Origin of the sequence: Amantichitinum ursilacus (assembly GCF_001294205.1) — a bacterium.
In the GTDB taxonomy this organism is placed as follows: Bacteria; Pseudomonadota; Gammaproteobacteria; order Burkholderiales; family Chitinibacteraceae; genus Amantichitinum; species Amantichitinum ursilacus.
The window spans coordinates 1-95,719 of record NZ_LAQT01000029.1; the positions used below are offsets into that span (position 1 = coordinate 1).

General features: G+C 60.5%; 86 protein-coding genes and 1 riboswitch. Of the genes, 52 read left to right on the forward strand and 34 right to left on the reverse strand.

Annotation, left to right across the window (positions count from 1 at the left end; translation table 11 throughout):
- Positions 1–11: 11 nt before the first annotated feature.
- The 7 genes from tssH to tssJ form a co-directional block, all read right to left on the reverse strand.
- Positions 12–2,684: a type VI secretion system ATPase TssH gene (gene tssH, locus WG78_RS17090; protein WP_053939056.1), complete on the reverse strand. Its 2,673-nt coding sequence runs from the start codon at positions 2,682–2,684 to the stop codon at positions 12–14.
- Between the two features lie 59 nt (positions 2,685–2,743).
- Positions 2,744–3,787, reverse strand: a complete 1,044-nt coding sequence (tssG, locus tag WG78_RS17095; RefSeq protein ID WP_053939057.1) for a type VI secretion system baseplate subunit TssG — start codon at positions 3,785–3,787, stop codon at positions 2,744–2,746.
- Positions 3,751–5,613, reverse strand: coding sequence for a type VI secretion system baseplate subunit TssF (gene tssF / locus WG78_RS17100; RefSeq protein WP_053939058.1), 1,863 nt, complete (start codon positions 5,611–5,613; stop codon positions 3,751–3,753). Before tssF ends, tssG begins: the two co-directional genes overlap by 37 nt.
- Positions 5,614–5,640: 27 nt before the next feature.
- The gene (tssE, locus tag WG78_RS17105; protein ID WP_053939059.1) at positions 5,641–6,126 is read right to left on the reverse strand and encodes a type VI secretion system baseplate subunit TssE; all 486 of its coding nucleotides are present in this window, start codon (positions 6,124–6,126) and stop codon (positions 5,641–5,643) included.
- Positions 6,123–6,812: a type IVB secretion system protein IcmH/DotU gene (gene icmH / locus WG78_RS17110; RefSeq protein ID WP_053939060.1), complete on the reverse strand. Its 690-nt coding sequence runs from the start codon at positions 6,810–6,812 to the stop codon at positions 6,123–6,125. Before icmH ends, tssE begins: the two co-directional genes overlap by 4 nt.
- A 19-nt stretch (positions 6,813–6,831) precedes the next feature.
- Positions 6,832–8,178, reverse strand: a complete 1,347-nt coding sequence (gene tssK / locus WG78_RS17115) for a type VI secretion system baseplate subunit TssK (RefSeq protein ID WP_053939061.1) — start codon at positions 8,176–8,178, stop codon at positions 6,832–6,834.
- 129 nt (positions 8,179–8,307) lie between these two features.
- Positions 8,308–8,874, reverse strand: a complete 567-nt coding sequence (gene tssJ, locus WG78_RS17120) for a type VI secretion system lipoprotein TssJ (RefSeq protein ID WP_053939062.1) — start codon at positions 8,872–8,874, stop codon at positions 8,308–8,310.
- Positions 8,875–9,044: 170 nt separating this feature from the next.
- On the opposite strand from tssJ, the gene WG78_RS17125 reads away from it, so the two are divergent.
- The 16 genes from WG78_RS17125 to WG78_RS17200 all read left to right on the forward strand — a co-directional run bounded on the left by WG78_RS17125 (position 9,045) and on the right by WG78_RS17200 (position 27,083).
- Entirely contained in the window at positions 9,045–9,848 is an 804-nt protein-coding gene (locus tag WG78_RS17125; RefSeq protein WP_236692068.1) for a M15 family metallopeptidase, read from the forward strand.
- Between the two features lie 71 nt (positions 9,849–9,919).
- Positions 9,920–13,744, forward strand: coding sequence for a type VI secretion system membrane subunit TssM (gene tssM / locus WG78_RS17130; protein WP_053939063.1), 3,825 nt, complete (start codon positions 9,920–9,922; stop codon positions 13,742–13,744).
- Positions 13,745–13,750: 6 nt separating this feature from the next.
- Positions 13,751–14,773, forward strand: a complete 1,023-nt coding sequence (gene tagF, locus WG78_RS17135; RefSeq protein WP_053939064.1) for a type VI secretion system-associated protein TagF — start codon at positions 13,751–13,753, stop codon at positions 14,771–14,773.
- Between the two features lie 42 nt (positions 14,774–14,815).
- Positions 14,816–15,325: a type VI secretion system contractile sheath small subunit gene (gene tssB, locus WG78_RS17140; protein WP_053939065.1), complete on the forward strand. Its 510-nt coding sequence runs from the start codon at positions 14,816–14,818 to the stop codon at positions 15,323–15,325.
- Between the two features lie 2 nt (positions 15,326–15,327).
- Positions 15,328–16,812, forward strand: a complete 1,485-nt coding sequence (gene tssC, locus WG78_RS17145) for a type VI secretion system contractile sheath large subunit (RefSeq protein ID WP_053939066.1) — start codon at positions 15,328–15,330, stop codon at positions 16,810–16,812.
- A gap of 62 nt (positions 16,813–16,874) precedes the next feature.
- Entirely contained in the window at positions 16,875–17,375 is a 501-nt protein-coding gene (locus WG78_RS17150; protein WP_053939067.1) for an Hcp family type VI secretion system effector, read from the forward strand.
- Positions 17,376–17,543: 168 nt separating this feature from the next.
- Positions 17,544–18,005 carry an OmpA family protein gene (locus tag WG78_RS17155; RefSeq protein ID WP_053939068.1) on the forward strand — a complete coding sequence of 154 codons (462 nt, stop codon included), beginning with the start codon at positions 17,544–17,546 and terminating at the stop codon, positions 18,003–18,005.
- 68 nt (positions 18,006–18,073) lie between these two features.
- Positions 18,074–18,559 carry a hypothetical protein gene (locus WG78_RS17160; RefSeq protein WP_053939069.1) on the forward strand — a complete coding sequence of 162 codons (486 nt, stop codon included), beginning with the start codon at positions 18,074–18,076 and terminating at the stop codon, positions 18,557–18,559.
- A 172-nt stretch (positions 18,560–18,731) separates the two neighbouring features.
- On the forward strand, positions 18,732–21,653 hold the full coding sequence (locus tag WG78_RS17165) for a type VI secretion system Vgr family protein (protein WP_083459295.1): 2,922 nt from the start codon (positions 18,732–18,734) through the stop codon (positions 21,651–21,653).
- Positions 21,638–22,159, forward strand: coding sequence for a hypothetical protein (locus WG78_RS17170; RefSeq protein ID WP_152969270.1), 522 nt, complete (start codon positions 21,638–21,640; stop codon positions 22,157–22,159). Before WG78_RS17165 ends, WG78_RS17170 begins: the two co-directional genes overlap by 16 nt.
- Before the next feature lie 3 nt (positions 22,160–22,162).
- Positions 22,163–24,007 carry a LysM peptidoglycan-binding domain-containing protein gene (locus tag WG78_RS17175; RefSeq protein ID WP_053939071.1) on the forward strand — a complete coding sequence of 615 codons (1,845 nt, stop codon included), beginning with the start codon at positions 22,163–22,165 and terminating at the stop codon, positions 24,005–24,007.
- On the forward strand, positions 23,967–24,608 hold the full coding sequence (locus WG78_RS17180; RefSeq protein WP_152969271.1) for a hypothetical protein: 642 nt from the start codon (positions 23,967–23,969) through the stop codon (positions 24,606–24,608). The genes WG78_RS17175 and WG78_RS17180 overlap by 41 nt, the downstream gene beginning before the upstream one ends.
- A 101-nt stretch (positions 24,609–24,709) precedes the next feature.
- Positions 24,710–25,294: a hypothetical protein gene (locus tag WG78_RS17185; protein WP_152969272.1), complete on the forward strand. Its 585-nt coding sequence runs from the start codon at positions 24,710–24,712 to the stop codon at positions 25,292–25,294.
- Positions 25,295–25,321: 27 nt separating this feature from the next.
- Positions 25,322–25,837 (forward strand): hypothetical protein, encoded by a 516-nt coding sequence (locus WG78_RS17190; protein WP_053939074.1) that lies wholly within the window; start codon positions 25,322–25,324, stop codon positions 25,835–25,837.
- Positions 25,838–25,840: 3 nt separating this feature from the next.
- Entirely contained in the window at positions 25,841–26,473 is a 633-nt protein-coding gene (locus WG78_RS17195; protein WP_152969273.1) for a hypothetical protein, read from the forward strand.
- Positions 26,474–26,516: 43 nt separating this feature from the next.
- Complete coding sequence (locus tag WG78_RS17200) at positions 26,517–27,083, forward strand: hypothetical protein (RefSeq protein ID WP_053939076.1); 567 nt, start codon at positions 26,517–26,519, stop codon at positions 27,081–27,083.
- A 69-nt stretch (positions 27,084–27,152) separates the two neighbouring features.
- Here WG78_RS17200 and WG78_RS17205 read toward each other — a convergent pair whose 3' ends face one another.
- On the reverse strand, positions 27,153–28,673 hold the full coding sequence (locus WG78_RS17205) for an MDR family MFS transporter (RefSeq protein ID WP_053939077.1): 1,521 nt from the start codon (positions 28,671–28,673) through the stop codon (positions 27,153–27,155).
- A 108-nt stretch (positions 28,674–28,781) separates the two neighbouring features.
- Here WG78_RS17205 and WG78_RS17210 point away from each other — a divergent pair, with 108 nt between their 5' ends.
- From WG78_RS17210 to WG78_RS17255, 10 genes are all read left to right on the forward strand, one after another.
- Positions 28,782–29,435 (forward strand): TetR/AcrR family transcriptional regulator, encoded by a 654-nt coding sequence (locus WG78_RS17210; RefSeq protein WP_053939078.1) that lies wholly within the window; start codon positions 28,782–28,784, stop codon positions 29,433–29,435.
- A gap of 135 nt (positions 29,436–29,570) precedes the next feature.
- Positions 29,571–29,810: a hypothetical protein gene (locus WG78_RS17215; RefSeq protein WP_053939079.1), complete on the forward strand. Its 240-nt coding sequence runs from the start codon at positions 29,571–29,573 to the stop codon at positions 29,808–29,810.
- Positions 29,811–29,936: 126 nt separating this feature from the next.
- Complete coding sequence (locus WG78_RS17220; RefSeq protein WP_152969274.1) at positions 29,937–31,595, forward strand: hypothetical protein; 1,659 nt, start codon at positions 29,937–29,939, stop codon at positions 31,593–31,595.
- 374 nt (positions 31,596–31,969) lie between these two features.
- The gene (locus WG78_RS17225; protein WP_053939081.1) at positions 31,970–32,995 is read left to right on the forward strand and encodes a glycosyltransferase; all 1,026 of its coding nucleotides are present in this window, start codon (positions 31,970–31,972) and stop codon (positions 32,993–32,995) included.
- A complete protein-coding gene (locus WG78_RS17230) occupies positions 32,995–34,137 on the forward strand; it encodes an NAD(P)/FAD-dependent oxidoreductase (RefSeq protein ID WP_169788469.1) in 1,143 nt (380 codons plus the stop codon). The genes WG78_RS17225 and WG78_RS17230 overlap by 1 nt, the downstream gene beginning before the upstream one ends.
- Complete coding sequence (locus WG78_RS17235) at positions 34,118–35,737, forward strand: hypothetical protein (RefSeq protein WP_053939082.1); 1,620 nt, start codon at positions 34,118–34,120, stop codon at positions 35,735–35,737. The genes WG78_RS17230 and WG78_RS17235 overlap by 20 nt, the downstream gene beginning before the upstream one ends.
- A 1-nt stretch (position 35,738) precedes the next feature.
- Positions 35,739–36,542, forward strand: a complete 804-nt coding sequence (locus tag WG78_RS17240) for an NAD-dependent epimerase/dehydratase family protein (RefSeq protein WP_053939083.1) — start codon at positions 35,739–35,741, stop codon at positions 36,540–36,542.
- Positions 36,539–37,366: a sugar phosphate isomerase/epimerase family protein gene (locus tag WG78_RS17245; RefSeq protein WP_053939084.1), complete on the forward strand. Its 828-nt coding sequence runs from the start codon at positions 36,539–36,541 to the stop codon at positions 37,364–37,366. The genes WG78_RS17240 and WG78_RS17245 overlap by 4 nt, the downstream gene beginning before the upstream one ends.
- Positions 37,367–37,723 (forward strand): EamA family transporter, encoded by a 357-nt coding sequence (locus tag WG78_RS17250; protein ID WP_053939085.1) that lies wholly within the window; start codon positions 37,367–37,369, stop codon positions 37,721–37,723.
- Between the two features lie 21 nt (positions 37,724–37,744).
- Positions 37,745–38,560 carry a glycosyltransferase family 2 protein gene (locus tag WG78_RS17255; protein WP_053939086.1) on the forward strand — a complete coding sequence of 272 codons (816 nt, stop codon included), beginning with the start codon at positions 37,745–37,747 and terminating at the stop codon, positions 38,558–38,560.
- Between the two features lie 110 nt (positions 38,561–38,670).
- Here WG78_RS17255 and WG78_RS17260 read toward each other — a convergent pair whose 3' ends face one another.
- The 3 genes from WG78_RS17260 to WG78_RS17270 all read right to left on the reverse strand — a co-directional run bounded on the left by WG78_RS17260 (position 38,671) and on the right by WG78_RS17270 (position 42,179).
- On the reverse strand, positions 38,671–39,348 hold the full coding sequence (locus WG78_RS17260; RefSeq protein WP_053939087.1) for a DUF4276 family protein: 678 nt from the start codon (positions 39,346–39,348) through the stop codon (positions 38,671–38,673).
- A complete protein-coding gene (locus WG78_RS17265) occupies positions 39,345–40,427 on the reverse strand; it encodes an AAA family ATPase (protein ID WP_053939088.1) in 1,083 nt (360 codons plus the stop codon). The genes WG78_RS17260 and WG78_RS17265 overlap by 4 nt, the downstream gene beginning before the upstream one ends.
- A 135-nt stretch (positions 40,428–40,562) precedes the next feature.
- Positions 40,563–42,179 carry a methyl-accepting chemotaxis protein gene (locus tag WG78_RS17270; RefSeq protein WP_053939089.1) on the reverse strand — a complete coding sequence of 539 codons (1,617 nt, stop codon included), beginning with the start codon at positions 42,177–42,179 and terminating at the stop codon, positions 40,563–40,565.
- 242 nt (positions 42,180–42,421) lie between these two features.
- Here WG78_RS17270 and WG78_RS17275 point away from each other — a divergent pair, with 242 nt between their 5' ends.
- The 6 genes from WG78_RS17275 (at position 42,422) to WG78_RS17300 (ending at position 45,540) form a co-directional block, all read left to right on the forward strand.
- Positions 42,422–42,664, forward strand: coding sequence for a BufA1 family periplasmic bufferin-type metallophore (locus tag WG78_RS17275; protein WP_053939090.1), 243 nt, complete (start codon positions 42,422–42,424; stop codon positions 42,662–42,664).
- A 65-nt stretch (positions 42,665–42,729) separates the two neighbouring features.
- Positions 42,730–43,563: an MNIO family bufferin maturase gene (gene bufB / locus WG78_RS17280; RefSeq protein ID WP_053939091.1), complete on the forward strand. Its 834-nt coding sequence runs from the start codon at positions 42,730–42,732 to the stop codon at positions 43,561–43,563.
- Entirely contained in the window at positions 43,557–44,306 is a 750-nt protein-coding gene (locus WG78_RS17285) for an HvfC/BufC N-terminal domain-containing protein (protein ID WP_053939092.1), read from the forward strand. The genes bufB and WG78_RS17285 overlap by 7 nt, the downstream gene beginning before the upstream one ends.
- Complete coding sequence (locus WG78_RS17290; RefSeq protein WP_236692070.1) at positions 44,287–44,763, forward strand: DoxX family protein; 477 nt, start codon at positions 44,287–44,289, stop codon at positions 44,761–44,763. The genes WG78_RS17285 and WG78_RS17290 overlap by 20 nt, the downstream gene beginning before the upstream one ends.
- Entirely contained in the window at positions 44,760–45,365 is a 606-nt protein-coding gene (locus WG78_RS17295) for a sigma-70 family RNA polymerase sigma factor (protein ID WP_053939094.1), read from the forward strand. Before WG78_RS17290 ends, WG78_RS17295 begins: the two co-directional genes overlap by 4 nt.
- Positions 45,352–45,540 (forward strand): zf-HC2 domain-containing protein, encoded by a 189-nt coding sequence (locus tag WG78_RS17300; RefSeq protein ID WP_053939095.1) that lies wholly within the window; start codon positions 45,352–45,354, stop codon positions 45,538–45,540. The genes WG78_RS17295 and WG78_RS17300 overlap by 14 nt, the downstream gene beginning before the upstream one ends.
- On the opposite strand, the gene WG78_RS17305 is transcribed toward WG78_RS17300, so the two are convergent.
- The 3 genes from WG78_RS17305 to WG78_RS17315 form a co-directional block, all read right to left on the reverse strand.
- Positions 45,541–45,741 (reverse strand): hypothetical protein, encoded by a 201-nt coding sequence (locus tag WG78_RS17305; RefSeq protein WP_053939096.1) that lies wholly within the window; start codon positions 45,739–45,741, stop codon positions 45,541–45,543. It lies immediately after the preceding gene.
- A gap of 124 nt (positions 45,742–45,865) precedes the next feature.
- Positions 45,866–47,641 carry an ABC transporter ATP-binding protein gene (locus WG78_RS17310; protein ID WP_053939097.1) on the reverse strand — a complete coding sequence of 592 codons (1,776 nt, stop codon included), beginning with the start codon at positions 47,639–47,641 and terminating at the stop codon, positions 45,866–45,868.
- Positions 47,631–49,373: an ABC transporter transmembrane domain-containing protein gene (locus tag WG78_RS17315; protein ID WP_053939098.1), complete on the reverse strand. Its 1,743-nt coding sequence runs from the start codon at positions 49,371–49,373 to the stop codon at positions 47,631–47,633. Before WG78_RS17315 ends, WG78_RS17310 begins: the two co-directional genes overlap by 11 nt.
- Before the next feature lie 406 nt (positions 49,374–49,779).
- On the opposite strand from WG78_RS17315, the gene WG78_RS17320 reads away from it, so the two are divergent.
- Genes WG78_RS17320 through fdhD form a run of 3 tightly spaced genes read left to right on the forward strand, consistent with a single transcriptional unit; the run spans position 49,780 to position 53,122 of the window.
- A complete protein-coding gene (locus WG78_RS17320) occupies positions 49,780–52,062 on the forward strand; it encodes an FdhF/YdeP family oxidoreductase (RefSeq protein WP_053939099.1) in 2,283 nt (760 codons plus the stop codon).
- A 2-nt stretch (positions 52,063–52,064) separates the two neighbouring features.
- The gene (locus WG78_RS17325) at positions 52,065–52,307 is read left to right on the forward strand and encodes a helix-turn-helix domain-containing protein (protein ID WP_053939100.1); all 243 of its coding nucleotides are present in this window, start codon (positions 52,065–52,067) and stop codon (positions 52,305–52,307) included.
- On the forward strand, positions 52,304–53,122 hold the full coding sequence (gene fdhD, locus WG78_RS17330) for a formate dehydrogenase accessory sulfurtransferase FdhD (RefSeq protein WP_053939101.1): 819 nt from the start codon (positions 52,304–52,306) through the stop codon (positions 53,120–53,122). Before WG78_RS17325 ends, fdhD begins: the two co-directional genes overlap by 4 nt.
- Positions 53,123–53,263: 141 nt before the next feature.
- Here fdhD and WG78_RS17335 read toward each other — a convergent pair whose 3' ends face one another.
- Positions 53,264–54,013 carry an SDR family NAD(P)-dependent oxidoreductase gene (locus WG78_RS17335; protein ID WP_053939102.1) on the reverse strand — a complete coding sequence of 250 codons (750 nt, stop codon included), beginning with the start codon at positions 54,011–54,013 and terminating at the stop codon, positions 53,264–53,266.
- A gap of 132 nt (positions 54,014–54,145) precedes the next feature.
- Here WG78_RS17335 and WG78_RS17340 point away from each other — a divergent pair, with 132 nt between their 5' ends.
- Positions 54,146–55,045 (forward strand): LysR family transcriptional regulator, encoded by a 900-nt coding sequence (locus WG78_RS17340; RefSeq protein WP_053939103.1) that lies wholly within the window; start codon positions 54,146–54,148, stop codon positions 55,043–55,045.
- 112 nt (positions 55,046–55,157) lie between these two features.
- Here WG78_RS17340 and WG78_RS17345 read toward each other — a convergent pair whose 3' ends face one another.
- The 3 genes from WG78_RS17345 to WG78_RS17355 all read right to left on the reverse strand — a co-directional run bounded on the left by WG78_RS17345 (position 55,158) and on the right by WG78_RS17355 (position 57,437).
- Positions 55,158–55,964 carry a hypothetical protein gene (locus tag WG78_RS17345; RefSeq protein ID WP_152969275.1) on the reverse strand — a complete coding sequence of 269 codons (807 nt, stop codon included), beginning with the start codon at positions 55,962–55,964 and terminating at the stop codon, positions 55,158–55,160.
- Positions 55,965–56,107: 143 nt separating this feature from the next.
- Positions 56,108–56,761, reverse strand: a complete 654-nt coding sequence (locus WG78_RS17350; RefSeq protein WP_053939105.1) for a GNAT family N-acetyltransferase — start codon at positions 56,759–56,761, stop codon at positions 56,108–56,110.
- A gap of 43 nt (positions 56,762–56,804) precedes the next feature.
- Complete coding sequence (locus WG78_RS17355; RefSeq protein ID WP_053939106.1) at positions 56,805–57,437, reverse strand: 4'-phosphopantetheinyl transferase family protein; 633 nt, start codon at positions 57,435–57,437, stop codon at positions 56,805–56,807.
- Positions 57,438–57,742: 305 nt separating this feature from the next.
- Between WG78_RS17355 and WG78_RS17360 the strand changes: the two genes are divergently transcribed.
- From WG78_RS17360 to WG78_RS17380, 5 genes are all read left to right on the forward strand, one after another.
- A complete protein-coding gene (locus WG78_RS17360; RefSeq protein WP_083459301.1) occupies positions 57,743–58,216 on the forward strand; it encodes a PRC-barrel domain-containing protein in 474 nt (157 codons plus the stop codon).
- Positions 58,217–58,353: 137 nt separating this feature from the next.
- On the forward strand, positions 58,354–58,557 hold the full coding sequence (locus WG78_RS17365; protein WP_053939107.1) for a hypothetical protein: 204 nt from the start codon (positions 58,354–58,356) through the stop codon (positions 58,555–58,557).
- Between the two features lie 127 nt (positions 58,558–58,684).
- On the forward strand, positions 58,685–60,112 hold the full coding sequence (locus WG78_RS17370) for a sensor histidine kinase (RefSeq protein ID WP_083459303.1): 1,428 nt from the start codon (positions 58,685–58,687) through the stop codon (positions 60,110–60,112).
- Positions 60,099–60,629, forward strand: a complete 531-nt coding sequence (locus WG78_RS17375) for a hypothetical protein (protein ID WP_053939109.1) — start codon at positions 60,099–60,101, stop codon at positions 60,627–60,629. Before WG78_RS17370 ends, WG78_RS17375 begins: the two co-directional genes overlap by 14 nt.
- A 2-nt stretch (positions 60,630–60,631) precedes the next feature.
- Positions 60,632–61,996: a sigma 54-interacting transcriptional regulator gene (locus tag WG78_RS17380; RefSeq protein WP_053939110.1), complete on the forward strand. Its 1,365-nt coding sequence runs from the start codon at positions 60,632–60,634 to the stop codon at positions 61,994–61,996.
- Positions 61,997–62,875: 879 nt separating this feature from the next.
- On the opposite strand, the gene dinB is transcribed toward WG78_RS17380, so the two are convergent.
- Together dinB and WG78_RS17390 are read right to left on the reverse strand one after the other, a co-directional pair.
- Positions 62,876–64,063: a DNA polymerase IV gene (dinB, locus tag WG78_RS17385; protein ID WP_201782474.1), complete on the reverse strand. Its 1,188-nt coding sequence runs from the start codon at positions 64,061–64,063 to the stop codon at positions 62,876–62,878.
- A 99-nt stretch (positions 64,064–64,162) separates the two neighbouring features.
- Complete coding sequence (locus WG78_RS17390) at positions 64,163–65,341, reverse strand: Card1-like endonuclease domain-containing protein (protein WP_053939111.1); 1,179 nt, start codon at positions 65,339–65,341, stop codon at positions 64,163–64,165.
- An 81-nt stretch (positions 65,342–65,422) separates the two neighbouring features.
- Positions 65,423–65,606, forward strand: a riboswitch (yybP-ykoY riboswitch).
- A 24-nt stretch (positions 65,607–65,630) separates the two neighbouring features.
- Between WG78_RS17390 and WG78_RS17395 the strand changes: the two genes are divergently transcribed.
- Positions 65,631–66,629: a sodium:calcium antiporter gene (locus WG78_RS17395; protein WP_053939112.1), complete on the forward strand. Its 999-nt coding sequence runs from the start codon at positions 65,631–65,633 to the stop codon at positions 66,627–66,629.
- Positions 66,630–66,647: 18 nt separating this feature from the next.
- Here the strand turns inward: WG78_RS17395 and WG78_RS17400 are convergent, their stop codons facing one another.
- On the reverse strand, positions 66,648–67,799 hold the full coding sequence (locus WG78_RS17400; RefSeq protein ID WP_053939113.1) for a GNAT family N-acetyltransferase: 1,152 nt from the start codon (positions 67,797–67,799) through the stop codon (positions 66,648–66,650).
- A 102-nt stretch (positions 67,800–67,901) separates the two neighbouring features.
- On the opposite strand from WG78_RS17400, the gene WG78_RS17405 reads away from it, so the two are divergent.
- Positions 67,902–68,942 (forward strand): oxidoreductase, encoded by a 1,041-nt coding sequence (locus tag WG78_RS17405; RefSeq protein WP_053939114.1) that lies wholly within the window; start codon positions 67,902–67,904, stop codon positions 68,940–68,942.
- 27 nt (positions 68,943–68,969) lie between these two features.
- Here the strand turns inward: WG78_RS17405 and WG78_RS17410 are convergent, their stop codons facing one another.
- From WG78_RS17410 to WG78_RS17420, 3 genes are all read right to left on the reverse strand, one after another.
- The gene (locus WG78_RS17410; protein ID WP_053939115.1) at positions 68,970–69,551 is read right to left on the reverse strand and encodes a thioredoxin family protein; all 582 of its coding nucleotides are present in this window, start codon (positions 69,549–69,551) and stop codon (positions 68,970–68,972) included.
- Between the two features lie 71 nt (positions 69,552–69,622).
- The gene (locus tag WG78_RS17415) at positions 69,623–70,453 is read right to left on the reverse strand and encodes an undecaprenyl-diphosphate phosphatase (RefSeq protein WP_053939116.1); all 831 of its coding nucleotides are present in this window, start codon (positions 70,451–70,453) and stop codon (positions 69,623–69,625) included.
- A gap of 590 nt (positions 70,454–71,043) precedes the next feature.
- The gene (locus WG78_RS17420; RefSeq protein ID WP_053939117.1) at positions 71,044–71,478 is read right to left on the reverse strand and encodes a DciA family protein; all 435 of its coding nucleotides are present in this window, start codon (positions 71,476–71,478) and stop codon (positions 71,044–71,046) included.
- Between the two features lie 40 nt (positions 71,479–71,518).
- Between WG78_RS17420 and WG78_RS17425 the strand changes: the two genes are divergently transcribed.
- Positions 71,519–72,412, forward strand: a complete 894-nt coding sequence (locus WG78_RS17425) for a M23 family metallopeptidase (RefSeq protein ID WP_083459305.1) — start codon at positions 71,519–71,521, stop codon at positions 72,410–72,412.
- Between the two features lie 257 nt (positions 72,413–72,669).
- Complete coding sequence (secA, locus tag WG78_RS17430) at positions 72,670–75,441, forward strand: preprotein translocase subunit SecA (protein ID WP_053939119.1); 2,772 nt, start codon at positions 72,670–72,672, stop codon at positions 75,439–75,441.
- 185 nt (positions 75,442–75,626) lie between these two features.
- On the opposite strand, the gene WG78_RS17435 is transcribed toward secA, so the two are convergent.
- Positions 75,627–76,628: a questin oxidase family protein gene (locus WG78_RS17435; RefSeq protein WP_161805143.1), complete on the reverse strand. Its 1,002-nt coding sequence runs from the start codon at positions 76,626–76,628 to the stop codon at positions 75,627–75,629.
- 104 nt (positions 76,629–76,732) lie between these two features.
- Here WG78_RS17435 and soxR point away from each other — a divergent pair, with 104 nt between their 5' ends.
- Both soxR and WG78_RS22750 read left to right on the forward strand, forming a co-directional pair.
- Positions 76,733–77,269: a redox-sensitive transcriptional activator SoxR gene (gene soxR / locus WG78_RS17440; RefSeq protein WP_053939137.1), complete on the forward strand. Its 537-nt coding sequence runs from the start codon at positions 76,733–76,735 to the stop codon at positions 77,267–77,269.
- 170 nt (positions 77,270–77,439) lie between these two features.
- The gene (locus WG78_RS22750) at positions 77,440–77,595 is read left to right on the forward strand and encodes a hypothetical protein (RefSeq protein ID WP_161805144.1); all 156 of its coding nucleotides are present in this window, start codon (positions 77,440–77,442) and stop codon (positions 77,593–77,595) included.
- A gap of 160 nt (positions 77,596–77,755) precedes the next feature.
- Here the strand turns inward: WG78_RS22750 and WG78_RS22755 are convergent, their stop codons facing one another.
- The 9 genes from WG78_RS22755 to WG78_RS17480 all read right to left on the reverse strand — a co-directional run bounded on the left by WG78_RS22755 (position 77,756) and on the right by WG78_RS17480 (position 88,704).
- Positions 77,756–77,914: a hypothetical protein gene (locus tag WG78_RS22755; RefSeq protein ID WP_161805145.1), complete on the reverse strand. Its 159-nt coding sequence runs from the start codon at positions 77,912–77,914 to the stop codon at positions 77,756–77,758.
- Positions 77,915–78,096: 182 nt separating this feature from the next.
- Positions 78,097–79,464, reverse strand: a complete 1,368-nt coding sequence (locus WG78_RS17445) for an HD-GYP domain-containing protein (protein WP_083459309.1) — start codon at positions 79,462–79,464, stop codon at positions 78,097–78,099.
- 346 nt (positions 79,465–79,810) lie between these two features.
- Complete coding sequence (yicI, locus tag WG78_RS17450; protein ID WP_053939121.1) at positions 79,811–82,084, reverse strand: alpha-xylosidase; 2,274 nt, start codon at positions 82,082–82,084, stop codon at positions 79,811–79,813.
- Positions 82,085–82,173: 89 nt separating this feature from the next.
- Entirely contained in the window at positions 82,174–83,256 is a 1,083-nt protein-coding gene (locus WG78_RS17455; protein ID WP_053939122.1) for an ABC transporter ATP-binding protein, read from the reverse strand.
- 18 nt (positions 83,257–83,274) lie between these two features.
- Positions 83,275–84,087, reverse strand: coding sequence for a carbohydrate ABC transporter permease (locus tag WG78_RS17460; RefSeq protein ID WP_053939123.1), 813 nt, complete (start codon positions 84,085–84,087; stop codon positions 83,275–83,277).
- A 2-nt stretch (positions 84,088–84,089) separates the two neighbouring features.
- Positions 84,090–84,992 (reverse strand): carbohydrate ABC transporter permease, encoded by a 903-nt coding sequence (locus WG78_RS17465; protein WP_053939124.1) that lies wholly within the window; start codon positions 84,990–84,992, stop codon positions 84,090–84,092.
- 53 nt (positions 84,993–85,045) lie between these two features.
- Positions 85,046–86,254 carry an ABC transporter substrate-binding protein gene (locus WG78_RS17470; RefSeq protein ID WP_053939125.1) on the reverse strand — a complete coding sequence of 403 codons (1,209 nt, stop codon included), beginning with the start codon at positions 86,252–86,254 and terminating at the stop codon, positions 85,046–85,048.
- 290 nt (positions 86,255–86,544) lie between these two features.
- Positions 86,545–87,579 (reverse strand): substrate-binding domain-containing protein, encoded by a 1,035-nt coding sequence (locus tag WG78_RS17475; RefSeq protein ID WP_053939126.1) that lies wholly within the window; start codon positions 87,577–87,579, stop codon positions 86,545–86,547.
- A gap of 111 nt (positions 87,580–87,690) precedes the next feature.
- Positions 87,691–88,704, reverse strand: coding sequence for a zinc-binding alcohol dehydrogenase family protein (locus WG78_RS17480; RefSeq protein ID WP_053939127.1), 1,014 nt, complete (start codon positions 88,702–88,704; stop codon positions 87,691–87,693).
- Positions 88,705–88,911: 207 nt separating this feature from the next.
- Here WG78_RS17480 and WG78_RS17485 point away from each other — a divergent pair, with 207 nt between their 5' ends.
- The 5 genes from WG78_RS17485 to WG78_RS17505 all read left to right on the forward strand — a co-directional run bounded on the left by WG78_RS17485 (position 88,912) and on the right by WG78_RS17505 (position 95,340).
- Positions 88,912–90,078: an acyltransferase family protein gene (locus tag WG78_RS17485; protein WP_053939128.1), complete on the forward strand. Its 1,167-nt coding sequence runs from the start codon at positions 88,912–88,914 to the stop codon at positions 90,076–90,078.
- Between the two features lie 95 nt (positions 90,079–90,173).
- On the forward strand, positions 90,174–91,469 hold the full coding sequence (locus WG78_RS17490; RefSeq protein ID WP_053939129.1) for a diguanylate cyclase: 1,296 nt from the start codon (positions 90,174–90,176) through the stop codon (positions 91,467–91,469).
- A gap of 125 nt (positions 91,470–91,594) precedes the next feature.
- Positions 91,595–92,320: a response regulator gene (locus tag WG78_RS17495; protein ID WP_053939130.1), complete on the forward strand. Its 726-nt coding sequence runs from the start codon at positions 91,595–91,597 to the stop codon at positions 92,318–92,320.
- A gap of 4 nt (positions 92,321–92,324) precedes the next feature.
- On the forward strand, positions 92,325–94,949 hold the full coding sequence (locus WG78_RS17500) for an ATP-binding protein (protein ID WP_083459311.1): 2,625 nt from the start codon (positions 92,325–92,327) through the stop codon (positions 94,947–94,949).
- A gap of 145 nt (positions 94,950–95,094) precedes the next feature.
- Entirely contained in the window at positions 95,095–95,340 is a 246-nt protein-coding gene (locus WG78_RS17505) for a type II toxin-antitoxin system Phd/YefM family antitoxin (protein ID WP_053939132.1), read from the forward strand.
- Positions 95,341–95,719: the final 379 nt, after the last annotated feature.

Sequence of the window (95,719 nt, forward strand, 5' to 3'; positions counted from 1 at the left end):
CCCTATGCGGGTCAGCTCAGTTTTACCTTCAGCTCGTCGCCTTTCAGGGTGACGGCGATTTTTCTGGTGGGTTTGCCTTGCGCCATGCGCGCCAGCAATTCGCCCGAAATCCGCGCCAGCACCGTGCCGGTGAGGATGGCGTCGGCGTCGCGCGCGCCGCTGTCCACGTCGTAGCAGCGCGCGGTCACCAGATCGACCAGATCGTCCGGAAAGCTCACCACCGCCTTGTGGTTCTGTTCGATACGGCGGCGGATCTTGTCCAGCTTCAGCGCCACAATCTTGCGCAACACCTCATCGCTGACCGGAAAATACGGAATGATGGTCAGCCGGCCCAAAAACGCGGGCTTGAAGGTTTTTTGCAGCGTCGGGCGCAAAATATCGACCAGATCGGTTGGCGTCGGATCGCGGGATTCGGCCTCGCCTTCATGCTGCACGCCGTGCTCCACCGCGCGCATCACCAGGTCGGTGCCGGTGTTGGAGGTCAGCAGGATGATGGTGTTGCGAAAATCCACTTCGCGGCCTTCGCTGTCTTCCAGAATGCCCTTGTCGAATACCTGGAAAAACAGCTCCAGCACATCGGGATGCGCCTTTTCCACTTCATCCAGCAGCACCACCGAATACGGTTTGCGCCGCACCGCTTCGGTCAGCACGCCGCCTTCGCCATAGCCCACATAGCCGGGCGGCGAGCCCTTCAGCCCGGCCACGCTATGCGATTCCTGGTACTCCGACATATTGATGGTGATCAGATTGCGTTCGCCGCCATACAGGCTCTCGGCCAGCGCCAGCGCGGTCTCGGTTTTGCCCACACCGGACGGCCCCACCAGCATGAACACGCCCTTGGGCTTGCCCGGATCTTCGAGGTTGGCTTTGGCAATCTGCACGCGCTCGGCAATGCGCGCCATGGCGTGGTCCTGGCCGATGACGCGCGCGCCCAGCAGGCCCGCCAGTTGCTGCACTTGCGCCAGTTCGTTGTTCACCATGCGGCCCAGCGGAATGCCGGTCCAGCCCGCAATCACGTCGGCAATCACGCCTTCATCCACGCACTCAAACACCAGCGGCAATTGCTTGTGCAGCGCGCGCAGCGTGTCGCGTTTGGCTTGCAGCGGACTGGGGCCTTTCTTGCCCTTGGCGGCCACCGGCGCTTTGCCAGCGGCGGCGGCCTCGGCGTGTTGCGCCTTCAGCACATTGATCTCGTCCACCAGCGTTTTTTGCTCTTGCCATGCGGCCTGCAAGCGCGCCAGTTCGCTGTCGAGTTCAGCGCGTTTGGCGGTCAGTTCGCCGATGCGTTCTTCGTGGCCTTCTTCCAGCCGCAACGCCGCCAGTTCGCGCTCGGCATTGGCCCGCTGCGCGTTCACATCTTCGATCGGGCCGGGCTGGCCGGCATGCGACAGCGCTACACGCGCGCAGGCGGTGTCCAGCACGCTGATGGCTTTGTCGGGCAACTGGCGACCGGCGATATAGCGGCTGGACAAATTAACCGCCGCGCCGATTGCTTCATTAAGAATGCTCACCTTGTGATGCGCCGCCATCGCTTCGGCTACGCCGCGCACCATTTCCACGGCGATTTCCGGGGCCGGTTCATCCACTTTGACCACCTGAAACCGCCGCGCCAGGGCCGCGTCTTTTTCAAAATACTTTTTGTATTCGGCCCACGTGGTGGCGGCAATGGTGCGCAACTCGCCACGCGCCAGCGCCGGCTTCAGCAAGTTGGCGGCGTCGTTCTGCCCGGCCTGGCCACCCGCGCCAATCATGGTGTGCGCCTCGTCGATAAACAGGATGATCGGCGTGGGGCTGGCTTTCACTTCGTCGATCACCTGGCGCAGCCGGTTTTCGAATTCGCCTTTGACGCTGGCACCCGCTTGCAGCAAGCCCAAGTCCAGCGTGCGCAACGTAATCCCCAGCAGCGAATCGGGCACTTCGCCGCGTACGATTTTCAGCGCCAGGCCTTCCACCACGGCGGTTTTACCCACGCCGGGTTCGCCGGTCAGAATCGGGTTGTTCTGGCGCCGGCGCAGCAGAATATCGGCCATCTGGCGGATCTCGGCTTCGCGGCCCAGCACCGGGTCGATCTTGCCGGCGCGCGCTTGCGCGGTGAGATCGATGGTGTATTTGTCCAGCCCCGGCGTGCCACGGCTACGCGGCGCGGCATCGGCGGCGGGGGCATCGATGTCATCATCGGTCGGTGCTGCGGCGGAAGCGTTCACGCCCGCTTCGCCGCCGTGGCGGCGCAGTGCGTCATAGGCGGTGCGCAGGGCATGGGGGTCAACCTTGCCCAGCACCTCGCTCACCTTGCCCAGGCTATTGCGCAGGCTGTCATCGGCCAGCAGCGCCAACAACAAATCCAGGCTGGAAATCTGTTGTTCACCGCGCTCGGCGCTGGCGATCAGCCACGCTTGCTCCAGCCATTTGGGCAACCAGGCCGACAGCACCGGATTGCGCGTATTGCCGCTGCGCAGCCGCGTCAACGCTTCTTCCAGCGCGCGTTCCAGCCCGGCCAGGCTGACATCGCTGGCGCGCAGCGCGGCCAGCAGCGCGTTGTCGCTCTGGTCCAGCGCGGCCACCAGCACGTGTTCGATTTCCACTTCAAAATGGGTGCGGCCCAAGGCACGGCCCGCCGCGTCTTCAACGGCGGCGCGGGCAGTGGGGGTGAGCTTGGCAATCAAGGCTTTAATCTGTGTGGCCATGGGCGGACTTTTATTATCAGTGAGGTTGATTGGGGTGGAATGGGGCGCCGTTGGCGGCGCTATTGCAGCAGGCGGTATTCCAGTTGATCGGGGTTGTGCTGCGGCGCTTTGTCGTTCAGCCAGACATTGCCGCCCAAGCGTAACGGTGCGGCTTCAGCATCAATGCGCGGCACCGGCACATCGCGCCGGTCCAGCACCAGTTGCACATCGCAGGCCAGGCCGTGGCCCAGCGCAAATTGCATCAGGGCTTCCAGCGCGGCCGCACCGTCTTCACCGGGCAGCAACTGGTTAAATTGCTTGCGCCGGATCGGGCCCAGCCGCAGCTTCATTTTGGTCTGGCGGTCCCAGATGCGGTCACCCGCAAACGCGGACGAACCCAAGGCACACGCGCCGCGGCCCAGCTGAGTTTGTTCGTCCGGCGGCACGCTGATCCATTGCCCGACAAATTGTTCGATCTGCGCCGGCACGCCAAAAAAGCCTTCGATCAGCGTCACCAGGGCCTGGCCGGACAACGGCTTTTGCGACAGCAGACCGGCGTAATGGATAAACAAACCTTCATCCACCCCGGCGGTGGTAGACGTACCCAGTTGCTCGCGCAGCCGCGATAAGCCCAGCCCCGACAGGTCGAGCAGATAGCGGGTAAAGCCATCGGCGTCGCCGTTTTCCACCTGCACCCAATAGCGATATTTTTGCCACGCGCCATAAAACAGCGACATTGAGCGATGGCTAAAAATATCGAAGAAGGCATGCATGCCGGTGTCGTGCTGCTGCTGGCGTGCAATCAATAATTCGGTGTAATTGCTGGGCAATACGCCCGACGGCCCGGTCAGGCCCATAAACGCGGTGACCATCTCGTCGCGCGCGTGCGCGGGCTCGCCTTTGGCCTGGGCTGCGGGCGTGTAGCTGGTGATTTCGCTGGCCGGAAACGACAGGCTGGCCACGGTGCGAAAGCGCAGTTTGTCCGGCAGCGGCGTGCGGCGCTCGCCGCGTTTGCGCGCGGCCAGATTCAGCAGCCGGATGCTCTGGAAAAAACTGAACTGATGCGCGTCCTGCGCCAGCTCTGCCGTTAGATCACGAGTGCTTCGCCGCTGCGCGCTGGCCATGTCGCGATCTCCTGGTTTTGTTGTTGCGGCGTGCACACGCGCAGTCGGGTAAAGCTGTTGGGCGCGCAATACAGCGCAAAAAAGCGCTCCAGCACGCTGGCAAACAAATACAGGCTGCCGCCCACGTAATAGTCTTCGTCCAGCGTTAAGGTAATTTCGGTACCGCGCACAAAACCGGCAAAATCGCGGCCCGCCACGCGGGTGACGGCGGCCTTGCTGCTGACGTTAACGATGCCCTGAATCTGCCGGTTGGTGCTGGCCGAATCGGTCAGGTTGTACAGCGCCAGCATTTCTTGCAGCGCGTTTTTGCCGCCATCCACCAGCGACAGATAGTTCAGCGACAAATGCGAAATCAGCCGCCATTGCAGGCCGCGCCGTTGCGGCGGTCGCAGTGGCGAGGTGGGTTTGCGCAACAGGCGCACGCGCTTGACCACCGAGTGGCCGGGCAAGGAAAAATCGATATGTTGTTCGGCATGGCTGCCGCCAAACGGAATCTGCTCGGGTATGTCGCGGTTGCTGCACAGCAAATCCAGGCTCAGCACTTCGGTGGCGGCGCGCACCGGGGCAAAGTCGAGGTCAACCAGATGCAGTTCGATATCGGTGCCCTTGTCGCCAGCGCGCGGCGAACGCTCGCGTGTGGCGTGCCAGTAAAAGCGCGCGGCGTCCTGGCTGGCGCCGTGGCGGATGGCGTAAAACGGCAGCACTTCTTCGCTGCGTTCTTCCGCGCCGCTTTTCTCCACACGCACCACGCGCTTGACCTGAATCACTTCGTAGGCGTGCTGCTTGCGGCTATCCGCCAGCACCGGGTACGAATCTTTCTGATGCGTCACCCGCACCGGTTCGGCCGCCTGGTTGAACAGGTTAACGATGGGGGTGCAGCCCATTTTGAAATGACTGGCCGACAGCGCATTCAGCAAACGGCTGTGGCGTTCGGTTTCCGGATAGCTGCCCAGCAGAATCTGGATGACCAGTTTGTTGCCGGCCTCGCGCGCAAACACGCGATCAAGCCCGGTTAAATCGACAAACAAAAACTTCTCGGGAAAGCTGAAATACTCGGTCAACAGCCGATAGCCGAGGAAGGAGCGCTCGTCATATTCCAGCATGCCTTCGTCCCGGCCAAAGCCGACGGGCTGGATGCTGCTGCCGGGCAGCTCACGCGTGACGCCCGGGCCGTCGGTGCCATTGCCCACGCGCACCCGCAGCGTGCGTGCCAACAGCAGTTCGTACAGCAAGTGCATCAGCGCGGGTTCGCCATCAAGGAAAAAGCGCAGGCTTTCCAGTCCGATCTTCGTGATATCCAGTTGGCCCAGCGTCTCCAGCTCCAGCGTCAGCACGGCGGCGGCATCGGGGGCCAGCCGGCGCAAATGCGGCGAGCCACTGGTCAGTTCCAGCCGCGCGTTTTGTAGCGTCAGCGGGTACAGCGTAACCGGGTAGCACGAGCGGAATTTGCAGATCGTGCCGTTCACTGCCGGCGCCAGCACCGGGTGTTCGCGCTCCACCACATAGCGCTGCGCGATCTCGGGTCGCAGCGGGTCTTGCTCGAATTGCACAATGCTGGAGGCCGGAATCGGGCGCAGATAATGCGGGTACAGCACTTCCAGAAAACTGGCGGCGATCTCGGGATATTCGTCGTCCAGCTTGCGATGGATGCGCGCGGATAAAAACGCGAACGATTCAATCAGGCGTTCGGTATGCGGGTCTTCGCACTGGTCGCCTTCGAGCTGCAAACGCCCGGCAATCTTGGGATAGCGGCGCGCAAATTCGCCTGACAGTTCGCGCAGATAACCCAGCTCGCGCTCGTAATAGGGCAATAAAGATTCAAGCATGATCAGCCCATAGGCAACGGCGCGGCATTACAGCCCGCCCGTAATCTGGTACGCGTTGGAAGACAGTTGCAGCGTGGCGTCAAACGACACCGGCGGCTTGTGCGGATGCACTTTCAGCACCGCGTCAACGCGAAAGCGCAGCAGCCGCTCGCCATCGCGCGGCACTTCCAGCGTAATGCGCACGCGCGCCAGCCGTGGCTCGTGGCATTCGATGGCGCGGCGCACGCGGTCACGCAGATATTCGCGATCATCGGGATTCAGCAAGCTCAGGCCGCTGAGGTCGGGAATGCCGAAGTTGATCACCGTTTGCCCGGCCAGCGGGTAGGGGTCCAGCAACTCGGAATGATCCAGAATGCGGGTGTTCAGCAGTGCTTCCAAGTCGCGCGCCAGCGCACGCTTGAAGTCACCGACCTCAAAGAACATCGGCGCGGCGCGCGTGGCTTCCGGGTTGTCGTCCAGCAGCCGGTCCAGCACCGACGGTAAGGTGAGCGCCTGGCGCCTGACCTGGCTCATTTCAGAAAGTGATCCACCTGCGAACTCAGCAAGATGCGCCACGTAATAAACACGCCCGCACCCACTACGGCCAGCAGGGCAAAGTACAGCCACAGCGGCAGTTCATGCCGCACAAACGCCTGAAAGCGTTGCGGTAGGCGCGCGTTGGGCGCGAACTCGGGCTTGCCGCCGCGCACCTGCTGGATTTCCTGGCCCACGCGATGGGTTAGATAGCCCAGCTTGTCGTTGCCTTCCAGCAAGAACTTGCCCTGAAAGCCCAGCAGCAGACACGCGTGGAACACTTCCAGCGCTTCGATATTGCGCGCCGGGTCCATGCGCAGCATGTCCAGCCGCTCAAAAAAGCCTTCGCCGGCCAGATGCTCGCCAAACAGCCGCAGTTGCAGCGGCATGCGTTCCCATTCTTCGCGCAGCGGAAAATCGGACGACAACACAATCTCATCCAGCAGCGCGCAAAACGCATAACGTGCCTGGTCGATGGCGTCGCCGGCTTTGCCAAACTGGCGTGCGCCTTTTTCAAATTGCTGCAAAAACTGGTCGATGCGGCGATTGAATTCGGTGGCCGAATTGGGCGCATTGCCATCGCGCAGCAAAAACAGCAAATAGACGCCGTCCTCCAGCATGTCGCGCAGGGCGGGGCCGGAAGTGGTTTCGACGGTGAGCGGGTGGGCTGCAACAGCCTGGTTCATGATGGAAGGGTCCCGTAACTCAGCGGAATACCGCGATTAATTCAAGGTTTAATGCCGCGAGTGTTTGCGGCACATAAATGCAGACGGAGCGCGATTGCAGCATGCGCTGGAAGATGTCGCCGCGCGGCTCCAGCGCAAAATAGTGGTTGCCCACGCGCACGGGGATGGCCGACGGCGTTTGCTGCGCATGTGCCAGCGTCACGCCGCGCAGCGCCGAGTTGAGAATCTTCTCGACGTCGTCGGGCGCGCCAATCTTGAGTTTGAACGGCACGTTTTCGATAATCTGCGCGGCCGGCATATCGCTTTGCACCGACAGATAAAAATCCACGCCATCCAGCAAACGATCGCTTTCCAGTCGGCCGATATAAAACGACGGCTTGGGCGACGACAGCGGGATCACGGCATAGCGCGCCGAGATCACGGTATCGAGCAATTCGCGGATTTGTTCGTCCAGCTTGGGCAGCACATCCGACAGCGCGTCGTGTTTGTAGATGGGCAGATCGGCCAGCGTGTAGATGCTGGAAAACGTCAGTAACTCGCCGCAGAAACTGGCCATGGCCAGATACAGTTCTTCCGGGTGCAGCGGTTCGGCGTTCAGCAAATGGTTGAGATGCGCAAAGTTGCGGTTAACCGTGTGCAGCAGCCAGAACGAGGCGATGTCGGTGGTGCCGTATTCCATGACGTTGCGCGCGCGTTCGCGGTGCGCGCCGGCCAGCGCTTCGCTCTTCACCAGCAGGATGTCGAGCAAGCGGCGGATCATGCGCGCCAGCGCGGGCGAGGCGCTGGTGCGCATCAGCGGCGGCAGCCACGCGTCTTCGGTGCGCCACTGGTTGGTGGCGTCTTTCACCAGGCGCGCAATCGGCACCGAGTCGTAACCATCGCGGTTTTCTTCTTCCACCATCAAGCGCACATCCAGCTGCAAGGTGGTGACGTCGGCTTCCAGCGCGCGGGTGTACAGGTCGGACACATTCAGATGCGCATTGGCATAACGCGCCGGACGGCTGCCCGCGGCGCCATCCTGCGTGTTGTCGCCATACGGATTGAGGTTGGCCAGGCAGGCGTACAGCGTGGTCTCCACGCCAATGCGGCCAATTTCGTTGAGGTCGCGCGACAGCGGAATCGGCTCGCGCGACGGCGCCACAAAGCGCGTGCCGTCGCGGAACACCACTTCCAGGCTATCGGCGCGGATCAAGCCGCCGCGCAGCGCGCCCTGGTCCAGTTGCAGTTCGGCCAGGCCCCAGGCGTGGCGTTGCACGGCATGCAGTACTTCTGCGGCAGCGTTTTCAGCCAGCAATGCTTGTTGCTGGAAATGCTGTGGCCGCAAAAACATCCCTTCGCCCCACAGCACTCGTTTTGCTTTGAGCATGTTGCTCAGTTCCCCAAGGGCTTGGCCCTTCTTTTGTTGTCTGCTTTTTTAGTGCGGATGGGCCGCCAGCGGCAGCCCTGTGTAAAACCAATCTAACCGGATCCGGGCGTTGTTTTTTTGCCCGTCCGTTTATCGCTTCCCGGCGGCCGGCTTGGCGTTAAACGGCGTGGAACACACCGGTTTGGCGCTCAAAGACTGGCCAGGTATGGCTTGCGGCGTGGGCGCGGTGATCTCCAGATAGCAATCTTCCACCTTGAAAATCAGCCCCTGTTTGCGCGCGTCTTTGGCGTCGATCAGATAGCGCCAGGCTTGCGGATCAGGCTTGCGGAAATAACCAACGATGCCCACGAAACGCGTGTCTGGCTCTAGCTTTTCGGTGATTTGCTGCTTGCCGCCCGGCACCAGCACCACCTCTTTCATGCTGACCAGCGACGCGCCAAACAGCTCTTGATCACTCTTGCCGCTGGTGGCTGTGTCGAATGTGAGACGGTCAAAATCTGTTCTTTCTTTCAGCTGATATAAGCGAACGACCACCGAAAGTGACTTTCCGTTGGTGTCGCGGTTAATCGTCGGCGCAGCCTCGCCGTTGATCGGATAGACCGCTGGTCCAGAGGCGCATGCCGTCAACGCTGTCGTCAGGATGGCTGACAAAATCAGTTTAAAACGCGAATTCTTACTAAATTGCCTGCCACGCATTGTCAGCATCGCTCTTTGATAAATTGATTCGAATATTATACATTTGCGGCTCGTTGAGCCAGTGAAGCAGATTTTTATGGTCTAAGCTTCCGCACTAAACCATGACAGTGTCATCCGGGACCGACTGTCTGGTCAGAGAGAAAAACAAGATGTTCGCCGTCGCAGGCCTTATGTTTGCTATATTTGCCACGCTGGTGTGGGTGGGATTGCGTTTTTTCTACGTCAGTCCGCTACGCCCGGAGGCGGTCGGGCCGCAATCCGCGGTGGTGGAAACGCCCGTGGTTGCCCCAACAGAAAAGTTGCCGCAAGCAAGTAAGGAAGAACCCAACAATCGTTTAATTTTGCCAAACCGTTGGCATCATCTGAAGTGGATTGCGCTGGCTATCCTTACAGTGGGGCTGATGATCGGCGGCACTTTGCGGCTGAGCGGTTATCACGTTTTGCAAGCCCTGAAAGCTTCAACGGCCGAAAACAAGCAAATCGAGCTGGCGCTCACCGAGGAAAAGCTGGTGCCGCCTGCCCCGCTGCCCCCGTCCGCTTTCTTACATAGCGATAAGCCGGAGCTGGCTGGCGTGGATCGCGACTGGAGCAAGCTCGATCAGAAGTTTGTGCAGGTGGTGTTGCGGCTGATGGCCAACATGCAGACGCGCGGTTACACGCTGGTGCTGGTGGAGGGCTACCGCAGCCCGCAGCGCCAGGACGAACTGGCGCAGTCCGGCCGCAACGTCACGCAGGCGCGCGGCGGACAAAGCAAGCATCAATACGGTCTGGCTGTAGATCTGGCCCCGATGGCCGACGGCAAGGTGGTGCTGTCCGAGCGCGACCCCTGGGCGCTGGAGGCGTATCAGGCCATGGGCGAAGAAGCCGAAAAACTGGGCCTGACCTGGGGCGGCCGTTGGACCTTTCGTGATTACGGCCATGTGGAATCGCCGCAGAAAATTCCGGCCCAGAGCGCGACCGGCCACGACGTTTAAACGCGGATGCAACCTGTCGCATCCGCCGCAGTAACCCGCAAAACAATAATTTGAAACAAGGTAAGCACGGCATGAAAGGCTGGTACAAGAACTTCAAGATCACATCGACGCTGGGCTTTGTGATTCTGGTGCTGCTGATCTGGTTTTTAGGCCCGATGGTGGGGCTAGAGGCAAAAGACACGCGGTTGATGTGGATGTTTGGCGTGATGGTGGTCTGGGTGGTGACGCTGCAGGTGGGTAACCTGCTGGCCAAGCGCGCGGGCGGCCTGATCGAAAAGATGTTGCTGCGCCAGGCCGACGACGCCGTGATGGGCGCCAGCCCGGACAAGCGCGCTGAAGTCAACCTGCTGCGCCAGCGCCTGCTGGGCGCCATCGACACGCTGAAGACCTCGCGCATCGGCAAGGCGCGTGGTGCGGCCGCGCTGTACGAACTGCCGTGGTACATGATCATCGGCCACCCGGCCGCCGGTAAAAGCACCGCCATTCTGCAATCGGGCCTGACCTTTCCGTTTAGCGACAAGAGCGGCGTGCAGGGCGTGGGCGGTACGCGTAACTGCGACTGGTTTTTCTCGACTGAAGGCGTGCTGCTGGATACCGCGGGCCGTTACGCCACGCAATCCGAAGACCGCGTCGAGTGGTTGTCGTTTCTCAAGTTACTGAAACGCCATCGCGCCAAAGCGCCGGTCAACGGCATTCTGGTGGCCATCAGCCTGCCCGAACTGGCGCAATACAAGTCGGAAGGCTTTGCCATTTATGCGCGCCAGATTCGTGAGCGCATCCACGAAATCGAAGACACGTTTGGCCTGCAAGTGCCGATCTATCTGGTGATTACCAAGCTGGATTTGCTGGGCGGCTTTGCGCAGTTTTTTGAAGACGCATCGGAAGAAGAACGCAACCGCGTCTGGGGTGCCACGCTGACGCACGACCAGGGCGCGGGCTTTAACGTTGCGCACGCCGTGGCGCAGCAACTGGAAGTGCTGTATCGCGGCATCCGCGCCATCGGCGAAGAAAAACTGGGTGCCAGCCGCGGCAATGCCAGCAAGCCGTCGCTGTTTGCTTTCCCCATCGAATTCCATGGCTTGCGCGACGGCCTGTGCCGGTTTGTCGAGCTGCTGCAGGAAGAAGACCCGTACCACGGTCGTCCGCTGCTGCGCGGCTTTTACTTCAGCAGCGCGCTGCAGGAAGGCCAGCCCAAAATTGGCGCGGCCAATCGCGTGAGCGGCCAGTTTGACCTGAGCCGCGCCGGCTTTGATACGCGCCAGGCGCAATCGTCGTACAGCTATTTCTTGCGCGACCTGTTCCGCGAAGTGATCTTCCCCGACCAGTACCTGATTACGCGCCAGACCCGCCCCAGCGGCAGCCGTTGGCGTCTGGCGGGCATGATGGCCGGTCTGGCCGCATTGGCGCTGGTGGTGGGTCTGACCACCTGGTCGTATATCGGCAACCAGAAGCTGATTGCCGCCGCCCAGGCCGATCGTGATAAAGCCGCCACCATGGCGCAAAGCGGCCAGTTGTATGACCGCCTGAGCAGCCTGCTGGTCTTGCAATCGCGCATCGAAGAACTGGACCAATACCGCAAGGAAGGCCATCCGTGGCAGATCGGCATGGGGCTGTATCGCGGTGATGAACTCGATGCGTCGTTGCGCCGCGAATACTTTGCTGGCGTCAGCAAGATCATGTTGCAACCGGTGAAGGCCGACCTGGAAAGCACGCTGAAGCAACTGGCCGCCAATGCGCCCGCGCCGGAACCGGTGGCCGCGCCTGCGCCCGCACCCGTCCCGACCCCAACGCCCGCGCCGGTAGCCGCGCCGACCCCGACGCCTGCGCCCGCTGCCGTGCCGGAAGAGCCGAAAAAGCCGCGTCCGCATCGCCCGTCGCATCAAGGCTTGCCGACCATCAATCTGGGCGCACTGGATGCGCGTGATCTGCCGCAGCGCGCGACCTCCAAGGCCCGCGTGCCGGCGGTGGCCGCCGCCCCCGCTGCCGCCGCGCCGGAGCAAGCGTCCGCGCCGGTCAAACTGGAAGCCAGCTACAACGCGCTGAAGGCCTATCTGATGCTGCACGAGCAGCAACGCATGGACCCGCAGCATTTGTCCGACCAGATTCCGCGCCACTGGCGTGCCTGGCTGGAAGCCAACAAGGGCGACAAATCGTTTGAGACCCTCTATCCGCTGGCCGAACGCATCGCCGCGTTCTACATCACGCAGATCCACGAAAAAGACCTGCCGCTGATTGAAAACGACCCGCAAGTGGTGGCGCAAGCGCGTGAAGTGCTGCGTGGCTCGCTGCGCAAACTGTCGGCTACCGAGCGCGTGTACAACGAGCTGAAGGCGCGCGCCAACACGCGTTACGCCCCGGTGAGCGTGGCGCGCATCCTGCAAGGCAAAGATGGCGATCTGCTGGCCAGCAGCTATATGGTGCCGGGCGCGTTTACCCGTGAAGCGTTCAGCGGCTATATGCAAGGCGCGATTGGCGAAGCCAGCAAGGGCGAAATCAAGAGCGATGACTGGGTGCTGGCGTCTTCGCTGCAAGACAACCTGGGCCGCGACGGCGATATCGAAAAGAACCGCGCGCAACTGGAAGCCTTGTATCGTGCTGATTACGCCCAGGAATGGAAGCGCTTTCTGCAAGGCATTGTGGTGAAGGATGTGAACGGTCTGCCCGGCGCTGCCGATGCGATTGGTCGCTTTGCCGACAAGACCAATTCGCCGATCAAGCTGATCATCGAGCGCGTGGCGTACGAAACGTCGTGGGACAACCCGTCGCAACTGCAAAGCAAGCTGGAAAGCACCAAACAATCGGTACTGGAAAAAACCACCGAATTGCTGAAGGGCGACAGCAAAGTGCCGAGCGCGGATACCGGCGCGGCGTTGGGCGAAACCGGCAAGCAATTTGTGACCGTGGGCGCGCTGGGCGCGAACAAGGGCGCGGGTCTGGATGGTTATCTGGACCAACTGGCCAAGCTGAAAGCGCATCTGGCGCAACTGGCGGGCAACGATGACGCTGGCGCCGCTGCGCGCCAGCTGATGCAGGCCACGCTGAACGGCAGCGGCTCCGAGTTCGCCGATACGCTGCAGTTTGTGGATAACAATCTGCTGGCCCAGGCCGACCCGAGCGAAAAAGACGCGCTGCGTCCGCTGCTGGTGCGCCCGCTGATCCAGAGCTACGGCACGCTGGTGCCGCTGGTGACCAACGATATCAACCAGTCGTGGCAACACGGCCCGTACGGGCAGTGGAAAAACCTGGCCGGCAAATATCCGTTTGCCGACAGCCAGAACGAAGCCTCGCTGGGCGACATCTCGCATTTTGTTAAACCGCAAGACGGTGCGATCGACCAGTTTGTCGACAAGTACCTCAACGGCCTGGTAACGCGCAAAGGCGATGCCTTGACCGCGCGCAGCTGGGCCAACATCGGCATCAAGTTCAACCCGGCTTTCCTGAGCGGCGTCAGTCGGCTGTCCGACTTGGGCGGCAACATGGTGCAGGAAGGCGATAGCGTCAAATTTGAGCTGCAACCGGTGCCCACGCCGGGCCTGAGCGAAATCACCATGGAAATCGACGGCCAGACGCTGCGCTATCGCAATGGTCCGCAGCCGTGGCAAGCGTTTAGCTGGCCCAACGCCAGCGGCACGCAAGGCGCGCGCATTCAGGTGGTGGCGTTTAACGGTGCGACCTCGGTGGTGGCCAGCCAGCAAGGCCGTATGGGCTGGATGCGTTTGCTGTCGCAGGCCCGGGCCGACCAACCGGGTGCGCCCACCGGGCAGTTAACCTGGAAAGTGAAGAATGCCGGCGACGCCGATTCAGTGAAATTCAATTACCGCATGGTCAGTGGCGTCAACCCGATGCAGTTGTCGGGCTTGCAGCGGCTGAACCTGCCTGAGCGCGTGACGGAGTAACGCAGTATGCCGCTTAACTTTAAACGCGCGCCCGGCGGGGCAGCCCCGCAATACGCCATCTTTGGCAAGCTGCCGCGCCGCGCTGATTTTGTGCGCATTAACGCCAGCCATCCCGTCGTACAGGAATTTGACGATCTGTTGGGCCGCAGCCTGACCGTGGCTGCGCAAACCGAAGGCTGGCAACAACGCTATCTGGCCAGCCCCCCGGCGGATTTCCAGTTCACCTCGGCTGACGGCCGCTGGGTGTTCTTTGGCAGCCTGCACCCCAGCCAGGATGAAGCGGGCCGCTGCTATCCGCTGGTGGCCGGCGCCATCCTGCCGGCCGATGTGGTGTTGCCGCATCTGCCCGAACTGGCCATCGCCAACGAACTGTTTTTTGCCGGCCTGCGCGACCAGTTGTCCAGCGCCATCGAGAACTCGGTGGAAATGCTGGCCTGCCGCCAGTTTCTGGAAGCGCAGCAAGTGCCCAGCGCGCGTGCTGATGCCGATGTGGAACTGGCCACCAATGTGCTGGTGCGCCATCTGCAGCAAACCCCGGCCGCGCGGCTGCAGCGCGATCTGCAAAACGCCGGGCGTGGCGGGCTGGAAGACCATCTGCTGGCGTTTACTTTTTACGGCGAGTTGCTGCGTCGCTATGCCGGCAGCACACCGCGCCAGGCCTTGATGTTGTTGCTGCCCAGCGCACCGGGCGAAGACACGCTGGGCAACGCCACGTGGTTATCGCTGTACCGCGCGGCCACGCAATCGACGTTTGCGCGCTTTCCGCATTGCATCACCTTGCAACAAGACGGCAAGCGTTATCTGGCGCTGGCGCCGGAGAGTTTTACCGACCGTTTTCTGGCCGTGCTCTGGGGCATCGCGCCAGAGCCGCGAACCGTGGTGAATGTGCTGGAAACTTCGGCACCGTGGTCCGCGCATCAGTCGTACGCCGAGGTTTCGTACATTCTGGGGCGGCAGCTTGCCGACCCCGCACTCGATCTTTACGCGCTGCAAGGCATTGTTGAAAAACTGACCAGAACACTGGCGTAACCCGCCAGCCTGGCCATTCCGGGACACGAAGGGGTATCCACCATGGCTGAAAGTACACAGAAAAAATTGTCACGAGTGAGACCGCCTCGTGTGCAGATCACCTACGACGTTGAAGTGGGCGATGCGATTGAAACCAAAGAACTGCCGTTTGTGCTGGGCGTGATGGGTGATTACACCGGCCACAGCAAACAGCCGTTGCCCAAGCTGAAAGAACGCAAGTTTGTGCAGATTGATCGCGACAACTTTGACGACGTGCTCAAGGGCATGGCGCCGCGTCTGGCGCTGAAAGTGGATAACAAGCTGAAAGACGACGACACCCAGTTGGGCGTTGAACTCGAATTTAACCAGCTGGCTGATTTCGAGCCGCAACAGGTGGTGGAGCAAGTTGAGCCGCTGCGCCGTTTGCTGGAAGCGCGCCAGCGCCTGTCGGACCTGCGCAACAAGCTGGTCGCCAACGACAAGCTGGAAGAACTGCTGGACGAAGTGGTGCGCGACACCGAAAAGCTGCGCCAGATTGGCAATCAGCCCGCTAATACCCCGCCGGAGAACTGAGCATGAGCACCGAACACAGCCTCAGCAGCGCCGCCCAGACCACCACGGAGCAAGGCGCATCGCTGCTTGATTCGATCATCGATCAAAGCCGCATTGCCACCAACGATCTGGAAAAGAAACACACGCGTGACCTGATCAGCGAACTGGCCGACCAGGTGCTGGCGGGCTCGGTGACGGTATCGCGTGATCTGTCGGCGTCCATTGACGTGCGCGTGGCCGAAATCGATGCGCTGATTTCGGCGCAATTGAACGAGATCATGCATAACGCCGAATTCCAGAAGCTGGAAGCGTCGTGGCGCGGTCTTAAATATCTGGTTAATGAAGCCGAAACCAGCACGCAACTGAAGATCAAGGTGCTGAATGCATCGAAAAAAGATCTGGTTAAGGATTTTAAAACCTCGCCCGAATTTGACCAGAGCGCGCTGTTTAAAAAGATTTATGAAGAAGAATACGGCACCTTTGGTGGCGCGCCGTATGCCTCTTTGATTGGCGATTATGAATTTACCCGCCATCCCGAAGATTTTTATCTGCTGGAAGAATTAAGCCACGTGGCCGCCAGCGCGCATGCGCCGTTGATTACTTCGGCTGGCGCCGGTTTGTTTGGTCTGGAAAGTTTTTCGGATATCGGCAAGCCGCGTGATCTGGCCAAGATTTTTGATACGGTTGAATACGCCAAATGGAAGAGCTTTCGCGAATCGGATGATGCGCGTTATGTGGGCATGGTATTGCCGCATGTATTGGGCCGCCTGCCGTATGGCCGCGATAACGTACCGGTCGAGGCTTTTGACTTTGAAGAAAACGTCGATGGTTCCGACCATAGTAAATATCTGTGGACCAACGCGGCGTATTCGTATGGCGCGCGTCTGGCGGATGCGTTTTCGCAATTTGGCTGGCTGGCAGCCATCCGCGGCGTGGAAGGCGGTGGTCTGGTCGAGGGGTTGTCTGCACACACCTTCAAGACCGATGACGGCGAAGTGGCGCTGAAATGCCCCACCGAAGTGGCCATTACCGACCGCACCGAAAAGCTGCTGAGCGACCTTGGCTTTATTTCGCTGGTGCATTGCAAAAACACCGATTACGCCGCGTTCTTTAGTGGTCAGTCGGTACAGAAGGCTAAAAGCTATAACACCGATTCGGCCAATGCCAATGCGCGTTTGTCCACGCAATTGCCGTATATCTATTCGGTATCGCGGATTGCGCATTACATGAAATCAATCATGCGCGACAAGATCGGTAGTTTTGCTTCGCGCCAGAATGTGCAGGATTTCCTTAATACGTGGTTGTCGCAATACGTATTGCTGGATGATTCCGCATCGCAAGAAGCCAAATCCAAATATCCATTGCGCGAAGCTCGCGTTGATGTGGTTGAAGTACCTGGCAAACCAGGCGTTTATCGCGCGGCGGCCTTTTTGCGCCCGCATTTCCAACTGGATGAATTGACTATTTCGCTGCGTCTGGTGGCTGAGTTGCCTAAGCCCACGCGCTAAGCATTTGCCGTTTTGTTTTGGCGAAATAGAAATTTGTTCTGACTAACTCATGGAGTTTCTCAATGGCTTTTGATGCATTTCTGAAGATCGACGGTATTCCGGGTGAGAGCACCGACGACAAGCACAAAGAATGGATTGAAATCAAATCCTTCAATCACAACCTGGAACAACCCGCTTCGGCCACCGCCAGCTCGTCCGGCGGCGCGACCGCAGAACGCGTTAACCACGACACGTTCGACATCGTGCATCTGCTGGACAAGTCCAGCCCGAAGATCGCCGAAGCATGCTGCACCGGCAAGCACATCAGCTCGGTCACGCTGGAACTGTGCCGCGCCGGTGGCGACAAGGTGAAGTACCTCGAAGTGAAGCTGGAACAAGTTGTAGTGAGCAAAGTGGCCACCAACGGCACCACCGCAGGCGCCGATGGTTTCCCGACCGAAGCGGTGAGCTTCAGCTACGGCAAGATCAAGTGGACTTACAGCCAGCAACAACGTGCTGACGGCTCGGCCGGCGGTAACGTGAGCGCCGGTTGGGATCTGACCGCGAACAAAACCTACGCTTGATCGCGTGGGTTTGCGGCCGGTTTGCCGTCACAGGCAAGCCGGCCGTAGCACCGCTGGGGCAGCACTTTCCGGGACGGCCCCTGTAACACCCGCTCGACCTTCTTATTACCGTATTCCAAGGCCAGGCCCATAGAGCGCCAGGCCCGTCAGTCGTTAAGGAAACACATCATGCGTGCAGGCATTTTCTTTGTAGCCGTCGCCTTTCTGGCCGGTTGCGCCACCGATACTCCTCCCGCTGCACCTGCCGCCCCGCGCGAGCACTGGCTGAAAGACGCCAGCGCTGTGGCCGCCGCAGCCAAGCCTGGTGCGCAAACCGCATCCGGCCCGGTGGCTGCCAGCGCCATCAGCGGTGACCCGATGCGTATCGAATTCGACCCGATGGGCGCCACGCTGGATGCCAACGGCAAGGCCAAGATCGCCGCCCTGATCAGCACCGCGCAAACCGCCAAATACGTGAATGTGCGCGGCTTTTGCGATCGCACCAAAATCGGCAACGCCAAAGCCGCTGCGCTGGCGCGCGCCAATGTGGTGAAAAAAGAATTTGTGGCCGCCGGTATTCCGGCCGCCAAAGTGCGCGTGCGCTTTACCACCGACAAGCCGGAAAGCGCCGCGCTGATTTCGTTTGAATAAATTGCGGTAAACGCGCCAGCAAGCCCGCCGCTTGCTGGCAAAACACCCCGAACGTTGCAAAGCCAACCATGAACCTATCCGACCTGATCGCCTCTTTTGCCAGCGCCGCGACAGTGAATTACTGGAGAGATATGTTTGGAAAGATATTCATTTTCATGATTTCAGGAACTATTTCTCTGGCCTATGCGGACGTCAGCGTGGAGCGACGTTGTCTGGAAAGTGAGAACAATAAAATCAGAATGGAACTTGTTCTCGTCGGAGATGCAGGAAGTAAATGGCAGGGCGGGTTTGTGCAATACGGCAAGAAGAAGGCGCCTATTACCATCGTATACGCTGCATCCCGAGGCATGGAACTTGGTACGCGCCAGGAAAGTGCTGAACAAACCTGGTTAGAGATTATCGGCAAGGATGTTACTGGCGCTTATGAATTCGATACTAATGCCGCTGCTATAAGTGGCTTTAGATATACCAATAAGAAGAATGGCAAAGCTGTAGGGTATACGGATATTAGCGGATCAATGGATAGCGTAGAGACTCAATGCTTAACCAAATGAGTGGAAATAAATAATGGTATGGATCTTATGATTACCCTGCGAAAAGTTGTATTTGTAAGAAACGTACCGAGTCGTGCGGCGAGCGCTTGTCGCGCGGAACCATTTAGCTCCCCGATTGCTGGACTGACCTGCTCCGCAGCGTTTTCCTTGACCTCACGTAGCGAAACAAGTCATGAATCTCTCTGATCTGATCGCCTCTTTTGCCAGCGCCTTTACCCAGGACAGCCGGGTACTGGAACTGCACTTTGGCAGTGGCGGCCCGCTGCCGGGCACCTTGCTGCCGCATGTGCTAGAGGGCTCGCACCAGCTTTCCAATGGCTATGTGTATACGCTGCAGTGTCTGTCGTCCGACACGTCGCTGGAGCTGAAGACGCTGCTGGGCCTGGCGGTGGAAGTCGATATCCTGAGCGCCGATGGCGGCCAGCAAGTGATCACCGGCGTGGTGAGCGCGGCGGCGGCCAAGGGTTCGGATGGCGGCTTTGCGCGTTACGACCTGACCATCGAACCGCCGTTTTCGCTGCTGCGTTTACGCACGGCCAGCCGCGTGTTCCAGGATTTGTCGGTGCCCGACATCGTGAAGACGGTGCTGGATGAACATGTGTCGAACAACCCGGTGTTTGGCGCGCACTTTGCCACGCGCTTTGATCTGAGCAAGACCTATCCGTCGCGCTCGTACACCGTGCAATACCGCGAATCGGACCTCGATTTTCTGCACCGCATTCTGGCGGAAGAGGGCATTCCGTATCGCTACGAATTTGAAGGCGGCGACACGCCGCTGACCACGCTGGTGCCGTTTGACGACCCGTACCAGCTGGAACAATCGCCGCTGGGCCGTGTGCGCTTTCATCGTGCCGACGTGACCGAGAGCGAAGATGCGCTGACGCACTGGTCGGCGCAACGCCAGATCACGCCTGCGCAGGTTTCGCTGGCCAGCTTTGATTACAAACCGGCCGGCACCACCACCGCTGCCGACGAAACCCGCGTCGATCAGGGCGAAGCGGGCCGCCAGTTGCAAAGCACATTGACGCATTACGACGCCCCCGGCGCGTATTACGGCAGCGATGGCGAAGACCTGGGCCGCTATGCCGGCCTGCGCCAGCAAGCCATCGACGCGCTGGCCAAACACTTTATTGGCGAAGGCACGGTGCGCGGGCTGGATGTGGGCCAGTGGTTCCAGCTGGACAACCATCCCGGCCACGAATTTGATACGCCGGAAGACCGCCAGTTTACGGTGACCAGCACCATCATCAAGGCCAGCAACAACCTGCCGGGCGATCTGCAGCAAGGCTTGTCCGGCCTGATCAAGACCGCAGGCAAGGTCGGCCAGCTGAGCAATATGGTGGCCAGCGCGCGCACCGGCGACGCCGCCAGCATTGCCGGTCTGGCCGGTATGGCCTTGGGCAGCGGCCACTCCGCCAGCGACGCCACGCAAGACGCGCCGTTTAAAATGCAGATGCAGACGCAACGCCGCGGCCTGCCGCTGCTGCCCGATTACGCGGGCAAGGCATTGCGCAAACCCACCGCACCGGGCCTGCAAACCGCGCTGGTGGTGGGCCCGGCCGGGGAAGAAATCCATACCGACGACCAGGGCCGCATCAAGATCCAGTTGCACTGGCAGCGCAGCGATGAACACCCGCAATCGGGTGCCAACCTGGACGACAACAGCAGTTGCTGGGTGCGCGTGGCCATGCCCGCCGCCGGCGATGGCTGGGGCAACCAGCACATTCCGCGCATCGGCCAGGAAGTGGTGGTGCAGTTTATCGAAGGTGATATCGATCGCCCGCTGGTGACCGGCGTGTTGTACAACGGCAGCCATCGCCCGCCCGCGTTTAGCGGCGCCGGTTCGCTGCCCAACAACAAGGTGTTGTCGGGCTTTAAAAGCAAGGAATACAAAGGCAGCCAGTACAACGAACTGCTGTTTGATGATTCGACGGGCGAAGTCCGCGCCAAGCTGAGTTCCGAACACGGCAAGACGCAACTGAACCTGGGCTATCTGACCCACCCGCGCACCGACGGCAAGGCCGAAGCGCGCGGCGAGGGCTTCGAGCTGCGTACCGACAAACATGGCGCCATCCGCGCTGGCGCGGGTGTGTTCATCAGCGCTGATGCCGCCAGCAACGCGGCGGGCAAACAGCTGGACCGCAGCACGGCGCAAAGCAGCCTTGATGCTGCATTTGCGCTGGCGCAATCGCTGGGCGAAACCGCCACGCACCAACTGGCCGACACGCCGGAAACCGGCAACAACGGCCAGGCCGTCACCAGCGATAACGCCGCGGGCGCCAAACAAGCCAGCGGCCATCAATACCATCTGAAAGAAGCCCTGCGCGCCTGGGAAAACGGCAGCAACACCGCCAAAGACGCCAGCGGCGATCAGGCCGGCATGCAGGGCTTGCTGGTGTTGAGCGCACCGGCCGGCATCGCGCTGGCCACCTCGCAAAGCCAGACGCTGGCCGCCGGCACCAACCTGGACATCACGGCGCAACGCGACACCAACCAGACCTCGGGCCGCCGTTGGCTGCACAACGTGGGCGAGCACATCAGCCTGTTTGTGGCCGGCGTGGCCGACAAGGTGGCGATGAAGCTGATCAGCGCCAAAGGCAAGATCCAGATCCAGGCGCAGGCCGACAGCATCGAAATGCAGTCCGCCAAAAACATCGAACAGACCGCGCACGAGACCATCAACATCACCGCGGGCAAAGAGATTTTGCTGACCGCGGGCGGCGCGTATATCCGGCTGGCCGGCGGCAATATCGAAATCCATGCGCCGGGCGCGATTGATATCAAGGGTGCGAGCCATAGCATGAGCGGGCCGGCGCAGATGCAGAAAAACCTGCCTGAATTCAAATCGCCATATGCCGGGCATTTCCAGATGGTGGATGAGGCGGGCAATGTAATGGCCAACCACCCGTATCTGATTGAAATGCCTAACGGCAACAAGATTTTCGGGGTGACGGACAACGAAGGAAAAACCGTTACAGCGCATACGCCGCAGCCCGATAAGATCGCCATGACGCCGGTATTTGCGGACGTTTGGGATGACGAACAGCTGAATTTGTATCACACAGAAATGAGGGAATTATGGGATCAAGACTGAAATTTGCATTTGCCGCTGCCGCAATGATTTATGGCGCAGGCGCCTATGCCGCCGATGCAGCAACGCCCTGGGTGACCCCGCTGAAATGTGGTGATGCACAGGCTCGCTTTACGGTGAGCTGCAGCAAAGCCAAATCGGCCAATGAGCGCAATAGCTGCAAGATGCCGCAAAAACTTGAGTTTCTGGATCAGTCCGGTGCCGTCATTAAAACCGTGAATCTGCCGGTTTATGCGCCCGGCGAGCAGGCCAAATACAAAGCGGCGGGCACGGATCAGCAAATGTTTGCCATGACCTACAGCTGCGTAAAACTCGACGGTAAAGATTATTTCAACATTTACTATTCGGCGAATACCGGCGCTGAAGAATTCAACGAAAAGGAAAACCAGTTCTCGGCGAGCGGCGAATTTGTGCCGCCTGGCAAGTTACGCGATCGCATTGGCGTAGCGGACGGCGAGAACCCTGATCGTAATAAAGATCACCACATTAAAGCAGCGTCTTTCAATTAAGCCATGAGCGATATCTACGAGTTGTTGTACTGCGCGAAGGGCGCGGAATATAAAGAAGAGCAGATCAAGGATTATTCTGCGCTGAAAAAATATCCGCATATTATCAAGCCGGAAGGAGCCTTGGCCGGAAACTCGCGCGTGGTGGGTGACGCGTCGCGGGAGGTGCAGCAAAAGATCATCGACAAGATTATTGAGGTGGGGGTGCGCTACCACCTTAACTATCGCGAGATTGCCTATGTCTTGCTGATTGCCAAAGCAGAGTCGGGCTTTAACCCGGATGCTGCCGCAGGCACGACCAGCGCGTCGGGTATCGCTCAATACACCAAAGGCAATGCGGAAGAAGCGGAGAAGGACAACTACTCCAAAGATATGCTGGGTTTCTCATTGCATATGGTGCCGTGGCCAGATCGATTTGACGCTGAGAAAGGTGTATTCGGGCTGGTTCTTTCCTATATGGTCGGTCGGAACAAAGCCAAAGAAATGGCGGGCGCCCATTGGGAAAATTACGTTTATATCTACCATCATGACGGCTGGTACACGCACACCACGCCTCAAGAGGCCAAAAAATTAGGCTCTTATGCGATTGCGGAAAAGAAGATTATTCCGCATCTGGATGCCGTCGAAGCCGCTTTGAAATCCAGCACCAAAGTCAGCTTTACATTGAATGACGCCCAAGGCACGCCCAAGGCGAACCAGCCTTATGTCGCCATTGTTGCTGCAGCGGCGCCAGCCGGTAAGCCGCCTTCTGCACAGAAAGCCAAAGAAGTAAAAGTAATCAAGGGCGCTACGGACGGACAAGGCAAGACACAGCCGATTCATGTACCTGGCGTATCTGAAATTGTTTTTGCCATTCTGAACCCTTATGTGGTGGCCAAAACCAAAGGCGTTTCCGCTATCCCTACCGTGGAAAAACACACCGTTAAAAAGGGTGAAACGCTATCTTCCATCGCCAAAGAAAACGATATGACGGTCGATGAACTGGCCGAGCTCAATCATATTAAAGACAAGAATAAATTGGCGGTCGGCGCGCAATTGGTGGTTAACAAGCCGCATATCCCCAGAAAGCCGGAACCAGGCTTGATGCAGAAAGTAAGCACGGCGCTGAAAGTGGAGCCCGAGCACGCCTCGACCTTGTTTGAATATTCGCGTAGCCACGTGGTGCTGCCTAAAGGCAGTCCGGTGCAAAAAAACGCCGAAGTGAAGATTCAGGCGGCCCCCAAGCCCACCAAGCCTGCGACGCCCAAGCCCGAACTGAAAGAGCACAAAACCAACGAAAACAATGACGCTAAACCGGTTGCGGTGGCTACTGCCAAAACCACGGCAGTCGTGACGATTGCCAAAGACGTGGCGGAACCGGATCTGATTTCCGAATACACCCGCAAACTGGTCGGCGATGTGGCTTCCCGCATCGGGCTGGACCTCGTCATTATCACCAGTGGGATCCGGCCACCCAAACGCCAGGCAAAAACGCTTTATGACAATATCGAGTCATTAGGGGTGGATAAACAATTGAAGTTGTACGCCGCGCCGGGAAGGGCGGTGGTCAATGTTTATGCGGAGTTGCATAAAAAGGGGGCTTCGAGGCAAGAGATTATTGAGGCGATGGAGGATAAGATTGATGAGCTGGCCAAAGAGGGAAAACGGGTTTCCAAACATTGTGTTCCCGAAGAACTCTACAAGAAGCTCAATGTGATCGATATTTCTCACAGCCGTATGCCGCCTTCCCGGCGCGAGCCCTTTGAGAAAGAAATTGCAGCTTTAATGGAAAAGAAACTGATTAACGTATTTATTTCACCGAGGATGAAAGGTGGCGAACCTGCATATCATTTGGAAATCCCTCAGCCTTAACCTGATCGGCGCATCGGTTCTGCTTTTGAGCAATCCCGCACATGCTTGTGACGCCCTCAAAGATGGCGTTTACGTGGCGGATAGCGATGCGAATTCGCTTACGGATGGTGGTCAATGGTCCAGAGTGGTTAAAGAATTAACGCTGGGTGAAAAGAAATTCTTTGGTACCACTGGGCAGTTTGACCTGGCCTATGTCATCAAGGATGGGCAAATCACTTTATATCGCGGCATTTCCAATGCGCTTGATGAGCACTACGAAACCCTGTACTCGGTGATTCCGGTTCAGAGCGCCGGTAGCTGTGACGGCAAATTTGTGCTGGATATGGTGTTTGATCGTTATTACACCTCGGTGCTTAAAATTGGCCAGATCTCGCCAGCCAAAAAGCCGAAATCTACCGACCCGATCAAAGCGCATATCGAAGGGCATGTGTTGACCGATGGTAATCTCCACCTGGATAGCTGCCAAGCGTTTGAACAACGGACCACGGGCTGGCGCAAGACTAGCGATGATTTGGGTATGTGTGGCGGCGGCAACAAGACAACGCTGTTTAACATCAAAGACAAAGTGGTCGGTCAAAAAGGTTGGGAATCCATTAAGTAAGGGTTCGCACCATCGCTTTTGAATGCGTATTGCGCAAATGGACGGCAACGGCTGCGCTGATTGCCGTCCAGTTCAATCCAAGGCCGATAGTGAGCCCGATAATGAAAAAAGCGTGGGCGCTAAGCGCCCTGTTAATGAGCACCCAGGTATTTGCCGCCCCCGCCACGGGCATTTTCGCCAGCGTACCGGTGATGCATAGCGGCAAAGTGGTCACCGTGGAAACGCTGCTGTTTTTGGATCAAAAGCTGGACAAAGCCACGGTGTTTTCGTCGCTGCAGCAGCAAGAAAGCAATACCTACAACGTGGCTTGCTGCGTGGAAGTGGCGGATCTGACACCGCTGGATATCAATGCGGTGATTGCCAAATACAGCGTGGACCCCGATTTTGCCGACGAAGTAAAAGGCATTAAAGGCTACAAGTTTGCCTATCGCACCCGCTATTCAAAGACCGATATCAATAGCACGCAGAAAACCCTGATCAGCAGCGGCAGCAGTGCGCATCCGATTCCGTATCTGATGCCCGCAGTCGAAGCAAAGATCATGTCTGATAGCGTCAAGAGCAGTTTTAAAGCCAGCGATAGCAACGTTAAATTGCAAGACAAAACCCGTAATGGCGCGGATGTAATCACATTTACCGTCGATGGCAAAAAGAGTGTGTTTACCATTCCGGCGCAAACGGGCGGTTGATTGAACCGGTATTGGCGAGAGATTCAAATGCAATTCAAACACGTATTGGGCACCGCATTTTCGGCAATGGCGCTCGCCGCTGCCGCCCACGCCGCGGATGCGCCGTGGGTGACGCCGATGAAATGCGGCGACGCTCACGCGCGCTTGACGGTCAGCTGCACCAAAGCCAGATCGTCCGACGAGCGCAATAGCTGCAAGATGCCGCAAAAGCTTGAGTTTCTGGACAAAAATGGCGCGGTGATCAAAACGCAAAACGTGCCGCTGTACGCACCGGGCGAGCAAGCTAAATACACTGCGGCCGGTACCGATAAAAAGATGTTCTCGGTGTATTACAGCTGCATCAAACTCGATGGCAAAGATTTCTTCAGTCTTTATTACGCGGCGGATACCGGTAATGAAGAAACCAACGAGCAAGAGAATGAATTTACCGCGAATGGCGACTTGGTAACCGACAAAGCGCTGACGCTGCGTATAGGCCGCGCGGACGCTGAGAATCCTGATCGCAATAAAGACCATCACATTAAAGCCGTTTCATTTCCTTAAGCCATGAAAACCATCCAGAGAATAGTGCGCGTCAGTCTGGCTGCCGCAGCCGCCCTTGTTCTAAGCCATCAAGCCAGCGCATGTGTGGCACTTAGCGACGGCGTATATGTCGGCGATGAGGCCGCCGATGCGCGCACCGACGGTGGCCAATGGTCCCGGGTGCTGACAGAACTAACGCATGCCGATAAGAAATTTGCCGGCACTACCGGGCAATTCGGCCTTGTATATGTGGTCAAGAATGGCCAGATCAGCACCTATCACAGCTTGCCCAATGATCTGGATGAGCGTTATGAAACGTTGTATGCATTTGAACCCGTAAAAAGCAGCCTGGACTGCGCTGGCAAATTTACGTTCGAATTTGTTATCGATACGTTTTATCCGCCCTATCTTCGCATCGGCCAAGTGCCAAAAGCGAAAGGCAAGGCCATGATCTCCGCGGTCAAAGCCCAGATCGAAGGCCATGTTTTGCCCGATGGCAATCTGTTTCTCGATACTTGCCAGGCGTTTGATGAGCGCAAAAGCGGCTGGAGAAAAACGGATGACGGCTGGGGTGTTTGCGGTGGCGGCAGCAAAGCCACGCTATTTAATATCAAAGCTAAAGTCGTCGGCCAGAAAGGCTGGGAATCGATTCAATAATCCGAGTTAGCCCGTGCGGATACCCTCATCAAATGGATTGAATATGTCGCGGTTAATTTGCATTGCGCTGGCGGGTATCGCCGTGGTGGCCGCGCCGGCGTGGGCGGGATCGCGCGACGCGGGTGTCGACGCATTGTTCTTTTCGATCTCACCGACTAAAAACCCGCAACTCGAAGCCAGCCTGGATGCATTTCTGGGCTATGCCGACCCGAAAGGCGAGGGTGCAAAGGCGCGTGATGCGTGCCGGGTTAACGAAGGCAGATCGTCACTCGAATTTGGCGAAATTGTTGGCGGCGCTGGCACCACCATCAAAAAAGAACTCAGCAAAGACGACGTCTGGAAAGCCATTGCGGGCAACCCGAAAGCGCAGGCCAAACTCAACCGCGTGTTGTCGCGGCATCGGCGCGGCGAGCCGCTTTATTTGCCCTATGGTTTTGACCAGATGATTGCCTATGCCATCCAGCCAGATGGTCACGTTAAATTCTGGGCCATGGGCCAGGACGACGATCATTTGCTGACCGCGGAAAGCCGCAGTGCAAAGCTCAGTGATATCGCCGGGCCGCTGTGCTCCGTGATCAGCAAGATCGGGCTTACCCACAGTTATGACTAAGGCGCTCGCAGCATCAAGCCAGTAAAAAGCCGCCTGGACAAGGCGGCTTTCAAGCGGGTGCGAAACACCTTAGCGTGCGGGCTTGCCGTGGCCCTTCAGCGGCTCATCCTTCAGCCCCCACGCCAGCACAAAGCCGGCGGTGGCCACGCAGGCGGCGATATAAAACACGCCATGCAGTGATGCGCCAAAAGCCTTCAGATATTGCGCATGCAATTCTGGCGATAGCGCATTCAGCGCCGTCACCGCGCGCGGGATGGGGGTGCCTTCGGGGAAGACGGCGGTCAGGCGGCTGGTCAGCCCGTGTGTGAACAGCGCGCCAAATAATGAGACTCCCAACGAGCCGCCGATCATGCGAAACAGCGTGACGCCTGAGGTGGCCACGCCCAGCTGTTTGATATCCACGGTGTTCTGCACCGCCAGCACCAGTACTTGCATCACCATCCCCAAGCCCACGCCCAGGATACCGGCATACAGGTAAAGCACGTTCAGCGGACTGCTGTCCTGCAGTTGCGACAGCAGCAACATGCCCACGGCGGCGATCAGGCTGCCCGCGATGGGAAAGAAGCGATAGCGGCCGATTTTGCTGATCACCCGTCCGCTAATCATCGACGACACCAGCAACCCGCCCATCAGCGGCAGCAATTGCATGCCGGCCTCGGTGGGGGTGGAACCCTTCACCACCTGCAGATACAGCGGCAAGTAAGTGACCGAGCCAAACAGCGCCGCGCCGATCAGAAAACCCAGCACGCTGCTGATTACAAACGTGCGTTGCCGAAACAGGCTGGGCGGCATGATGGGTTCGCTGGCGGTGCGCTCTTCGTTGATAAAGCCCGCCGTCGACATCACGCCGATAAACAGATACAGCCACAGTTGCGCAGAACTCCACGGCAGGCTGGTGCCGGCTTCGGTGGTAAACATGATGAAACAGGTCAGCGCGATGGCCAGAAAGGTGGCGCCCCAATAATCGATTTCATGTTTGATGTGCGCCACGTGCGGTTTGAACACCGCGGCAATCACCACCAGGGCCAGCAGGCCCAGCGGCAGGTTGATATAAAACACCCAACGCCACGAAAAATGCTGCACAAAAAAGCCGCCAATCAGCGGGCCGATGACGGTGGCCACGCCAAAGATGCCGCCAAACAGGCCTTGATAGCGGCCACGATCGGCCGGGGGAATCACATCGCCCACCACCGCCATGCTGATCACCATCAAACCGCCGCCGCCCATGCCTTGCAGCGCACGGGTCAGGATCAGTTGCGTCATGTTTTGCGATAAACCGCACAGCGCCGAACCCACCAGAAACAGCACGATGGCGGTTTGCAGCACAATCTTGCGGCCGAACAGATCGCCCAGCTTGCCGTACAGCGGCACCACGATGGTTGAGCTAAGCAGATACGCCGTCACCACCCACGACAGCGACTGCAGGCCGCCCAGGTCGCCGACGATGGTGGGCAGTGAGGTGGAGACGATGGTCTGGTCCAATGCCGACAGCAGCATCACCAGCATCAGCGCGCCCATCAGCACCCAGATGGGCGGATGGCCAGCGTGGGGGGCCTCTACGGCCACGGTTTCAGAGGTTCTGCTGTTCATACAAAGGGCTACCTAATTAATTAACGGCGCAATTAATATATGGATCGCCGCGCCATGTCAATTGGGTAGGCCCAACTGTTACTATCCGTTTCTCAATCTGGAGACACCGTGCAGGACCAGCCAACCCCACCCGCGCGCCGTCCGGGCCGACCCGCCGCCCGCGCCGGGCAAGCAAACCAGCGCGAACGCTTGCTCGATATCGCGCTGTTGCTGTGCGCCAAACATGGCGCGGCCGAGACCACCATTGCCGCCGTCGCGCGCAAAGCGCAAATGACGCCGGCTGCGGCGCACTATTACTTTAAAACGCGCGAGCAATTACTCGACAGCTTGCTGGAAGAGCGCTTTATGCCGGTGCGCGCCACGTTTGAAGACGTGTTCGAAGCGCATCCCGATGAGCCGTTTACGGTGATCAAGCTGCTGGTGGAACGGCTGATGAATATCAACTCGCGCTATCCGTGGTTTGGCACGTTCTGGCTACGCGAGATGATCAGCGAAGACGATATGTTCAAACAGCGCGTGCATCTGCGCATGGGGCGGCAACAGCACATGGCGATGCTGGATACGGTCAAGCGCTGGCAACGCGACGGCCTGATCAACGCGCAGATCGATCCCATGCTGTTGTTCACCTCGCTGATTGGATTAACGGTGTTTCCGCTATCGGCGTCGGTGAAATGGAAAGACGACCCGATGCGCGCGCACTTGGGGCCACAACAGATTTCTGACCACGCGTGGGCGCTACTGCTGCGCGGACTGCAGCCGTAACTGCAGACAGCCTGGGGCAGGGGCGACGGCTAATCTGAAACATTTCTGGCTGACAATAGTCAACACAGACATTTGCGTCGCGCCGCATTATCGTAATTGCGACCATGCAATCTGAGCCAACCAGGAGATGTTGTCATGACCACCGAATTTGCTCGTTTAAACGCGTCCTACCAGCAGTGGCAAGACGCTGGCGCGGCCTTGCACGCTGCGCTGGTCAGCGCGTTCAGCGATCCCACCTCGCCCGCGTTGCAAGAGCTGGACGAGCTGACAGCAACGGTTGATCTGGCGCATGCCGATTTCACCGCCCTGGCGCGCTCGCTGCTGGCGGGTCGTAGCGATGCGCCGTTTGACTGGATTACCGCCCGCTCGCTCTAAACAGCGGGTCCGGGTTGGACGTAGTCCCGCCCCAGTCGCCTACATCACGCGTAAGTCTTGACATGTACTTAGCTGCATGCTGTTATCTGGCGTAATCATTAAAGCCAGAAAACTGTAAGGTAGCGCATGACGTCGACGACCAGTAATTCCTCTCTGCCCAGCCAGCCCGAGCGCGCACCCGCGGCCTGGTTTAGCGGGCGTCTGGCCTGCAGGCCTGCATTGCTGCTTGGACTGGTGGTGGTGGCGCTGCTGTTTGCGCTTTCGTTGGTGCTGCGCGCGGGCGATTTCCGTGACGATGCGATCGAACAGAACATGGAAACCAGCTTGCACGTGCTGCAAACCGTGCACTCGTTAAACGCACTGCCGATCAGCCAGAGTTTTATGTTGCCCTCGGTCACGCTGGGCAATCCCGGCGATAAAGGCATTAGCTGGGGCGCCACGCTGCCTACCAAAGCGGGTGTCTATATCTATACCTCGTTCGGCCCCATCGGTTTTGTGATGCCGTGGCTGTTCTTCAAGCTGACCGGCCTGGCCCCCACCGCGCATAACCTGCTGTTTTTTAACGCTACGTTGGGCTTTGCATCGGCGCTGCTGTTGTTTGCGGTGTTGTTCCGCATGCTGACGTTAACGGGTTACGGCAATCGCACCGCATTGTTTTGTGGCGTGCTCGGCGCATCGCTGCTGATTTTTAGTCGCGAAGGCCTGCATACCTTTGGCATGGCGTACTGGAACCAGTCGATCGAGCAGATCTGGTTGCTGGCGCAGTTGCTGATTCTGCTGGCGATTGCGGCCAGGCCGTCGCCGCGCTTGTTGGCTGGACTGGCGGTGGTGTCGTTTCTTAGCGCGTCCACCGAGTGGAGCGGCATCGTTGGCAACGTGCTGATGGCCGCTTATTTCTGGGTACAAGCGCGGCGCACGCCCATCGCAGCGGTGGGGCCACGTCCGTACAGCTTGCCCGCGCGACTGCCGCATATCCTGTTTGGCGCGACCGTGGTGGCGTTTGGCGTGCAGTTGCTGCATCTGTTTATCGCGCTGGGCATTTCGCCGGCATTGCATGCGTTGCTGGGCCGCTTTATTGCTCGCGGCGCCACGTCCGCGCGTGCGGATCTCGGCATGTTGATCAGCGGGTATGCCGATTCGTATGGCCTGTATCTAGTCGTGGCGGCGCTTGCGCTGGGCGTGCTGGCCTTCTGGCCGCGCCGCGAACAGCGCCCGGACATTCCGGCCATGTTGCTGCTGTTGGCGGTGTTTCCGCTGCTGGAAAACCTGGTGATGTTGCAGCACGCGGTGATGTACACCTATGACCGCATGAAGCTGGTGACGGCGCTGGCGCTGGTGATTGCGCTGGTGCTGGCGCGCCTGATCCAGTACCGCGCGCGTTGGCCGTTGGCGCTGCTGAGCGCGCTGGTGGTGTTGGGTGCGGCGCAAAACCTGCGCCAGTTTAACAAGCTGAAAGCGCCGATGGCCGCGTGGCCGCAGGTGGCGCAGGCCAATGCGCAGCTCAAACAGCAGATTGCGCAGGCGGTGCCGCTGGATTGCGCCGTGCTGGGCACCAACAACCGTGTACGCGGCTATCTGAACATGCTGTTTGATCGCAGCATCTACGAGAACCAACCGTCCGCCGACGCCTTCTTCCAGACGGCAGCGGGCGTCAAGAACTGCGGGGCGGTGTTTATTCAGTCCAGCATGGACTTCACCGATTTGAATACGTTGAATTACGCGCTTGTCAAAGGTCCGGACGGCAACGTGACCAAGCTCACCGCGCGCAGGCCTGATTTGCGATGAGTAGATGAGCGACAGCCGTAACCTTTCGCCGCGCCAGCCCGCATTTTAGGTTAAGTCGGGCGGCGGTTCGAACGGGATTTTGCTTGTTTTAACAGGCGCTTTCTCCCACTCCGCCCATGTAGTCCGCGTCTCTGGACTAGATCGACACAAGGCGCTTGCCCACCACGAAAGTCTGTGATTTCATGGCTTCAGGCTTACGCCTTAATGACTAATTAAGTTTTTTCGGGTAATCTACGTTGCAATGCAGCATCAAAGTGGCGCCTTTGTGGCCATGTAAGGCGTAAACTCGCCGCCCGCGAGATGCAGCTTCGCAGATGCGTCACGGTTGACGTTGGTAAAAAACAGCACCGCTTAAACGGTCCGGGGTGACAAAAATGGCGTTCTATCCAGTATTTCTGTCCGTTGTTTGCGTAATGCGCAACCAGGCTGACATGCAAGAAAAGCTGATCACCGAGGTGGCGAACGCCATTGCTCCACTCGTCAGCGATTATGAATTGATCATTGTGGACAATGCGTCCACCGATGACAGCGTCGGTTCGCTTAAGCGGCTGACCAGCGAAAGTGGTCTGCCGAATCTGCAGGTCTATGCCCTGACTAAAGAAGTCGATCTGGCTACTGCCGCATGGGTTGGCCTGGAAAATGCACTGGGCGATTACGTCGCTGTTATCAACCCGTTGCTCGACGACATCCACTTTTTGCCCAACATGCTGGAGCACGCGGTCACTGGCGCAGATGTGGTGTTTGCCAATAACGAGCAAAAGCCTGCTGAGAATATGACGTATCGCGCAGCGCATACCGCGTTCAATGGCATCTACAAGTACTTCAACGGCCTGGACCTGGTTAAAGAGGCGCCGCAATACCGGTTGCTCAGCAAGCGCGTGGTTAACTTTATCCTGCAGCATCCGCAGCCGGGTATCAGCTATCGTCATCTGCCTGCCACCGGTGGTTTCGCCAAGGCGCGCCTGAGTTATAGTTCGGCCCCCAAACTGCAACGCCTCAACCATGCCGGCGGCAGCTTCGACCGCGGCATGCGTCTGCTGGTGGCCACCACGCGCGCACCGATGCGCTTTGTCACGGCGCTGTCGCTGTTTGGCGCCTTCGCCAACATCATCTATTCGCTGTATGTGGTGGCGATTGGCTTGTTCAAGAGCAATGTGGCGCCGGGTTGGGTCAGCTTGTCGCTGCAACAATCGGGCATGTTCTTTTTGATCTCGCTGGTGCTGCTGGTGCTGGGTGAATACATCCTCAATATGGTTAGCGTGGCCAACGAAGGTCCGCTGTACCACGTGGGGCAAGAGTTCACCAGCGCCCGCATGACGCGCCGCGAAAAGCTCAACATTGAAGAAGTGGCGGCCAAACCGGCCACCGCGGGCTTTACCACCACCGGAGCAGCAGTGTGATGATGCAGGCCGCCCCGACCGCAAACCATCTCAACTACGATGCGTTGATCATAGGCGGTGGCTTTTATGGTTGCGCCATCGCGATCTACCTGGCGCGTCAGCGCGGGCTGAAGAATATCTTGCTGGTGGAGCGCGAAGGCGCGCTGATGCAACGCGCGTCGTATAACAACCAGGCGCGCGTGCACAACGGTTATCACTATCCGCGCAGCTTTACCACGGCGTATCGCAGCCGCATCAACCTGCCGCAGTTTGTGCGCGACTGGCCGTTGGCGGTCAAAAAGGATTTCACCAAGCTGTACCCGATTGCGCGGCGCAATTCCAAAGTCACGGCCAAGCAATTCGAGCGCTTCTGTCATGAAATCGGCGCCAGCCTGGAGCCCGCCGATGCCTCGCTCAAGCAGTTGTTTGAGCCGCGGTTGATTGAAGAAGTGTTCCTGGCCGAAGAGTACGCGTTTGACAGCACCACCATCGCCAAATGGGCGGCCGAAGAACTGGCCGATTGCGATATCCAGGTGCTGTTCGATACCTTTGCCAGCGGCATGGTGTCGGTGCCGAATGACCGCGTGATGGTCACGCTGGACGGTCCCAACGAAACCCAGCAAGCCATCACCGCGCGCTATGTTTTCAACTGCACCTATAGCGGCCTGAACCAGATTGGCGGCGAATACCCCGGCACCGTCACGCGCCTCAAGCACGAAGTGGCCGAGATGGCGTTGATGCGCACGCCGCCGCAATTAACCGATCTGGGCATTACCGTCATGGACGGCCCGTTCTTTTCGATGATGCCGTTTCCGGCGCGCGGCCTGCACACGCTGTCGCACGTGCGGTATACGCCGCATCTGAACTGGCCCGACGCCAAAGGCACCAATCCGTACGACCGGCTGGACCAATATCCGCGCGAAACCCGCGTTGAGCGCATGGTGCGTGACGTGGAGCGCTATATGCCCGCCGTGGCCGATGCCGAATACGTGGATTCGCTGTTCGAAATCAAGACCGTGCTGGTCAAGAACGAAGGCGACGACGGCCGCCCCATCCTGTTTGAAAAGCACGCCAGCTTCCCCAGTTGCTATTCGGTGCTGGGCGGCAAGCTCGATAACATTTTTGACGTGCTGGAGAAGCTTGATGCCGAAGCCTTCCAATAACGTCGATCCCAAAGCGTGGCTGTTTGCGCTGTTTGTGCTCAGCGTGTTGCTGGCCGCGTTTCTGATCCTGCGCGGCACCGGCAACGTCGAAGATCCGTTTTTGCAAGGCGAGTACTTTGCCTCGTCGGCCAGTTTGCTGACCACCACCCCGGGTGGCTTTGAACCGCTGACCATCCACGGCGCGCTGGATTATCTGCCCGCCATGGTCACGCGCGCCATCTGGGGCCCGACCGATTATTTTGTTCCCACGCTGATGCTGTACAAGCTGCTGCGCTTGCTGGCCGGGGCGCTGCTGTTTGTGGTGGCCTATCAGGCCTCGCGCGGCAAGCCGCATCAGGCGCTGTTGGTGTTTGGCGTGGGCGTAATGGCCACCCAGTTGGTTAATTATCGCGATCTGATGTGGCTGGCTTCGCTGTATGTATGGCTGCTGCTGACCGGCCGCAGCTTTAAACCGGCGGCGCAAACCGCGCTGTTGGTGCTGTTTGGCGCGTTGGTCGGGCTGGGTATGTTCTGGTCTTATGATCGCGGCCTGACCACCATCGTGGCGCTGGGCGGCTCCACGCTGTGGATGGCGGTGCGCGACAAGCGTTTTGTGATTTCGCTGGTGGTGTTTGTGGGCGTGGTGGCCTTGTTGGGCGCCTTGTTTGAAACCTGCTCGCTCAGTAATTACGCCGCCAATATCAAAGTGCTGATGGATACCTCGGCGCAGTGGAGCTACGGACTGCAACGCTGGCCCGTCATCCTGACCATCCTGACCTCGCTGGTGAACATCACCGCGCTGACAGCGCTGATCTACACCGCGCGCCATTCGCTGCGCTTTGCGCAACGGCCGCATGCCGGCCCGCAAGTGCTGGGCTTTGTGCTGGCGTCGCTAATGATGTTCAAGATCGGTATCAACCGCGCCGATGTGGACCATATCTACTGGAGCATGTGGATTCCGGCGCTGATCGCGCTGACCATTTACGGCCGCGATTTTGCCTTTCCGCGTTATCTGCGCATTGCCGCCGTGGTGCTGGTGGTGTTGGCGCTGCCGTGCGCGGCCAAGTTTCATCATCCGGCGTTTGTATTGGTGACCGGGCTGCTGGCGCTGGCCATCTCGACCAACAAGCCGACGTTTACGCCGGTGCGCTGGGCCTTTGTGGTACTGATTATCGGCACGCTGGGGCTGACCTTGCTGACCGCCGCGCACAACTATCGCGCGGGCCAGTACGCCTGGATTGAAAAACCCAATGCCTGGGGCGACAACGCCGCGGCCTCGCCCGAAGGCGTGCGCTGGGCTGCCGAGCAAGTGCTGGCCAGCCAGTCGGGCTGCCTGCTTGATCTATCCAATAACGGCGTGATCAACGGCCTGACCCGCTTGCCCAGCTGCACCCGCTTTACCTATCTGGTGTACGCCGGCCCGGCCAATGAAAACGAACTGATCGACGCCGTGCGCAGCAGCGCGCCCAAGGCGGTGGTGTACTCCACCACCGAACCGTCTTACACCGTGGATGGCCGCAGCATGCGCGAACGCTTTCCGCAGCTGGATGCTTATCTGGTTTCGCAATATCCCGACGAGAAGTGCAACAAGGGTTATTGCATCCGTTATCAAAGGGGTTGAAATGGACGAACGCAATCAGAACGCCGCATTGATCGGCAGCAGTGGTTTTGTGGGCCAGACGCTAAGCAAGCAAACGCACTTTAGCCACCACTACCGCTCCACCAACATCGGCAATATCGATGGCGGCAGCTTTGACACCGTGGTGTGCTCGGCCGCGCCGGCGCAAAAATGGATCGCCAACCGCGAACCTGCCGCCGATCGTAAAAACATCGATGGTCTGATCGCGCATCTTTCCACCATCCAGTGCAAAACCTTCATCCTGATCAGCACGGTGGACGTGTTCAAGACCCCGGTGGGCATTGATGAAGACACGCCGGTGGACGAAAACGATCTGCACGCCTACGGCCTGAATCGCCGCTATCTGGAGAAATTTGTCGAAAGCCATTTCGACAATTATCTGATCGTGCGCCTGCCCGGCCTGGTGGGCCCCGGCCTGCGCAAGAACGTCATTTTCGACTTTCTGAACGACAACAATCTGCACGCCATCGATAGCCGTGGCTCGTTCTGCTTCTACCCGATGATCAACCTCTGGTACGACATCCAGACCGCGCTGAAAGCAGGCCTGAAACTGGTGCATCTGACCGCTGCGCCGGTCACCGTGGGTGATGTGTCGCTGGAAGGCTTTGGCAAACCGTTCGAGCAAAACCTCGGCAACGCCGCCGCCAGCTACGATATGCAAACCCGTTACGCCGACGTATTCGGCGGCACCGGCCGCTATCAATACAGCCGTCGTGAATCGATCCAGGCCGTGCGCGCTTATGCGCAATCCGAGCCGGTGACCATCAAAGCCGAGGCTGCAGCATGAGGCTGGCTATTTCGAATATCGCGTGGGACGTCAACGAAGACAACGACCTGGCCAGCCTGCTGCAACGCTATCAGGTGGATGCCATCGATTTTGCGCCGGGCAAATATTTTCCCAAGCCCGCCGAAGCCACCGACGCCGAAATCCGCAAGGTCAAAGCCTGGTGGGCGGAGCGCGGTATCGAAATGACCGGCATGCAGTCGCTGCTGTTTGGCACCACCGGGCTGAACGTGTTTGGCGACGCGGCGTCGCAAGACGCGATGCTGGCGCACTTGCGCGGCGTCTGTCATATCGGCGGCGTCTCCGGCGCCACCCGCCTGGTGTTTGGCTCGCCCAAAAACCGCGATCGCAGCGGTCTGAGCGACGAAGAAACCCGCAGCCGCGCAGTCGAGTTCTTTAATCGTCTGGGCGATATCGCCGCCAGCGAAGGCGTGTTGATCTGCCTGGAACCGAACCCGCCGCTGTATGGCGCCAACTTTATGACCACCAGCGACGAAACCGCCGCGGTGGTGCGCGCCGTTAACCACGCGGCCGTCAAAATGCAGCTGGATACCGGCGCCGTCACGCTTAATCAAGAAAACGTGGCCGATGTGGTCAGCCGCCATATCGACGTGATCGGGCATATCCATGCCAGCGAGCCCAGCCTGGTGCCGCTGGGCGACGGCGGTACGCAGCATGACGCGGTGTACGCCGCACTCAAGACCGTGCGCCCCGATGCGCTGGTCAGTATCGAAATGGTGGCCACGCAAAACGAGCCACATCTGACCGCGATTGAGCGCGCCCTGGGCGTGGCCGACCGCAGCTATCGCCCGGGGAGGGCAGCGTAAATGAAATGGTTGATTCTGATTCTGGGCATTCTGACCAACGCTTCGGCCAGCGTGCTGATCAAGATGGCCATGCTGCCGCCGCGCGCGTTTCCATCGCCATCCAACCCGCAGGCCGCGCTGAGCAACTGGCCGTTCTGGCTGGGCCTGGGCCTGTATGGCACCGCCTTCTTGCTGTACGCCGCCGCGCTGGCGCGCCTGCCGCTGAATATTGCGCACCCGGTGCTGACCTCGGGCGCCGTGGCCGCCGTCGCCGTGCTGTCGGTGCTGGTGTTTCGCGAACAGTTTTACTGGACCACGATCACCGGCGTTGTGCTGGTGATCGCGGGTGTCGGCTTTATCACGGCCGGTGTGGCCTGACGCTAAAGAGAGAAAACCACCATGACCACCGCCATCGCCACAACGCCGCTTGCCGCCAGCAAAAACTGGCAAGTGCCAGCCTACAAGACGCAATTCTGGCTGGAACGCCAACACAAATACTGCATCGTGATCCCCGTGATCAACGAAGGGCAACGCATCATCAGCCTGCTGACCCGCATGTCGCAGCTCAAGCTGGAGCAGCAAGCCGACGTCATCATCGTTGACGGGGGCAGCACCGACGGCTCGATGGAACACACGCGCCTGCAAACGCTGGGCGTGCGCGGCCTGATCCTGAAAACCGCCAGCGGCAAACTCAGCTCGCAACTGCGTTGCGCCTATGCCTTTGTGCTGGAACAAGGCTACGAAGGCGTCGTCACCATCGACGGCAACGACAAAGACGACCCCGAAGCCATCCCGCGCTTTATCAAGGCGCTGGATGAGGGCATCGACTTTGTGCAGGCGTCGCGTTTTCTGAACGGCGGCGTGGCAGAAAACACGCCCGCATCCCGTGACTTTGCCATCCGCTTTATCCACGCCCCGGCGCTGAGCATCGCCTCCGGCTTTCACTGGACCGACACCACGCAAGGCTTTCGCGCCTACAGCCGCAAAATGATGGTGGATGACCGCATCGCCATGTTCCGCGACATCTTCACCACCTACGAACTGCTGGCCTATTTGTCGTACCGCGCCCCCAAGCTGGGCTACAAATGCGTGGAACTGCCCACCATCCGCCGCTATCCCAAAGGCGAAGTGCCCACCAAGATCAGCAGCGTGCGCGGCAACCTCAGCGTGCTGGGCGTGCTGTTCAGCGCCTGCCTGGGCCGCTATAACCCATAAGCCGATGACGCGATGAATCTTGCGTAGCCGATCCAGCCGATTGCTGCCGCAAACAAAAAGGCCTCGAAGGCTTGATTGCTTCGAGGCCTTTTCTATGGGGGCGGCACCACCTATGCCGCGACAGGGTCAGCAAGCGCTTCGATGCGGCTTAGCCAGGCATCAAAACGACGGCATTCGGCGCGGATCCTGTCTAACCCGGCTTCACGGGCTGCCAGCACGCCATGCAAAGGCTTGTCGTAGGACGGGAACAACGCCTGGATGCGTTTGGCGGGCGCGGTGTGGGGACTGTCGTTAATCCATTCAGGTGTCGAAAACTGTGCGCGAATGCGTTGGAACGGCGCGGCAAGCCTGGTATCGCCTGTCCCTTGGGCCAGGGCCACAGGATCACTGAATAGCAGACCTTCAAATTCATACATCTGCAGATAAGGAATAAAGCGGCGCATCGCGTTTTCTCCCAGCTCAAGGGTTAGCGCTGCTTGCATGGCATTCAACACGCAATCCGCTTTGTCATCCGGCGAGCCTGACTGTTGTGCCTGTGCTTTACCGGGAAACGCGTTGGGCAAGCCATAAAAATCAAAAAAGGTCGTGCACCATGCATCGCCAGCCGCCAGCAGGTTTCTGGCGTCCGTGACAATGCGCTCGATTTTTACGTTGCCACCCTGATGGCCAGGTTTGCCGACCAGGCGTGGACAAAGGTAGATCTGGCGCTCATACAACGTCGGCGCCACGACTTCCTTGATAAAACTTTCTTCGGTCTGGCCCTCGCAGATCACATAAAGCCGGATCATGGCCGACCGCCCAGTACGTTCTTTTGCCACAACTCGCCGTTTGAATAATCACGCAGCCAGTCCGCGAAATCGGCCTCTTGCAACCGCTTGAATACAGAACTGCCGTCTTCCCGCTCAACCACGATCACGTCGTTCAGCGAAAACTGGTTCAGCAATTCAACGGATTGGGTGGCAACGATGATCTGCGTCCGGGTGGATGCGGAGCGCAATAATGCGGCCAACAAGGTTACTGCGTACGGATGCAGGCCCAGTTCGGGTTCATCGATGATCAAGGTCGACGGTGGCTTGGGGTCCAGCAACGCGGTGGCCAGGCAGATAAAGCGTAGCGATCCATCCGAAAGCTGGTGAGGCGACAGCACATAGTCGCTATCTAGTTGGCGCCAGCGCAGATTGATGTCGTCGACGCTGCGGGGTTGCAACACAAAGTCATCAAAGAAAGGAATCGCCAATTGAACGGTCTTGCGAATCTGCGCATACACCGCGGGCGACTCGGTTCTTAGCATGTATAGATACGCCGCAAGATTGGCGCCATCGGCGTGCAGCGCCAGCGCATCGTGCACATCTCCCCAGCGTTTTACCCCTGCGGTCTCGCTGGTGTCGTGGAAATGAAAGACATTCCAGCGATGGATTGAATTGAACAGTGAACGCGTTGCTTCATCCGCAGCGGGTTCTACAGCAAGCAAGGGCAGTGTCGCCTCAGGGCCGGGCAGGGTGCTTAGAGGCACCGGCTGCTGGTGTGCAGTCACCGCTTCCCGCGTGAAGACAAAGGTGCCATCCACCGAGGGCTCCAGCGTAAACGAATAAGTGAAGTGGCCCAGCGTAATCGTTGAATCCAGCTGCGAGGTCTGCTTTAACCCAAAGCTGACGATCCGTTCCGCGGAGCCCTGCTTTGCGGTCCAGTTTGCCAGCCGGCGCTCCATCAAAGCGCCCACCATGCGGAAATACGCGATAAAGCTGCTCTTGCCAGCACCGTTAGGACCAATAAGCACATTCAGCGCGCTGAGCTCGAGTTGCTCTAGCGCGCGAATCGACTTGAAGCCATGAATGGTGAGTGCGCTGATGGGGTGTTTGATGGTCATGCCGGTGCCTGCGGTTTCAAAAGGACCGCAGCGCGCGGCCGGGTCGCCTGCAGTTTAGCACCGGCCCTGTTAGCGACGTAGGGATCAATCGGCTCCACGCCGCGGAGCGATCGCCGGGAAAAAGTGGCGGCAGATTTACCTCAGCCGGAAATCCGCAATCAGCGCGCTCAGCTCGGTCGAAATCTGGTTGATTTCCGCCACCGCCGTGGGGATACCGCTGATGCGGCGGCTGGTTTCGCCGGTGCCGGCGGCGATGCGTTCGATGTTGTTGGCCAGCTGGTTGCTGGCCACCGCTTGTTCGCGCAGCGCTTCAGACATCGAGGCGATATGTTCGACCAGTTCGCGGCTGCTGCTGCGCACTTCGGCCATGCCGCTGCCGGCTTGGGTGGCCAGCGCGTTCACGCTCTGGATGCGCTCGGCGTTCTGGCGGATTTCGAATACGGCGGCGGCGGTGGCTTTTTCGGTGGTGCTGATCATGCCGGTGATTTCGACGGTGGAAGCGGCGGTTTTCTCGGCCAGTTTGCGGACTTCGTCGGCGACGACGGCAAAGCCGCGGCCGTGTTCACCGGCGCGGGCGGCTTCGATGGCGGCGTTAAGCGCCAACAGATTGGTTTGTTCGGCGATGCCTTTGATCACTTGCGCGATGCCAGCGATGCGCTGCGCGTTGGTGTCGAGTTGCTGCATATAGGTGGCGGCGGCCTGCACGCTTTCGTTAACCGCATCAAAGCGGCTGATCACGGCTTCGACGCTGCCCGCACCGGCCTGGGCGTGCTCGCCAGCGGCGCGCGCCAGCGTGTCGGTCTCGCTGGCGCTGCTGGAGATATGGTTGATGGACACCGTCATTTGCTCGACGGTGGCCGCCATCGAGGCACTGGCATTGCTTTGTTCTTCGGCCGCACCGGCCACGGCCCCCGCCACGCTGGATAAGCTGTGGCCCGCGCTTTGCAGCGTGGTGGCCGCTGCGGTCAGGCGGGTTACCCAGTCGTGCAATTGCTGGCGCATTTCGGCCATCGACGCCAACAAGCTACGTGTGTCCCCCGCACGCACCGGTACCTGCACCGCCAGATTGCCTGCGGCCACTTGCCGCGCAATGGCCGCCGCCTGCGCCGGTTCGCCGCCCAGTTGGCGAAAGATGGCGCTGCCGGTCAGCCACAGCAGCACGCCCAGCACGGCCAGTGCCGCCACGCTGATCAAAATGCTCTGCACCACCATTTGCTGGCGCGTGGCGTCGAAATGCTGGTCGGCTTGCACTGCCTGGTTAACCAGCGAAGTGGCGACGGTATCCAGGTTTTTCTGCAGGTCGTCGCGGATGCCATCGACCTCGCCATCCACCGTGCGGATGGCGGCAAAGTCCATCGGCTCGGCCGCCAGCAAGGGGCGGTAGCGTTTCTCATAGGTATCGATATAGCGCTCAAGCGCGCTCTGGGCTTTTTGCGCCGCTTGCGTGGCTTCGGGCGTGACGGCGTAGCTGGCGGATTGTTGCAGCGTCTTGATTGCGTTGGCTTTGGCGCTGGCCCATTCGCGGTCGGAATCGGCCATGTTGTGGTTGATGACCGCGTCCGCGATCACCTGATACAGATCCGCGCCCAAGCCTGCGCTGCGCTCGACAAAACCGGCGTGCGCGGCGGCGTCGTTGCCTTCGTCCTGCAACGCGCCCAGCCGCTGCAGTCCGTACAGATTGTCCGCGATAAAAATCAGGCAGACCGCCAGCATCAGGCTGGCGATCAGGATCAGGCGATTACGCAATGTCATGCCGGGCATCCTGTGGTGGTGGCGCGCCTGCACCCCGCGTGGGGCGCGGCGCGGCGCGTTGTGCTGGCCCTAAGCATAGTGGGCGCGCAGGCAGATTGCGCGTGCCAAGCGGGTGCTGGCGTGACGGCTGCAAAAATATTTTTGCAAAGTACTGTCATATCCGCGGCGCTGCGCCGACTCAGTCTGTAGCGAGGCCATTTTTGCTTTCGCGCAACCTTTGTACTTACAGACTGGAGATCACCATGAACAAGCAATTACTCGCCGCATCCGCCCTCGCCGCCATCCTGGGCAGCGCATTGTCCGCCCCGGTATTGGCCGCCGATATGGAGAAGTGTTACGGCGTGGCCAAAGCCGGCCAGAACGACTGCAAGGGCAACGACCATGCCTGCGCGGGCCAGGCCAGCAAAGACAACGACAAGGCCGAGTTCAAGGCCGTACCGGCAGGCACGTGCGCCAAAATGGGCGGCAGCCTTAAAGCCGGTTAAGCGCGCATTGCAGCGGCCGGTGTCGGGCTGGCCGCTGCCCGCCGCATTGCTTGGGAGCACGCGTGATGCATCAATCTGATTTATTGACCGGCCTGGGCCTGCGTTCGCCGCACGTGGCCGACGTGCTGCAAACGCAGCCGGCGGTGGGCTGGTGGGAAGTGCATAGCGAAAACTATTTTGGCGGCGGCGCGCCGATTGCCGCGCTGGAGCAAATCCGCGACCAGTATCCGGTAAGTCTGCATGGCGTCGGGCTGGGGCTGGGCAGTGTTGACCCGCTGGATAAACGACATCTGGCGCAATTGCGCGAGCTGGTACAGCGCATCGAGCCGGTGCGCGTCTCCGAGCATCTGGCGTGGAATCGCCATGCCGGGCAGTTCTTTCCCGATTTGCTGCCGGTGCCGCGTTTGCACGGCGCACTGGACTTGCTGTGCCAGCGCATCGACCAGGTGCAGCAGGCGTTGGGGCGCACGATTTTGCTGGAGAACGTGTCCACTTATATCGAGATGCGCGATGCGGTGTGCAGCGAGGCCGAATTGCTGGCGCACATTGCGCGTCGCACCGGCTGTGGCGTGCTGCTGGATCTGAACAATCTGCGGGTGAATGCGCTGAACCTGGGATTGGACCCGCAAGATGAGATGGCTGCTTTGCCGCGCGACGTGGTCGGCGAAATCCATGTGGCTGGATATGAAATGGTGGACGGTTGCGCCATCGATACCCACGGCGCGCCGGTCAGTGCCGAAGTGATGGCGCTGTTGCGGGTGGCTTTGCAGCGCTTTGGGCCGCAACCGGTGTTGCTGGAACGCGATAGCAATCTGCCGCCGCTGGCCGCGTTGCTGGGCGAATATGCCGCAATCCAGGCGGTGGTGGCTGAGGCGCACAGGGAGCCGCAGCCATGTTGAGTTACGCCGCCGCCCTCGCCGAATTGGCCTATGCCTTTAACGACGCTGGTTTTGTGCCTGCCGGCGTCACCACTGCCAGCGCGCCGCGGCTGGACGTCTATCGCAACAATGTGCGGCTCAATCGCATTAATGCCTTGCGGGCGACCTTTGCCCAAGTGGCGGAGCTGGTCGGCGCTGAGTTCTTTAACGGCATGGCGCGCGCGTATGTGCGGGCGACGCCGGCGACCTCGGCCAATCTGCATGACGACGGCGCGCAGCTGGCGGCGTTTATTGCCACGTTTGCACCCGCGCGTAGCGTGCCGTATCTGGCCGATGTGGCGCGGGTGGATTGGGCTTTGCATCGGGCATGGCATGCGCCCGATTGCGCGCCATTTGCCGTGGCGCAGCTGCAAACGCTGACGCCGGAACAGTTTGCGCAACAGCGCGTGCGCTTTGCGCCAGCGGTGGCGCTGGTGGCATCGCCGGCTTGGCCGATCGCCGATTTGCTGGCGATGCATCAAGGCGGCGCACTGGCTGATCCGGACGCAGGAGGCCAGGCCGTGTTGATCTGGCGGGCGGGCACGCAGGTGCAGCACCGCGCGCTTGGCCCGGCGCACGCGGTCGCGGTCCGGTCCTTGCAACACGGCGCGCCGCTGCACGCGGTGCTGCCTGCGTTGCAGGCCGACACGGCGTTGTTGCCGCTGTTATTTACTGATGGTTTGATTAGCGCGCTGGAGGCCCATCATGCTTGCGCTCCGCTGTAACTGGATGGCGTGGCTATACGCCCGTTTCGAACTCTGTTGTACCGCGTTGCAACCGGCGTTTGCGCTGGGGGTGCGGCTGTATCTGGCGCGGGTGTTCTGGTTGTCCGGGCTGACCAAATTACGCAGTTGGGATAGCACCTTGTATTTGTTTACCAGTGAATATCACGTGCCCCTCCTGCCACCCGCGGTCGCTGCAGTGATGGGCGCGGGCGGCGAATTGCTGTTGCCCTTGCTGTTGTTGACGGGGTGGGCGGGGCGCTTTGGCGCGACCGGCTTGCTGATTTTGAATTGCGTGGCAGTGATTTCATATCCAGGTCTGGAACCGATCCAGATCAAGGATCATGTGCTGTGGGGTATCTTGCTGGTTTATCTGATGGTGCATGGCATGGGCGCGTGGTCGGTGGACGGCTGGCGCATGCGGCGCCGTCTGCGCGTACGGGGGCCAGGCACGCAGTGACAACGCAGTTATCGTGGCAACAAGACCACCATTATCTGACCGGGCTGCGGCGCGACTTGCTGCGCTTTGCCCGGCTGCAGTTACGCGATGCCGTGGCGGCCGAAGACGCGGTGCAAGAGGCGCTGACGGCCGCGTACACCGCGCCACAGCAGTTTGGCGGGCAATCGCAACACAAGACGTGGGTGTTTGGCATTCTGCGGCACAAGCTGGTGGATACGCTGCGCGCACGCTATCGCACCATCAACTTGTCGGCGTTGGAGGCCGAAATTGAAGGCGAGGCGCTGCTCGACGATTTGTTGTTTAAGGCCAATGATCATTGGGCCGCCGACACGCGCCCGCGGCCGTGGCCCAAGCCGGAAACCGCGCTGGCGCAAAAGCAGTTCTGGTTGTTGTTTGAGCTTTGTCTGAACAACCTGCCGGAAAGCACCGGCCGCGTGTTTATGATGCGCGAGTTTCTCGGGCTGGAAACCGATGAGATTTGTGTGGAGCTGGCGGTGTCGGCCAATCATTGCAGCGTGCTGCTGTACCGCGCGCGGCTCAAGCTGCGCACCTGTCTGACCGAGAAGGGCTACGACGGCGAGGATTGCGATGAGTACGTGTAAAAAGATCAGCCGACTGCTGTCGGACGCACTGGACCGACCGTTACAGACTGGCGAGTGGCTGGAGGTGCATGCGCACTTGCCGATCTGCCGCGGCTGCCGCGGCTACAAGCAGCAAATCAGCGTGCTGCGCGCCGCTGCGCAGCGAGTGCGCGGCGAAGAGCCCGAGACGCGCTGATCAGTTACCCGGCTTGATTTTCTCGCTGCCCGACAGCACAAAATGCTCGCCGTGGATGGTGGAGAACATCGATTCCAGGTGCTTTAACGCCGTCCAGTCATTGCGGTTGGCGCCATCTTTTTCGGGCAGTTGTTCCAGGCAATGCGCTAATGAACGAGTGATCAGATTGATCTCGTAGCGCGTCAGATGTGCGAGTTCCATGGCCGTCCCCAGTCGTGAAAAGTCGGATTAAAACCGAGAATACGGCGCACCTTCAGCGCCTGTCTGTCGGCGCGCCGTACATCTTGCGTAGGGAAATCCGGCGCTTGCGCGTTTGCTGCAGAAACTAGTCCTGCAACTGTTGCAGCAGGTACAAACGCTGATAAATACCGTGCTCGATATTCATCAGTTCGTCGTGGCTGCCCGCTTCGGCGATATGGCCGTGGTTGAGCACGATAATGCGGTCGGCATCGCGGATGGTGGACAAGCGATGCGCAATCGAGATCAACGTCACCTTGCCTTTTAACGCATCCAGCGCGCGCTGCACGATCTGTTCGGTTTCGCTATCGATGTGCGAGGTGGCTTCGTCCAGCAACAGAATGCGCGGCTTGCCCGCCAGCGCGCGCGCGATGGCGATCAGCTGCTTTTGCCCGCTGGACAAGCGCGTGCCGCTTTCGCCCATATCGGTGTCGTAACCGTTTTCCAGCGACAGGATCAGCTCGTGCACATTGGCCGCGCGGGCGGCGGTTTCGATTTCGTCTTGCGACAAACCGCGACCCATATCGATGTTTTCGCGCGCGGTGGCGGCCAGCAAGAACGGGTCTTGCGGCACCAGCCCCACGCCGGCGCGAAACGCTTCGTCGCTGATGGTTTGCAACGCAATATCGTCGATCGAAATCTGCCCGGCTTGCGGCGTATAAAAACGCAGCAACAGCGATAGCAGCGTGGATTTGCCGCTGCCGGTGTGGCCGACGATGCCGTAAAACGCCCCAGCCGGCACATGCAGGCTCAGGTCGTGCAGGATGGTCTGGCTGTCGTTGTAGCCAAAGCGCAGATGGCTGAAATTGACTTCGCCGCGCTGGATGCGCACATCGCCGCCCGAGACCGTACCGCGCGGTTCTTTCAGCAGATGATTGACGCGTGCGGCGGCCACCACGGCCTGCTGCAACTGGCTGAACTGCAGCATGATCTGGATCAGCGGTTCCACCACGCGGGCGATATAGCTGACAAACGCATACAGCACGCCAATCTCGAGCGCGCCAAATGCCTGCACGCCAAAACAGTAGATCACCAGCGCCAACACCAGCACGTTCATCAAATCGAGCGCGGGCCGCAGCAACCATGCGTTAGCCGACAGTTCCTGCAGCCGCGCGCGGTAATGCGCCTGGTTGATATTGCGAAAGCGGCCGGAGAAACGCGCTTCGGCATTGGCCGCTTGCAACACGCTCATGCCCGCGATCGATTCGGCCACTTGTGCGTTGATTTCGCTGCGCAGCTCGCGCGCTTGCGCCACCGAGGGCGCGCTCCAGCGCTGATAAAACCAGACGATCAGCACCACGGCCGGGAACAGCGTCAGCACGATGCTCATCAAGCGCCAGTCCAGCCACGCCATCGCCAACATCGCACCGATAATCACAATGCAACTGTCCAGCATCACAAACAGCACCTGCACATACAGCGCTTTCACCGATTCGGTGTCGTTGGTGACGCGGCTGACCAGTTGCCCGGTGATGGCCTTGTCAAAAAACGCCATCGGCAGGCGGATGACATGGCTGTACACGTCTTCGCGCAGGCGCTTGACCGAGCGCATCGCCACGCCCGCCATGCGCGTTAGCTGCAGATAACGCAGGATGCTGGCGGCAAAGCCACAGACCAGGCATCCGGCCAGCAAGGCGGCAATCGCGCGGGCGTCGTAGTGATGCGGCAGCAGGTAGTTATCAATAAAGTGCTTGCCCAGCAGCGGCGACAGCGCTTCCAGCAAGGCGGCCGCCACCAGCCAGACGGTGCCGATATATAAATGGCGGCGGTCGGGGCGGGCGGCCTCGTTCAGCAGGCTGACCGCATCGCGGCGTTCATTGCGCGCGGCGGTGATGGGCGGGGCCACCGCAGTCTTAGAGTTCATCAAGGCTGGCCTCCAGTTGTTGATAGCGCCATTGGCTGGCGTACCAACGATTGTTTTCGACGAGCTGGCTGTGTTGGCCATGCTCGGTAATGCGGCCCTGGCGCAGCACGGCAATCTGGTCGGCATCGGCCACGGCGGACAAACGGTGGCTGACGATGATTACGGTGCGGCCCTGACGCGCGGCGCGCAGATGCGACAGGATCTGCGCCTCGGTGTGGGTATCGACGGCCGACAAGGCGTCGTCGAGCAGCAGTAACGGCGTGTCGGCCAGCAGCGCGCGGGCGATGGCGATGCGCTGGCGCTGGCCGCCGGACAAGGCCACGCCTTTTTCGCCAACCGGGGTTTGGTAAGCCATGGGCAGACGCTGGATGTCGTCATGCACCGCCGCCAGCCGCGCCACGCGTTCGATGTCTTCCTGCGTAGCGTCGGGCTTGACCAGCGCGATGTTTTCCGCGACGGAGGCCGAGAACAGAAACGGCTCTTGCGGCACCCAGCTGATCGCCTCGCGCAGCGTGTCGAGCGTGTAATCGGCCACGGCCACGCCATTCCAGCGGATCTGACCTTGCTGCAAACCGTACTGGCGCATCAGCAAACGCAAGAGCGTGGATTTGCCCGAACCGGTGGGGCCGACCAGGCCCAGCGTCTGGCCGGGCATGAGGGTCAGGCTGACGTCGTCCACGGCGGCGTCTTGCTGACCCGGATACTGGAAGTGCACCGCGTCGAATTCGAGCGCGCCCACCTGCAATTGATGGGTATCGCCGTGGTCATCCACCGAGCGCGCTTGCGCCAGCACCGGCCCGAGGCGGCCCCACGCGGCGCGACCGCGTTCCAGCAGCGACAGCACCCAACCCGCAGCAAACATCGGCCAGATCAACTGACCCAGGTACATGCTGAAGCTGGTCATCTGGCCGATGGTCAGCTGGCCGTGCCACACCAGATAACCGCCCACGCCCAAGGCGGTGACGGTGGCGGTACACAAGGTCAGGCCGACGGCGGGTTCGAACGCGGCTTCCCAGCGTTGCGCGGTCAGACTGCTGGCGGCGGCGTTTTCGGCCAGTTGCGACAGCTCGCGGCTGTTGCGCGCTTCCAGGCCCAATACGCGCAAGGTGCGCACGCCGGTCAGCGTTTCCTGCACGTGGTCGTTGAGCTTGCTAAAGCGCGCCAGCGAGTCATCCCACGCGTAATGAATGCGGTCAGAGATTTTCCAGAACGCCAGCGCCATCAGCGGAAACGGCAGCAACGCCGCCAATGCCAGGCGCCAATCAATGCCCAGCGTCATCATGCTGAGCACCAGGATCAGCGTCAGGCTGCCATCAAAGCCGGCCAACATGGCTTCGCCGGCCGCCATTTCGATGGCGTCGATGTCATTGGTGGCGCGCGCCATCAAGTCGCCGGTGCGCTGATTGTGATAAAAGCCGGGGCCTTGCGTGGTCAGCTTGTCATAGAGCTCGGTGCGCAATTGCACGCCCAACTGATACGCCGCGGCAAACAGCTTCAGACGCCAGCCCGCGCGCAAAAAATAAATGATCAGGCCCATGACCAGGAGCTGGCCTAGTTGCAGCAACAGCGCGGTACTGGACAAACTATGCGCCACCAGGCCATCGATGATGTGACCGATCTTGCGCGGCACCCACACAGATAGCACGGCCACGCCAAACAGCATGAAGGCCGAGCCGACATAAGCGCGCCAGTGCTGGCGGATAAAGCGCGCCAGCAGTCCATATAAACTCATTGATTCTTCTACCTTTTGGATGCCGCCACGGCGGGGTGACCGCATAGGGCGCGCATCCGGATACGCGTGATTGTGGCCGGACGATAAACCAGCGACGAAATTACGGTAGAGCCGCGCATGTGCAACGCCACACGTGGAATGCCAGGTAGGCCAGGCTGCGGAGAGGCCGTATTTGCACCGCCTATGCAGACTCGCATAATGGCGCAATCGAATTAATGATCCGCAACGTGTGTGTCAGACGGGCAGGTGTACCGACAGACGTCGGGATGGGCTTCTCTGCGGTATTTTGCGAGCGCCAGGTGGAAAGGCTCGTGACACACGAGTTGGCTAGTATAGATAACCAGAGCTGGAATGCGAAACGCGCCAGCCGCAGAACGAAAAATCCGCAACACTGGAGTTGCACAGCATGAGCAAGCAAGGTATCCGGTTCTATAACCGGCCAGCCGGGGGCTGGGGCGCGCTGAAAAGCACGCTGAACGCCATTTACGAGCAAGGCATCGTCGGCCGCGGCGTGGCCACATTGCTGCGCCAGAACCAGCCGGACGGCTTTGATTGCCCCGGTTGCGCGTGGCCCGACAAGAATCATCATTCGACGTTTGAATTCTGTGAGAACGGCGCCAAAGCCGTGGCCGCCGAAGCCACGGAACGCCGCGTTACGCGTGAATTCTTTGCCGGTCACAGCGTAACCGAGCTGCTGGCGCACGACGATTACTGGCTGGAGGCGCAAGGCCGCCTGACCGAGCCGATGCGCTACGACGCCGCCACCGACCATTACGTGCCGGTGCAATGGGACGACGCGTTTGCGCTGATCGCCCGGCACCTGAACGCGCTGGACCATCCGGACCAGGCGCTGTTTTATACGTCCGGCCGCACCAGCAACGAAGCCGCTTTTTTGTACCAGTTGTTTATCCGCGAGTTTGGCACCAACAACCTGCCGGATTGCTCCAACATGTGCCACGAACCCTCGGGCACGGCCATGAAAGAGGCGATAGGCATCGGCAAAGGCACGGTGCTGCTCGACGATTTCGATGCAGCGCAGGCCATCTTTATCTTTGGCCAGAACCCGGGCACCAACCACCCGCGCATGTTGGGCGCACTGCGCGAGGCCGCCAAACGCGGCGCGCAGATTGTGGTGTTCAACCCGCTGCACGAGCGTGGCCTGCAACGCTTTGCCGACCCGCAAAGCCCGCGCGACATGTTGTCGAGCCAAGGCACGGCGCTGGCCACGCGGTATTACCAGCTCAAGATTGGTGGCGATCTGGCCGCGGCCAAAGGCATCGCCAAAGCCGCGTTTGAACTGGGCGCGGTGGATTACGACTTTATCGCCGAGCACACCATCGGCTTTGATGATTTCCTGGCCGATCTGCAAGCTGAAAGCTGGGACACGCTGGCCGAAGAATCGGGCCTGAGCGAAGCGCAATTGCGCGAAGCGGGCGCGATTTACGCCGCCAGCGCGGCCACCATCTGCACGTGGGGCATGGGCGTTACCCAGCACAAGCATTCGGTGGCCACCATCCAGACCATCCTTAATCTGCTGCTGATGCACGGCAATATCGGCAAGCCGGGCGCGGGCGCGTGCCCGGTGCGCGGGCATTCCAACGTGCAGGGCGACCGCACGATGGGCATTTACGAGAAACCGGCGCAAGGCTTTCTGGACAAGCTGGGCCGCGCCTTCAATTTTGTGCCGCCGGCCAAACACGGCCACGATGTCATCGGCGCAATCGAAGCCATGCTGGCTGGCGAGGGCAAAGTGTTTATCGGCATGGGCGGCAACTTTGCCCAGGCCACGCCCGACACGGTGAACACGCACCTGGCGCTGCAACGCTGCACGCTGACCGCGCATGTGACCACCAAACTGAACCGCTCGCATCTGATTCACGGCCAGGACGCGCTGATACTGCCGTGTCTGGGTCGCACCGAAGTCGATCTGCAAGCCGCAGGCCCGCAGGGCGTGACGGTGGAAGACTCGATGAGCATGGTGCATATCTCGTCGGGCATGAACAAACCGGCGTCGGAACAGCTGCTGTCCGAGCCCGCCATCATCGCCCGCATGGCCGCCGCGACCCTGCCGCAAAGCCAGATTGCCTGGCTGTGGATGATCGAAGATTACGACCGCATCCGCGACAAGATTGCTGAAGTGATCGACGGCTTTGAAGACTTTAATGCGCGCGTGCATGTGCCCGGTGGTTTCTATCTGGGCAACAGCGCCCGTGACCGCGCCTGGGTAACGCCGGAAGCCAAAGCACGCTTTATGACGCACGCGGTGCCGACGGATCTGCCGATCAAGGCCATCCGCCAACAGCACGCCGACAAGGTGGTGTTCAACCTGATGACGGTGCGCAGCCACGACCAGTACAACACCACGATCTACGGTCTGGATGACCGCTATCGCGGCGTGTTTGGCCATCGCCGCGTGGTGTTTATCAACAAGAACGACCTGGCGCGACTGAATCTGGTGGCCGGACAGTGGGTGGATATGACCTCGCTGTGGCAAGACGGCGAGCGCGTGGCGCGTGAGTTTTTGCTGGTGGAATACGACATCCCGGAAGGCTGCCTGGCCAGCTATTACCCCGAAACCAACGCGCTGGTGCCGCTGAGCAGCATGGCCGATCGCGCGCGCACGCCTGCGTCCAAATCGGTGCCGGTGGTGCTGACGCGCAGTGCGCACGAACCGCAGGTGGCGGCGTAACGGTGGATGAAGATATGCTGGTTAATCTGGTGGGCGCCATCGCCGAGAAAAACGGCGTGTCGGACCACCAGATCGCCAAACGCCTGGGGCTGAGCATGAGCCAGCTTAATCGCGCCTTGCTGGTGCTGGCCTCGCCCGAAGCGGAAGGCGGGCTGGCGCTGGTGGAGGCGCGGCAGGACGACAAACGTCGCACGCTGTGGTTAACCGACAAAGGCCACGCGCTGATCAACGAGTCGATGCCATGACCTCAGAGACATTGCCGGCGCAGGCCACCGGCACGCACAGCGTCAGCGCGCTGCGCATCGAGCGCGGCCAGGCGCAAGCGCTGACCGAGACCGTGGCCGAAGAAACCGCCATTGCGCTGGTGTTCAACGGTATTTCGCATGCCGTGATGATGGCCAGCCCGCTGGATCTGGAAGACTTTGCGCTGGGCTTTGCCTTGTCGGAAGCCATCATTGCCAAGCCATCCGAATTGATTGATCTGGACGTAGTGCCCGGTTGCGACGGCATCGCGGTCGAAATCACGCTGGTGGAATCAAGGTTCCAGGCGCTGAAGGCGGTGCGGCGTTCGATGGCCGGGCGCACCGGTTGCGGCTTGTGTGGCTATGAATCGCTGGATGCCGCCATCCGCCCGCTCAACGCGGTGACCAGCGACCAGCAACTGGATGCCGCCGAAATCAGCGCCGCGATGGCGGTGTTGCACCAGGCGCAACCGTTAAATGCCGCCACCGGCGCGACGCACGTGGCGATGTGGTGGCGGCCCGGGCAGGTGATTGCGCGGGAAGATGTAGGCCGACATAACGCGCTGGATAAACTGATAGGCGCAACCGCGCGCGAGGCGGACCGCAGCGGGATAATCGTCATGAGCTCGCGCGCGTCGTACGAGATTGTGCATAAGGCCGCGGCGGCAGGCTTTAGCGTGGTGGCCGCTGTCTCCGCCCCCACCGCACTGGCGATCCGCATGGCCGAACAGGCTGGCATAACGCTGATCGGCTTCGCCCGCGGCGAACGCATGACGGTGTATAGCCACCCGCAGCGCATCCGCGAAACGGCGGGCTGACGCGCCGCACGGTTGACCTTGCCGCTCGCATAGGGTGGGTCATGACCCACCATTCAGAGCCGCATGCCACGTTGCAGTGAACCTGGCATACCACTTTGAGTGGTGGGTCACGACCCACCCTATGGGTGCTGTGCACCGGCGTTAGATTTGTGCGCTGCCGCCGTCGACGAACAGTTCGATGCCGTTCACAAAGCTGCTATCCGACGACGCCAGAAACAGCACCGCCTTGGCAATCTCCGCCGGTTCGCCCAGGCGGCCCAGCGGCACTTGCCCGGCCAGATAGCCAAACAAGCCTTCGGTTTGCTCGGCCGGCACCAGGCCCGCCAGACCCGGCGTGCGCACCGGGCCCGGGCTGATGGCGTTGACGCGGATCTGGCGGCCTTTCAGGTCCAGCAGCCAGCTGCGCGCAAAGTTGCGGATGGCCGCCTTGCTGGCGCTGTACACGCTGAAATTCTCGGTGCCCTGGATCGACGTGGTTGACGCGGTCAGGATGATGGAGCTGCCGTCTTTCAGCAGCGGCAGCGCTTTCTGCACGGTAAACAGCGTGCCTTTCACATTGCTATCAAAAATGCGGTCGTAGTGCTCTTCGGTGATCTGGCTCAAGCCCAGCATGTCGCCGCCGCCTGCATTGGCGAACAGCACATCCAGATGGCCGGATTCGGCTTTGATCTGCGAGTACAGTGCATCCAGATCGCTCAGACTGGCGCTGTCTGCGCGGATGCCGACCGCGCCGTGGCCGATGGCGGCGACCGCGGCTTCCAGTTCGGGCTGACGGCGGCCGGTGATGTAAACCTTGGCGCCTTGCGCGGCGAACTCTTGGGCTGAAGCCAGCCCGATGCCGGTGGTGCCGCCGGTAACCAATGCGATTTTGCCTTCCAGTTGCTTGCTCATGATGTTGCTCCGTGGTGGGTTGTTTGTTGCGACGAGCCCACTGTACTGCTGGCGCATTCATTGATTAAGTAGCAAGAAAGCAAATGTTTATTCATGCTTGTGAATAATCGAACCCGAAGGCGCTCCCCCCGTATGGACCAATTACAAGCCATCCGTGCGTTTGCCCGCGTAGTGGAAGCCGGTAATTTCAGCCGCGCCGCCGATTCGCTGCAAATGCCGAATGCCACGCTGACCAAGCTGGTGCAGGCGCTGGAAAGCCATCTGGGCGTGCGCTTGTTACAGCGCACCACGCGGCGTGTAACGGTGACGGCGGAAGGCGCGGCGTATTACGAGAGAACGGCGCGGCTGCTGAAGGAGCTGGACGATATCGACGCGAGTTTTGGCAGCGCACAACGCAAGCCGCGTGGGCCGTTGCGCATTGATATGGGCGCATCGGTGGCCAGCATGATTGTGATTCCGGCGCTGCCCGAATTTCTGGCGGCGTATCCCGACATCCGCATCAGCCTGGCCGTCAGCGACCGCCATACCAACCTGATTGGCGAGAACGTCGATTGCGTGATCCGCGGGGGCGCGGTCACCGACGAAACCCTGGTGGCGCGGCAGATCGGCAGCGCGCCGTGGGTGACTTGCGCCGCGCCCGCTTATTGGCGCGCGCATGGCACGCCACAACATCCCCACGATTTGTGCGACGGTCACACGCTGGTGGGCTATCTGGGCGGCACGGGCCAGCGCGCCTTGCCGCTGCGTTTTGCCCAAGGCGCGGACAAGCTGGAGGTGATGCCGCCGCAGCTGTTTGGCGTTAACGAGAGCAACGCGCATGCGGCGGCCGGATTGGCGGGGCTGGGCATCATGCAGACGTTCCGCTACACCGCGCGGCCGTATTTGCTGAGTGGCGCGCTGGTGGAAGTGCTGCCCGAATGGCGGCCCGCGCCCTATCCGTTTTACGTGGTGTACCCGCCCAACCGGCATATGAGCCAGCGCTTGCGCGTGTTTATTGACTGGATTACGGCGAGGTTCGCGGCGGCGATGTAATTGCCGCCGCGCTTTGGGATCAGGCCGGCGGCGATGTAATGGCCGCGCGCTTTGGAATCAGGCCAGCGGCGACGTTTTTTTGCCGCCGCGCTCGCCCGATGACGCGAAAAAATCAGGCGCTGGTCTTGATCGTGGTCTGCGTGTAGCTAAACGACGTGGTGCTGTACAGCGTGGCCGCGCTGCTGGACGCATCCGCAGTCTGGTTGGCGCTATCAGTACCATTGCTGCCGTCACTGCCATCGCTATTGGGCATCACCACCTGCACGTCTCCAGACGGAATGCCGTTTTTGCTCCAGCTATCCAGCGTGGCCATGATCGCGTCATGCGTCTGGTTGCTGATATCGGGTAGCTTGCCGCCAAAATATTGCGCCGCCTGATCAAAGCCGCTCTGAATGGCGTCCTTGATCTGGTCCAGCTTGGACGGGTCGGCCGCAATCGCCGCTTTGGCAAAGCTGAGAATCCGCGTGGCCGTGTTCTTGACGCCAAACTCACCGTCTTCCGACACCGCCTGCTTGGCCGCCGCGATGGTTTGCGGATCGGCGCTGATCTGCTGCTCACCGCTGACCACCTTGCTGGCGGTCAGGCCTTGCTGCTGCAGAATCTTGCTCAGCATTTCGGTAAATTGCGCGACCTTGTCGTTCGAATCGGCCAGCATGCTGGCTAGATCGACGCCTTTGGCGCTGTCGCTGGAATCGCTGGCGCTGGCGGATGCATTGCTATTGGCGTTGCTGGCGGTCGGGTTCGAGTACGTCAGCGCATTGGCGTCGACGCCGCCCCCCAGCGTGACCTTGTCTTGCGCCGCGGTGCTGCTGTTTGTATCGGTGCTGCTGGTCTTGCTGTTCGCGTTATCGGCCAACTGGTTCAGCTTGTTGGCGTACGTGGCGGACTGCAGATTGATACCGGATAAATTGAGCGCCATGGCGATCTCCTGGCCTGTAATGCGTTGATGCGGCTGAACCATCAGGACCGCAGCCTCAACTCATTATTGATACATGTGATTACAAATAGGTCGGCTGCGCGGCGCAGAAGTTTAGTGCGGGCTGATCAAAGGCAGGATGTTTCTTAGGCTTTGCTGCGCGGTGCGGCCTTTAACTGCATGCGTTTTACCGCCAGTTGCAACGGCACGCCTTCGTCCGGGCGTTCTCGCGTAATGGCAAAACCCAGCCGTCGATACAACGCCTGCGCGCGCACATTGCTGTTCAGCACATCCAGGATCACCGCCTGATCGCGCCGGGCCGGCACGCGTTGCTCTTGCTGCAATTGCGCCAGCAAAGCGGAGAACAAACCCAGCCCGCGCACTTCCGGGTGGGTGGCGCAATGCGCCAACAGCGTTTGATAGCGCGTGGGTGCGGGCATCGCATGCTGCATGGCCAAGGCGCGCAACAGAATGCCGCTGGTATGCCGCCAGCCAAAATGACGCACCAGTTGATAGAACAACGGCAGCGCATCAAAGCGGCCTTTGCGCCCGTCATACACGCCGATCACCGACACCGGGATATCGCCCATCACCGCCACATGATGGTGTCGCCACGAAAAATGCCCGATCCGTGACGCCAACGCGGTTTGCAGGAATGCCTCGCAGTCGGCTTGCTTTACGCCCAGCAGAAACTGGAATTCTTCCCATGCCGACGCATACACCAGCGGGGCCAGCCACGGCGCGTCTTCGGCGCGGGCACGCCGGAACAGCAACAAGCCGGGGTCCGAGAGTGAACGCATCAGTGAAGGCGGGGGCGTGGGTGGGGATGCATCGGCGGCGGGCTCAGGCGACGGCAGCAAGATAGTCGTCCAGGCTTAACGTCTGCACGGACACGCGCACCGACTGCGCGGCGCTGACGGCCCAATGCAGATCGCCATATTCGCCAAACGCCAGCGTGGTGCCCGTGGGGATGACGTCGGGCGGGCCATAGACATGATCCCGATGGCCGCCCTTGAACGCGGCCTCGCGCAGGGTCCATAGCGTGTAAAAGCGATGCTGCAGCGTAAAGGTGTCGGGCGCGGCCAGCAGCCAGGCAAGGTCGCCGTCCGAGTACGCCTGCTTGCCCAAGGCCGCCCAGTTGCGTGGCCGCGGCGCTTCGATATCCACGCCCACCGCGTGCGTTGCCACCAGCGCCGCCACCCAGTCGCCGCTGTGCGACAGGCTGGTAAACAACTGCGGCGCGGACGCCAGCACGGGGGCGTCATCGGTTTTTTCTATCAGATCATGCAGCGCCACCGCGCGGCCCAGCGTCTTGCTGGCGGCGGTCAACAACGCCAGCCGCCCCAGCGCAAACTGCCGCCGGCGCTGCGGATGGCCAAGCGTCGCCAGCCGCGCGCGCGTGCTGTCCGACCACGCCAGATCAAGCGTGATGGGTTGCTGCGGGCCTTGCATCAGATAGAGGGTGAGCGGCGACATGGGCGCTAGTTTAGCGCGCGGCCCGCATCGCGCCCAAGCGTTGCGCGCATCGAATAACTCGCGCAACCGCGCCGATACTTGCTTGTGGCAAATGTTCTGACATCCGCAGTCCGCACATCCCTCGCGGCTGCCAGCCAGGTGCGCTTTTGTTACGGCCAATGTCCTACCCGGCAACGCGGGGCGGCACCGATCAATATCTGCACGTGCCGGGCGTAGCATGGTTTTCACGTTGCAGCGCAGCCCCAACTCAAGCACCAGGGAACGCGTTGATGTGATCAGAAACCCTCACAGAGGAGCCGAAAATCATGGCTATCAATCAATACGGCAGTTCGTCCGATCTGAATCGTGGCTACACCGGTGGCAGTCTGGATAGCAGCTCGCGTGATCAAACCATCGTGGGTTCGCCGGAGTCGTTTGTTAACGACGGCCCTGGTCCGGAACTGATGCTGGCCAGCTCGCTGGAAGGCGACAATGTGTACAACCCGGCCGGTGAAAAACTGGGCGATATCAAGGGCATCATGCTCGATGTGCGCCAGGGCCGTATCGCCTATGCCGTGCTGTCGTTTGGTGGTTTCCTCGGTATTGGCGACAAGCTGTTTGCCGTGCCTTGGCAAGCGCTGACCCTGGATGTGGATAACAAACAGTTTCTGCTGAACCAGGACAAGGAAACCCTGAAAAACGCCCCGGGGTTTGATAAGGACCATTGGCCGAGCATGGCCGATTCCACCTGGGCTAACGAAATCAATACGTTCTACCGCTCGGAACCCTACTGGCACTAAGCAGTAGCGTGAGCCAGGCTTAAGTCTGCAACCAGACCGCAGCCGGCATCCAGCAACAACGGCGCCGCGAGCGCCGTTGTTGTGTCTGGCGTGCGCATAGATAGATAGCAATCCAGATCGCCAACCCGGAGGCACCGATGACCGATGTGATCAAGCTGGCCGAATCGAAAGTACAAGTGGCCGATCAGATTTACGACTTTGCCACCGGCCTTGCCGCGCAAAGTTTTATCGCCTGCATGCAAAACCATGATTCGGCGCATTGTCTGGCGGAGCATCCGCCTGTGGATATCTTTCCGTTAAAGCAGGATCTGGATGTGCTGGCCGGCGACGGCGCGGGCTAAGCGCCGCTTGCCCCATGGCGCAAGCCATCAGGTAACAGCGGCCGCGGGCGTTCAAAGCTATCATGCGTGCTGACGCATGGAGCACACGCATGACAGGTAACACCCGGTTCCCGGCAGGGGGCCGCTGATGAGACTTCTTCCACACAGTTCGTTTCGCTGGTGGTCTTTGGGCGTTTTTTTGCTCAGCGTGGCCTTGCTGGGCGGCAGCTCGGTTAACGCGCTGCTGACGCTGGAGCGCCTGGGCGTGCAAAGCCGCATGCAGATGCAGGCCGCCGCCACGCTGGGCGAAGAAGTGCAGAAGCTGCAAGAGCGCACGCTGGCGATGGATCGCGGCGCGCGCCAGTTTCTGATTCTGGACGATTCCACCTTCCGTGATCGCTATATGGACGCCTGGCGCGATGCGCGCTCGGCCGTGCAGAACGTGCGCGCCAGCATGAGCAGCGACGCCACGGTGTTCGACGATTGGGTAACGCATGGCGAACGTGCGGGCTCGGTGCTGGCGCAATCGTGGAAAAACGTGCGCACCCAGCAAAAATATCTGTACGGGCAGTTGGAAGGCCTGCATCAGAACAACGATGAGATCGCTGCGCTGGCGAAAAGCTGGTTGGCGTCGCGCAATGACACCTTCAGCAAAGAACTCGACCAGCAGCGCGAATTGTTGACCTGGCAGATCGGCATCGTCATTGGCATTACCGTGGCGCTGGCCATCGGCTGGAGTGTCGGCTTTGCCCGACCGTTGCGCCATATCGCGGGCGCGATCAACCGGCTGGGCGAAAACCGCCTGGCCGATGCGGTGGTCATCCACGGCCCCAGCGATCTGCGCCAGTTGGGCAACCAGCTGGAATGGCTGCGCAAGCGTTTGCTGGCCGCCGACGCCGAAAAAACCCGCGTGTTGCATCACGTCTCGCACGAACTGAAAACGCCGCTGGCCGCATTGCGAGAAGGCGTGGCCCTGCTGGATGAAGGCATCGTAGGCGCGCTGCAGCCGCAGCAACGGGAAATTACCGGCATCCTGAAAGAGAACGTCTTAACGCTGCAGGCGCGCATTGAAGATTTGCTGCGCTATCAGACCATCGCCTTCCAGGCGCGACGATTGACGCGTGATCGCACCGATGCGCTGGCGGTGGTGCAGCGAGTGGCAGACGAGCAGCGGCTGCAATGGCAGGCGCGCAAACTGGTGGTGCACGTGGAAGGCGAGCCCGTCGTCGTGATCATCGATACCGAAAAAATCGCCATGGCGGTGGGCAATTTATTGTCCAATGCAATCCGCTTCAGCCCCGAAGACGGCGAGATTTATTTGCGGGTCAGCCACGATGGTCAGGCCGTTGCCATCGACTGTCAGGACAGTGGCCCGGGCGTGCCCGAAGCAGAAGTTGCGCGGATCTTCGAACCTTTCTATCGTGGCAGCAGTCAGCCATCCACCAGCGCGCCGGGACACGGAATTGGCCTGTCCATTGTGCGCGAGCTGGTCGAAGCGCATGGGGGCACGGTGCGTTTGCTTAACGCCGGCCCTGGCGCTCATTTCCGGATTCGAATACCTGATGAAACGCCCTGATTTTCGCTTATTGACGGCGGTGGCCGTGGCAGCTGCATTGCTGGCCGCGTGCGCCGCGCCCCCTAAAACCGAACCCAAGCCGCAACTGGCCCCGATTGCCCCCGCGCCGCTGGACCCCACGCGCGCGCTGACGGTGTTTTATGTGCAAACACGGGATTTGCCGTCCGCTGAGCTTAGCAAGCGCGCGCTGGAACTGGGCAATGGCATCCAGACGCCCGATGTGACGCTGCGCCAGGCCATTTTGCTGGGCCACACGCATAACCCGGCCGATACCGCGCGCGCGATTACGTTAACCGAGAGCGTGATCAAGGCCGACAACGGCCTGAAACCGTATGCCCAGTTGCTGAACGCAATGTGGACCGAGCGGCGCAAACTGGAAGACCAGATCGACAAGCAGACCGCTGCGGGCAAGGATGCGCAAAAGCGCGCCGACCAGCTTAAACAGCAGCTGGATGCGCTGAAGGCCGTCGAGCGCGATCTGGCCAAGCCGGTGCCGGGGGCAAGCAAAGGAGATTGATCATGGAAAAACCGCACATCCTGTTTGTCGACGATGACGCCGACATGCTGCGGTTGATGGCCTTGCGGTTGCAGGCGGCCGGTTATCGCGTGACCACGGCCGCATCGGCCGAAGCCGCGCTGGCGCAAATCGGCCACGAACGGCCCGAGCTGGTGATCAGCGATGTGCGATTGCCCGGCCAGGATGGCATGGCGTTGTTTGAACAACTGCGCCAGCGCTACGCCGGGCTGCCCGTGATCATGCTGACTGCGCACGGCACCATCCCCGACGCGGTGGAGGCGATGGAGCGCGGCGTGTTCTGCTATCTGACCAAACCGTTTGATGCGCGCGTGCTGCTGGATAAGGTGGCGCAGGCGCTGAGCGTGGCCGCGCCGGTGCAAGCCGCGCAAACCACCGAGACCGCATGGCGCGCCGGCATTATCAGCCGCAGCCAGATTATGGAAGAACTGCTGGGCGAAACGCGGCTGGTAGCGGCATCCGATGCCAGCGTGCTGGTGCAGGGCGAAAGCGGCGCCGGTAAGGAATTGCTGGCCAAGGCCATTCACCGCGCCAGCCCGCGCGCCAAAGGCCCGTTTGTGGCGGTCAATTGCGGCGCGATTCCTGAGCAGCTGCTGGAGTCCGAATTATTCGGCCATATCAAAGGCGCGTTTACGGGCGCGCTGAATAACCATCGCGGTTTATTCCAGACCGCGCACGGCGGTACGCTGTTACTGGACGAAATCGGCGACATGCCGCTGCCCTTGCAGGTGAAGCTGTTGCGCGTGTTGCAAGAAAAGGCCGTGCGGCCGGTGGGCGCCAGCGAAGCGGTGGCGGTGGACGTGCGCATTGTGTCGGCCACGCACCGCGATCTGGATGCGGCCATCGCGCAAGGGCTGTTTAGAGAGGATTTGTATTACCGCTTGAATGTGGTGTCGCTGACGTTGCCGCCGTTGTCCGAGCGCCGTGAAGATATCCCCCTGCTGGCGGCGCATTTTCTGGCGCAAGTGGCGGGCAAATACAACAAGCCCGTCACCGGCTATGCCCCGGACGCCATGGAGGCGCTGCTGGCGGCCTCGTGGCCTGGCAATGTGCGCCAGCTGTACAACGTGGTGGAGCAGGTGTGTGCGCTGGCCAGTGCGCCCATTATTCCGCTGGGGCTGGTACAGCGCGCGCTGCGGCTACCCGCGCAAGGCATTCTTAATTACAACGAGGCCAAAACCCGCTTCGAGCGCGATTATTTAACGCAGCTGCTGAAAGTGGCCGATGGCAATGTGACCGACGCCGCACGGATGGCGGGGCGCAATCGCACCGAGTTCTATCGTTTGTTGCAAAAAAACGGCTTGGACCCGGCCTTATTCCGCCAGCCGGGTGAAGGCGTCGCTGGTTAGCGACAGCGCCAGGCCTTGATTTGATTGGATTTGCGCCAAGGTCGATAAATGGCGTCGCTCTCTGGCGACATAAAAGCGTGAGATACGACACATTCTGGCGACATCCGGAATACGTTAGTCGGCAAAGTGTTGATTTTGTTGGGGAATCACAAGCTGGCACGGCAATTGCATAGTAGTGCTCACCTCCATTGAGGTCTTACAAGATCCAACCTAACCAAGGAGCCTTTATGCAAATGCGCAAAACTCTGACCAGCCTCGCCCTGATCGCCGCCGCACTGATTGGTGGTATGGCCTACGCCGGGGATTCGTCCTCCGACGCCCCGACCGCTAGCGCGCCGGCAGGCTCTGGTTCTTAAGGTTCTTGCAGCAGGTCTGTTGCGTGTGTGCTTGCGTCCCGGAAAGCCATCCATGCACGTAACTGATCTGGTCACACTGCTTGAGCTGTAGTTTTTCCCGTGACCGACTGACGTTCTCCAGGAATTTCTGGCAAGTCTTGCCTGGAGAACATAGCACCCCTCTTTGAGCGTGTGCGGCCCGCGTCCCCTGACGCGGGCTTTTTTTCGTCTTGGGGGAGGGGCTACTGCGCGGACGCATCTTGAAGTCCGGCGGTACTCGCAATCCTCATGGCCCACACGGCCACTCCGGTTGCTCCGTTCCGGCGGCCTTCAACCTGCGACCGCTCGCTACGCCCGACGCATTGTTGTGATACTGCGAGGCACTCGCTTCGCTCGCTGTCGCGGGGCCGGGGTGGCCAATGCGCTGCGCTGTTGGCCGTGTCTTATAGGGTGGGTCTAGACCCACCATTCAAAGCCGATTGCTATTGCGGTTCGCTTGGCGTGCCACTTTGGGTGGTGGGTCTTGACCCACCCTATGCCACGTTCACTCCCCGTCGAAGAGATCGCCTTGCACGTAGCGTTGTGGCATTTGCTCCAGCTGGTCGGGGTGGCATAGCGCGCTGGCGCGTACCCCCAGCAGACGCATGCGTTGGTCGAGCGGCACGCGTTTAAGGCATTCGCGGGCGGCGTGGAGGATTTCGGCGGGGGTCTGGACGGGGGCGTCCAGCGAGATGTCGCGGGTGACGATGTGGAAATCGGAAAAGCGCAGTTTGATGCCGATGGTGCGGCTGACATAGCCTTTGCGTTCCAGATCGGCGCCCAGCCGTTCGCACAGGCGGATCAGGATATCGGACAGCGCGGCGCGGTCCTGGCGGGCGTGCAGGTCGCGCTCAAACGTGGTTTCGCGGCTGATCGATTTGGGTTCGCTGTAGGTGACCACGGGGCGGTCGTCGATGCCGTGAGCGGCGCGGTGCAACCAGTCGCCGTAGCTGCGGCCAAAATGTTGCAGCAGCGCCTGCGCGTCGTAGGCCGCCAGTTGGGCGATGGTTTCGATGCCCAGCGCCGCCAGTTTCTCGGCGGCTTTGGGGCCGATGCCGTTGATTTTGCGTACCGACATCGGCCAGATGCGCGTTGGCAAATCAGCGTGCGTCAGCACGGTAATGCCGTCGGGCTTGTCGAGTTCGGAACAGATTTTGGCCAGCAGCTTGTTAGGCGCGATGCCCACCGAACAGGTCAGCCCCGTCGCCTGAGTGACGGCTTGCTTGAGCATGCGCGCCAGCGTGACCGAATCCTCGGTATGGCTGCTTAGATCGAGATAAATCTCATCGATACCGCGATCTTCGATATCGGGCGCAATCACTGCCACGGCGCGTTTGAACAGTCCCGAATAATGGCGGTAGGCATCGAAATCGGCGGGTAACAAAATCGCATCGGGCGCAAGCCGCGCCGCCTTCATCGTGCCCATTGCCGAGAACACGCCCAAGGCGCGCGCCTCGTAAGTGGATGTGGTGACCACGCCACGGCCCACATAATCCCGCATGCGCGTGTAATGCCAGTTGCCGTCTTTATCCTGCACCGGCGCATGCGTGGAGCGCCCGCCAATCACCACCGGCTGCCCGCGCAGATGCGGATAGCGCAGCAGTTCCACCGACGCGTAAAACGCATCCATATCCAGATGGGCAATGCGGCGCGCGGCCGACGCGGGCGGGGAATCAGAACCGGGCTGCATCATGCAGTAAGGGGTGATGGCGAATGGCGATATTGTACGATCGTTCTATATCCCGCGCCATGCCGTTTGCCGGGGCGGCTTGGCGCGTGATTGGGCCGTGGATTACTCCACCGGGATTTCTTCGCCCAGCGGTTCTTTCAGCCATTCGCGTAAATGCGTTTGCACTTCAGTGAGCGCGGCGCCAGCGACGATCTCGATATCTTGCGATTCGGCGCGGCTGGCTTCTTTCAGCGTGGGCAGGCACAAGCTGGCCAGCATGGCCTCGGCGTGCATCCCGGCCAGGCCCGAGACGCTATCAAGCTTGAACAGCGTCTGCGCGCCGATGCCTTTATCGGGCGAGCCGGCGTTGGTGGTCTTCGCTTCGATCATATAGGCGTGGTTGTTGCACAGGATGGCCACGTCAAATTCGTTGGTCACGCCATTGGGCAGGCGCACGCGCACGCTGGCGGCGGCGTCCTGGATGGGCAGTTCTCCCACCAGCGCTTCCACTTGCTTGAGCAACCACCATTCCAGCCAGCCGCCGCCCAGAAACTGGCGCGATTCAAATTGCGTCAGGCGCAAGCGCATATCGGGCAGGATGCTGCACAGGCCGGTGGCGCGTAACGCGCTGATCAGGCTGGCGTGATTAGGCACGGCGGCGCGGGTTTCAAATTCGGGCGTCAGGCTGCTGCAGACCGTATTTAGCCGGCCTATCAGCCCGGCATGTTGGACGGCCAGATGGGCCAGCACGTCGGCGGCGGCATCCATTTGCGGTTTGGGGCGGTGCAGGCGACGGCTGTAGCCGATGATTTCCATGCCGTACACGCCAAAATAACTTTCCAACGTGAGCTTGTCGGCCACATTGCCGTGGTCGCCCGGTAGATCGGCGGGCGCGTGCGCCAGCCAGTGAATCTGATCGCTGAACGGGTTGACCACAAAGGCGGGCACTTGCGTTTCCAGCGCCACTTCGTGCGCGATGGCCGAATGCACCGGGTTGGCCCCGGACAGGTTGAACAGCACCGCGTGGTCGGCGGCCACCACCAGTTCTTTCAGCCGCACGCGGATCGGTTCGGGGTTCCACGCATGCGGCAGCGTCAGCACTTGCGCTTGCAAGCGCGCGTCGCGACAGACGCTGGCGATATAGTCGGCACGGCTGGTCTGGCTGGCGTCGGCCAGCAGGGTAACGTGGCTGACTTTAAAGCGTGCATCCAGCGCGGGCGTAATCAGGTCGGGCTCGGGCGCGTCGGCAAAGGCGATCAGGTGGCGGTCCATGCGGGTTTCCAGTTGGTATGACTTCAGCATATAGGCCAGATGCCGTCTTGTCCTTACGCGCCTGGCTGAAAAGCGTGCTTGCCATTCGGCCTACGTGCTGCCAGAATCCGCCCCGTTGTCATTGGGGAGTAGCCATCGTTCAGCACGATGTTGAACGAGTTCACGTCAACAAACTTGAAGCCGCTTGCTTCATGGCGTGATCAGTATCCAGCACCTTGCTGGATGGCCCGGCGAGACCTTTGGCCACGACGCGTTTGCCTGCCGGGCAAGCCGCGTCGTTGCGCCATTGGTTATCTGCTTGCCCGGCCCATACTTATAAATGCTGCTTACCGTCATCCTGTTTTTTCTTTCCGCCATCGCCATTTACCTGGCCTGTGAATACTTTGTGAACGGCATCGAATGGTGCGGCCGCCACATGAAGCTGGGCGCTACCGCCGTCGGCACCGTGCTGGCCGCGTTTGGCACTGCCTTGCCCGAAAGCGCCGTCACCTTTACCGCCGTCGCCTTTGGCACAACGCCCGAGCAAAAAGACATTGGCGTGGGCGCGGCCATGGGCGGCCCGCTGGTGCTGGCCACCATCGCCTATGCCGTGGTCGGACTGGCGCTGTGGGCCAACCGGCGCAAGCTAAAGCGCGGCGATGCGATGGTGCGCGTGGACCATCAACGGTTGGCGCAAGATCAGATTTCGTTTCTGGCCATCTTCATTTTTAAAGTGGCGCTGGGGCTGGTGGCGTTTGCCATCAAACCGTGGCTGGGCGTGTTGTTTCTGGCGGCCTATGGCTTGTACGTGTGGCGCGAAATCACCACGGCCGAAACCGCACCGGAAGAAGAAGAGCTCGAAGACCTGAAGCTGCGGCCGCATAACGCCACCATGGGCTGGGCTGCCACGCAGTCGTTGCTGGCGCTGGCGGTAATCGCGGTGGCATCGCATACCTTTGTGGCCCAGCTGGAGCATATCGGCACATTTATGGGCATCTCGCCGCATATCATTGCGCTGCTGCTCAGCCCGGTGGCCACCGAATTGCCTGAAACCATGAATGCGCTGATCTGGGTGCGTCAGGGCAAAGAGCGGCTGGCGCTGGCCAATATCTCGGGCGCGATGATGATTCAGGCCACCATTCCCAGCGCCTTGGGGCTGTTTTTTACGCCGTGGCGCTTTGATAACCCGCTGCTGGTGTCGGGCATCGTCACCGCCTGTGCGATCGTGCTGCTGTGGAACCTGTTTCGCCGCGGCAACGTCGATGCGCGCACGTTGGCGTCGATTGGTCTGCTGTATCTGGTGTTTGCTGGCTACGTGGGCTGGCATTTCTACGGCTAAGGGCGGGATGCGCGCCGCTTAGCCGGCGCTCTCGCCCTTCTTGAACGGATGTTGGGCCGCCAGTTGTTCGGCCCATTCATCCACGGCCTGTCGCTCCTGGCGCAGAAAGCGGCCGATGGCGTCTCGAAACGCCGGGTGCGCCAGCCAGTGTGCTGACCACGTCGTCACAGGCATAAAGCCGCGCGCCAGTTTGTGCTCGCCTTGCGCGCCGCCTTCAAACAGATTGAGGCCGCGTTCCAGCGCAAATTCCAGGCCCTGGTAATAGCACAATTCAAAATGCAGCCCCGGCACAAAGCCGGCGCTGTCCCACACCGCGCCCCAATAGCGGCCATATAAAGCATCCGGCCCCACCAGATCGAACGCCGCGGCAATCGGCTGGCCTTCGCGATAGGCCAACACCAGCAAACAGGCGTCCGGTTGCGCGGCATGCAGGCGCAAAAAGAAATCCAGGTTGAGATAGGGCGTGGAGCGATGTTCGCGATAGGTGTGTTGATAGCAGCGGATAAAAAAGCGCCAGTCGGCCTCGGTGATGTCCGCGCCCGCTTTGCGCTCGACGGTGACGCCAGCTTCGCGCACATAGCGGCGTTCCTGTTTGATTTTCTTGCGCTTGTCGTGGCTCATGCTGCCCAGAAAATCATCAAACGAAGTCCATGCCGGATCGCGCTGCCAATGAAACTGCACTTGCTCGCGTAATTGCATGCCGTGCTGATTGGCAAAGCGTGCGTCTTCGGGCGTGGGGAACAGGATATGCAGTGAGGAATCGCCCAGCTGGCGCGTCAGTTCGATTGCGCCTTTGATCAGCGCGGCGCGGCTGGCGTCGTCGCGCGCCAGCAAGCGGTTGCCGGGCAAAGGGCTGAACGGCACTGCCGACACCAGGCGCGGATAGTAGTCGAGGCCCTGTTGCTCATACGCGCGCGCCCACGCCCAATCGAAGACGTATTCGCCCCAGGAATGCGCTTTGCGGTAGAGCGGCATTGCGCCCATCAGTTGGCCGTTTTCCTCGGCATCCCACAACGTTAAATGGCACGGTTGCCAGCCGGTTTCGGCGTTAACGCTGCCGCTTTGCTCCAGCGCATCCAGAAACGCATGCTGCAGCCCTGGGTGCGGGCCTGCCAGCGTATTCCACGCGGCGGCATCGATGTCGGCAATGCGGTCATACACACGAATCATGCAAAACTCCGGGCTGGCAATCAGGGGTGCGCGGTAGCGACTGGCTACGGTCACACGCTATAAAATCAGGTCGTCCCGCCGCTCAATCTATCTGGAGGCAGTATGCCCAACACACTCAGAGTCGGCCTGGTCGGTTATGGTTTTGCCGGCAAGACCTTTCACGCACCGCTGCTGGGCACCACGCCCGGCCTGACCCTGGCGGCCATTGCCAGCAGCAAACCCGACGTTGTACTGGCGGACTGGCCCGAAGCCACGGTCTACCCGACGCCAGAAGCGCTGATTGCCGCGCCGGACATCGATCTGATCGTGATCGCCACGCCCAATGATACGCACGCGCCGCTGGCGCAGGCTGCGTTGGCCGCCGGCAAACACGTGGTGGTCGACAAACCCTTTACCCTAACTGTGGCCGAAGCCGAGGCGTTGCAAGCCCAGGCCGCGCAAGTGGGCCGCGTGCTGTCGGTATTCCACAACCGACGCTGGGATGCCGATTTTCTGGGATTGCAGCAATTGCTGGCCAGCGGCCGCCTGGGTCGCGTTACCGAATTGACCAGCCGCTTTGATCGCTATCGCCCTGAAGTACGCCAACGCTGGCGCGAAGCCGCCGTGGTTGGCGCGGGCATCTGGTACGACCTGGGCCCGCATCTGATTGATCAGGCGCTCACCTTGTTTGGGCTGCCCGACGCCATCAGCGCCGACCTGGCATTGCGCCGCGACGGCGCGCAGGCGGTGGACGATGCGCTGGCCGTGCTGCATTACCCGGACAAACGCGTGGTGCTGGGCGCCAGTTGCCTGGTCAGCGGCGGCGTGCCGCGTTATCTGGTGCATGGCACGCTGGGCAGTTTTGAGAAATATGGTCTGGATGTGCAGGAAGACCAGATGAAGGCGGGCGGCATGCCCGGTATGGACGATTGGGGCCATGATCCGCGCCCGGGCCGTTTGCATGGCTGGAGCAACGATCAAGCGGTGGTGGAAGATCTGCATATGCCGGCGGGCGATTATCCGCAGTACTACGCCGGTGTGCGCGATGCCATCAATGGCATCGGCCCGAATCCGGTTACGCCCGAGCAGGCCATTGCAGTGATGCGCATGATCGAGGCGGGCACGTTGGCCAGTAAGACCGGCCAACGTGTGGCGCTGAAGTAATCCCGGGGCGGGTTTTTACTGCCGCCGTTAGCCTGGAAAATAGTCGGGCGCGTTGCCCGGCTTCCATTTGATATTGCAGCCGATGCTGGGCAGTTGGTCTTGCAGGGGCGGCTGCCCGTCGATCAAGGCGCGCAGTGCGGCTTTCAGCGTCGCGCCGTTCGGGGCCTGCCCGCTGCCCGGCCGTGTGGTATCAAACTGGCCGCGGTACACCAGTTCCAGATCGCCATTAAACAAAAAGAAATCCGGCGTGCACGCTGCGCCAAACGCATGCGCGGCGGCCTGGGTTTCGTCGTACAGATAGGGAAAGGTGTAGCTGAGGTCATGCGCGGCCTCGACCATCTTGCTGGGCGCATCTTCGGGGTGGCTCTCGATATCGTTGCTGCTGATGGCCACCATGCCCACGCCATCTTCCGCCAGCTCCGCGCCCAGCGGGGCCAACGCCGGGTTGATGTGCTTTACATACGGGCAGTGGTTGCAGATAAACGCCACCAGCAAGCCTTTGGGGCCCGCCACGCCCGCCAGATCATATAAACGGCCGTCGCCATCGGGCAGGGTAAATTCGGGCAGTGCGGTATTCAACGGCAACATCGTGGATTCGGCTCGTGCCATGGGTTTCTCCGGTCAGATCGATGATCACTCATCAGTCTAGCCAGGAAACGCCATGGCTTGATCTCCACGTGTTATTCGGCCCAGTGCACCACGCCGGTATAGGCGGTCAGCAGCACGATAATGCCGAAGGCAATGCGATACCAGGCAAACGCAATAAACGTATGCGTGGCAATAAAGCGCAGCAAGGCGCGCACGGCAATAAAGGCGCTGATGGCCGCGGCGACAAAGCCGACGGCAAATACGCCGAAGTCGGCCATATCCAGCACATGGCGCAGTTTCCACATGCTGTAAACCGAGGCGGCAGTCAGCGTGGGAATACCGAGAAAGAACGAGAACTCGGTGGCCGCTTTACGCGACAAGCCCAAAAACAGCCCGCCGATAATGGTGGCGCCCGAGCGACTGGTGCCCGGAATCAACGCCAGACACTGCGCAAAGCCCACCTTCAGGCCATCCTTCCACGTGATGTTGTCGACGTCCTGAATGCGCACGCGATGCTGGCGCTTTTCCGCCCACAGAATCAGCAAGCCGCCAATAATAAAGGCCAGCGCCACCGGCACCGGCTTGAACAGATGCGCCTTGATGGTCTCGCTCAGCAATTTGCCGAGGATGGCGGCCGGAATAAACGCCACGATCACCGCCAGCAGCAGATTACGATCCCGACCCGGGCGGGTGGCGCCGGCAAAGGTTTGGGCCAGTTTGGCGCGGTATTCCCACACCACGGCCAGGATAGCGCCCAACTGGATAAAGATCTCGTAAACGTCGCGCTTCTCTTTTTGATCAGGCCAGAAGTTGATCAGGTCGCCCGCCAGAATCAAATGGCCGGTGCTGGAGATGGGCAAGAATTCGGTCACGCCTTCGACCACCCCCATGATCAGGGATTTGAGTAGCAGTACAACGTCCATGGGCAGATTCCAGAGTGGGTTTATATCAAAAATTATTGGCGGACTTGCTTAGTCATCGCATAGGGATTGCGCAGTGTTTCGGGTAAGCAAAATGAGTGCCGAAACAGCTTGCAGAAAGCATCAGGCGCAAAGATGACAGGATTTTAAGGCCGGGGCAAATGGCAAACGGGCGCTATGCCGCATTACGGCTTGATTTCGGCGCTGGATGCGAATGAGAGTAAATTTTCACATGCTGATGGTGGAACTCAGGCGGGGGAGGTGCGTCTGAACGTTCATGTGCGATCAATTCGCGCATTTTTGCTCATCTCCTCCCTGATTAGAGGGCGTCGCCGATACCGACGCCCCTTTTTTTTTGGTGGAATGGGCCACTGCAGCACGGCCATTTTGCGTCCCGGCGGTGCTCGCAATTCTCATGGCCCACCTGGCCACTCCGGTTGCTGCGCTCCGGCGGTACGCAAACTGACCGCACTGCAGCGGCCCTGATGCGTTGCGGGTACACCGTCTGTTTACCTGGATTTGCATTCTTTTTGGGCGGCGGCAAGGCGCTTCGCTGTTGCCTTGTGGGCGCGCTCACGTGCCGGGCGCTTAATCTATGATTTGTGGCGGTTGACCAGTTTGTTGATGGCTTCCAGCAGGGCGGGGTCGTCGACGGTGTGTTTGAGGTCGTCGAAGGCCTGGCGGGCGCCTTCGGACAGGTGCAAGGCCTTGGGCGGTATCGGTTTTTGCTCGCGCAGCGTGGCTTGCACCCTGGGCAGGATTACGGTAGCTTGCCAGCCAGCCTGCGCCAGCGTTTCGATCAGATCGGGGGCGGCGTAGCGCAAGCGGGTGGCGGCGGCGGCGCTGTTGACGCCGATCACCAGCGTGGTGCCGGACCAGGCAACGCCAAGGCAGGCCTGGGCGGTTGCCGGAGGCAACTGGCGGCGGATCAGTTCCAGCACGCGGTTGTAATCGGCCACGCGATCAGACAGGCGCACCAGCGCGCGGTTTTCACCGATGAACCCGGCATGTGACTTGCGGCGTTTCATCAAATCTTCAGATTCCTTCAGGCATTCAGGGAGTATCGCCTTGAATATTATTCTTTTATCCAACCGGCGATCCACTGCCGTGTCGATCGGTCCGCGTCAGTTGTGGCTGGCGCTGGCGGCATTGACGCTGCTGGCGGTGGCGCTGGGCGTGGGCATCGGCATGGCCTTGGGCGGCGGTGGTACTGCACCGCGCTTATGGCCGCTGATCAAGCCCTTGCGCCAGGCCGAGCTGGACACGCTGGCGATCAAGCTGGGCGAATTGCAGGCGCGGCTGATCCGGCTGGATGGGCTGGCGCAGCAGGTTGGCACCAAGGCCGGTATCGAGGTCAAACCGTATCTGACCACTCAACCCGCCCCACCACGCGGCGGGCCGGATACGCGGGATCGGCCATTGTCGGCAGCCGAATTGCTGGATCAGGTTAACGCCGCCAATGATCGCGCCAATGGTTATATCGGGCAGTTCAGCCTGGCCGAATCGATGTTGCTGCGGCCCACCAACACGGCCTTGCCCACGCTGGCGCCGTTAACGGCAGGGCTGCAGTCTTCCAGCTTTGGCTGGCGCATTGATCCGTTCAATGGGCACCAGGCGTTTCATGAAGGGTTGGACTTTGCGGTGCCCTCGGGCACACCCATCCGCGCGGCCGGGGCGGGCACGGTGGTGTATGCAGGCTTTCATCCTCAGTATGGTAATATGGCCGAGATTGACCACGGCAATAATCTGACCAGTCGCTACGCCCACAGCAGCAAGTTGCTGGTGAAGGTGGGAGACCATGTTCAGGCCGGTCAGATCATTGCGGATGTAGGCAGTACGGGGCGTTCCACCGGGCCGCATCTGCATTTTGAAATCAGGTATAAAGGCGTGGCGCAGAACCCGCTGCGTTTTCTGGCGCAGAACACCATCGACACGGCTTCTAATCAAGGTCCGAACGATTAAGTAAAGTAATTCTGCCGCACAGTGCTGGAAACCGTGCATTTTGTCCGCATCTGTCGTTTCAGCGTGTATCGCGGCACAGGTTCCATGCATACTGCGCAAAGTTTTGACACGGCGGCGAGGGAAACCTGCCGCCGTTGTCTTAGAGCCGTCGACCAGCAACAAGGGGCCCCTGCCGGCCCCGGCAGGTCACGGTATACAGATCAGGAATACTGAGAAAAATTGAGGTCGCCGCAAGGCGCACTAGCCGGTAACAGGAAATGATCTCCAATCTGCTCAAGAAAGTTTTTGGTAGTCGCAACGATCGTCTGCTCAAGCAATATGGCGCGATCGTGTCCCGCATCAACGCGCTTGAACCGCAAACGCAAGCCCTCAGCGACGATGGCCTGCGCGCCAAGACCGCCGAGTTCCGCGAGCGGATTGCCAAGGGCGAAAGCCTGGACGATCTGTTGCCCGAAGCCTTTGCCGTTTGCCGCGAAGGCGCCAAGCGCTCGCTGGGCATGCGCCATTTTGATGTGCAGCTGGTCGGCGGTATTACGCTGCATCAGGGCAAGATTTCGGAGATGCGCACCGGTGAAGGTAAAACCCTGGTGGCAACGCTGCCGGCTTACCTGAATGCGCTGTCCGGCAACGGCGTGCACGTGCTCACGGTCAACGACTATCTGGTGCAGCGCGACGCCGCCACCATGGGCAAGCTGTACAACTTTCTGGGCCTGACCTGCGGCGTGAACATTGCCCAGATGGCGCACGACGAAAAGCAACAAGCCTACGCCTGCGACATTACCTACGGCACCAACAACGAATTCGGCTTTGACTATCTGCGCGACAACATGGTGTACACCGCCGACGAGCGCGTGCAACGCCCGTTGAACTACGCCATCGTCGATGAAGTGGATTCGATCCTGATCGATGAAGCGCGCACCCCGCTGATCATTTCCGGCCCCGCTGAAGACAGCACCGAAATGTATATGGCGATGAACACGGTGCCGCCGCAACTGGTGCGCCAGCAAACCGAAGAAGGCGAGGGCGACTATTGGGTCGACGAGAAAGCCAATTCGGTGCTGCTGTCTGAAGCCGGCCACGAAAAAGTCGAGCAGATCCTCACGCAAATGGGCCTGCTGCCGGAAGGCGACAGCCTGTACGCCGCGCAGCACATCAGCCTGGTGCACCATCTGTACGCCGCCTTGCGCGCGCATTCGCTGTTCCATAAAGACCAGCATTACGTGGTGCTGGATGGCGAAGTGGTCATCGTCGATGAATTTACCGGCCGCCTGATGTCGGGCCGTCGCTGGTCCGAAGGTCTGCACCAGGCCGTCGAAGCCAAGGAAGGCGTCGAGATCAACCAGGAAAACCAGACCCTGGCCACGATCACGCTGCAAAACTACTTCCGCATGTACAACAAGCTGTCCGGCATGACCGGTACGGCCGATACCGAAGCCTACGAATTCCAGCAAATCTACGGTCTGGAAACCGTCATCATCCCGACCAACCGGCCGATGGTGCGTCAGGACCGGCAGGATCAGGTCTTCAAGACCGCCAATGAAAAATACAACGCCATCATCACCGATATCAAAGGTTGCGTAGAGCGCGGCCAGCCGGTGCTGGTGGGTACCACCTCGATTGAACAATCGGAATTGCTGAGCGGCTTGCTCAAGCAAGCCAACATTGCGCACAACGTGCTGAACGCCAAGCAACATGCGCGTGAAGCCGAAATCGTGACGCAAGCCGGTGCCAGTTCGCAGGTGACCATCGCCACCAACATGGCCGGTCGCGGTACCGATATCGTGCTGGGCGGCAGTATCGAACGCAACGTGCGCGATATCGAAGAAGACGAAAGCCTGGACGATGCCGCCAAAGCGGCGAAGATCGCCACGCTGAAGGCCGAATGGCAAGTGCTGCATGACAAGGTGCTGGCCGCAGGCGGTCTGCACATCATCGGCACCGAGCGCCACGAATCGCGCCGGATTGATAACCAGCTGCGCGGCCGTTCGGGCCGTCAGGGCGATCCGGGCTCCAGCCGTTTCTATCTCTGCCTGGAAGACCCGTTGCTGCGCATCTTTGCCGGTGATCGCGTCGCGTTTGTGATGGACAAGCTCAAGATGCCGGAAGGCGAGCCGATCGAAGCCGGCATCGTCAGCCGCGCCATCGAATCCGCGCAGCGCAAGGTGGAAGGTCGCAACTTCGATATCCGCAAGCAATTGCTGGAATACGATGATGTGTCCAATGAACAGCGCAAAGCCATCTACCAGCAACGCAATGAATTGCTGGAATCGGCCGATACCTCGCAAACCATCGCCGCCATGCGCGATGGCTTCTTCGAAGACCTGTTCCTGCAATATGTGCCGGCGCAGTCGATGGAAGAACAGTGGGATCTGCCGGGTCTGGAAAAAGCGCTGGAAGAATTTGGCGTGCATGCCCCGGTTACGCAATGGATGGCTGACGACAAAACGCTGTCGGACGAGCAACTGCAAGAGCGCGTGATTGCGGCAGGCGCAGAAACCTATGAAGCCAAGGTGGCCGAAGCGGGCGCCGATACGTTCCGTCAATTTGAACGTGCCGTGCTGCTGCAGCATATGGACCAACACTGGCGCGAGCATCTGTCGGCGCTGGACCATCTGCGCCAGGGTATTCATCTGCGCGGTTATGCGCAAAAGAACCCGAAGCAGGAATACAAGCGCGAAGCCTTCGAGCTGTTCTCGGATCTGCTCAACCGCATCAAGCGCGATGTGGTGCAGATTGTGATGAGCGTAAAGGTACGCAGCCAGGCCGATGTGGAAGCCGTACAGCCGCAAGCCGTGCCGGATATGCAGTTCCATCACAACGATCTGGCCGCGGTGCTGGCGTCGGGCGATGAAGAACGCATTAAAGAAGCGCTGATGTCGGCTGCTTCGGCGCAACCGGCGCTGGGCAACAACGGCGGCGGGCATTCGGCTGCGGATATCGCGCGGCAGTTTCCTGGCGTGGCGCGTAACGACCTGTGCCCGTGCGGCTCGGGCAAGAAGTTCAAGCACTGCCACGGCCAGATCAGCTAAGCGATCTTTGCTTTCAGTAATACAAAAAAAGGACAACCGCGGTTGTCCTTTTTTGCGCCCATAGGGTGGGTCTGGACCCACCTTTCAAAGTGGCATAACAAAGCGCTGAGGCCTCGCGGAAAGCGCGGGTTGGCCAATCATGACACACCCCACGCATTGCCAGATCAGAGACCGGCAGAAGGGGTTTATGCCGGCGCAAGCTCAAACAGTTGCGCCACCGCATGCTGATACCACGGCGACGGGTACGCCTGGTTCTCGTTGTACGCCGCCAGTGTCAGCTTGATATCGTGGTCGTCTTCGCTGGCGATGGCGCAGGCAAACAATGCTGGCCAGTCCGGCAGTGCATCGGCCGCGCGCGGTAGAAGATGGGGTACCGGCGGGGCGCCGATGCTGGCCCATGTCACGCAAAACGCGGTCCAGATGGCGGGCATCAGCGCGCGCCCTAATGGCGCGGGCAGATGGTCCAGCACCGTGCGCAGCGCGTTGACGCCAGTGACCAGATGCAGCGCAGTAAAATTGCGCGTGCTGGCGTACAGCGCAATGGCCGCGTGCGCCAGATCTTGCAGCAGTGTGTTATGGGCGGGCGGTGCGGTCAGCACGCGTACAAAGTTTGCATCGGCCACCACGCCGCGCAAGCGCCGGATGATCATGCGTTCCGGCAATTCCAGATGGCTAAGGGCCGGGGCCATATACGCCAGCTGCTCGGCCACGCTACCCGGTTGCGCGGCCACAGCCGGGCTCAATTCAATCGGCAGATAGCTGCTCACATAGGAAGCCAGCCCGGCCGCGATTTCGCCGCAGTGGCCCACATCCAGGCCATGCGCCAGCCGGATCAGCGCATGAAACGCCGCAGTGGCCGGGGCAAACGGCACGCCGGTAAACACTTCGCTCATCACCGCCGCCGCGCCTTCCCGCGCAATGCGCTGTTCAAAATACAGGCTCAACGCCAGAAACTGCCCGGTCTGCGCCAGGCAATCCACCCAGTGGGCGGGCATGCTGGTCGCGGCCGGGATGGTGGCGGCGCGCTCGGCACGGTGCTGCTGATCAAACGCAAGCAAGCGCGTTTCATCGGCACCCAGGCGGTACAGCGCGCTCAGGGCCATGGGCAAATGATTGCTGAAACCGCCTACGGACGCGATGCCGCGATTGGCATCAAGCAGCGCAAACAAAGTAGATGTGGACGTCATGGCAGATCTCCGCATTTGATGTGGGGCCACTTTACAAGTTAAAGTTAACTTTAATGCAAGTGGCATATCAAACCGGTAGTCGCCGCGGCAAGGAGAAAATAACGATGCAAGCTGGCGGGCTGATCAGTATCAGCGAACTGGCCAAACGCGCAGGCGTCGCCGCCAGCGCGCTACGCTTTTATGAAGCTCAGGGATTGATCTGCAGCGTGCGCACGGCTAGTGGCCAGCGCCAGTTTGTGCGCGACACCTTGCGCCGCGTGGCATTTATCCGCGTTGCGCAAAGCGTGGGTTTAAGTCTGCAAGAAATCACCGAAGCGCTGGCGACGTTGCCCGCGCAACGCACGCCGACGCGCGCCGAATGGGACGAGCTGGCGCAGCACTGGCAAAGCCGTTTGCAGGCGCGCATTGATACGCTCACCGCATTACGCGATCGGCTGGGGGCATGTATCGGCTGCGGTTGCCTGTCGATGCAGCATTGCCATCTGTACAACCCCAACGACATTGCCGCCGCACAAGGCAACGGCCCACGCTATTTAATCGGCGCCGCCAGCGAGCGGTCAAAATCCGCGCTGGGGGATAACCCGCATGGTTGCACCCCACCTGCGGGCGCAGAATGCGCGAAGCCTGACCAAAAATATTAGCGGATCATAATGTGCCTGCAGCACAGGCCCGCACACGCTTTAACCGGGTATAAACGCACGGTTTTTGCCGACCAGGGGTGGTCCTGGTTTTAATGTCGCCGCTGATCAGGCCTACTAACGGCATGCGCACCACCAATAGCGCACCCTGATACCTGAACCGGGAGAACGCCATGTACCGTCAACTCAACAAATCCAGCGCTCAGCACAGCAAGCAAACCGAGCTGGTGATCACCGTGACTTTGTGGATGCCGCTGGCCATCGCCGCGGTGTGGTACATCGAAACGCAAACCGGCTTGCTCAGCAGCCTGTTGCGCGCGGTTCTCTAAACCGTTCAGCACTTCGCTTGCAGTGGGGGCGGTGCCGGTCTGTCAATGACCGCATCGCGCACATCGCCGCAAACGATATCCGCATTCAAATTCCAACGCCTATCCGCGTATTTGCCGGATGGGCGTTTGCATTTGTGGCGGCGTTTAATGCGCCAATGGCTTAGTGCATTGAATCGCGAAAGTGGTCCAGCTCGGCATCGATATCCGGGTCATACAGGTCAGCAAACGCGTCGTCTTCCAGGATGATGCGGCTCAGTTCTTCCATTTGCAGCGGTTGACGTTGCGATTGGCTGGGGATGCTGTTTTGCGGGGTATTCATGATGTTGGGCTCCTCGTTGAAACTGGAGCCAATGTACCTGTGGCAGCCCCGCCGCCCGCATCGGTGTGGCGACGTAATCCTGCGTCAGACAAAGCAGCATGCGCATGTGCATAGCTGGCCTGGAACACGGCCAGACAAGCCGCCCGCCGGCCCGTCAGATTCGGGCCGCAGGGCTTGGGCCATCAGGCGTTTTCGCGCGCAATGCGGCACAGCGCGGCAAAGCAGTCCGGGTCCAGCGCGCTGCCCACGGAGCGCTGCATGATAGTCAGCGTCTCTTCAATCGGCGTCGCGCCGCGGTAGGGCCGGTCGGCGCTGATGGCGTCAAAGATATCGGCGGTGGTGATAATGCGGGTTTCCAGGCTGATCTCGGCCGCGCTCAGGCGATTGGGGTAGCCGGTGCCATCCAGCCGCTCGTGATGCGCGCCTGCCATCGCGGCCAGCTCATGAAACGCACCGATGCGCGACAGGATTTCCTCGGTAAAGCGCGCATGTTGCTGCACCGCCTGCCATTCGTGGTCTTCCAGCTTGCCCGGTTTATCCAGAATTGAATTGCTCACGCCCAGCTTGCCCACATCGTGCAGCAAGGCGGCGCGGCGCAACCAGCGCCGGCGGCTCTCCGACACGCCCAGCGCGGCCGCGATCGCATCGGTATACAGGCCCACGCGTTGGCTGTGGCCCGAAGTAAACGGGCTTTTGGAATCGACAATCTCGCCAAAGGCCTCGGCGATATCGTCCAGATAATCTTCATCCAGGCACACGGCAAATTGCGCCGGTTCCAGCTTCAGTACGCTTTCTTCGATATGGGGCGATTCCAGTTCAAACCAGAAGGCCGGATCGCGTGCCACTTCTTCAAAGGCCGCGCACAGTCGGGGATCAAACCACTTGCCTTTGCGCCGCCGCACTTCGCGCAAGGCGGCTTTAACGCCGTGGCTCAGGTGATAAACATCAATCACCTGCGCCAGCAGCGCAATGCGCGCGCCCAGCGGAATCGCTTCGCCCGCCAGGTTGTCCGGGCGACCACCGCCATCCCAATGTTCGTCCAGGCTGCGAATGCCGCCAGCAATGTTCTCGTTAAAGCGCAACTTGCGCGCAATGCTGGCGCCGCGATCGCAACGCGTAGCAATCAGCTCTTGCGCCATATCGCCGCCGTGCTTCATCACATTCATGATCGCGCCCAGCCGCTCGCTCCAGCGCGCGTTTTTGCCGGTGTGGGCAAATACAAAGCCGAGGATTTCCGGCAGGCCGGTGCCTGCGGTTTTAAAGTCGCGTTTAAAGCCGAGGTCGTCGGTCAGATACAGCTCGCAAATGCGCGCTGCATTGCTGCTGCAGCCCAGGTCTTTCAGCAGCAGCGTGTAATACAAATCCCATTGTTCGCGCTCGGGCAACCCCAGTTGCCGTGCAATCGACAAGCCGATCCAGCACACCCGAATGCAATGGCCCGCAGGCTGGCCTTCGGTGATGTCGAGCGCGTAGCTTAACGACGCCATCAGCTCGGAGAGCTTCATCTGGCCCACTTCAGGCGCAAAAGACGTGGTGACGAAGGCATTCATGGGCGTGTACTCGCAAGGCGGGGTCGGCTGCAGGGCTGCGCTGATCGCAGCGGCGTCTTTTTCTTACGCCATGACTATCGCATATTTTGCAAAGTACCGCGCCCTCGGAGCGCTACGGGGCTGATCTGTATGCCAATTTTAAGAAAGAATGCGCCGGCCCTCGGGAGAGAGGCGGCGCAAAAATGAGGAGACAACATTTCGAACAAAGAAAGACGACTCTCTGCGCATAGGGTGGGTCTAGACCCACCCTTCAAAGCCCTATGCGAGCAGCTGTGAACCTGGCGCGCCACTTGTTGAGGGCCACGGTGCGCGCCCGCAGTCCCGCTTTATAAAACTTCCCTACACCTCATTCTTTTCCGGCTTCAAAAACCATCCGCGCTTCGGTGAGCATGTGGCGGTGGCCATCAATCAGCAGCGGCAGTGGTTGTCGCCAGCCTTCCACGTCCACGTGGTACTGCGCGCCGTGGCGTTGCACGCTGACGGTGGTGACCACCTTGCCGCCCAGATCGCGCAGCGTGGCCGTGGCGCTGGCGCCGTCGTCCAGTGCGTACACATGCAGTTCCACCTCGCGCGCATAGTCGTAATCGGGGCGTTGGTCTTGCGTGCCGATGGCCAGCAACGTGTTGGGCCGCACGTACAGCGGCAGGCTCATAAAGCCATGCTGTTGCCGCAGCCAGCGGCCGCCTTGCACTGCCTCGCCGGTAAACAGATGAGTCCATTTGCCCGGCGGCAAATAGAACTCCACATCGCCTTCGGCATTGAACACCGGCGCCACCAGCAGATGGCCCCCCAGCAAATACTGGCGGTCCAGATAATCGCAGGCACGGTCGTCCGGAAACTCCAACATCATCGCGCGCAGCGTCGGCGTGCCGTATTCGACCGCCTGGACCGAGGCGTCAAACAGATACGGCATCAGCCGGCTTTTCCACTCGGTAAAGTGGCGCACCACCGCCACGGCCTCGTCATCAAACAACCACGGCACGCGATACGATTTGCTGCCATGCAGCCGGCTATGGCTCGACAGCAAACCAAACGCGCTCCAGCGCTTGTACACATCAGCCGGGGCCGTGTTTTCAAAGCCGCTGATGTCATGGCTCCAGAAGCCAAAGCCGCTCAGGCTCAGCGACAAACCGCCGCGCAAAGTCTCGGCCATCGATTCGTACGTCGCGCTGCAATCGCCACCCCAATGCACCGGCAATTGCTGGCTACCGGCCGTGCCGGAGCGGGCAAACAACACGGCTTCGTCCGCGCCGCGTTTTTCCACCAGCACGTCAAACACCACCTTGTTGTACAGATAGCTGTAGTAGTTGTGCATCTTCTGCGGGTCCGAACCGTCGTGATACACCACGTCCGTGGGGATGCGTTCGCCAAAGTCGGTCTTGAAGCAATCCACGCCCATATCCAGCAAACGGCGCAGATGCCCGGCGTACCACTCGCAAGCATCCGGATTGGTAAAGTCGACGATGCCCTGGCCCGGTTGCCAGCGGTTCCATTGCCACACAGCGCCATCGGGCTTCTGCAGCAGATAGCCTTTGGCCTTGCCCTCAGCAAACAGCGGCGATGGTTGCGCGATATACGGATTGATCCACACGCAGATCTTCAGCCCGCGCGCCTTCAGCCGCGCCAGCATGCCCGCGGGGTCGGGGAAGGTTTCGCGGTTCCATTCAAAATCGCACCAGTGGAAAGCCTTCATCCAGAAGCAATCAAAATGGAATACATGCAGCGGAATCTGCCGCTCGGCCATGCCATCGATAAAATGATTCACCGTGGCTTCGTCGTAATCCGTGGTAAACGACGTGGTTAGCCACAGCCCGAACGACCACGCTGGCGGTAGCGCCGGGCGGCCGGTCAATCGGGTATAGCGGTCCAGCACTTGCTTCGGGGTGGGGCCGTCGATCACAAAATATTCCAGCGCCTGGCCCGCCACGCTGAACTGCACTTTGGTGACCTTTTCGCTGCCCACTTCGTACGACACGTTTTCGGGGTGATTTACAAACACGCCGTAGCCGCGATTGGTCAGATAGAACGGGATGTTTTTGTACGCTTGCTCGGTACTGGTGCCGCCATCGCGGTTCCAGCTTTCCACCACCTGGCCGTTTTTAACGAAGGCGGTAAAGCGCTCGCCCAAGCCGTAGACGTTTTCCCCCACGCCCAGGTCCAGGCGCTCAAACATAAAGGGTGCGCCGCCTTGCGTGGTGTCGATGACCTGGCCGCAACCGCGAAAACCGCTGCCGGTAATGCGTTTGCCGTTACGCAAAAAGTCGATGCCCCAGTCGCCGGTCTTGGCGATGCGCACGGTCAGATCGCCGCTGGTTAAGGTAGCGACATCGGCCGTGTTGCTGGTGCTGATCTGTGGCGCGCAGTGGTTTAGCGCAAAGTGCGGGCCCACGTCGCGTGTGCCTTCAAAGTGGCTGATGCGCACGCCGATCACGCCTTCCTGCGGCGAAAAAAAGCGTAGCGTAATCAGCCCGGTATCCAGCTGACCGGCACGGCTGGCCACATCGCGCGGTGCGGCATAGACCAGCAAGCCTTGCTCGGTGACGTCCACGCTGTGGATTTGCACCGCGTACATGACATTCAGGCCGTCTTTGATCAGCCAGTTGCCGTCACTGATTTTCATGGTCGATTCCAGAGAAAAGTATTGGTCAAGGCGGTCGGAAACGTTTCCGACCGCAGCCGGATTGATCGTGCAAAAAGGCCGCCGCGAAGTTACAGCGCCAGTTCCGTCGTCTTGTCGAACACATGGATTTGCTGGGGCGCGATATACAACTTGAGCACATCGCCCATCGCCGCCGTCACCGTGCCCGGATGCGCCACCAACAAGGGTTGCGGCGCGCCGTCCACATTGAGCGCAATAAACGTCATCGAGCCGGTGCTTTCCACGCTATCCACCACGCCTTGCACGCTCTGGCCTTCGCCTTGCAGCCGCAGATGTTCGGGCCGCAGGCCGATCCACACCGGCTGGCCTGGCGGCAGCGCGCGGCCCAGTTCCACTTGCTGGCGCGCCGCGCCGCCAAACAGCACGCATTGCGCATCGGGGCCCACCACGCCTTCGATAAAATTCATCGCGGGCGAACCAATAAAACCCGCCACAAACTTGTTGGCCGGTTTCTCGTACAAAGCCAGCGGCGCGCCTTGTTGCTCTACCTGGCCCGCGCGCAGCACCACCACATGGTCGGCCATGGTCATGGCTTCGATCTGGTCATGCGTCACGTAGACCGAGGTGGCATGCAGACGGTGGTGCAATTTGCGGATCTCGGCGCGCATATGCACGCGCAATGCTGCGTCGAGGTTGGACAGCGGCTCATCAAACAAAAACACTTTGGGATTGCGCACGATGGCGCGCCCCATCGCCACCCGCTGGCGCTGGCCGCCGGATAACTGCCGCGGCATGCGTTCCAGCAAATGGCCCAGGCCCAGGGTTTCGGCCACCCCGGCAATGCTTTGCCTGATCGCCTCGGGCGCGCTGCGCTTTAGCCGCAATGAATACGACATGTTCTTTTCGATATTCATATGCGGATACAGCGCATAGCTCTGGAACACCATGGCCACATCGCGTTTGCGCGGCGGCATGTCGTTAACGATCTGGCCATCAATGCGCAGCGTGCCGCCGGTGATTTTTTCCAGCCCGGCAATCGTGCGCAGCAAGGTGGATTTGCCGCAGCCCGACGGCCCGATCAAGGCCACGAAGCGGCCTTCCGGCACCGAGATATTGATGTCCTTCAGCACCTGCACTGGCCCGTAGGCCTTGCTCAGGTTTTCGATCTGGATGCGATGCGTCGCCTGGTCCACGAACTTCTCCTCACCGGTTTACTTGAGTGCGCCTGCGGTCAAACCGGCGACGATCTTGCGTTGTAACAACATGAAGGCAATCAGGATCGGCGTCACAAAGATGGCCGAGTAGGTCATGATCCCGATCCAGTCGGTTTTGGTGGCGCCGACAAAGGCCGACAAGCCGACCGTGGCGGTCTGGTACTGGTCGTCCAGAATCAGCGAGCGGGCATATACGTATTCGCCAAACGACTGCAGAAACACCAGGATGGCCGACACCAGAATGCCATTCACCGCCAGCGGCAGAATCACGCCAAAGAACGCGCGCATGGGCGATGCGCCATCTACCAGCGCGGCATCGCGCAGTTCGCGCGGCACCTGCACAAAGCTGGCGCGACACAGCACGATATAAAACGGCAGCGTTTTGGTGATCTGCGCAATCACCACGGCAAAGCGCGGCGTTTCCAGCAAGCCCAAGCCTTTAAACGCGGTAAAGATCGGCGTCACCATCAGGCTGGACGGCAGTGCCTGCAGTACCAGCACGGCAAAGATGGCGGCGCTGGTCCAGCGGTTCTGCACTTGCGCCAGCGCATAGGCCGCGCCCGTGCCCACCAGCAAGGTCACGCCGGTGGTGCCGCAGGCAATCAGCAGCGAATTCCACAAAAAGCGCGCCATATTGCGTTCTTCAAACACCTGGCGCAGATGCGATTCGGCCTGCTGTGGCCAGAACGTGGGCGGAAACTGGAACATCTCGGCCGCGCTTTTAAACACGGTGATATACATCCAGTACAGCGGAAACAGGTAAACGGCGGTGACGATCAGCGCAATCACCATCAGTACATAGCGCTTCATGCTCACACCATCCGTTCATTGCGCGTACTGCGCACGTAGATCACCGCCACAATCAGCACCAGCACCATCATCAGCGTGGCCACGGCGGAGCCGGCCGACACTTCAAACGTTTGCAGCGACAACTGCCACGACCAGTACTGCGCCACTTGCGACGAATTGGCCGGGCCGCCTTGCGTTAGCGCCGCCAGCAAATCGAACTGTTGCATGGTCATGATGGCGCCCAGCGACACCACCGCGCCCAGCGTGGATTTCATCATCGGCAGCGTAATGCCCCAGAAGCGTTGCCAGGCGTTGGCGCCATCGAGCTCGGCGGCTTCATACAAATCGGCCGGGATGGCGGCCAGGCCCACCGACAGCAGCAACATATTAAAAGGCACGCCCAACCACACGTTGGCGATGATCACCGCGTACAGCGACCATTGCGGATCGGACAGCCAGAAAATCTTGCTATGCAGAATGCCCATCTGCGTCAGCACATGGTTCAGCACGCCGTAGTCGCCGGCAAACAGCAGTTTCCAGATCACGCCCACCACCAGCCCCGGCATGATCCAGCCCGCCAGAAACAGTCCGCGCATAAAGGTGGCCAGCGGAAAGTCCTGCAGAAACAGCATTGCCAGCAAAAACCCGATCACCACCTGAAACAGCAGCGACAAGCCGACAAACTGCAGCGTGTTGCTCAGCACCTGGCCCGCTTCGGGGCGGCTGAACACATCGCGATAATTGGCCAGCCCGGCAAACGGCCGCAGCAGCGTGGCAGGCTCCATCAAGTCGACTTGCTGAAAGCTGAGCACGATGTTGTACAGCAGCGGCAGGCCGGCAAAGAGCAGCAAATACAGCAGGGCAAAGCCCGCCAGCGTGATTTCAAATCCGTTTTCGCGCGGAAAACGGCTGAGCAGCTTGTTCATTGCATCGTTCCAGAGGCAGAGGCGGGCGTCGGGGGATGACGCCCGCGGCCAGGTTAATGCTTGGTGGCTTCGACGGTTTTATACGCCTGATCCATGGCTTTTTTAGGATCAGCCTGGTGCGTCAGTACCGATTGCACGGCGGTCGAAATGGCCTTGGACACTTTCGGCCATTGCGGATTGGGGCCGCGCGGGCGCGCATATTGCATTTGCTCGTTAAACGTCTTGTACGCCTGCGGCCATTTCGGATCTTTGGTCACCGTGTCTTTGCTGGGCGGCAACATGCCGAACTCGTTCCAGTTACGGTTGCGCTGCGAATACATATATTCGAGGAAAGCAAACGCGGCTTGCGGGTTTTTGGCGCTGCGCAGCACGGCATGGCTTTGTTCGCCCAAGGCCGAGGCGCGCGTGCCACCGGCTTTTTCTGGCGGCAGCAAAGCCACGCGCCATTTAAACTTCGCGCCTTTTTCCACCGCCATCAGTTCCCAAGGGCCGTTGATATCCATGGCGGCATTACTGTTGATAAAAGTGGCGGCGGCTTCGGACTGACGATGGCTCAGCGTATCGGGCGAGGCCAGTTTTTCATCCAGCAGCTTTTGCCAGAATGCGGCGGCGCGCGCGGCGCCCGGATCATTCAGCTTGTCCCAATCCGCGCCGGTCGCCTGAATAAACGGCAGAAACTGGAACACGCCTTCTTCATCGCCCACCGCCGAAAACGCCAGGCCGTACACATTTTTCTGTGCATTGGTCAGCTTTTTGGCGTCGGCATACAACTCGTCCCAGCTTTGCGGCGGCTTGTCGGGGTCGAGGCCGGCAGCCTTGAACATGTCTTCGTTGTAATACAGCGCCAGCGTGTTGGCGCCGCGCGGGATGGCGTACACCTTGCCGTTCCAGCTGGCGTTTTTCAGCGGGCCCGGATAAATCTGTTTGACGTCGATGACTTTGGATTTGGCCAGATACGGGGTCAGGTCCAGCAGCGCATTCTTGGCGGCGAACATCGCGGTATTCGGGTTATCGATCGGGATCACGTCCGGGCCATTGCCCGACATCACTGCGCGCATCGCTTCGTCGTTGAGCGACGAGAAACCCACCTTGCGCACTTGCAACTGGATATCCGGGTGCAGCTTGGCAAATTCGCGCGCCATTTTTTCGGTGTAGTTGTCGGGCTCATCCACGGCCCAGACCGACAGCGTGGCGGCCAGGCTGGCGGCGGAACTCAATGCCAGCGTCAAGGTGGCGCACAGCGCCGAAATCCTGATGTTCATAAACCCTTCTCCCTTCCTGTGACGTCGCAGCGTGCTCGCAGATTAGCCGCTGGCGCATGGACCAGGCCGGGCGGACTGCGTGCCCGGCGTCGCGTATCAGTTACGGTGTTTTGTAGCCACCTGGAAAACGTTACGGAAACGTTTCCGGTTTGGTGCGCAAATTCTTGTCGCCGCACTCAAAAGTGTCAAGCGTTCGCTGCAAAATCGAAATGCCGCGTGTTAGAAAGCTTAAAGCGTGGGACGTTAAAGCGAGGTAAGGCGGGCACGGCGTGATCAGGCAAAACCGCATGTCAGCGCGGCGCGCCCAGATCACTTTCGCGCTCGCGCAGCGTTAACGGCCACAGGGTCTGGCGCGGCGTTTTGCCATACAGCCCGGCAAAATCCGGAATCTGCATCAGCAAGGCCTTGGCCAGATGCTGGCCCAGCGCATAGGCGTCGACGGTAAAACCGCTTAACCGTGGCGACAGATATTCCGGCACATCGCTACTGAGCACGCCACCCGAAATCGCCAGATCACGCCCCGGCAGCCGGCCCAGCTCGTGCAATTTGCGATACGCGCCCACGGCCATGGCATCGCTCTGAAACATGATGGCGGTGGGCGGATTGGGCTGCGCCAGCAAGGCTTCGGTAATCAGATAGCCACCGCGCTCGCTCAACTCGTTAATCTGCACATCCTCTTCACGCGGGACCAGGCCATGGCTTTGCATGGCCGCACGCCAGGCGTTGGTATACACATGCGCCTGCATCGCATCATTGCCCGGTACGCCGATGGCGATATGGCGATGGCCTTGCGCCACCAGCCGCGCCACGGCCGCAACGGCGGCGGCTTCAAAATCCAGATCCACCCAGGGCTGGTCAGCGCACGATTCGCAGCGGCCCAAGGACACCAGCGGAAACCCGCGCGCCGCCACGTAATCCAGGCGTTCATCCTGGCGCCGCGTGCCCGCCAGAATTACGCCATCCACATGCCGCCGCTCCACAATGCGGCGCAAACGCGCAAATTCTTCTTCGTACGATTTGCTGCCGTACATGACCAGATCCATGCCATGCAAAGCCAGCACCGATTGCAGGCCATCGGCCAGCGTCATAAACACGCCCAGCGTGTAGTTTTCTTCTTCACGCCGCGCCGGCAACATCAGGCCGATCACATCCAGCCGCCCTTTGCGCAAGCTGGCGGCGGCCTTGTTGGGGGCATAACCCTGTGCCAACGCGGCTTCGCGCACGCGTTCGCGGGTTTTGGCGCTGACTTCGTCGCTGTCGCTTAACGCACGTGACACCGTGGAAACCGACAACTGCAAATCTTTGGCGAGCTTGCGTATGCCCATGGGTGGCTATTTGTATCTGGCAAAAAAGATGACGCGAGCGTAGCGGGTTGCCCACAGCTGGACAAGCTACGACTCGCGTCTTTGTTTTGCCGGCAATGCGGCGCGTGGCGTTTAGAAGCCTTCCAGCACGATTTTGCCGCGCGCTTTATGCGATTCCAGCAGGGCGTGCGCCTTCTTCAGATTGGCTGCATTGATGGTGCCAAAGTGGTCGGCCAGCGTGGTGCGCACGGTGCCGGCATCCACCAGATCGGCCACCGCATTCAGCAACTGATGCTGTTTGATCTGGTCCGGCGTGTTGAACATCGACCGCGTGTACATGAATTCCCAATGCAAAGACACGCTCTTGCGCTTGAGCTTGCGCCAGTCAAACAGCTGCGGGTCGTCAATCAAGGCCAGCTTGCCTTGCGGGGCGATGGCTTCGACGATCTGCTCAAAATGATCATCGGTGTGGGTCAGGCTGGCGATGTAATCCACTTGCGCAATGCCGATGCGCTTCAGTTCGGCCGCCAGCGGTTGGGTATGGTCGATCACATGATGCGCGCCCAGTTGGCGCACCCAGTCTTGGGTTTCCGGGCGCGAGGCCGTGCCGATGACAGTCAGGCCAGTCAGTTGCCGCGCCAGTTGCGTCATGATCGAACCCACGCCACCGGCCGCGCCGATAATCAACAGCGTTTTGCCGGCGGGCTGGTTGCTGTCGATCACTTGCAGGCGGTCAAACAGCAGTTCCCACGCGGTGATGCTGGTTAACGGCAAGGCGGCGGCCTGGGCAAAATCCAGCGATTTGGGCTTGTGGCCGACGATGCGCTCATCCACGATCTGCAGTTCGCTATTGCTGCCGGCACGCGTCAACGCGCCCGCGTAGAACACTTCATCGCCCGGCTTGAACAGGGTAACGGCCGCGCCCACCGCTTGCACCACGCCGGCGGCATCCCAGCCGATGACTTTGGCCTGGCCCGCATCAGGCGCCACATTGGCACGGATTTTGGTGTCGACCGGGTTTACCGAGACGGCTTTCACCTCAACCAGCACATCGTGCTCGCCCGGGGTGGGGTCGGGCAGGGTGATGTCTTGCAGCGATTCGGCCTGGTCCAGCGGCAGGTTTTTGTAATACGCGACGGCTTTCATAGGAGTACTCCGGTTAGTCGGGATTTGAGGTTGCTATTAGCTTAGGCCAGATCATCCGCCCATCCATTGCGCAGAAAAAGCCGCTAAGCGCTAACTCACTTTCAAATATTTATTGAAGATCGCCGCGCCGCCCGGCCTGTGCGGGGCCACGCCGGGGCCGATGCGCTGAGGTATCATCCGGCGTCGCCTGTTTACCTTGCCCCCTTTATGTCTTTGACTCTTCCGCCCGCGCCCGCCGGGGCGATCCGTTATGCCGAACTGGAAAGCCTGCGCGGCATTGCGGCGCTGTTGGTGGTGCTGTTTCATATTCCGGCGTGGAACAGCCAGTTGCATGAACTGGCCATCATCCGCAATGGCGCATTGATGGTGCAGTTGTTTTTTGTGCTGTCCGGTTTTGTGATTTACACGGCGTATGGGCAAAAACTTAACGATTTAAACGCCGTTTTAAAGTTTCAGTTTCTGCGACTGGGGCGTTTATATCCGGTGCATCTGTTTATGCTCGGCGCGTTTACGCTGATGGAATTCGCCAAATATCCGCTGGCGCAGCTGGGATATAACCTGGGCGATCCCTTTGCCTTTAATACCTGGCATGCGTTTTTTCAGCAGTTATTGCTGTGGCAATGCATCGGCCCCGATAACAGCGGCTTTACCTTTAATGGCCCGGCCTGGTCGATCAGCGTCGAGTTTTATACCTATCTGATTTTTGCGCTGGTGGTGTGGCTGGCCCCGCGCGGCAAGCTATGGCTAAGCGCTGTACTGGCCGTGGGCGCAATGGCGGCGATGGTATTTGGCTGGCTGCATGGTTATATCAATCTGATCTGGTGTATTGCCGGTTTCTTTCTGGGCTGCCTGGTGTCGGCGCTGGTGCAGGCGCGCCGCTTTACGCTACCGGCCATCACCCCGTGGCTGGCCTTTGCCGCGCTTTTGGCGTTTTTGCAGTTCAACCATCAGGTGCGCAACGATGTGGCGATCTTTCCGCTGTCGGCGTTGTTAATCCTCGGCATTGTCTGTGGCCAGCCGGGCGCATTTCAGCGCATTTTGCGTTGGCGCCCGCTGCAATGGCTCGGTGAATTGTCATATGCCATCTATATGATTCACGCCTTTATCCTCGATTTTTTTCTCCGCGGCCTGTTCTTTGGCCTCAATGATCGCGTTAGCGACGTGGACAATTTGCCCCATCTGGATATGGCCGAGGCATTGCTGGTCTACGCTGCATTTATCGGGATCACGTTATTGGCGGCGCAAGGCTTGCATCGCTATATCGAAAACCCGTGGCGCGAACGCAGTCGCCGTTTTGCCCAGGGCCGCGCGCTGGGGCTGACGTGGCTGGCGCTGTTGGCGCTATTTGGCATCGTGCAGTTTCTGAACCGATAAGAAACACCCAGGAGTGGCCGGTTTGGAGGCGCTGCGCGCCGCGTAGTACATTGACATTCCGGGCATACACCCCGTTTTTTGTGGCAGGACATGGCATGGCGCGTCAATCCAGCGCATTGATTTATCTGTTTGGCGCCGATCGGGCTGCATTAGCGCTCACGGGGCAACAACTGGCGGTGTTCGGCTTTGAAGTACAAAGCTTTGACCGCGTTGCCGAACTGCTGGCCGCCATGCACAGCGCATCCCCGTTTGCGGTGCTGGTCGATACCGTCGGCGCGGACGTGATCGCGCAACTGGAAACCCAGATTCCGCTGATCAAACGGCTGGCGCATGGCCCGATTTTTATGGCGATTTCAGGCGAGCCGGTGTCGCGCCAGATTGCCCTGATGCGCCTGGGCGTCACCGATTTCGTCAATCGCCCGCTGGATATCCAGAAACTGGTGGCGCGGCTGGACCAGCAACTGGATCAGAGCGCGCCCGAGCCGTATCGCGTGCTGGTGGTGGATGATTCCGACGCCATGCTGAAATGGCTGGAGCTGACGCTGGGCCGCGCCGGCATGCAGGTGCATAAAACGCACGATCCGCTGGACGTGCTGTTGCTGCTGGAACGCCACAAGCCCGAAATCGTGATTCTCGACGTGTATATGCCCGAGTACGAAGGCGACGAAATGGCGCGCATCATTCGCCAGCAGCCGCGCTTTGACGGCGTACCCATCGTGTTTTTGTCGACCGAGACCAATCGCCCGCGCCAGTTGATGGCGCGCTCGATGGGCGGTGATGATTTTCTGGTCAAGAACATGCCACCAGAAGAACTGGTGGCCGTGGTCAGCATGACGTGCGAGCGCTATCGCCGCCTGCGCCAGTGGATGACGCGCGACAGCCTGACGCTGCTGCTGAACCACACCACGCTGATCGAATCGCTGGAAACTGCCGTGCCGCGCGCCGTGCGCGAGCAGGATGTGCTGTCGTTTGTGATGATCGATATCGATCACTTCAAGAACATCAACGACCAGTACGGCCATATGGCGGGCGACCACGTCATCCAGAGCCTGGCGCGCTTGCTGCGCCTGGGCTTGCCGCCCGGCGCGCTGGTGGGCCGTTATGGGGGCGAAGAGTTCGCCATCGTGCTGCCCGGCGTGGCGCCCTTGCATGCCGCGCATTTGATCGATGCGCTGCGCCAGCGCTTTGCCGCCTTCCCGCAAGGCGCAGAAAAAGTCGCCACCTTTTACGCCAGCTTTAGCGCGGGCGTGGCGCCGTTGCAGCCGGGGCAGAGCGCGCAACAACTGGTGGAAGCGGCTGACCTGGCCTTGTATGACGCCAAAGCGCGTGGGCGCAACCAGGTGTTGTTGTATTCGGCCACCGGGTCCCCGTCGGGCGCGCAGGGCAAATAACGCTGCGACGGGGCTGGCCACACCATCCAGCTACCGCAAACACCCTACAGGCACGGCGTTCTTCCCAGGCATCGTCTACAGTGCGTAGCAGCGTTACGCACACTACGACATTCTGCTGAAGACCCATGACAACCAAACATACGATCGCCGTCCTTGATGACGACGCTGAAGTCCGGGCCTGGTTAAGCCATCTGCTGCAAGACGCCGGCTTCGCGCCGCGCCCGGCCGCCGACAGCGCGCAATTGCGCCAGATTATTGCGCTGCACGACCCGGCGCTAATCATTCTGGATTTGCGCCTGCGCGGCGAAGACGGCCTGACCATTGCGCGCGAACTGCGCCAGCAATCCAGCGTGCCCATCATCATGATCAGCGGGCAGGGCGATGAAACCGATCGCGTGCTGGGGCTGGAACTGGCGGCCGATGATTTTCTGACCAAGCCGTTCTCCAGCCGCGAAATGCTGGCGCGCGTGCGGGCGCTGCTCCGCCGCAGCACCGAACTCTCCACCCCCAAAACCGCCAGCGACGGCCATGCGCCCCGGTTGCGCTTTGGCGACTGGGTGCTCGACCTGGGCCAACGCATGCTGGCCAGCGTTAGCGGCGAAGAATGCCTGCTGACGCGCGGTGAATTTGCGCTGCTGGCGGCCATGGCGCAACAGCCGCTGCGCGTGTGGTCGCGCGACCAGCTGCTGGAACACACGCGCGGCCTGGATATCGATGTGTACGATCGCACCATCGACGTGCTGATCCTGCGCTTGCGCCGCAAGATCGAAACCAACCCACGCCAGCCCGCGCTGATCCGCACCGAGCGCGGCGCGGGTTATCTGTTTGCTTCGCCGGTGGTGCGGCTGTAGCGCCATGGCCCGCCCCCTTTTGCGCGGACCGCGGCGCGCAACCTTGCTGCAGCGGCTGGGCCAGCTGGGCGCCACCAGCATTCGCACACGGCTGATCACCGCATTTTTGTTGTTGTTTGGCATTACCCTGGCGGTGGCGGTGGTCGGCATTGCGGGCATGCGCGCCAACCAGCGCGCGCTGGACGAATACGAAGCCAATGTGGTGCCCGAAATCGCCCGCGTGCTGAAGCTGAGCGAGAAGGTCGCCCAGGTCGCCGCCGTCGCACCCAGCATGGCCGGCATCGATTCGCCCGAGCTGCTTCGGACCGATACCGAGGCGCTGCAAAACCTGTTGCGCGACATCCGCAATCTGCAGATCAGCCTGCCGCAAAAGGCCGAGGAACGCCTGGCCGCCTATGCCGAACTTGATGGCATCGACCACGACCTGACCAGCCTGATGGTGCAGGCGGGCGAGCAACGCCAGCTGCAAGCCATGCTGGCGCGCGAACGCGCTCGCGCCGATCTGGCCGGCGACGCCGTCTTGCGCCGCCACAACGACATCGCCCGCAACGCGCCCACCTTGCTGCAGTTATGGATCAGCACCGTGGCCGCCATCCAGGCCAGCGACGCCGCCACGCTGGGCCGCGCCGCCGCCGATAGCGAAGCGCTGTGGCAAACCGCCACCGCGCGTGGCGAAGATCTGCGCGAACCGGCGCTGGCCACCACGCTGCACAGTCTGGCCACCGGCCCCGATAACGTATTTGCCACGCGCCACGCCTGGCTGGTGGGCGAATTGCGCTCGATGTATCTGGTGCAATTGATCCGCGCGCATGCCGATCAACTGGACGCGCGCTCGGCCGGCTATGTGGAAGAACTGCGCCAGGTCGCGGAAAAACGCCATGCCCAGGTACGCCGCGTGGTGGCGTCCAGCGTGTCGGGACTGTTGCTGCTGGCGGTGGCGGGTGTGGTGCTGGCGCTGGTGGGCGTGGCCTATGTGGCGCGCGTGCTGAGCAAACTGCAGAAGATGACCCGGGTGCTGGCCCGGCTGGCGCACGGGGACACCGCGCAACCGATCCCCGCCGCCGAACACCGCGACGAAGTAGGCGAACTGGCGCGCGCCTTCGATATCTTCCGCGCCAATCTGCTGGATAAACAAAAACTGCTGGCCGGGCTGGATAGCCAGCAACGGCTGCTGGAAACGGTATTTCGTTCGATGAACGACGGCGTGTCCATCCACGATGGCGAGGGCCGGCTGGTGTGCTGGAATCCGATGTTCCAGGCGCAACTGGGCTTGCCCGACGGTCGCTTGCGCCAAGGCATGAGCCTGATCGAATTGCGCAAATGCCTGGCCGGGCCGGCGCACTGGCGCTCGGTGTCGCGCGCCACCGCCGCGCGCACCGATGGCGGCCGCACCCGCATCGCCAGCGCCGCCGAACTGCATTTTAACGATCAGCGCATTCTGGAATTCCACTGCCAGGGCATGCCCGACGGCGGCTGGGTGGCGGTCTGCCGCGATCTGACCGAACGCCGCGCGCTGGAAGCCGACCACGCGCAATCGCAAAAAATGGATGTGCTGGGCCAGCTCACCGGCGGCGTGGCGCATGATTTCAACAATTTTCTGATCACCATCCTCGGCAATCTGGAACTGCTGCAAACGCGGCTGGTGGACCAGCCCGAAGCCAACGCCATGGCCGAACTGGCGCAACGCGCCGCCCTGCGCGCATCCACCCTCACGCGCCGCTTGCTGGCGTTTGCGCGCCGCCAACCGTTGCAGGCCGAACGCGTGTCGATTCAGGACATGCTGGCCGAGATGCTTGATCTGGTCGAATACGCGGTCGGCCCGGAAATCAACGTGGTGCTGCCGCCCGAAGAGATGGATCTGTTTGTGCAAGTGGATCGCGGCCAACTGGAAAACGCCGTGCTGAACCTGGCGCTGAACAGCGCCGCCGCCATGCCCAACGGCGGCACGCTGTCGTTTACCGTGGCGCGCATCCCGCACCCGGCGCGCTTGCCCGGCGTGGACAATGCCGTGGTGCTGTCGGTGCGCGACACCGGCAGCGGCATCCCCGCCAACCTGCTGGACAAGGTGATGGAACCGTTCTTTACCACGCGCCCGCAAGGCGAGGGCAGCGGGCTGGGGCTGAGCAGCGTCTACGGTTTCGTCAAACAAAGCGGCGGCGACATGCAACTGCAAAGCACGGTCGGCGCAGGCACCAGCGTGGCGCTGTGGCTGCCGCAAGCCACCGACTGTGAAGACGCCCCCGCGCCCATGCCGCTGCTGCCTGCCGTGCGCATCAAACGCATGCTGGTGGTGGAAGACGACGCCGAAGTCCGCGACACCACGCTGGCCATGCTCAGCACCTTTGGCGTGAACGCCCACGGCGTGGGCAGCGCCAACGAAGCGCAACGCTGGCTGGCCGAACAAGGCCCGGTGGAGCTGGTGCTATCCGACATCTCACTGGGCCGCGGCGGCAACGGCATCGCACTCGCCGCCGCCATCGCGCAACGCTGGCCCGCCATCAAAGTGGCGCTGATGTCGGGCCTGCCGCTGGAATCCCACCGCAAACATCCGGCCTGGCAAGAAGGACAACCGTTTCTGGCCAAGCCGTTTATGGCGGGCGATCTGGGGGCGTTGTTGGGTGGGATGTGATTGGGGGTCAGGGACGCTGCGGTTTGTGATTCGGGCTGATCTGGCAATTTGTTGATCGCACCGGGCGAGTGGGCTTTTACGAGCGCGTAGGCTGCGGTTTCGAGGAGCTGTGCTCCCACCCTCCCATTCACCGCAAAAAGCCCGCATGCAGACCCTCTCTCTGACCAAAGCGCTCGCCAACCTGAACCGCATACTGGAAGACGTGTGCGCCCGACGCGAACCGGTGGCAATTACACGCGCGTCGGGACAGCACGTCGTGCTGATTTCGCTGGCGGAATTCGAGCGCATGCAGGAGACGTTGTATTTGCTGGGCTCGGCGAAGAATGCACAGCGGTTGATGGAGTCAGTCGCCCAGATCGAGAGCGACCGAACTAGCCGATTGGGCCGCTAACGCCCGGCCGATGAGGCATGTCGAACCCCAATTCTTGCATTCGGCTTTGGGTGGTGGGTCTCGACCCACCCTATGGAGCGTTCGTGGAGGGAATGGTGGCAAATTAGACGGCGGTGGCCATGCGAAATGGATGCGTTAAGCAGGCGGTGCCGACGTTCACCGTCACCCGTCGCCACCACGCCCACCCGATGTTGCGCAGCAACGAGGCAGCAATCCTGGCAAACAGCAGGCATTACCTGTCGAGGGAGGGAAAGGAGACCCGGTTTGGGGCTCCGTCCGACCGAAGTTCCGCGGAGCGGCAGCTGAGACATGGAAGTCCCAGACGGTCCGTTTCGGTTTTTGACCTGCGGGCCCCCTGGCGAGTGGCGGAGCCGCGAGT

Coding starts and splice junctions, on each gene's coding strand:
- tssH (WP_053939056.1), bottom strand. CDS start 2,684: ATGGCCACACAGATTAAAGCCTTGATTGCCAAGCTCACCCCCACTGCC.
- tssG (WP_053939057.1), bottom strand. CDS start 3,787: ATGGCCAGCGCGCAGCGGCGAAGCACTCGTGATCTAACGGCAGAGCTG.
- tssF (WP_053939058.1), bottom strand. CDS start 5,613: ATGCTTGAATCTTTATTGCCCTATTACGAGCGCGAGCTGGGTTATCTG.
- tssE (WP_053939059.1), bottom strand. CDS start 6,126: ATGAGCCAGGTCAGGCGCCAGGCGCTCACCTTACCGTCGGTGCTGGAC.
- icmH (WP_053939060.1), bottom strand. CDS start 6,812: ATGAACCAGGCTGTTGCAGCCCACCCGCTCACCGTCGAAACCACTTCC.
- tssK (WP_053939061.1), bottom strand. CDS start 8,178: ATGCTCAAAGCAAAACGAGTGCTGTGGGGCGAAGGGATGTTTTTGCGG.
- tssJ (WP_053939062.1), bottom strand. CDS start 8,874: ATGCGTGGCAGGCAATTTAGTAAGAATTCGCGTTTTAAACTGATTTTG.
- WG78_RS17125 (WP_236692068.1), top strand. CDS start 9,045: ATGTTTGCTATATTTGCCACGCTGGTGTGGGTGGGATTGCGTTTTTTC.
- tssM (WP_053939063.1), top strand. CDS start 9,920: ATGAAAGGCTGGTACAAGAACTTCAAGATCACATCGACGCTGGGCTTT.
- tagF (WP_053939064.1), top strand. CDS start 13,751: ATGCCGCTTAACTTTAAACGCGCGCCCGGCGGGGCAGCCCCGCAATAC.
- tssB (WP_053939065.1), top strand. CDS start 14,816: ATGGCTGAAAGTACACAGAAAAAATTGTCACGAGTGAGACCGCCTCGT.
- tssC (WP_053939066.1), top strand. CDS start 15,328: ATGAGCACCGAACACAGCCTCAGCAGCGCCGCCCAGACCACCACGGAG.
- WG78_RS17150 (WP_053939067.1), top strand. CDS start 16,875: ATGGCTTTTGATGCATTTCTGAAGATCGACGGTATTCCGGGTGAGAGC.
- WG78_RS17155 (WP_053939068.1), top strand. CDS start 17,544: ATGCGTGCAGGCATTTTCTTTGTAGCCGTCGCCTTTCTGGCCGGTTGC.
- WG78_RS17160 (WP_053939069.1), top strand. CDS start 18,074: ATGAACCTATCCGACCTGATCGCCTCTTTTGCCAGCGCCGCGACAGTG.
- WG78_RS17165 (WP_083459295.1), top strand. CDS start 18,732: ATGAATCTCTCTGATCTGATCGCCTCTTTTGCCAGCGCCTTTACCCAG.
- WG78_RS17170 (WP_152969270.1), top strand. CDS start 21,638: ATGGGATCAAGACTGAAATTTGCATTTGCCGCTGCCGCAATGATTTAT.
- WG78_RS17175 (WP_053939071.1), top strand. CDS start 22,163: ATGAGCGATATCTACGAGTTGTTGTACTGCGCGAAGGGCGCGGAATAT.
- WG78_RS17185 (WP_152969272.1), top strand. CDS start 24,710: ATGAAAAAAGCGTGGGCGCTAAGCGCCCTGTTAATGAGCACCCAGGTA.
- WG78_RS17190 (WP_053939074.1), top strand. CDS start 25,322: ATGCAATTCAAACACGTATTGGGCACCGCATTTTCGGCAATGGCGCTC.
- WG78_RS17195 (WP_152969273.1), top strand. CDS start 25,841: ATGAAAACCATCCAGAGAATAGTGCGCGTCAGTCTGGCTGCCGCAGCC.
- WG78_RS17200 (WP_053939076.1), top strand. CDS start 26,517: ATGTCGCGGTTAATTTGCATTGCGCTGGCGGGTATCGCCGTGGTGGCC.
- WG78_RS17205 (WP_053939077.1), bottom strand. CDS start 28,673: ATGAACAGCAGAACCTCTGAAACCGTGGCCGTAGAGGCCCCCCACGCT.
- WG78_RS17215 (WP_053939079.1), top strand. CDS start 29,571: ATGACCACCGAATTTGCTCGTTTAAACGCGTCCTACCAGCAGTGGCAA.
- WG78_RS17220 (WP_152969274.1), top strand. CDS start 29,937: ATGACGTCGACGACCAGTAATTCCTCTCTGCCCAGCCAGCCCGAGCGC.
- WG78_RS17225 (WP_053939081.1), top strand. CDS start 31,970: ATGGCGTTCTATCCAGTATTTCTGTCCGTTGTTTGCGTAATGCGCAAC.
- WG78_RS17230 (WP_169788469.1), top strand. CDS start 32,995: ATGATGCAGGCCGCCCCGACCGCAAACCATCTCAACTACGATGCGTTG.
- WG78_RS17235 (WP_053939082.1), top strand. CDS start 34,118: ATGCCGAAGCCTTCCAATAACGTCGATCCCAAAGCGTGGCTGTTTGCG.
- WG78_RS17240 (WP_053939083.1), top strand. CDS start 35,739: ATGGACGAACGCAATCAGAACGCCGCATTGATCGGCAGCAGTGGTTTT.
- WG78_RS17245 (WP_053939084.1), top strand. CDS start 36,539: ATGAGGCTGGCTATTTCGAATATCGCGTGGGACGTCAACGAAGACAAC.
- WG78_RS17250 (WP_053939085.1), top strand. CDS start 37,367: ATGAAATGGTTGATTCTGATTCTGGGCATTCTGACCAACGCTTCGGCC.
- WG78_RS17255 (WP_053939086.1), top strand. CDS start 37,745: ATGACCACCGCCATCGCCACAACGCCGCTTGCCGCCAGCAAAAACTGG.
- WG78_RS17260 (WP_053939087.1), bottom strand. CDS start 39,348: ATGATCCGGCTTTATGTGATCTGCGAGGGCCAGACCGAAGAAAGTTTT.
- WG78_RS17265 (WP_053939088.1), bottom strand. CDS start 40,427: ATGACCATCAAACACCCCATCAGCGCACTCACCATTCATGGCTTCAAG.
- WG78_RS17270 (WP_053939089.1), bottom strand. CDS start 42,179: ATGACATTGCGTAATCGCCTGATCCTGATCGCCAGCCTGATGCTGGCG.
- WG78_RS17275 (WP_053939090.1), top strand. CDS start 42,422: ATGAACAAGCAATTACTCGCCGCATCCGCCCTCGCCGCCATCCTGGGC.
- bufB (WP_053939091.1), top strand. CDS start 42,730: ATGCATCAATCTGATTTATTGACCGGCCTGGGCCTGCGTTCGCCGCAC.
- WG78_RS17285 (WP_053939092.1), top strand. CDS start 43,557: ATGTTGAGTTACGCCGCCGCCCTCGCCGAATTGGCCTATGCCTTTAAC.
- WG78_RS17290 (WP_236692070.1), top strand. CDS start 44,287: ATGCTTGCGCTCCGCTGTAACTGGATGGCGTGGCTATACGCCCGTTTC.
- WG78_RS17300 (WP_053939095.1), top strand. CDS start 45,352: ATGAGTACGTGTAAAAAGATCAGCCGACTGCTGTCGGACGCACTGGAC.
- WG78_RS17305 (WP_053939096.1), bottom strand. CDS start 45,741: ATGGAACTCGCACATCTGACGCGCTACGAGATCAATCTGATCACTCGT.
- WG78_RS17310 (WP_053939097.1), bottom strand. CDS start 47,641: ATGAACTCTAAGACTGCGGTGGCCCCGCCCATCACCGCCGCGCGCAAT.
- WG78_RS17315 (WP_053939098.1), bottom strand. CDS start 49,373: ATGAGTTTATATGGACTGCTGGCGCGCTTTATCCGCCAGCACTGGCGC.
- WG78_RS17320 (WP_053939099.1), top strand. CDS start 49,780: ATGAGCAAGCAAGGTATCCGGTTCTATAACCGGCCAGCCGGGGGCTGG.
- fdhD (WP_053939101.1), top strand. CDS start 52,304: ATGACCTCAGAGACATTGCCGGCGCAGGCCACCGGCACGCACAGCGTC.
- WG78_RS17335 (WP_053939102.1), bottom strand. CDS start 54,013: ATGAGCAAGCAACTGGAAGGCAAAATCGCATTGGTTACCGGCGGCACC.
- WG78_RS17340 (WP_053939103.1), top strand. CDS start 54,146: ATGGACCAATTACAAGCCATCCGTGCGTTTGCCCGCGTAGTGGAAGCC.
- WG78_RS17345 (WP_152969275.1), bottom strand. CDS start 55,964: ATGGCGCTCAATTTATCCGGTATCAATCTGCAGTCCGCCACGTACGCC.
- WG78_RS17350 (WP_053939105.1), bottom strand. CDS start 56,761: ATGCGTTCACTCTCGGACCCCGGCTTGTTGCTGTTCCGGCGTGCCCGC.
- WG78_RS17355 (WP_053939106.1), bottom strand. CDS start 57,437: ATGTCGCCGCTCACCCTCTATCTGATGCAAGGCCCGCAGCAACCCATC.
- WG78_RS17360 (WP_083459301.1), top strand. CDS start 57,743: ATGGCTATCAATCAATACGGCAGTTCGTCCGATCTGAATCGTGGCTAC.
- WG78_RS17365 (WP_053939107.1), top strand. CDS start 58,354: ATGACCGATGTGATCAAGCTGGCCGAATCGAAAGTACAAGTGGCCGAT.
- WG78_RS17370 (WP_083459303.1), top strand. CDS start 58,685: ATGAGACTTCTTCCACACAGTTCGTTTCGCTGGTGGTCTTTGGGCGTT.
- WG78_RS17375 (WP_053939109.1), top strand. CDS start 60,099: ATGAAACGCCCTGATTTTCGCTTATTGACGGCGGTGGCCGTGGCAGCT.
- WG78_RS17380 (WP_053939110.1), top strand. CDS start 60,632: ATGGAAAAACCGCACATCCTGTTTGTCGACGATGACGCCGACATGCTG.
- dinB (WP_201782474.1), bottom strand. CDS start 64,063: ATGATGCAGCCCGGTTCTGATTCCCCGCCCGCGTCGGCCGCGCGCCGC.
- WG78_RS17390 (WP_053939111.1), bottom strand. CDS start 65,341: ATGCTGAAGTCATACCAACTGGAAACCCGCATGGACCGCCACCTGATC.
- WG78_RS17395 (WP_053939112.1), top strand. CDS start 65,631: ATGCTGCTTACCGTCATCCTGTTTTTTCTTTCCGCCATCGCCATTTAC.
- WG78_RS17400 (WP_053939113.1), bottom strand. CDS start 67,799: ATGATTCGTGTGTATGACCGCATTGCCGACATCGATGCCGCCGCGTGG.
- WG78_RS17405 (WP_053939114.1), top strand. CDS start 67,902: ATGCCCAACACACTCAGAGTCGGCCTGGTCGGTTATGGTTTTGCCGGC.
- WG78_RS17410 (WP_053939115.1), bottom strand. CDS start 69,551: ATGGCACGAGCCGAATCCACGATGTTGCCGTTGAATACCGCACTGCCC.
- WG78_RS17415 (WP_053939116.1), bottom strand. CDS start 70,453: ATGGACGTTGTACTGCTACTCAAATCCCTGATCATGGGGGTGGTCGAA.
- WG78_RS17420 (WP_053939117.1), bottom strand. CDS start 71,478: ATGAAACGCCGCAAGTCACATGCCGGGTTCATCGGTGAAAACCGCGCG.
- secA (WP_053939119.1), top strand. CDS start 72,670: ATGATCTCCAATCTGCTCAAGAAAGTTTTTGGTAGTCGCAACGATCGT.
- WG78_RS17435 (WP_161805143.1), bottom strand. CDS start 76,628: ATGACGTCCACATCTACTTTGTTTGCGCTGCTTGATGCCAATCGCGGC.
- soxR (WP_053939137.1), top strand. CDS start 76,733: ATGCAAGCTGGCGGGCTGATCAGTATCAGCGAACTGGCCAAACGCGCA.
- WG78_RS22750 (WP_161805144.1), top strand. CDS start 77,440: ATGTACCGTCAACTCAACAAATCCAGCGCTCAGCACAGCAAGCAAACC.
- WG78_RS22755 (WP_161805145.1), bottom strand. CDS start 77,914: ATGAATACCCCGCAAAACAGCATCCCCAGCCAATCGCAACGTCAACCG.
- WG78_RS17445 (WP_083459309.1), bottom strand. CDS start 79,464: ATGAATGCCTTCGTCACCACGTCTTTTGCGCCTGAAGTGGGCCAGATG.
- yicI (WP_053939121.1), bottom strand. CDS start 82,084: ATGAAAATCAGTGACGGCAACTGGCTGATCAAAGACGGCCTGAATGTC.
- WG78_RS17460 (WP_053939123.1), bottom strand. CDS start 84,087: ATGAAGCGCTATGTACTGATGGTGATTGCGCTGATCGTCACCGCCGTT.
- WG78_RS17465 (WP_053939124.1), bottom strand. CDS start 84,992: ATGAACAAGCTGCTCAGCCGTTTTCCGCGCGAAAACGGATTTGAAATC.
- WG78_RS17470 (WP_053939125.1), bottom strand. CDS start 86,254: ATGAACATCAGGATTTCGGCGCTGTGCGCCACCTTGACGCTGGCATTG.
- WG78_RS17475 (WP_053939126.1), bottom strand. CDS start 87,579: ATGGGCATACGCAAGCTCGCCAAAGATTTGCAGTTGTCGGTTTCCACG.
- WG78_RS17480 (WP_053939127.1), bottom strand. CDS start 88,704: ATGAAAGCCGTCGCGTATTACAAAAACCTGCCGCTGGACCAGGCCGAA.
- WG78_RS17485 (WP_053939128.1), top strand. CDS start 88,912: ATGTCTTTGACTCTTCCGCCCGCGCCCGCCGGGGCGATCCGTTATGCC.
- WG78_RS17490 (WP_053939129.1), top strand. CDS start 90,174: ATGGCGCGTCAATCCAGCGCATTGATTTATCTGTTTGGCGCCGATCGG.
- WG78_RS17495 (WP_053939130.1), top strand. CDS start 91,595: ATGACAACCAAACATACGATCGCCGTCCTTGATGACGACGCTGAAGTC.
- WG78_RS17500 (WP_083459311.1), top strand. CDS start 92,325: ATGGCCCGCCCCCTTTTGCGCGGACCGCGGCGCGCAACCTTGCTGCAG.
- WG78_RS17505 (WP_053939132.1), top strand. CDS start 95,095: ATGCAGACCCTCTCTCTGACCAAAGCGCTCGCCAACCTGAACCGCATA.